This is a genomic window from Planktothrix sp. PLAVEN19ND, assembly GCF_057220675.1.
The window spans coordinates 252672-368014 of record NZ_CM170132.1 but is presented as its reverse complement, the minus strand read 5'-3'; the positions used below and the strand labels follow the sequence as shown (position 1 = coordinate 368014).

General features: G+C 41.1%; 112 protein-coding genes and 1 tRNA gene (2 of these 113 cut by a window edge). 46 read left to right on the top strand and 67 right to left on the bottom strand.

Going from position 1 to position 115343, the window contains the following annotated elements:
• Positions 1–481 carry the 5' portion of a hypothetical protein gene (locus tag AC2D3N_RS01685; RefSeq protein ID WP_079677449.1) on the bottom strand. The gene continues 359 nt to the left of window position 1, outside the view, so only the first 481 of its 840 coding nucleotides appear in the window; its start codon is at positions 479–481; its stop codon lies off the left edge, out of view.
• 288 nt (positions 482–769) lie between these two features.
• Here AC2D3N_RS01685 and AC2D3N_RS01680 point away from each other — a divergent pair, with 288 nt between their 5' ends.
• Positions 770–913, top strand: a complete 144-nt coding sequence (locus tag AC2D3N_RS01680) for a hypothetical protein (protein WP_484692584.1) — start codon at positions 770–772, stop codon at positions 911–913.
• A 6-nt stretch (positions 914–919) separates the two neighbouring features.
• On the opposite strand, the gene AC2D3N_RS01675 is transcribed toward AC2D3N_RS01680, so the two are convergent.
• The 6 genes from AC2D3N_RS01675 to AC2D3N_RS01650 all read right to left on the bottom strand — a co-directional run bounded on the left by AC2D3N_RS01675 (position 920) and on the right by AC2D3N_RS01650 (position 7418).
• Positions 920–1213, bottom strand: a complete 294-nt coding sequence (locus AC2D3N_RS01675; RefSeq protein WP_079677450.1) for a TIGR03792 family protein — start codon at positions 1211–1213, stop codon at positions 920–922.
• A 123-nt stretch (positions 1214–1336) separates the two neighbouring features.
• Positions 1337–1861, bottom strand: coding sequence for a DUF937 domain-containing protein (locus AC2D3N_RS01670; RefSeq protein WP_484692583.1), 525 nt, complete (start codon positions 1859–1861; stop codon positions 1337–1339).
• Positions 1862–1930: 69 nt separating this feature from the next.
• Positions 1931–3805: a sensor domain-containing protein gene (locus tag AC2D3N_RS01665; RefSeq protein WP_484692582.1), complete on the bottom strand. Its 1875-nt coding sequence runs from the start codon at positions 3803–3805 to the stop codon at positions 1931–1933.
• 110 nt (positions 3806–3915) lie between these two features.
• Entirely contained in the window at positions 3916–4350 is a 435-nt protein-coding gene (locus AC2D3N_RS01660) for a hypothetical protein (RefSeq protein WP_079677453.1), read from the bottom strand.
• 452 nt (positions 4351–4802) lie between these two features.
• Positions 4803–5021 carry a hypothetical protein gene (locus tag AC2D3N_RS01655; RefSeq protein WP_079677454.1) on the bottom strand — a complete coding sequence of 73 codons (219 nt, stop codon included), beginning with the start codon at positions 5019–5021 and terminating at the stop codon, positions 4803–4805.
• A gap of 210 nt (positions 5022–5231) precedes the next feature.
• Entirely contained in the window at positions 5232–7418 is a 2187-nt protein-coding gene (locus AC2D3N_RS01650; protein WP_484692581.1) for a PP2C family protein-serine/threonine phosphatase, read from the bottom strand.
• 272 nt (positions 7419–7690) lie between these two features.
• Between AC2D3N_RS01650 and AC2D3N_RS01645 the strand changes: the two genes are divergently transcribed.
• The gene (locus tag AC2D3N_RS01645; RefSeq protein WP_079677456.1) at positions 7691–7951 is read left to right on the top strand and encodes a hypothetical protein; all 261 of its coding nucleotides are present in this window, start codon (positions 7691–7693) and stop codon (positions 7949–7951) included.
• A 97-nt stretch (positions 7952–8048) separates the two neighbouring features.
• Here AC2D3N_RS01645 and ndhM read toward each other — a convergent pair whose 3' ends face one another.
• Entirely contained in the window at positions 8049–8381 is a 333-nt protein-coding gene (ndhM, locus tag AC2D3N_RS01640) for an NAD(P)H-quinone oxidoreductase subunit M (RefSeq protein WP_079677457.1), read from the bottom strand.
• Between the two features lie 64 nt (positions 8382–8445).
• Here ndhM and AC2D3N_RS01635 point away from each other — a divergent pair, with 64 nt between their 5' ends.
• Entirely contained in the window at positions 8446–9249 is an 804-nt protein-coding gene (locus AC2D3N_RS01635; protein ID WP_484692580.1) for an inositol monophosphatase family protein, read from the top strand.
• Between the two features lie 40 nt (positions 9250–9289).
• On the opposite strand, the gene AC2D3N_RS01630 is transcribed toward AC2D3N_RS01635, so the two are convergent.
• Positions 9290–10477 (bottom strand): TRC40/GET3/ArsA family transport-energizing ATPase, encoded by a 1188-nt coding sequence (locus AC2D3N_RS01630; RefSeq protein ID WP_484692579.1) that lies wholly within the window; start codon positions 10475–10477, stop codon positions 9290–9292.
• A gap of 32 nt (positions 10478–10509) precedes the next feature.
• A complete protein-coding gene (locus tag AC2D3N_RS01625) occupies positions 10510–10902 on the bottom strand; it encodes a C6orf136 family protein (protein WP_079677462.1) in 393 nt (130 codons plus the stop codon).
• Between the two features lie 396 nt (positions 10903–11298).
• Here AC2D3N_RS01625 and AC2D3N_RS01620 point away from each other — a divergent pair, with 396 nt between their 5' ends.
• From AC2D3N_RS01620 to cobO, 3 genes are all read left to right on the top strand, one after another.
• Positions 11299–12747 (top strand): RecQ family ATP-dependent DNA helicase, encoded by a 1449-nt coding sequence (locus tag AC2D3N_RS01620; RefSeq protein ID WP_484692578.1) that lies wholly within the window; start codon positions 11299–11301, stop codon positions 12745–12747.
• Between the two features lie 49 nt (positions 12748–12796).
• Entirely contained in the window at positions 12797–13087 is a 291-nt protein-coding gene (locus AC2D3N_RS01615) for a HigA family addiction module antitoxin (protein WP_079679801.1), read from the top strand.
• Between the two features lie 102 nt (positions 13088–13189).
• Entirely contained in the window at positions 13190–13819 is a 630-nt protein-coding gene (gene cobO / locus AC2D3N_RS01610) for a cob(I)yrinic acid a,c-diamide adenosyltransferase (protein ID WP_484692577.1), read from the top strand.
• A 114-nt stretch (positions 13820–13933) separates the two neighbouring features.
• Here cobO and aat read toward each other — a convergent pair whose 3' ends face one another.
• On the bottom strand, positions 13934–14512 hold the full coding sequence (aat, locus tag AC2D3N_RS01605; RefSeq protein WP_079679803.1) for a leucyl/phenylalanyl-tRNA--protein transferase: 579 nt from the start codon (positions 14510–14512) through the stop codon (positions 13934–13936).
• A gap of 55 nt (positions 14513–14567) precedes the next feature.
• Between aat and AC2D3N_RS01600 the strand changes: the two genes are divergently transcribed.
• From AC2D3N_RS01600 to AC2D3N_RS01585, 4 genes are all read left to right on the top strand, one after another.
• Entirely contained in the window at positions 14568–14987 is a 420-nt protein-coding gene (locus tag AC2D3N_RS01600) for a hypothetical protein (RefSeq protein ID WP_079679804.1), read from the top strand.
• Between the two features lie 139 nt (positions 14988–15126).
• Positions 15127–15480 (top strand): hypothetical protein, encoded by a 354-nt coding sequence (locus AC2D3N_RS01595; protein ID WP_079679805.1) that lies wholly within the window; start codon positions 15127–15129, stop codon positions 15478–15480.
• 402 nt (positions 15481–15882) lie between these two features.
• A complete protein-coding gene (locus AC2D3N_RS01590; RefSeq protein ID WP_079679806.1) occupies positions 15883–16506 on the top strand; it encodes a ribonuclease III domain-containing protein in 624 nt (207 codons plus the stop codon).
• Between the two features lie 84 nt (positions 16507–16590).
• Entirely contained in the window at positions 16591–16923 is a 333-nt protein-coding gene (locus AC2D3N_RS01585; protein ID WP_079679807.1) for a YnfA family protein, read from the top strand.
• A gap of 11 nt (positions 16924–16934) precedes the next feature.
• On the opposite strand, the gene AC2D3N_RS01580 is transcribed toward AC2D3N_RS01585, so the two are convergent.
• A complete protein-coding gene (locus AC2D3N_RS01580) occupies positions 16935–18044 on the bottom strand; it encodes an S-(hydroxymethyl)glutathione dehydrogenase/class III alcohol dehydrogenase (RefSeq protein ID WP_484692576.1) in 1110 nt (369 codons plus the stop codon).
• 25 nt (positions 18045–18069) lie between these two features.
• On the opposite strand from AC2D3N_RS01580, the gene AC2D3N_RS01575 reads away from it, so the two are divergent.
• Positions 18070–19428 (top strand): NCS2 family permease, encoded by a 1359-nt coding sequence (locus tag AC2D3N_RS01575; RefSeq protein ID WP_484692575.1) that lies wholly within the window; start codon positions 18070–18072, stop codon positions 19426–19428.
• Between the two features lie 65 nt (positions 19429–19493).
• On the opposite strand, the gene AC2D3N_RS01570 is transcribed toward AC2D3N_RS01575, so the two are convergent.
• The 4 genes from AC2D3N_RS01570 to AC2D3N_RS01555 all read right to left on the bottom strand — a co-directional run bounded on the left by AC2D3N_RS01570 (position 19494) and on the right by AC2D3N_RS01555 (position 21793).
• Positions 19494–20090: a CPBP family intramembrane glutamic endopeptidase gene (locus AC2D3N_RS01570; RefSeq protein WP_304442263.1), complete on the bottom strand. Its 597-nt coding sequence runs from the start codon at positions 20088–20090 to the stop codon at positions 19494–19496.
• 12 nt (positions 20091–20102) lie between these two features.
• Positions 20103–21155: a DUF3326 domain-containing protein gene (locus AC2D3N_RS01565; protein ID WP_484692574.1), complete on the bottom strand. Its 1053-nt coding sequence runs from the start codon at positions 21153–21155 to the stop codon at positions 20103–20105.
• Positions 21156–21199: 44 nt separating this feature from the next.
• Positions 21200–21388 (bottom strand): hypothetical protein, encoded by a 189-nt coding sequence (locus AC2D3N_RS01560; protein WP_484692573.1) that lies wholly within the window; start codon positions 21386–21388, stop codon positions 21200–21202.
• An 84-nt stretch (positions 21389–21472) separates the two neighbouring features.
• Positions 21473–21793 carry a 2Fe-2S iron-sulfur cluster-binding protein gene (locus AC2D3N_RS01555; protein WP_079679812.1) on the bottom strand — a complete coding sequence of 107 codons (321 nt, stop codon included), beginning with the start codon at positions 21791–21793 and terminating at the stop codon, positions 21473–21475.
• A gap of 416 nt (positions 21794–22209) precedes the next feature.
• Between AC2D3N_RS01555 and AC2D3N_RS01550 the strand changes: the two genes are divergently transcribed.
• On the top strand, positions 22210–24162 hold the full coding sequence (locus AC2D3N_RS01550; RefSeq protein ID WP_484692572.1) for an ABC transporter ATP-binding protein/permease: 1953 nt from the start codon (positions 22210–22212) through the stop codon (positions 24160–24162).
• 12 nt (positions 24163–24174) lie between these two features.
• Here the strand turns inward: AC2D3N_RS01550 and AC2D3N_RS01545 are convergent, their stop codons facing one another.
• The 6 genes from AC2D3N_RS01545 to AC2D3N_RS01520 all read right to left on the bottom strand — a co-directional run bounded on the left by AC2D3N_RS01545 (position 24175) and on the right by AC2D3N_RS01520 (position 29911).
• Entirely contained in the window at positions 24175–24537 is a 363-nt protein-coding gene (locus tag AC2D3N_RS01545; RefSeq protein ID WP_079679813.1) for a DUF6464 family protein, read from the bottom strand.
• A 165-nt stretch (positions 24538–24702) separates the two neighbouring features.
• A complete protein-coding gene (locus tag AC2D3N_RS01540; protein WP_079679814.1) occupies positions 24703–26070 on the bottom strand; it encodes a UDP-glucose dehydrogenase family protein in 1368 nt (455 codons plus the stop codon).
• Positions 26071–26154: 84 nt separating this feature from the next.
• The gene (locus AC2D3N_RS01535) at positions 26155–27087 is read right to left on the bottom strand and encodes a UDP-glucuronic acid decarboxylase family protein (protein WP_079679815.1); all 933 of its coding nucleotides are present in this window, start codon (positions 27085–27087) and stop codon (positions 26155–26157) included.
• 285 nt (positions 27088–27372) lie between these two features.
• The gene (locus tag AC2D3N_RS01530; RefSeq protein WP_484692571.1) at positions 27373–27561 is read right to left on the bottom strand and encodes a type II toxin-antitoxin system HicB family antitoxin; all 189 of its coding nucleotides are present in this window, start codon (positions 27559–27561) and stop codon (positions 27373–27375) included.
• A gap of 94 nt (positions 27562–27655) precedes the next feature.
• The gene (lepA, locus tag AC2D3N_RS01525) at positions 27656–29470 is read right to left on the bottom strand and encodes a translation elongation factor 4 (RefSeq protein WP_079679817.1); all 1815 of its coding nucleotides are present in this window, start codon (positions 29468–29470) and stop codon (positions 27656–27658) included.
• Positions 29471–29587: 117 nt separating this feature from the next.
• The gene (locus tag AC2D3N_RS01520) at positions 29588–29911 is read right to left on the bottom strand and encodes a DUF1825 family protein (RefSeq protein ID WP_079679954.1); all 324 of its coding nucleotides are present in this window, start codon (positions 29909–29911) and stop codon (positions 29588–29590) included.
• A gap of 289 nt (positions 29912–30200) precedes the next feature.
• Between AC2D3N_RS01520 and AC2D3N_RS01515 the strand changes: the two genes are divergently transcribed.
• From AC2D3N_RS01515 to priA, 4 genes are all read left to right on the top strand, one after another.
• Entirely contained in the window at positions 30201–30998 is a 798-nt protein-coding gene (locus tag AC2D3N_RS01515; protein WP_234996715.1) for a DUF3153 domain-containing protein, read from the top strand.
• Positions 30999–31259: 261 nt separating this feature from the next.
• Entirely contained in the window at positions 31260–32105 is an 846-nt protein-coding gene (locus AC2D3N_RS01510) for a segregation/condensation protein A (RefSeq protein ID WP_079679956.1), read from the top strand.
• Positions 32106–32322: 217 nt separating this feature from the next.
• Entirely contained in the window at positions 32323–33480 is a 1158-nt protein-coding gene (locus AC2D3N_RS01505; RefSeq protein WP_484692570.1) for a nucleotidyltransferase family protein, read from the top strand.
• A 74-nt stretch (positions 33481–33554) separates the two neighbouring features.
• The gene (gene priA, locus AC2D3N_RS01500) at positions 33555–36098 is read left to right on the top strand and encodes a primosomal protein N' (RefSeq protein ID WP_484693727.1); all 2544 of its coding nucleotides are present in this window, start codon (positions 33555–33557) and stop codon (positions 36096–36098) included.
• Positions 36099–36125: 27 nt separating this feature from the next.
• Here priA and AC2D3N_RS01495 read toward each other — a convergent pair whose 3' ends face one another.
• From AC2D3N_RS01495 to AC2D3N_RS01480, 4 genes are read right to left on the bottom strand one after another with little or no spacing between them, the layout of a single operon-like run.
• The gene (locus tag AC2D3N_RS01495) at positions 36126–36461 is read right to left on the bottom strand and encodes a XisI protein (protein ID WP_079679819.1); all 336 of its coding nucleotides are present in this window, start codon (positions 36459–36461) and stop codon (positions 36126–36128) included.
• A complete protein-coding gene (locus AC2D3N_RS01490) occupies positions 36449–36865 on the bottom strand; it encodes an element excision factor XisH family protein (protein WP_484692569.1) in 417 nt (138 codons plus the stop codon). The genes AC2D3N_RS01495 and AC2D3N_RS01490 overlap by 13 nt, the downstream gene beginning before the upstream one ends.
• Before the next feature lie 19 nt (positions 36866–36884).
• Positions 36885–37586, bottom strand: a complete 702-nt coding sequence (locus tag AC2D3N_RS01485) for a helix-hairpin-helix domain-containing protein (protein ID WP_079679821.1) — start codon at positions 37584–37586, stop codon at positions 36885–36887.
• Positions 37587–37610: 24 nt separating this feature from the next.
• Positions 37611–37958, bottom strand: coding sequence for an NINE protein (locus tag AC2D3N_RS01480; protein WP_079679822.1), 348 nt, complete (start codon positions 37956–37958; stop codon positions 37611–37613).
• A 576-nt stretch (positions 37959–38534) separates the two neighbouring features.
• Between AC2D3N_RS01480 and AC2D3N_RS01475 the strand changes: the two genes are divergently transcribed.
• Positions 38535–38732 carry an NblA/ycf18 family protein gene (locus tag AC2D3N_RS01475; protein ID WP_079679824.1) on the top strand — a complete coding sequence of 66 codons (198 nt, stop codon included), beginning with the start codon at positions 38535–38537 and terminating at the stop codon, positions 38730–38732.
• Between the two features lie 147 nt (positions 38733–38879).
• Here AC2D3N_RS01475 and AC2D3N_RS01470 read toward each other — a convergent pair whose 3' ends face one another.
• The 8 genes from AC2D3N_RS01470 to gcvT all read right to left on the bottom strand — a co-directional run bounded on the left by AC2D3N_RS01470 (position 38880) and on the right by gcvT (position 46487).
• Entirely contained in the window at positions 38880–39329 is a 450-nt protein-coding gene (locus AC2D3N_RS01470; protein ID WP_200816782.1) for a hypothetical protein, read from the bottom strand.
• A 44-nt stretch (positions 39330–39373) separates the two neighbouring features.
• Positions 39374–40531 (bottom strand): anhydro-N-acetylmuramic acid kinase, encoded by a 1158-nt coding sequence (locus AC2D3N_RS01465; RefSeq protein ID WP_484692568.1) that lies wholly within the window; start codon positions 40529–40531, stop codon positions 39374–39376.
• Positions 40532–40548: 17 nt separating this feature from the next.
• Complete coding sequence (locus AC2D3N_RS01460) at positions 40549–41274, bottom strand: PP2C family protein-serine/threonine phosphatase (RefSeq protein ID WP_079679827.1); 726 nt, start codon at positions 41272–41274, stop codon at positions 40549–40551.
• Between the two features lie 117 nt (positions 41275–41391).
• Entirely contained in the window at positions 41392–43155 is a 1764-nt protein-coding gene (locus tag AC2D3N_RS01455; RefSeq protein ID WP_484692567.1) for an ABC1 kinase family protein, read from the bottom strand.
• 56 nt (positions 43156–43211) lie between these two features.
• The gene (locus AC2D3N_RS01450) at positions 43212–43529 is read right to left on the bottom strand and encodes a DUF6825 family protein (RefSeq protein ID WP_079679828.1); all 318 of its coding nucleotides are present in this window, start codon (positions 43527–43529) and stop codon (positions 43212–43214) included.
• A gap of 327 nt (positions 43530–43856) precedes the next feature.
• Positions 43857–44765 carry a 30S ribosomal protein S6--L-glutamate ligase gene (gene rimK, locus AC2D3N_RS01445; RefSeq protein ID WP_484692566.1) on the bottom strand — a complete coding sequence of 303 codons (909 nt, stop codon included), beginning with the start codon at positions 44763–44765 and terminating at the stop codon, positions 43857–43859.
• A gap of 37 nt (positions 44766–44802) precedes the next feature.
• Entirely contained in the window at positions 44803–45237 is a 435-nt protein-coding gene (locus AC2D3N_RS01440; protein ID WP_484692565.1) for an ATP-dependent zinc protease family protein, read from the bottom strand.
• Between the two features lie 128 nt (positions 45238–45365).
• Complete coding sequence (gene gcvT / locus AC2D3N_RS01435; protein WP_079679831.1) at positions 45366–46487, bottom strand: glycine cleavage system aminomethyltransferase GcvT; 1122 nt, start codon at positions 46485–46487, stop codon at positions 45366–45368.
• 155 nt (positions 46488–46642) lie between these two features.
• Between gcvT and rseP the strand changes: the two genes are divergently transcribed.
• The 3 genes from rseP to rpsN are packed head-to-tail and all read left to right on the top strand — an operon-like array spanning position 46643 to position 48777.
• On the top strand, positions 46643–47746 hold the full coding sequence (gene rseP, locus AC2D3N_RS01430; RefSeq protein WP_484692564.1) for an RIP metalloprotease RseP: 1104 nt from the start codon (positions 46643–46645) through the stop codon (positions 47744–47746).
• 8 nt (positions 47747–47754) lie between these two features.
• Positions 47755–48444: an endonuclease III gene (nth, locus tag AC2D3N_RS01425; protein ID WP_484692563.1), complete on the top strand. Its 690-nt coding sequence runs from the start codon at positions 47755–47757 to the stop codon at positions 48442–48444.
• A 30-nt stretch (positions 48445–48474) separates the two neighbouring features.
• Entirely contained in the window at positions 48475–48777 is a 303-nt protein-coding gene (gene rpsN, locus AC2D3N_RS01420; protein ID WP_026785328.1) for a 30S ribosomal protein S14, read from the top strand.
• Positions 48778–48960: 183 nt separating this feature from the next.
• On the opposite strand, the gene AC2D3N_RS01415 is transcribed toward rpsN, so the two are convergent.
• Together AC2D3N_RS01415 and AC2D3N_RS01410 are read right to left on the bottom strand one after the other, a co-directional pair.
• On the bottom strand, positions 48961–49110 hold the full coding sequence (locus AC2D3N_RS01415) for a hypothetical protein (RefSeq protein WP_484692562.1): 150 nt from the start codon (positions 49108–49110) through the stop codon (positions 48961–48963).
• Positions 49100–50056 carry an NACHT domain-containing protein gene (locus AC2D3N_RS01410; protein WP_484692561.1) on the bottom strand — a complete coding sequence of 319 codons (957 nt, stop codon included), beginning with the start codon at positions 50054–50056 and terminating at the stop codon, positions 49100–49102. Before AC2D3N_RS01410 ends, AC2D3N_RS01415 begins: the two co-directional genes overlap by 11 nt.
• 427 nt (positions 50057–50483) lie before the next feature.
• On the opposite strand from AC2D3N_RS01410, the gene AC2D3N_RS01405 reads away from it, so the two are divergent.
• From AC2D3N_RS01405 to cbiE, 3 genes are all read left to right on the top strand, one after another.
• Entirely contained in the window at positions 50484–50825 is a 342-nt protein-coding gene (locus tag AC2D3N_RS01405; protein WP_079679835.1) for a histidine triad nucleotide-binding protein, read from the top strand.
• Positions 50826–51019: 194 nt separating this feature from the next.
• Positions 51020–52102: a photosystem II q(b) protein gene (gene psbA, locus AC2D3N_RS01400; protein ID WP_079679836.1), complete on the top strand. Its 1083-nt coding sequence runs from the start codon at positions 51020–51022 to the stop codon at positions 52100–52102.
• A 135-nt stretch (positions 52103–52237) separates the two neighbouring features.
• The gene (gene cbiE / locus AC2D3N_RS01395; protein WP_484692560.1) at positions 52238–53467 is read left to right on the top strand and encodes a precorrin-6y C5,15-methyltransferase (decarboxylating) subunit CbiE; all 1230 of its coding nucleotides are present in this window, start codon (positions 52238–52240) and stop codon (positions 53465–53467) included.
• A gap of 213 nt (positions 53468–53680) precedes the next feature.
• Here the strand turns inward: cbiE and AC2D3N_RS01390 are convergent, their stop codons facing one another.
• The gene (locus AC2D3N_RS01390; RefSeq protein WP_079679839.1) at positions 53681–54433 is read right to left on the bottom strand and encodes a cobalt-precorrin-6A reductase; all 753 of its coding nucleotides are present in this window, start codon (positions 54431–54433) and stop codon (positions 53681–53683) included.
• A 91-nt stretch (positions 54434–54524) separates the two neighbouring features.
• On the opposite strand from AC2D3N_RS01390, the gene AC2D3N_RS01385 reads away from it, so the two are divergent.
• The 3 genes from AC2D3N_RS01385 to AC2D3N_RS01375 all read left to right on the top strand — a co-directional run bounded on the left by AC2D3N_RS01385 (position 54525) and on the right by AC2D3N_RS01375 (position 60231).
• The gene (locus AC2D3N_RS01385) at positions 54525–55097 is read left to right on the top strand and encodes a Uma2 family endonuclease (protein ID WP_144017779.1); all 573 of its coding nucleotides are present in this window, start codon (positions 54525–54527) and stop codon (positions 55095–55097) included.
• A 590-nt stretch (positions 55098–55687) separates the two neighbouring features.
• Positions 55688–59962, top strand: a complete 4275-nt coding sequence (locus tag AC2D3N_RS01380) for an EAL domain-containing protein (protein WP_079679841.1) — start codon at positions 55688–55690, stop codon at positions 59960–59962.
• Complete coding sequence (locus AC2D3N_RS01375; protein WP_200816790.1) at positions 59962–60231, top strand: glutaredoxin family protein; 270 nt, start codon at positions 59962–59964, stop codon at positions 60229–60231. The genes AC2D3N_RS01380 and AC2D3N_RS01375 overlap by 1 nt, the downstream gene beginning before the upstream one ends.
• A 138-nt stretch (positions 60232–60369) precedes the next feature.
• Here AC2D3N_RS01375 and hisB read toward each other — a convergent pair whose 3' ends face one another.
• Together hisB and fabI are read right to left on the bottom strand one after the other, a co-directional pair.
• Positions 60370–61014 carry an imidazoleglycerol-phosphate dehydratase HisB gene (gene hisB / locus AC2D3N_RS01370; RefSeq protein ID WP_484692559.1) on the bottom strand — a complete coding sequence of 215 codons (645 nt, stop codon included), beginning with the start codon at positions 61012–61014 and terminating at the stop codon, positions 60370–60372.
• A gap of 166 nt (positions 61015–61180) precedes the next feature.
• On the bottom strand, positions 61181–61957 hold the full coding sequence (fabI, locus tag AC2D3N_RS01365) for an enoyl-ACP reductase FabI (RefSeq protein WP_484692558.1): 777 nt from the start codon (positions 61955–61957) through the stop codon (positions 61181–61183).
• 187 nt (positions 61958–62144) lie between these two features.
• Here fabI and ntcA point away from each other — a divergent pair, with 187 nt between their 5' ends.
• The 3 genes from ntcA to AC2D3N_RS01350 all read left to right on the top strand — a co-directional run bounded on the left by ntcA (position 62145) and on the right by AC2D3N_RS01350 (position 64972).
• Complete coding sequence (gene ntcA / locus AC2D3N_RS01360; protein ID WP_079679845.1) at positions 62145–62810, top strand: global nitrogen regulator NtcA; 666 nt, start codon at positions 62145–62147, stop codon at positions 62808–62810.
• 163 nt (positions 62811–62973) lie between these two features.
• Complete coding sequence (locus AC2D3N_RS01355; protein ID WP_484692557.1) at positions 62974–64578, top strand: DUF3084 domain-containing protein; 1605 nt, start codon at positions 62974–62976, stop codon at positions 64576–64578.
• A 1-nt stretch (position 64579) separates the two neighbouring features.
• The gene (locus AC2D3N_RS01350; RefSeq protein WP_484693726.1) at positions 64580–64972 is read left to right on the top strand and encodes a pre-16S rRNA-processing nuclease YqgF; all 393 of its coding nucleotides are present in this window, start codon (positions 64580–64582) and stop codon (positions 64970–64972) included.
• 101 nt (positions 64973–65073) lie between these two features.
• Here the strand turns inward: AC2D3N_RS01350 and AC2D3N_RS01345 are convergent, their stop codons facing one another.
• Complete coding sequence (locus AC2D3N_RS01345) at positions 65074–65571, bottom strand: CRR6 family NdhI maturation factor (protein WP_079679847.1); 498 nt, start codon at positions 65569–65571, stop codon at positions 65074–65076.
• Between the two features lie 134 nt (positions 65572–65705).
• Between AC2D3N_RS01345 and AC2D3N_RS01340 the strand changes: the two genes are divergently transcribed.
• Positions 65706–66155, top strand: a complete 450-nt coding sequence (locus AC2D3N_RS01340; RefSeq protein WP_484692556.1) for a Fur family transcriptional regulator — start codon at positions 65706–65708, stop codon at positions 66153–66155.
• A 207-nt stretch (positions 66156–66362) separates the two neighbouring features.
• Positions 66363–68276 carry a cation:proton antiporter gene (locus AC2D3N_RS01335; RefSeq protein ID WP_079679849.1) on the top strand — a complete coding sequence of 638 codons (1914 nt, stop codon included), beginning with the start codon at positions 66363–66365 and terminating at the stop codon, positions 68274–68276.
• Positions 68277–68483: 207 nt separating this feature from the next.
• On the opposite strand, the gene AC2D3N_RS01330 is transcribed toward AC2D3N_RS01335, so the two are convergent.
• Positions 68484–69179: a hypothetical protein gene (locus tag AC2D3N_RS01330; RefSeq protein ID WP_079679850.1), complete on the bottom strand. Its 696-nt coding sequence runs from the start codon at positions 69177–69179 to the stop codon at positions 68484–68486.
• A 149-nt stretch (positions 69180–69328) separates the two neighbouring features.
• Between AC2D3N_RS01330 and AC2D3N_RS01325 the strand changes: the two genes are divergently transcribed.
• Positions 69329–69401, top strand: a tRNA-Met gene (locus AC2D3N_RS01325).
• Between the two features lie 105 nt (positions 69402–69506).
• On the opposite strand, the gene accC is transcribed toward AC2D3N_RS01325, so the two are convergent.
• The 10 genes from accC to AC2D3N_RS01275 form a co-directional block, all read right to left on the bottom strand.
• Complete coding sequence (gene accC, locus AC2D3N_RS01320) at positions 69507–70859, bottom strand: acetyl-CoA carboxylase biotin carboxylase subunit (protein WP_484692555.1); 1353 nt, start codon at positions 70857–70859, stop codon at positions 69507–69509.
• Between the two features lie 218 nt (positions 70860–71077).
• Positions 71078–71473 (bottom strand): hypothetical protein, encoded by a 396-nt coding sequence (locus AC2D3N_RS01315; RefSeq protein ID WP_484692554.1) that lies wholly within the window; start codon positions 71471–71473, stop codon positions 71078–71080.
• Complete coding sequence (locus AC2D3N_RS01310; protein ID WP_484692553.1) at positions 71466–71831, bottom strand: hypothetical protein; 366 nt, start codon at positions 71829–71831, stop codon at positions 71466–71468. The genes AC2D3N_RS01315 and AC2D3N_RS01310 overlap by 8 nt, the downstream gene beginning before the upstream one ends.
• A 14-nt stretch (positions 71832–71845) precedes the next feature.
• Positions 71846–72214, bottom strand: coding sequence for an HNH endonuclease (locus AC2D3N_RS01305; protein ID WP_484692552.1), 369 nt, complete (start codon positions 72212–72214; stop codon positions 71846–71848).
• Between the two features lie 162 nt (positions 72215–72376).
• Positions 72377–75268: an isoleucine--tRNA ligase gene (gene ileS, locus AC2D3N_RS01300; protein ID WP_484692551.1), complete on the bottom strand. Its 2892-nt coding sequence runs from the start codon at positions 75266–75268 to the stop codon at positions 72377–72379.
• A gap of 208 nt (positions 75269–75476) precedes the next feature.
• Complete coding sequence (locus AC2D3N_RS01295) at positions 75477–77954, bottom strand: ATP-dependent Clp protease ATP-binding subunit (protein ID WP_484692550.1); 2478 nt, start codon at positions 77952–77954, stop codon at positions 75477–75479.
• 476 nt (positions 77955–78430) lie between these two features.
• Positions 78431–78763, bottom strand: a complete 333-nt coding sequence (locus AC2D3N_RS01290) for a DUF5615 family PIN-like protein (RefSeq protein WP_079679853.1) — start codon at positions 78761–78763, stop codon at positions 78431–78433.
• Positions 78756–79073, bottom strand: coding sequence for a DUF433 domain-containing protein (locus tag AC2D3N_RS01285; protein WP_079679854.1), 318 nt, complete (start codon positions 79071–79073; stop codon positions 78756–78758). Before AC2D3N_RS01285 ends, AC2D3N_RS01290 begins: the two co-directional genes overlap by 8 nt.
• A gap of 245 nt (positions 79074–79318) precedes the next feature.
• Positions 79319–80728 (bottom strand): LCP family protein, encoded by a 1410-nt coding sequence (locus tag AC2D3N_RS01280; RefSeq protein WP_484692549.1) that lies wholly within the window; start codon positions 80726–80728, stop codon positions 79319–79321.
• 115 nt (positions 80729–80843) lie between these two features.
• Entirely contained in the window at positions 80844–81218 is a 375-nt protein-coding gene (locus tag AC2D3N_RS01275; RefSeq protein WP_079679856.1) for a hypothetical protein, read from the bottom strand.
• A gap of 125 nt (positions 81219–81343) precedes the next feature.
• Here AC2D3N_RS01275 and rpe point away from each other — a divergent pair, with 125 nt between their 5' ends.
• The 5 genes from rpe to AC2D3N_RS01250 all read left to right on the top strand — a co-directional run bounded on the left by rpe (position 81344) and on the right by AC2D3N_RS01250 (position 85096).
• Complete coding sequence (gene rpe, locus AC2D3N_RS01270; RefSeq protein ID WP_083620943.1) at positions 81344–82045, top strand: ribulose-phosphate 3-epimerase; 702 nt, start codon at positions 81344–81346, stop codon at positions 82043–82045.
• A gap of 286 nt (positions 82046–82331) precedes the next feature.
• The gene (locus AC2D3N_RS01265; RefSeq protein ID WP_079679858.1) at positions 82332–83123 is read left to right on the top strand and encodes a peptidoglycan-binding domain-containing protein; all 792 of its coding nucleotides are present in this window, start codon (positions 82332–82334) and stop codon (positions 83121–83123) included.
• Between the two features lie 69 nt (positions 83124–83192).
• Positions 83193–83633, top strand: coding sequence for a GNAT family N-acetyltransferase (locus AC2D3N_RS01260; protein WP_079679859.1), 441 nt, complete (start codon positions 83193–83195; stop codon positions 83631–83633).
• A 69-nt stretch (positions 83634–83702) separates the two neighbouring features.
• A complete protein-coding gene (gene map / locus AC2D3N_RS01255) occupies positions 83703–84539 on the top strand; it encodes a type I methionyl aminopeptidase (RefSeq protein WP_484692548.1) in 837 nt (278 codons plus the stop codon).
• A 116-nt stretch (positions 84540–84655) separates the two neighbouring features.
• A complete protein-coding gene (locus tag AC2D3N_RS01250) occupies positions 84656–85096 on the top strand; it encodes a GNAT family N-acetyltransferase (protein WP_484692547.1) in 441 nt (146 codons plus the stop codon).
• A gap of 63 nt (positions 85097–85159) precedes the next feature.
• On the opposite strand, the gene minE is transcribed toward AC2D3N_RS01250, so the two are convergent.
• From minE to AC2D3N_RS01220, 6 genes are all read right to left on the bottom strand, one after another.
• Entirely contained in the window at positions 85160–85606 is a 447-nt protein-coding gene (minE, locus tag AC2D3N_RS01245; RefSeq protein WP_484692546.1) for a cell division topological specificity factor MinE, read from the bottom strand.
• A 57-nt stretch (positions 85607–85663) separates the two neighbouring features.
• Complete coding sequence (minD, locus tag AC2D3N_RS01240) at positions 85664–86470, bottom strand: septum site-determining protein MinD (protein WP_484692545.1); 807 nt, start codon at positions 86468–86470, stop codon at positions 85664–85666.
• A gap of 86 nt (positions 86471–86556) precedes the next feature.
• Positions 86557–87390, bottom strand: a complete 834-nt coding sequence (minC, locus tag AC2D3N_RS01235) for a septum site-determining protein MinC (protein WP_484692544.1) — start codon at positions 87388–87390, stop codon at positions 86557–86559.
• Between the two features lie 216 nt (positions 87391–87606).
• Positions 87607–89019 carry a GTP-binding protein gene (locus tag AC2D3N_RS01230; protein ID WP_484692543.1) on the bottom strand — a complete coding sequence of 471 codons (1413 nt, stop codon included), beginning with the start codon at positions 89017–89019 and terminating at the stop codon, positions 87607–87609.
• Positions 89020–89199: 180 nt separating this feature from the next.
• Positions 89200–89823 (bottom strand): Uma2 family endonuclease, encoded by a 624-nt coding sequence (locus AC2D3N_RS01225; protein ID WP_484692542.1) that lies wholly within the window; start codon positions 89821–89823, stop codon positions 89200–89202.
• Between the two features lie 142 nt (positions 89824–89965).
• Complete coding sequence (locus AC2D3N_RS01220) at positions 89966–91258, bottom strand: hypothetical protein (RefSeq protein WP_079679867.1); 1293 nt, start codon at positions 91256–91258, stop codon at positions 89966–89968.
• Between the two features lie 487 nt (positions 91259–91745).
• Between AC2D3N_RS01220 and AC2D3N_RS01215 the strand changes: the two genes are divergently transcribed.
• From AC2D3N_RS01215 to atpC, 3 genes are all read left to right on the top strand, one after another.
• Positions 91746–93131: a UDP-N-acetylmuramoyl-tripeptide--D-alanyl-D-alanine ligase gene (locus AC2D3N_RS01215; protein WP_484692541.1), complete on the top strand. Its 1386-nt coding sequence runs from the start codon at positions 91746–91748 to the stop codon at positions 93129–93131.
• A 125-nt stretch (positions 93132–93256) separates the two neighbouring features.
• On the top strand, positions 93257–94705 hold the full coding sequence (gene atpD / locus AC2D3N_RS01210; RefSeq protein ID WP_079679869.1) for a F0F1 ATP synthase subunit beta: 1449 nt from the start codon (positions 93257–93259) through the stop codon (positions 94703–94705).
• Between the two features lie 105 nt (positions 94706–94810).
• Positions 94811–95224, top strand: coding sequence for an ATP synthase F1 subunit epsilon (gene atpC, locus AC2D3N_RS01205; RefSeq protein ID WP_079679870.1), 414 nt, complete (start codon positions 94811–94813; stop codon positions 95222–95224).
• Positions 95225–95670: 446 nt separating this feature from the next.
• Here the strand turns inward: atpC and AC2D3N_RS01200 are convergent, their stop codons facing one another.
• Positions 95671–95955 (bottom strand): DUF7734 family protein, encoded by a 285-nt coding sequence (locus AC2D3N_RS01200; RefSeq protein WP_079679872.1) that lies wholly within the window; start codon positions 95953–95955, stop codon positions 95671–95673.
• Between the two features lie 11 nt (positions 95956–95966).
• Positions 95967–98555, bottom strand: a complete 2589-nt coding sequence (locus AC2D3N_RS01195) for an ATP-binding protein (protein ID WP_079679873.1) — start codon at positions 98553–98555, stop codon at positions 95967–95969.
• 762 nt (positions 98556–99317) lie between these two features.
• Between AC2D3N_RS01195 and AC2D3N_RS01190 the strand changes: the two genes are divergently transcribed.
• Positions 99318–101396, top strand: a complete 2079-nt coding sequence (locus AC2D3N_RS01190; RefSeq protein ID WP_484692540.1) for a hypothetical protein — start codon at positions 99318–99320, stop codon at positions 101394–101396.
• A 103-nt stretch (positions 101397–101499) separates the two neighbouring features.
• On the opposite strand, the gene AC2D3N_RS01185 is transcribed toward AC2D3N_RS01190, so the two are convergent.
• Both AC2D3N_RS01185 and AC2D3N_RS01180 read right to left on the bottom strand, forming a co-directional pair.
• Positions 101500–103596: a M3 family metallopeptidase gene (locus AC2D3N_RS01185; protein WP_484692539.1), complete on the bottom strand. Its 2097-nt coding sequence runs from the start codon at positions 103594–103596 to the stop codon at positions 101500–101502.
• Between the two features lie 91 nt (positions 103597–103687).
• Complete coding sequence (locus AC2D3N_RS01180; RefSeq protein ID WP_484692538.1) at positions 103688–105364, bottom strand: protein kinase domain-containing protein; 1677 nt, start codon at positions 105362–105364, stop codon at positions 103688–103690.
• A 293-nt stretch (positions 105365–105657) separates the two neighbouring features.
• Between AC2D3N_RS01180 and pheT the strand changes: the two genes are divergently transcribed.
• Together pheT and AC2D3N_RS01170 are read left to right on the top strand one after the other, a co-directional pair.
• Complete coding sequence (pheT, locus tag AC2D3N_RS01175; RefSeq protein ID WP_484692537.1) at positions 105658–108153, top strand: phenylalanine--tRNA ligase subunit beta; 2496 nt, start codon at positions 105658–105660, stop codon at positions 108151–108153.
• Between the two features lie 37 nt (positions 108154–108190).
• A complete protein-coding gene (locus tag AC2D3N_RS01170) occupies positions 108191–108460 on the top strand; it encodes a YciI family protein (protein WP_079679878.1) in 270 nt (89 codons plus the stop codon).
• A gap of 104 nt (positions 108461–108564) precedes the next feature.
• On the opposite strand, the gene AC2D3N_RS01165 is transcribed toward AC2D3N_RS01170, so the two are convergent.
• The 3 genes from AC2D3N_RS01165 to AC2D3N_RS01155 all read right to left on the bottom strand — a co-directional run bounded on the left by AC2D3N_RS01165 (position 108565) and on the right by AC2D3N_RS01155 (position 111041).
• Positions 108565–109035 (bottom strand): DUF2141 domain-containing protein, encoded by a 471-nt coding sequence (locus AC2D3N_RS01165; RefSeq protein WP_484692536.1) that lies wholly within the window; start codon positions 109033–109035, stop codon positions 108565–108567.
• 108 nt (positions 109036–109143) lie between these two features.
• Complete coding sequence (gene tsaE, locus AC2D3N_RS01160) at positions 109144–109617, bottom strand: tRNA (adenosine(37)-N6)-threonylcarbamoyltransferase complex ATPase subunit type 1 TsaE (RefSeq protein WP_484692535.1); 474 nt, start codon at positions 109615–109617, stop codon at positions 109144–109146.
• A gap of 80 nt (positions 109618–109697) precedes the next feature.
• On the bottom strand, positions 109698–111041 hold the full coding sequence (locus tag AC2D3N_RS01155; protein WP_234996718.1) for a gluconeogenesis factor YvcK family protein: 1344 nt from the start codon (positions 111039–111041) through the stop codon (positions 109698–109700).
• 255 nt (positions 111042–111296) lie between these two features.
• On the opposite strand from AC2D3N_RS01155, the gene AC2D3N_RS01150 reads away from it, so the two are divergent.
• The gene (locus tag AC2D3N_RS01150) at positions 111297–112172 is read left to right on the top strand and encodes an ABC transporter ATP-binding protein (protein WP_484692534.1); all 876 of its coding nucleotides are present in this window, start codon (positions 111297–111299) and stop codon (positions 112170–112172) included.
• 145 nt (positions 112173–112317) lie between these two features.
• Here AC2D3N_RS01150 and AC2D3N_RS01145 read toward each other — a convergent pair whose 3' ends face one another.
• The 3 genes from AC2D3N_RS01145 to AC2D3N_RS01135 all read right to left on the bottom strand — a co-directional run bounded on the left by AC2D3N_RS01145 (position 112318) and on the right by AC2D3N_RS01135 (position 114556).
• On the bottom strand, positions 112318–112737 hold the full coding sequence (locus AC2D3N_RS01145; RefSeq protein ID WP_079679883.1) for a type II toxin-antitoxin system VapC family toxin: 420 nt from the start codon (positions 112735–112737) through the stop codon (positions 112318–112320).
• The gene (locus AC2D3N_RS01140; RefSeq protein WP_156090665.1) at positions 112734–113012 is read right to left on the bottom strand and encodes a hypothetical protein; all 279 of its coding nucleotides are present in this window, start codon (positions 113010–113012) and stop codon (positions 112734–112736) included. The genes AC2D3N_RS01145 and AC2D3N_RS01140 overlap by 4 nt, the downstream gene beginning before the upstream one ends.
• A 176-nt stretch (positions 113013–113188) precedes the next feature.
• On the bottom strand, positions 113189–114556 hold the full coding sequence (locus AC2D3N_RS01135) for a helix-turn-helix domain-containing protein (RefSeq protein ID WP_484692533.1): 1368 nt from the start codon (positions 114554–114556) through the stop codon (positions 113189–113191).
• A 315-nt stretch (positions 114557–114871) separates the two neighbouring features.
• On the opposite strand from AC2D3N_RS01135, the gene AC2D3N_RS01130 reads away from it, so the two are divergent.
• Together AC2D3N_RS01130 and AC2D3N_RS01125 are read left to right on the top strand one after the other, a co-directional pair.
• On the top strand, positions 114872–115132 hold the full coding sequence (locus tag AC2D3N_RS01130; RefSeq protein WP_484692532.1) for a hypothetical protein: 261 nt from the start codon (positions 114872–114874) through the stop codon (positions 115130–115132).
• A gap of 59 nt (positions 115133–115191) precedes the next feature.
• A protein-coding gene (locus tag AC2D3N_RS01125) for a hypothetical protein (protein ID WP_484692531.1) crosses the window boundary here: on the top strand, positions 115192–115343 show its 5' portion. Its footprint extends 133 nt past the window's final position; 152 of the gene's 285 nt are visible here — the first part of the coding sequence; the start codon lies at positions 115192–115194; its stop codon lies beyond the right edge, outside the window.

The following is a 115343-nucleotide window of genomic DNA, read 5'->3' as shown; positions in this document are numbered from 1 at the left end:
TGGAGGTTACCGCTTGTCCTAAAGCTGCGACTTGTTTTGCTCGATAGGCCGAGTCCAAAGCTTCCGTGGTAGGAAAAGCCTCTAATTTTTGCTGGAGGGATTGAATTTCTTGTAAGAGTTGTTGCCTTAAACCCACTACTACTTTAACGGTATTTTTTTCTAATTTTTCCACTGAGTCTTGAGCTTGAACAATTTCAATTTGATTTTGATGGGTTTGTTGTTCTAAACGATAACGGTTGGCAACATTTAGCGATAGGGCTAAGGTGAGGGGGGCAACTCCATAAAAGGCTTGACCCGAAAGGGCTACTACTCCCGAACCGACAGCCGAACTGATCAGAGAAACATACTCTGCTAACTCTAACCAATGCCGTTGTTTCAGGGAAGAAAAAACCGTTTTAGGAAGAATAGAGTTAGGCATCGGCATAGGACTAGAAGTTATAGCAGGTCGATTGGGATGGGCAGAAGACGCTGGGGGAAACATAATAATCTATTCTACTGGGGATATTGGGACACAGTGGTTAACTCCAGAATACAAAAAATTATGGCTATCCGCACTAAGAATTAACAATTTGATTATCGGTTCGGTGAGTCCTTAACTGTTAAGATGTTTTGGGAGTACAAAATTATCTTAATTTCTGGTTTGACATTGGAGTTATCTGGATTTTAACACCCTTAATGCCTAGATTCAATCTTAAAGGTTAAAAAAAGGGGTTTGCCCCAACGGTAACCCCATAGACAGAAAATGGTAATTCCTAGGAGAGTAATGATCATGAAACCGAATCAAAATCCCAAATCTGATCAATTGAGATCAATTTTTAGTATTACTACTTTTGTAATTTTAGTCCTAGGAGTAGGGTTTTTGAGTGTGAATTTTATTTTGGCTTTAGTTCATAAATTCTCATCAACTGTTTAACGGGTTTTAGAGGATAAATTTTCTAATTTGATAGCATCGACTTTCTAAAATAGGTATTTTTAATACTCCCATTTTTTTGTCAAGTTCCCGAATGGTTTTTTCAGGAAAGCTGGCTAGTTTTTCCTGGGACTCCCAACGAATCGCCATGACAATTTCTTGATTTTCCACATCCACCCAAACTTCTTTTCCGAGAAACCCGGGAAACTTCTTTAGTCCGGCTGTCCAAACTTCTTCATCTTTTTGAATAAATAGCTCCCATTGTTCCGGGGGAACTTTGAATTTTAACCACTCAATAACCATAGTTTTTATTAAGATTAATTAAACTACAAAGACACCAAAAAGTTTTAAAAACCCTCCCTATTGCTATATTTTGCAGAAGTAGGAAACCAGAAACCATCGATGATTTCCTACTCCCAATTCCTTTTAACCTTTAAAATATTGTCCCCCTAAACGCATGGCATCAGCAATATCCACATCTCCATCCCCATCCGCATCTAAAAAACTATTTAAAACCGAATTAGAACCTGATGCAGATTGTTGTTGATTAGTTCCTGTTTTGAGCAGGTTTAAAACTAAAGGAACCACCATAGGTAAAACGGATTGAATGGTTTCGGCACTAACCCCGGTATGTTGGGAAACGGTTTGAATCAATTGCTGTTGCTGACTTGAAGAAAATAGCATTTCCACGGCTTGGGGGTTAGAAGTAATTCCAGCAAATTGATTGACTAGATTTTGTACTCCATCATTTCCAATTTCGGTTTGTTTTTCTTGTAAAGAAGACCGCACCGAACTCCCCACCATTGACATCACCATTTGACTGGTTTCAGGATCAATCCCTAATTGATTGCCAAACTGTTGAGCGGTATTCAGAATACTACTGATTTGGTCGGTGTTTCCCACTGTATTGGGATCATTCAAAGCTGTTAAAATTTGATCAAATAGTCCCATAGTATGACTCAACCTCTGATACAGATGAACTACAGTCTAGTTTATCCTAGATTTGATCTATTGGCTTAATTAAGTCGATAAAAAGCTAATAACGGCCTCAAAATTTAAGGGACGAGAAAACAAATATCCTTGGGCAGCTTCGCAGCCTAACGACTGCAAAATTTCCTTTTGAATTGGAGTTTCAATTCCTTCGGCAATAATATCTAAGTTTAAACATTTGGCTAAATTAATAATGGTTTTGGTGATTTCTAAATCTTTTCCTTGATATTGTAAATTTTCAACAAAACTTCTATCGATTTTTAGGATATCTATGGGTAAATTCTGTAAGTAACTTAAAGAGGAGTATCCCGTCCCAAAATCATCAATTAAAATTTTGATTCCCCGATTTTTTAACTGCGTTAAGATGCTGATACAATTAGCGGAACTTTTCATCAAGCTAGTCTCGGTAATTTCTAATTTCAAGCGACTATAATCTAAATTATTGGATTGAATAATCTGATCAATTTCTGCCAATAAATCAGGATGATGCAACTGCACTTCTGATAAGTTAACACTCATACTCAGATCGGGAAACCGTTGTTGCAACTTATATAAATCCCGACAAGCTTGTTCTAAAACCCATCGTCCTAGAGGGATAATTAATTCTGTTTCTTCAGCAATAGGAATAAATTCAACCGGAGGAATTAAACCTTTTGTGGGGTGTTTCCAACGCACTAATGCTTCAAAGCCCATAATATTTCCGGTGTTTAAATGAATAATCGGTTCATAATTCAAATGCAACTGTTGATGGGTGATCGCCTTTTGTAAATCTGCCTCTAAGGTTTCTCTTTGGGTAATGGTTTCTAGCATTTGAGGATGATAAAATAGGGTAGCACTTTTTCCTTGTTTTTTTGCATAGTACAGGGCAATATCAGCAGATTGTAAATATTGTTCGGGATATTTCCAGCTAAATTCGCTACAAACAATTCCCATATTAATTGCTGAGGTGAGGTTAATTCCGTTTAAATTAAAGGGGGTGATAAATTGATTTTTAATGCGATTGATTTTAGAATTTAAACAATTAATATCAATAAAATCAGGAATTAAAATAGCAAAGTCTTCGCTATCGACTCTAGCAACAATATCTTCGACGCTCATACAATTTTTTAAACGATGACTCACTTCAATTAATAATTGTTCAGCTAAATTGTAACCCCAACTATATCTTAGGGATTTAACGGTATATAAATTAATATAAATTAAAGCAAAGTTTTGAGAATCAACAGGGATTTCTAAACAATATTTTAAGCATTCAATTAATTGGCTACGATTGGCTAAACCAGTGAGAAAATCTTGAAACGCATATCGTTGTAATTGTCTTTCAGCTTGTATACGGGTAGTGATATCCTGGGCTAAAACCACCTGGGCAGATTGATCGTTCCATTGTAATTGATGAGAAAGCATTTCTACTTCGATTAAGGTTCCATCTTTTTTTTGATGTTGAGAAAAATTTCCAAGATCAATATTTTCAGGATTACCGGTGATTAAACTCCTGAAAAATTCCGACTTTTGATCAGGATAAATATCTAATATTTTCATTTTCAGAAATTCTTTTTCTGAATAACCATAATGGGCGATCGCTGCCTCATTAACCGCCAAAAATTTTAAAGTTTTCAGATCGTAAACCCAAATCGGTTGAGGATGACTCAGAAACAAATCTCTATACCGTTTTTCTGAGAGTTGCAAACGCTGGGTTTCTCGATGAATTAAATAATAAAGTAAAATACTGGTAATCAGAACAAAGAACCACCCTTTAATAGTTTGAAGAAATGTAATTGAATAGGGATAATTCGCTAATATTGCTAATACTTGATCAGAAAAAGCAATCCAAAGACTCCCAATTACTCCATAAATTAAAGTAATTTGGTAGGCTGAATTCACGAGTAATTTTTGCCAAAATTTCATAGATAAAGGCACAGCTAAATGAGTTATTTTTAGTGTAATAGAAGCTGTGTGAACATTGGCTGGGTAGGGAAATGTAGCAATCCTATATAATTAAATAAGATTGGGTTGTTTTAAGGATGATCCGACCCCGTTAACTCAATCAGTCTTTTCAGGGTGATTACTTTTTCTCGATGAAGGGGTGCAAACCATTCTAAATTGATCACCATTACTTCCAAGGTATAAGTATCTGGATTCAAGTAAATTCCCGCCGCCCGGTTTGGGTCTAATTCTACCACCCAATATTCTGTTCCATCCACCAAATGTAATTTTCCCCGTTGTTCTAACTCTAAAAGGGCATGATCTTTAGGACTAGCCCAATTTGCATCCACCATCAACCGCGCTTGAGTAATACGATGGTCGAGGTTCTCTGTTTTCCACTGATTGTGTTCAGCGATTCTACACAGTTGCTCTAACTCAATCTCACCAAATTTTGTTGATAGGGGAATCGGTTTGAGTGAGCCATTAGCACTAAGAAAGGTTTGAGTTGATTTGGTAGCCACAATCATGTTTGTTATGCTCACGGATAAACTATTTTGACTTGCGTTCCTATAATCTAAGTATTTCTGCTAAATGTCAGTGATTATAAGGGGGTTATGGTTGTGATGTGCTGATCTGATCTCCGTGATAACACGCAGAATCTGTTCTGACTGAATTAACATTACCAGAGTGACCTAGATCACAAACCCCTGTGAAGGGTTGGGTTTTATCTATAGATAAATAATGATTAGTTTTTAGATTTTGATAATGTTATCGTTCATTTTATCTGCTTTTATATATTATTTTAACTGTTTTATTTCTAGTTACTTTTGATTTAACCCGAGATTATCTCCGTTAATCTTGACAATTTGATACGATCTATTGATCTTAATCAAAAAAGGTTACAATTCGGAGATTTAAGAAAGGCTATTACGAGTTAAGAAATTAATTTTCCCATGTTTATTGTGAATTTCATACCTGTTCATTCCCTTTCCATAATTGCCAATTGATATAATTCACGGGATTCTTGCTTAACTTTTCCCGACATGGCGGCTAACTGTAAATTAGCAAAGGCATGGACATCCTCAGAATCATAATGGGTGGTTTGTAGCATTCGTCTTAATTGGTTTTCCATATTCAGGCTCAGATAGCCCGCAGACATCACTTCTTGAACTACATCACGAACACGAATACAAGTCATGGCACATTCCTACTATTGAAAAGTTGTGATAATACCTAGTATCAGGGAGTTTAACAAAATCTGTCGTGATCCCGATACACTGACTGTACTGATATTTAATGTCAGGGTGGGGTGATAAAAAACAAGGTTTAATGGTGATCCTGATCAAAGTTATCAAAAAATTGGCTCTAAAACCCCTATCTTATGGTTAGGCTTTATAGTCATTCATCGTTAAGGGGTACACTGTCCTTTGTCTTGACCCACAGGAGAAAAGTTAGGGATCAGACGGCTATTAACCTCCTGTTCTGGCAACCAACCCTGGTTCCCCGCCTGTAGGGATGGAGTAACGGGGGTATCGGGAGATGACAATGGTTGTGTTGCATCAACCTGAGACAACTGGCCATTAACTGATGCTTTCGTGGTAGGAGTCGAACAAATTTTGACTTCCACCCAGGTTCCCCCTTGAGGAGTAGACTGTTTTTGCTGAACCTGAAACACCGTTCCCTCTGGAACAGTTCCCTTAACAGTGTTTTTACCAAATTCCGTGAGCAGAGTAATTGGCTTGGAATTGGCGGTCGGATTTCCCAATTGAATCAAAGATTGTAGTTTTAAGAGACTGGTGGCAGAGGCTGTGGGAGTGGAGGTTGGAGGATTAGAAAGACTATCCGTAGGGGTTGGAGTGTCTGTCGGTTGCGCTTGGGGATCGTGGTTGAACATCCCTAAGCCGTAGAGTAAAGCCCCTAGAATCCCTAATAACACAGCAATACCCAAGGATAGGAACCAAATCTTCTTGACCCCAGACTGGACTGGTCTAGGGCGACCAATTACTGTTTCCATTGATGAATCTTCAGCATCGTTTGTATCGGAAGAATCATCCCCCAACTCGTCGGTTAAAGGAATCACAGGAGGGATACAGATCTCTTTCTGGGCATCGGGATCATCCTTGGGAACTACCGTAATTAATAACAAAGCAATGGTGACGTTATCATGGCCGTTTTGAGTATTGGCAATTTCAATCAGACGATCCCGAACCGTTGCTAAATCAACTTCCTGACGCAAAACGGGTAAAATTTCGGCTTCCCAATATTGTTCCACCCGATCGCGATCGCTTAACCCATCAGAACATAATAAAAACACACAATCTTCATCCAGGGGAAACCGTTGTACCGTTGGATGCAGCGTCACCGATGAAGTAATCCCCAGGGCTTGAATTAAGGCCCCAGAAGCCCCCTGTTGCAGAGCATCTCGATAGAGGGCACAACCTAAACGCACCTGGCGAGAAGCCACATCATCATCCACCGTCACTTGATGACAACCACTGGAACTAATCCAATAAACCCGACTATCCCCTAAATGGATTAAATAAATTTCATGAATATGGGCCAAAGCCATCACCAAGGTGGTTCCCATGCGTTCCCTGCCCTGACGGTTTTCATCATCGTTGCGTTGACAAATCATGTCATTGGCGATGCAAGTTGCCCGTTTTAATTTAGGAGTTAAGGATAATGGATCCCAATTGGCTTGATGCAGGGGCATTTGTTCCACCTGCTGACGCAGAACATCAATCGCCATTGAAGATGCCACTTCTCCGCCGTCCTGTCCCCCAATTCCATCACAAACAATAGCCAGAGCCGGTTCAGTTACGGGAACTAGGATGGGTTTACTCCCCTCGGGATAGCAGGCATCCTCATTATGGGAACGAGTGGGGCCAGCATCCGTTCCCGCGGCAATCTCAATCCGACGATGATAACCCCGTCCGCAAATAGAAAGGGCTTGATCCAATTGTTGGATCAGTTGGGTTGAGGTGCGTAACTCACCCGAGATCATTTGATGGGTCAGTTGTCGGAGGAATTTTTGAATTTGAGGCTGGGCGGTCGGAACCCACTGTTGCCAAAAATAACCCAACTGTTTGAGGGTGGGATTATGGATGTCTAAGTCTAATTGCAACAACCGAACAAATCTTCCCTGAACTCGCAGCAAATGGGAATTAAGCAAACTTGAAGCAACCTCTTGACGGGTTAGGGGTTGCCAAAGTTGAGCGATTTGCCATAACCAATTCAGTTGGCGCATCGCTGTGGCATCGGGCCACAGGGCTGCTAGGGTAGGCATTAAGGTTTCCCCATGGGTGGCAATCGGCCCCTTTTCTAAGAGGATGATCGGTTTATGATTTGTGCCTTTTGCCGGGGAGATGACTCCATAGACCTGCGGAATGTGCAACCGATAGGCAAATAATTTTAGATAGGGAGAAATCTGATCAGAAATCTCGCTGGGTATGTCAGGCAATAGTTCTGGCCGCGTATCAACCGCAATTCTATTGGTTTTGAGGAGGTAGCGATCTGCGAGCAGTGTTCCCGAAGGCTGATCTTCGATCCCTTCGCCTACAGTCCACAGATAGTGTTTTGCCACAGGATTTTGCATTTGGGTTCCTCACGCCTGGCGTTGCCACTCAAAAGTGATCTTCTAAAATTAGGATGGTTTACAGTTGTTATCCACCCCGTGGGCTGGAGGCGATAACACCAGAACCACAATAGATGTCCAATCGGTGCCTAATTTTGATAACTCACCCTAAAAATTAGCAGCAATTGGCAATCAAGATCAGGTAATCTGAACTATTGTAGCCTTTGAGCATCACTATCTGCTTGACCATTTGTTGTTAATTTTTCTTGGCTCTGGGCAAGGATACTTACAGCATGAGTGATTCTCCCCCTAACCCCTCCGATGACCCTAAATTATTACCTTATTTGGAAATTAATGAACGCTTGACTCAACTCAAAAAGTCCCACGGTCACTATTACCAGATGATTAATTTAGAGGTTTGGGCTTTAATTGAAACCATGGATCAGTTTTTTCCAGGTTCTTGGAATCGATTTATGAGTAACCGTCAACTTTCTATGAAACAGTTTTTACAGCGTCAGCGATCGCAAAAACCATCCCCAGCACCTGATGAGTAAGTGAATTTGAGAGTGATCATCATTTTTAGGGCATCTATAAACTCTTGATAAAGGGTCTGTATACAGTAAGTACAGGCCCTTTATGGTTATAATTTTACTAACTGCCGACTCGGGGTAATCCCATGCTATAGTTCACCGCCCGACAGTCGAGGTTATAGCTAATTTCACCTTTTTGGATCAGCGATCGGACTAAATGCTCTAAATCCGATCCGATTCGACGTAAATTATATTCGGTGAGGTCTTCGCCACTGAACGCTTCGACTAACTGATCAAATTTGCGATAGACTTGTTGCAAAGCCTGATCGTTCCAGTTAAATTCGTTATCGGGATCAATATCCAAGGTCAATACCTGTTGATTGTCCACTAACTCCTCATCTTGAATTTCCGCCGTATAAATATGAATATGGCGGGTTGTTGATTTCAGCAGCATAAGCGGTTTAACTAAATAGATTTTATCGGGATTGTTTTTTATTTTGACATTACTCTAGGAAATAATGACTAATTTTTGGGATCAAATTTTTAACTTTGCACTCACCACCGCCACCGATGTTGGACAACAGTTAATCCTCGATTTTGGCACAGTCCAAGCTGCGGAAAAAGCTGATGGCAGTTTAGTCACCCAGTCTGACCAGTGGGCGGATCAAGAAATTCGCACCCGCATCGCTAATACTTTTCCTGATCATGGGGTGATCAGTGAAGAAGCTGAACATATTTTTCCGAATACCGACTGGTGTTGGGTGATTGATCCTTTAGATGGTACGACTAATTTTGCCAGAGGGATTCCGATTTGGGGGATTTCCCTAGGATTACTCTATCAAGGCACTCCCGTATTTGGTTTAATCCATTTACCGCCTTTACAGCAAACTTTTCACGGGTTTTGGTTCGGTTCATCGGGGTTAACTGGCCCAGCAGGAGCGTTTTTAAATTGTAAACCCATTCATGCTAGTTCTGATGCTTTGAGTTCTAATCACTTCTTTAATTTATGTTCTCGAAGTATTGCGATCGCTCCCCAAATTCCTTGTAAAATTCGGATGTTAGGGATGGCGGCTTATAATTTTCTCACGGTAGCCGCCGGGGCTACATTAGGGGGAGTTGAAGCCACTCCTAAAATTTGGGATATCGCCGGAAGTTGGGTAATTGTTAAAGCGGCGGGTGCGGTTTGGTGTCCCCTCTCTCCCGAACCCTTCCCCCTAGAAATTGGACGAAATTATGCTAGTCAATCTTATCCTACATTAGTTGTAAGTCAAGTTGAATTATTATCAGTATTTCAACCCTTGGCTATTGATTTTATCAATTAACTAGAAACCGGGTTTCTCAAAGAAACCCGATTTCTAAACTTTACACCTTCACCCCATTAGCAAACTTAATTTTTAAATAATCATCTTCCATTTTTGCCCCCGAAGGTTGTAACATAGCTAACGCTTGGGGTAACACTAAATTCCGGCGATGATTACCAATTCTGATATTCAATTCATCTCCGGTTTTATTGAGTTGAACTTGTTCTTTAGGAATCCCAGGTAGATACAATTCTAGCGTATATTCATTATTGTCTACCACCACTCGAAGTGTATTTTCTTGATAATAAACCTGGCTAGGATCTTCATCCTTATATAGCACTTCTTTCAATCTTTCTAGGGCTTCAAATCCACATAACTCCTCGGAAAATAATGGCACTTCCTTAACGGGTAAGGGGTTAAAATTGTCGTAGATTTCTTGACGATATTGTTTTTGATTGTCTTTCCATTTTTGGAAAAAAGGATCAGTCACTTGTTCAGGAATAATCCGATTAGAAATAACTAAATCTGTCGAAACATTATACAAACTTAAATAGGCATGGGCGCGTAAAGATTCCTTAATTACCATTTTTTCAGGGTTCGTAACTAAACGCACGGAGGTTTGCATATTATCGGTCAAAACCTTTTCTAAGGCTTCAATTTTTTCATAAAATTCATAAGGTGCGTCCATCACTTCTTTATCAGGTAAAGAAAACCCGGTTAATGGTCTAAAAATCGGTTCAAATAGAGGACGCAACGCCACCGACATTCCTTGTAACGGTTTGTAAAATTTTCTCATATACCAACCGCCCACCTCGGGTAAACTTAACAGTCTCAACGCGGTTCCCGTTGGGGCAGAATCAATAATTAAAACCTCAAAATCTCCCTCATCATAATGGCGTTTCATCCGCACTAGACCAAAAATTTCGTCCATTCCGGGCAAGATAGCCAGTTCTTCCGCCTGGACACCATCGAGTCCTCGCGCCTGTAATACCTGACTAATATAGCGTTTCACCGCCCCCCAGTTGCCTTCGAGTTCCATCAGGGCGTCCAATTCTGCCCCCCACAGGTTGGGTCGGACGAGACGGGGTTCGTGTCCCAAGGGCATATCAAAGCTGTCGGCGAGGGAGTGGGCGGGGTCGGTACTCAATACCAGGGTTTTATGTCCCAACTCGGCACAGCGTAACCCTGTTGCTGCTGCAACGGAGGTTTTCCCCACGCCACCTTTACCCGTCATTAAAATTACGCGCATACCGTTTTAAGATTAAAATTTGTTTACATTATTTAACTGTAGCGGTTTTTCATCGAGAATAACTGTTTCACCACGTCCAAGCGTGAACAGTCCCAATAGTCGATATGGCTTTCAATCAGGTTATGGGGGTTTAATTTGAGTTCACTCCGTCCCGGGATAGAAATTCTGGGTTTCCAGGGGAGGGGTGTTGTCCAACTGAGTGTCCAACGGGTTTCTATTAAATTCTCAGTTTGAGTAATATTATGTAAATCCAGTTGAATCTCTAAAAACCAAGTTTTCATAAATCCAATCATTTGTTGATAACGTTGTAACCCGTTAAATTGATTCATCGGGTCTGCAAAATAAACATTATCAGCATAAATACTATAGGTTTGATTATCAGGAAATTGTTGATAATCTTGTTTAATAATCTCAATAATATCCATAATTTTAGGGTGTGTAAGCGCGGGGTACGCACAATTTATACAGTTTATAGCAAGAGGCAATAGGGAATAGGCAATCTCGCTATAGGTAAATACTTACTGTGAGCAGCTTTTAGCTTTCAAGAATGTCCTAATAGATGTGGCGACTGCTATACCATCAAATTGCGGACGCTGACTCTAATATAGGTTTTTGCGATCAAAAATCACTATGTTTTATTATAAAGGTTTGTGAAAAAGTCACCCAAACTTTTATAATATTAAGTTAGAATATGATATCCTGACAGTTGGGTGTTCGTAATTATTCACATCTATAAAACGTTGTCGATGCTCTAGCCCCCGGCTTTTGCGCTAAAGCGCAACAACGAACTCGGTTAATTTTGTCAAATTTGGAAATGCAATATGGAAGCATCTACAGACTGGCAACAGGTTAAGGCATCTTTTAAGAAAATTTGGGGTTATGATGATTTTCGACCGCCCCAAGGGGAAATTATTAAGAGCTTATTAGATAAAAAAGATGCCTTAATTGTCATGCCGACTGGAGGGGGGAAATCCATCTGTTTTCAGCTTCCGGCACTATTACAAACTGGATTAACTCTAATTATATCTCCCCTGGTGGCATTAATGGAAAATCAGGTTCAGGAACTTCAAGATCTGCAACTTCCCGCCGCCTTAATTCATAGTCAATTAATGCCCCAACAACGACGAAAAACTTTAAATTTAGTTGAAAAAAATCAATTAAGACTCCTCTATCTTTCCCCCGAAACTCTATTAAGTCATCCCGTCTGGAATGTAATTTCTCAACCCACGGTTCAAATCAATGGTTTAATATTAGATGAAGCCCATTGTTTAGTTCAATGGGGGGATACCTTTCGCCCTGCTTATCGACGGTTAGGGGCAATTCGTTCGACTTTATTAAAACTTAAACCCTCGGGGACAAAAATTGCGATCGCAGCTTTTACTGCCACCGCTGATCTTGATGCTCAAGCAACAATTCAAAGGGTTTTACAACTACAAAAACCTCAGAAATTTCTCCTGAGTCCTTATCGATCTAATTTAGAATTAAATATTAAAATAGTTTGGACTCCTAGAGGACGACAACAACAGTTAATCCAATTTATTCAACCCAGAAAACATCAAACAGGTTTGATTTATGCTAGGACTCGTAAAGACTGTGAACAATTAGCTCAATGGTTGCAAACAGAACAATATTCAACTGTTGCTTATCATGCTGGGTTAAGTTCAGAAGAACGCCGAAAAATAGAAAAAGATTGGTTACAGGAAAAGATTAAATTTGTGGTTTGTAGTAGTGCCTTTGGCATGGGAATTAATAAGAGTAACGTGAGATGGGTATGCCATTTTCAAGCCCCTTTTTTATTATCAGAATATATTCAAGAAGTGGGACGGGCGGGGAGAGATGGTAAATCGGCGATCGCTTTAACTATTATTAGCGAACCGACGGGTTTTTTCTATCCCGAAGATAAACAACGACAAAAATATTTAATCGAAAACCTAGAAAAACAATATCAATCGGCAAATCAATTAATTAAAAAACTCCCAGCAACGGGAAACATAGAAACCCTATCTGAACAATTTAAAAATAGTGCGATCGCCCTTTCTATTTTACACGCTCAAGGACGATTAATCTGGCGAAATCCCTTTGATTATGAAATTATATCCCAACCTGCAAAATTGCATCAAGATCAAAATAGTAAAGCCATTAAACAAATGAATCAATACTTAAAAACCCGTGATTGTCGGTGGAAGTTTTTATTACAAGCGTTTGGGTTTAATTTAGAAAATCAGTTTCCAGGATGTGGTCATTGCGATCGGTGTAAATCTTCTCGTTAATCATCGTATAATTGGGTAAATTATATCCATCTGTGGGTTTTTGTTGTCTATGTTACCTCAAAACCGAATTCCCGCCCATCCTGGGAAAATTTTATCGGAAGAATTTATTATTCCCTTAAACTTAACTCCAGTGGCTTTAGCGGAACATTTGAGGGTTCCGGTGCAGCAAATTAATGAAATTGTCAAAGGAAAACAAGGGATTACACCGGAAACAGCTTGGTTATTGGCTCAATCTTTCCAAACTTCTCCTGAGTTTTGGATGAATTTACAAATTCAATATGATTTGGCTTTAAATCAACCTACAATTAAAACACCCCCGATTATTTTATCTAGTTCTTAAAGTCGGATGGCAATATATTGGGGAAATCTAAAATAGCAGTTATTCAAGTCCCCCTAACGATAAAAAGTTAGGATTTTAATACAAACCAATCAAATCATCATCATGGAAAACAACACAACTACTGAATCAACTCTCACCGCCGAACAACACCGTTTAAAAATGCAACGGCGCAAAGAAATTCAGGATCAACGAGTGGCAGAACGCAGTCAAACTAAAGGATTAATTATTGTTAATACCGGAAATGGAAAAGGAAAAACCACCGCCGCTTTAGGGATGGTTTTAAGGTCTTTGGGTCATGGATATCGGGTGGCTATTATTCAGTTTATTAAAGGCGCCTGGGAACCCGCAGAAAAGGCGGTTTTTAGTAAATGGCCGGAACAATTAGAATTTCATGCGTTAGGAGAGGGCTTTACTTGGGAAACCCAAGATCGAGATCGAGATATGGAAAAAACCCGGGAAGCCTGGAATTTAGCCCTAACTTTTATTAGAAATTCTGAGTTTAAATTAATTTTACTCGATGAAATTAATATCGCCATTAAACTAGGTTATTTACCCGTTGAAGATGTCTTGTCTGGACTTGCAGAAAAGGCTGAGGATACCCACATTATTTTAACGGGTCGAGGCGCTCCCCAGGCTTTAATTGAACAGGCAGATTTGGTGACAGAAATGTCTTTAATTAAACATCCTTTTCGGGAACAAGGTATTAAAGCTCAACCTGGGATAGAATTTTAAATACCGATTTCATATTGCCTGAATAGGCTTCATTCCCAGGGGCGAGTTCATCCCAATTGAGGTAATTAACAAAGATTTAATTGAGTCCTGAAGGACTCACTACTTGAGTAATAATTAAATCAGAGAACAGGGTTGATTAATTGCTTTTTTTAAGAGAGTTTTATACTCTTTATTTTTAATAATATAAGAGCCAAATCTTTCGAGGTGAGGATTATTCATTTGAGCATCAAATAAAATAAACTTTTTCTCTCTTAACCGTTCAACTAACTTAACCATTGCCACTTTGGAACCATCGGGGATTCTAAAAAACATTGATTCTCCAATAAAAGCCCCACCAATGACAATTCCTAATATGCCTCCAGCTAATTGATCTCCTTGCCAAGTTTCAAAACTATGGGCAAATCCAGCCTCGTTTAAGGCATGATAAATTTCTTTTAATTCCGATGAAATCCAAGTTTCTTCTCGATTAGCGCAGCCTTCTACAACGCCAGTAAAATCTCGATTAATGGCGACAGTAAACCGATTTTGATTCAAAACCCGTTGCAAAGAACTCGGATAGCGAAATCGTCCATCTAAGGGAATTAGAGCCCGTTCTCGACTAGAATACCATTCCAAGCTATGTTCCCCATCATTTGCCATCAAAAAGTATCCTGCTGCATACCCTTGAATAATTGCGTTGACATCATATTGCATAGGTGACAAACTTTGCTATACTTTGGTTAATATACTAAGGAGTATTGTCTCATCTATGCTAAACCTTAACTCATCCTTTATGTTAGAGAGTACCTTAACAAAACTTCTCAACAAAACCGAGAAAACCTGGGGTTATCTCCAAGTCTATCAAAGAGGAGAATTATATTATCTCACCATCCCCGGATATGGAGACGATATTCTAAAATTCAGAGGTAATGATTCCACCTATTCCTATCAATTATATTGGTATAAACGTCCCGATCCTTCAGTCTTTGTAGAGGCAAAAGTCCAAAAAACCTATAGGAGAGAAACAAAGACCTACGACAAAGCTAAGAGTTTTCAGATTTGTTTTAAAAAAGAAGCTAATCCCATTGAATCCTCAATTAATCGGTTATTTGCCGAATTAATTAAAACCAAAATATCAGAAGAATATAAGAGTAAAGATTCTCCGATTATTACCCTAGTTCAAGACTAGAATCAGAGTGTATATTTGTGGGGGCAGGTTTTCCCCAATCTATCTTACTCACAGAAAACTCAATAAAACCCGCCCGAACCCAATTTTGAAAACAGCATAAAAACAGGTTAAATAAAATTGAAAAATCCTTAACAAACTTATGAATGAACCGATTGCACCCATCACCTTACCCCCTAGTGAGAATTTGCAACAGGAAGGGGAATGGTTAAAACAAACCTTAAATCGTTGGTTGGATGAACAATTTATCCCTGAAGTAGTGAATGAAACTATTGCACAGCGGGCTGCTCAAATTTATGTTCGTCAACGGATGGAAGGGGAAAATGATGTGGGTTCTTTGGTGCTGGCGATTGTGACTGAAATGGAATCTTTTGATTTTTCTAAAAGTTTTTTTGGGGAATTTGTGATCGCCAATGCGGTCAGCGATTTGTTATTAGATAGCTTAGGAATTGAACGCTGTTGTGGACGCTCTACATTCCCAGACTCTCTGGCTTAGTTAAACGACCAGTGCTCTATGTCCTCCCATAAAATGACTGAAAATTCCTGTTTTACGGGGGATGACAGGAAAATGTTGGACATTGGCTTAAATCTTAAAGTTTTCTGACCGACAGGTTGACCCCGAAAGGTAGTAAAGTACGAGAACAGGGTGAGATTGAACTTGGGCTGATCGGTAGACGGAGGATTCCATCTGGCTATGACAACTTGCAGCAAAAATGGCGATGGAAGCCGACTTTACCGCCAAAGCATAAACTTTCACTGATTAGGTTCCAAGATCCTCTGTAAACTTTCAATTTATCAACTTATTTTATCAATCGGAAAAGCAATCTCTGGTTTTCCGTAATCTCCTTTTAAAATCCTGTAGACCCCTTTTAATTAAACCTTAAAATCTTTTTCAATCATGATTAATCCAAACTTTATCAAACACCAAATTGAAATTAATTCCTTTACTCATCAAGAGTTATTGGAAATTGCCTTAACCCATCCCGATGCGATTGGAGAAAACCTAGATTTAACACCCAAGGAAAGGAAACTCCGAACCTTGGAATATTGGGGAATTACTCACTTGGGTTCTAACTTGTTTAGCCAGATGGTGAGTGATTATTTACATCTGCACTATTCCCACTTAGGAGAAGCAACCCGGACACTTTTAAAAAGTGATTTAGTTAGTCCCATAATTCTAGCAAAATTAGCGTTAAAAATCAAGATTGATCAAGGGAGTGATTTGGGAAAAAACTATCCTTTAAAACCGGAGTTTGAACAACAAAAAATATTGTCAGAAATGTTTGAAGCCTTAGTGGGTGCGATTTATTTAGAGTGGGATCGAGATTTTGAGAAAACCTATAATTGGTTAGTTAATCAATTTATTGCCAAGGTGGTAAATCAAATTCTGATGGATTTGTTTGTTGAATTTGTCCCGGCTGCGGATTGGGATGCTAACTTTTATCCTTGGTTTGGTTCCAATCATTTAACCTGTCCTTCTAAAAAATCCACATCCCAATCAACCTGTATTTTCTGCTCCTAAAATATCAGACCCTGAAGATCAACCGATCATTTGTACTTCAAATTATGAGTACACTTGAGAACAACAAAAATTTTGAAATATTGAATGCAATCACTTGTTTTCTTTTTAGTAGCAGCTTTGGGAGAAATCTCTGGCTGCTATACTTTTTGGGCATGGCTACGCCTGGGAAAAAGCATTTTCTGGCTGATTCCTGGCGGAATAGCACTGATTATTTTTGCCTCAGCTTTGACTAGGGTTGATGCTTCCTATGCGGGCCGAACCTATGCAGCTTATGGTGGAATTTATATCCTTTCATCTATCTTTTGGCTATGGATAGTTGAAGGAGTAAAACCTGACCGATGGGACTTAATGGGGGCAATAATTTGTCTGGTGGGTACAATTGTGATTCTATTTGCTCCCCATAGAAATACTTTTTGATCCTGTCCTATTTAAAATGTTACCACCGTCCGAATTGATTCTCCTTTGTGCATTAAATCAAAGGCTTCATTAATTTTTTCAATCGGCATCACATGGGTAATTAAATCATCAATATTAATTTTTCCATCCATATACCAATCCACAATTTTAGGCACATCCGTCCGACTTTTTGCCCCGCCGAAAGCCGTGCCTTTCCAAACCCTTCCCGTGACTAATTGAAAGGGACGGGTACTAATTTCTTCCCCCGCCCCGGCTACCCCAATAATCACACTAATTCCCCAACCTTTATGACAACATTCCAGGGCTTGACGCATGACTTTAACATTCCCAATACATTCAAAACTATAATCCGCGCCACCGTCAGTTAATTCCACTAAATAGGATACCAAATCTCCTTCAATTTCTTTCGGATTCACAAAATGGGTCATACCAAATTTTTCCGCCATGGCTTTTTTATTAGAATTAAGATCAACCCCAATAATTTTATTCGCCCCAACCATTTTTGCCCCTTGAATCACATTTAATCCAATCCCTCCTAAGCCAAAAACCACCACATTTGATCCGGGTTCAACTTTAGCCGTATTAATCACCGCACCAATGCCCGTTGTCACCCCACAACCTATATAACAAACCTTTTCAAATGGAGCATCTTCTCGAATTTTTGCTAAGGCAATTTCCGGTAAAACCGTATAGTTAGCAAAGGTAGAAGTTCCCATATAATGATGAATCATCCGACCATTTTTAGAAAATCGACTACTACCATCGGGCATTAAACCTTGGCCCTGAGTCCCGCGAATTGCTTGACATAAATTTGTCTTAAAACTTAAACAATATTGACATTGACGACATTCTGGAATATACAAAGGAATAACATGATCTCCGGGTTTAAGACTTTTTACCCCATAACCAACTTCAACTACAACTCCGGCTCCTTCATGACCTAAAATAGCGGGAAATAATCCTTCAGGATCGGCACCGGAAAGGGTATAGGCGTCGGTATGACAAATCCCTGTCGCCTTAATTTCCACTAAGACTTCTCCCTCTTTTGGGCCTTCAAGTTGAACAGTTTCCAAGGTTAAAGGTTTTCCAGCTTCCCAAGCCACAGCAGCTTTAATATCCATAATTTATTTTTGATTCGGGGATAATATGAACTCTAATTCTTCCACTTTAGAAGCAATTGCCCGTTTTTTCAACTTTCGAGAACTTCAGACTAATTTTAGGATTGAAATTATAGCCGGGTTCACAACTTTTATGACCATGGCTTATATTTTAATTGTCAATCCTGCTATTTTATCCAATGCTATTTTCCTACAAACATCGGGGGATTTATTTGGAGAATTAGCGATAGCAACCGCCCTGGCTTCTGCCTTAGCAACGTTAGTTATGGGATTATATGCTAAATATCCCTTTGCTTTAGCCCCAGGAATGGGATTAAACGCCTATTTTGCCTTTTCGGTGGTGTTAAAATTAGGCATTCCTTGGCGGGTGGCGTTAGCTGCTATTTTAATTGAAGGCTTAATTTTTATCGCCTTAACCCTGAGTCAATTTAGAACTAAAATTATCACCGCTATTCCTGAAGGAATTAAACACGCCGTCGCCGCCGGAATTGGTTTATTTATTGCCTATATTGCCTTGACGGGTGCAAAAATTATTGTGACTGATGTAGCCACCACCACCACATTAGGAAACTTAAATGATCCGATTGTATTAATTACAATTGCCGGAATTTTGATTACTTCTGCTTTAATTGTCCGTCGAGTTACCGGGGCGTTATTACTAGGAATTTTAGCCACAGCCGGGTTAGGATGGATTCTAGGAATTGTTCCTTGGCCCCAAGGAATTATCGGTTTACCTCAATTACCTGTGGATTTATTCGGTCAGGGAATTATTGGGTTAAAACAAGTTTTAGAAGTGAATTTTTTCCAGATATTTACAATTACTTTTGTATTTTTCTTTGTAGATTTATTTGACACCGTAGGCACTCTAACCGGGTTAGGAATGAAAGCGGGTTATATTAATCGTTTTGGGGAATTTCCGAGGGTTAAAGAAGCATTTATGGCCGATGCGGTGGGTACTACAACCGGGGCAATTTTTGGGACTTCAACGGTAACTACTTATATTGAATCCGCATCGGGAATTTCTGAGGGGGGAAGAAGTGGATTTACGGCTGTAGTTGTGGCAATATTATTCACAATTTCGATATTTTTTATTCCCCTATTATCAGCTATTCCCAGTTTTGCTACCGCCCCGGCTTTAATTATTGTGGGGGTGTTAATGATGGGGAGTGTTCAATATATTCGCTGGGATGACCCGGCAGAATCTATTCCGGCATTTTTAACTATTTTTATCATGCCTTTAAGTTATTCCATTGCGGATGGTCTAGCCGTTGGTTTAATTACTTATCCTGTGATTAAGTCCTGTCAAGGCAAGTTTCATGAAACCAATATTTCTATGTGGATTTTAGCGGTTATTTTTATTTTGAAGTTTGTGTTTGTGGGAAAATAATAATAGCTAGTAGGCAGTAATTTGATTTTACTTACTATTACCTGTTCCCTATTCCCTATTCCCTACTATAATTTACCCCCAATATAGTTTAATTTCCATAAACAACCAGACATAAAATTAGTAAAAATATGAGCTATAATTGGAACTAATAAATTACCTGTGGCGATCGCACTATACCCCAAAATAAACCCAACAACCGTTGCCCAAATCACATAAGGCCATTGTTGAGAACCACTAAAATGTAGCACCCCAAAGGCAATACTAGAAACCACTAAAGCCAGAGTTCCTAATCCCAAATCCGATAACATAACTCCTCGGAATAATAATTCCTCACTTAGTCCAGGTAATAAGCCTAACCAAATTAAATCCGGCCACAATAAAGGAGTTAAGACTAATTTTAAATAGGTATCTGCACTGCGACTATAGGCAGGCCAGATTCTATACATGACAAAACTAGCCACTGTAATTATTAATCCCACACCTAACCCCAACCCCAAACTAACCCAAGTTAAGTTAATTGGTAACAGGGTAACATGACTCAAATATAACCAAGCTTTTGCGATCGCTAATAATATAATAGCCGTCCCCCCCATGGCTATCAAAACCTGAGTCCGGGTTAAAGATTCGAGTTCAAAATTGTTGGGTGTTTTTTGTTCTACCACGGGAGTTAAAAATTAATAGGATTGAAGTTGATTCAAGGATAATATATTCGGACGCAGGGAGTTCGGATCAAGTCCAGCTTTATGCGCCACTAAAACCCCCAAAGCCTCTAAATAAGAGTTTACCTGTATTGCCTTAATTCCTAATTGTTCTGGGGTAACTTGCATGCGGGTGTGATTTTCCCCGACGGCAATAATTTGAGTCGTAGTTTGGCTAAAACTAAGCACCGCAGACCCCCCACAGGCTGTAGCTGGAACCACAACCGCATCCACCTGATCAGCCCAAATTGTCCCCGCCGTAGCAGTTGTGACGAACTGGGGGGCGCGACTCAACCCCACTAACACACAGGGTAGAAACGTATAGCCCAATTCCTCCGCCGCCGAACGGGGGGATAATTCCGTGTCAATGGCCAGGGGAGAAAGGGCCGGAGCGTGGGCTGCCGGAATTTGAAAGGTGCGGACAATTAAATGGCTAATCACCGCTTCCGCCCCCGCTAAGGGATCAACCCCCTGTCCATGACGATAGGCCTCTAAAACCTGGCTATTTTCCGGTTCAGGAAAACGGACTACCACGGCGATCGCCTCGGCTTTAGCATCCTTAATTAAGCGTTCTGCGGCCCGTAACAGGCTGTCTGGGTTGCCAATCGTTCCCCAGGAAGCCCCGGACTCGGAGGTTCTCAATTCCACGTTCAGGGGGGCATCGGTGACCACATAGTCCGTTAAAGTTAGGCCTAGGGTTGCCCTAGCTGCGTCCGCCACTTGTAAATGTCTGAGGCGCAATTCCGGCTCCATGGCTTGATCCAGGAGTAACCCCACCCGGTTCCGGTGGACAGGTTGCAGTCCCCACTGTTGGGCAGCCCATTTATCCAGGGCAAACCCTTCCACATAGAGGGTATTGGGCATCGGCCAATACAGTTGGGCTCCATTGAGAACGTTAGGATGGGTGATCAGGGTATCGGCCACTTGAGCGATCGCCCGCGCTACAGGTAAACCATCCCCCGCATATCCACCAATGGCCGCACCAATGCCCGTTGGGATAATTAAAACAACCGTATAAGGACGAGGCATAGGAGATTAGGGGGAACAAACTCAGAAAAGTTAACTATTAACCATCAAACCTTAGAGGTTTCTTGAACAGTTACAACGGCTTCAACATGGGCTTTTTGTTGTTCTGGATCAATACTGCTAATTGCCCAACGCAGGGGTTCACCCCGTTTTTTTAATTCCGCTTCAATAGCTTGATTTAACTGCGTTGGAGACTCCAGCAGATCAATTTCAGCCGTAATAAAATGGGTGGTCATGTTTGTGTTTAATCCTCGATGTTTTTTATTGTCAATATTCAAATGTTGTTAGCCAGTGAGGGAGGAAGCTCGCACTACTTCTAACTAAGATCTCTGACCAAATTGACGATCATAAACTTCATCTTCTTTTCCGGCAACCAGTTTCAAATTAGAACGGGGATAGGCAATACAGAGAAGGACATAACCTTCGGCCTGAAGGTCAAGACTTAATCCCATACCCTCAGTTTGATCAACTTTACCTTCGATAATTTTGGCTGCACAGGTGGTACAAACTCCGGCATTGCAAGAATTGGGCAACTTAATTCCGGCATCCAAGGCAGCTTGGAGGATGTGTTTATCCTCTGGAACCTCGACTGTTTGGACGTTTCCTTGATTGTGAAATTCAACTGTATAGGTTTGAGACATCGTATTCTTATTAGACCCTGAACCATTGTATCCTTGAGTGCAGTCGATCTGAGTATTGAGCCTTCCTTGTTGTTCAAAGAGACATTAAATTAGCCAGACAAACTAAATCAACTTTTGTCATCCATCCTAAGATATATATTACAAAAATATCAACTAGGCAAGATCATATTGAGTTTTACGGTTAAAATTTTTCGGCGTGCCTACTAAGAGTTGAAACCAATGTGTTACAGTTGTTGAGGTTAGATTTCTCTCGTCAACGACGGTTAATCTCCTCACTCTCCTGTGCCAATTTTGTAGCTCGTTGGAATAATTGGAATAAAATGTAGCCTTTTTCACAGAGTTTAGTCTGTGAACGCTAGTTATAAAATACAGAACTTTGATAGGATAGAGCACCTGTGCTAAAAATAATGGAAAATATGAATAGATTTGATACTAAACTTTGGCAACGTTTTTTAATAATTGCCCAACCTTTCTTTTATCCTGTAGAACCAGGAAGTGGCAAGGTTTTTTTGAGTTTATTATTGTTATTATTAATCTTTCTGTCTGCTACGGTATTTGTTTTGGTGAGTGCCGTTGCTGTTATCAGTCAATCTATTTTTCCCGAGTTCTTTAATAGCATTGCTCCAGGTTTGTATGAATTGATCGCCAGGATTATCTATTCTCGCTATATTATTATCATTCTTTTAATGCTTGTCGTTCCCATCGGAACATTTTTATTGTACAGAAACCAAATTAAAACCCGTTGGCAACCTTGGGCATTTTTAAGTGTGCTTTTATTTATATCCCTATCTGTCAGTGGATTGAATGTAATTCTTAGCTATGTGAGTAACTTTTTTACGACGGCTTTAGCCGAAAGAAATCAGGATAATTTTTGGCGTTTTCTCTATGTTTATGCCAGTGTGTTTGTAGTAGGAACTCCCATTATTGTCATGTATTCTTATACCCGCGATCGCTTGGGAAACTATTGGCGGAAATGGTTAACGGATAAATTTTTAGACCAATATTTAAGTCAGCGAGCATTTTATAAAATAGAATCGGAAAATAAACTTGATAACCCAGATCAACGAATTACAGAGGATATTAAGGCATTTACGATTACCAGTTTAAGATTTTTACTAATTATTCTAAGTTCAATTATTGATGTAATTTCTTTTACTGGAATCCTCTGGTCTATTTCTAAATCTCTTTCCATATTTCTCTTGATTTACGCTTCTGTTGGTACGATCATCACGGTTTTTATTGGACGGCGTTTAATTCCTCTAAACTTCAATCAGTTAAAACGAGAAGCGGATTTTCGTTATGGATTAGTTCATGTCCGAGACAATGCTGAATCCATTGCCTTTTATCAAGGGGAAGAACAGGAACTAATCCAAGTCAAACAACGATTTTTCAAAGCCTTTGAGAACTTTAATTTATTAATTGGTTGGCAGAGAAATGTTGATTATTTTACTACAAGCTATGGATATGCTGTGGTGATTATTCCTTCGCTGATCTTAGCTCCTATTTATTTTGCCCAAACAATTAAATATGGGGATATTACCCAAGCTGGTTTTGCCTTTAGTCAAGTTTTAGGGGCTTTTTCAATTGTAGTAAGTCAGATTGGAGTGTTAAGTGCTTTTGCCGCTGGAATTAACCGTTTATCAACCTTCTCGGAATTTTTAGAATCTCCTAAGTCTATGGAGGAAGGTCAGACACAAATTGATATGAAAGTTGATTATTCCCTAGCCTTAGAACACGTTACTGTCAACACACCCAACTATCAAAAAATCCTGGTTAAAGACCTATCTCTGAGCTTACCCGAAGGTCAAGGATTATTAATTATGGGTCAAAGTGGAGTCGGAAAAAGTTCTTTATTACGCACCATTGCCGGGTTATGGACATCAGGGACTGGGCGGTTAGTTCGTCCTGAACTCTCGTCGATATTATTCCTACCTCAACGTCCCTATATGATTCTGGGAACATTGCGTCAACAATTACTTTATCCTAATAGTAATCGAGAGGTGAGTGAAACGGAATTACATCAAATATTACAGTTAGTGAATTTAGCCGATTTACCCGAACGAGTTAGTGGTTTTGATACTGAATTAGATTGGGCTAATGTTCTTTCTGTGGGAGAACAGCAACGGTTAGCTTTCGCGCGATTATTAATTAGTCAACCTCGCTACGCCATTTTAGATGAAGCCACCAGCGCCTTAGATTTAAAAAATGAAGAACTACTTTATAAAAAACTACATGAAACCGGAACAACTTATATTAGTGTTGGGCATCGAATCAGTTTATTGCGCTACCATGACAATGTTTTAGAACTCATGGGAGATCAAAAATGGCGTCTGCTTTCTAGCGAAGAATATCGGGCGGAAATGATTTGAGCATTTCCATCTTTAATCGGCTGAAATCGATGCAAAAAAACGGCAATCTTGACAGGGGCCAAGGGGATTCACCGCACAGCGTATCAGTTCAGAATGGGCATTAAAACGACAGTTTGCATCTCCCAGAATCCAATGTCCATCGATTAATATTCTATCTTCAGGTCGTTGTACCGATTGCACATACAAGGAAATTTTATGTAGTCGGTAACGACCGGATTTGAGTTGATAGCGATGACGACGTTCTAAAACAGTATAGGTTTGACCCTGGAAATTTAGATAATGACCCGGTTGGGGTGTCCAATCTAAACAAATACGTCCAAGGGATTGATGGGATTGTGTTAGAATCAATTCCGTTGGTAGTGAATTTGGCTCCATGATGGTTTGATTTAATTCAACAGCTTGTAGGGGAGGGGACTAACACTGGGTTCTGAGGCTTCCTCTGATATTGTAGTGATTCCTTTAGGACTCTGAGGCGTGAACGCCTCACTACAAAGAACTTGGGTGAGCAATGCCCACCCTAATCTTACATTAACCTACAGATTAATGTCCAATACCGACATATTGGAAACCGGCGGCTTCTAATTGTTTTCGATCTAAGAAATTTCGGCCATCAATCATAAATGCCGAGTGCATTTTTTTCGCCATTTTCGCATAATCGAGGTTTTGGAATTGTGTCCAGTCTGTAATTAAAATTAACGCATCACAACCATCGGCTAATAATTCAGGATCGGTTTCAACGATGACACCCGTTAACCCATGACGCATCCCACTTTGGGAAATAATCGGATCATAGGCTTTCACCTTTGCCCCTAAACGGTTCAATTCTTGGATAATATCTAAGGCAGGAGCATCGCGTAAATCGTCCGTATCAGCTTTAAAGGTTAACCCTAATAATCCAACGGTTTTGCCTTTGAGAATTTTCAGCACTTGCTGTAATTTGTCAATGGCAATAGTGCGCTGACGGTTATTAACTTCCACCGCGGCTTTTAATAATTGGGCGTCATAATTATAGTCATCGGCCGTATGAATTAAAGCCGAAACATCTTTCGGAAAACAGGAACCCCCCCAACCAATTCCTGCTTGTAAAAACTTATTCCCAATCCGAGAATCCAAGCCAATTCCTTGAGCCACCTGGGTCACATCCGCACCGACGCGATCGCAAATATTAGCAATTTCGTTAATAAAGCTAATTTTAGTTGCTAAGAACGAGTTAGCCGCATATTTAATCATTTCTGCCGAACTCAGATCCGTTAACACAATTGGAACTGGGGGTAAGGACGGATGGTCAGAATGTTTTCTCGATACTAAAGGTGCATACAATTCCTGCATCACCTCCAGGGCTTTTTTGTTGTTGCTTCCTAACACAATCCGATCGGGATTAAAGGTGTCATAAACCGCCGAACCTTCGCGTAAAAATTCCGGGTTACTCACCACATCAAATTCAACTTCAATGGGTGATCCTGCTAACCCTTTTTCTTTTTGTTGCTCGGAAACACCATCTAAAACAATCATCCGCACCCAGTCCCCGGAACCAATGGGCACAGTGGATTTATTCACAATCACTTTATAACCTTTGGTCAGGTTGGAACCAATTCCCCGGGCAACGGCTTCCACATAACGGGTATCACTTTCCCCTGTGGGTAAGGGTGGAGTTCCCACGGCAATAAATAACACCTCACCATGTTCTACACCTGCACTTAAATCCGAAGAAAAATCCAGACGTCCAGATTCCATACAGGATTTCATTAATTCCGGGAGTCCGGGTTCATAAATCGGGGACTGTCCCGACTTCATTAATTTGACTTTTTCCTCATTATTATCAATACAAATAACATCATGTCCGATTTGTGCCAGACACACTCCGGTTACTAGACCCACATATCCCGTCCCAATCACACAAACACGCATAAATCTATCCTCAATTTTTTGACCGAAACATTAACAATCTTATTAACGCTGAACAATTGACCGTTAACCAGGATTCCACTCTTTTCAACTGTTGTAGATGCGTTCCCGAAAATCTTTCACTGTCAATTCTAATCCTTGATCCAGTGGGATGGTCGGTTCCCAATTTAGATAGGTTTTAGCGCGAGTAATATCGGGTTGTCGCTGTTTAGGATCATCCTCCGGTAGAGGTTTAAATTGAATTTCTGCATCCGGGTTAATCATATTCTGAATTTTTTGGGCCAGTTCCAAAATGGTATATTCCCCCGGATTCCCGATATTAATAGGGCCAGTCTGATCGCTATTCATTAAGCGGATGAATCCCTCTACCAAGTCTGACACATAACAGAAACTCCGAGTTTGGGAACCATCCCCATAAACCGTTAAGGGAATCCCTCGCAGGGCTTGGACAATAAAGTTACTGACCACACGCCCATCATTTTCTAACATTCGGGGGCCATAGGTATTAAAAATCCGTACCACCCGAATGTCTACCCTATTTTGACGATGATAGTCAAAGGCTAAGGTTTCCGCCACCCGCTTTCCTTCGTCGTAACAGGATCGAACCCCAATACAATTGACGTTTCCTCGGTAGTCTTCCGTTTGGGGGTGGACATCAGGATCACCGTAGACTTCAGAAGTGGAGGCGAGGAAAAACCGAGCTTTGATCCGTTTGGCTAACCCCAACATATTCATGGTTCCCAATACATTGGTTTTGATGGTTTTGACCGGGTTGTATTGGTAGTGAACCGGAGAGGCGGGACAGGCTAAATGGTAGATTTGATCGGCTTCCAACCGAATGGGTTCGGTAATATCATGACGGATCAGTTCAAAATAGGGATTACCGATCCATTTCAGGATATTTCGTTTTGTCCCCGTAAAAAAGTTATCCAAACAAATCACTTCATGGCCTTGTTCCATTAAGCGATCAATCAGGTGTGAACCTAGAAAACCCGCGCCACCTGTAACTAAAATTCTCATGCTTACACTTGCTTGTGAAATTGTAGAGAGTTAAACTTGGATGGACAACAATCAATCGTAGGTAAGCTGAATCCACTATGGGTTGATTAAAGTTAAGACTTGGCTTTGGACACACCCTAGCTATACCCCACAACATTGATATGTTGCTGTCTGTTCCAACATCTATCCTACTCGATTTTAGATTTTTAGCGATTATTTAATATTTATTCTACAGTTAAATTAATATCAATGGCAATTTTTCTTAACAGTGTTGGTGAAAGATCATGACCTGGATGAACTCGAAATTTATGAGCTTAATAAACTTCTTTTTTCTGACTCTGATAATGTCTCTAAATACAATTCAATTGCCTCCTGAATATTCACTTTAATCTCATCAAATGAATCACCCTGAGATTGACAACCTGGAAGTTCAGGAGCATAAGCATAATAACCGTAATCGTCTTTTTCAATAATCACACTAACTTGATATGACATAGAGTTTTAAGTATTTTTATAATTGATCTTTGTAGTAGAGACGTTAAATTTAACGTCTCTACTACAATAAATTTAACGTCTCTACTACAACAATTTAGGATTCTTGATTTAAGCGTAATACCGCCATAAATGCCTCTTGAGGAACATCCACAGACCCCAAGGATTTCATCCGTTTTTTACCTTTGGCTTGCTTCTGTAAGAGTTTTTTCTTCCGACTAATATCTCCCCCATAACATTTGGCTAAAACATCTTTTCTTAACGCCGGAATACTTTCACTGGCAATCACTTTAGAGCCAATTGTGGCTTGAATGGGAACTTTAAATTGATGACGGGGAATCAATTCTTTCAGTTTTTCCACCATTGCCCGTCCAACATGATAGGCTTTATCTCGGTGAACAATCATCGCCAAGGAATCGATCGGATCTTTATTAATCATAATATCGAGTTTAACTAAAGTATTTTCTCGATATCCAATAATATGATATTCCATACTCGCATAACCACGAGAACGGGATTTCATCTGATCAAAAAAGTCCGTTACTACCTCCGCTAATGGCACTTCATAAACTAAGGTTGTCCGTCCCTGGGCTAAATATCGCATATCCTTAAATTCACCCCGACGACCTTGGGCTAACTCCATTAAACTCCCTACATAAGCTTCAGGAGTAATCATTTCTACCCGTACATAGGGTTCTTCGATTTTTTCCCTGTGGTTGGGTTCAGGTAAACGACTGGGGTTATCAATCATCATCACTTCTCCCTTTTGAGTTGTAACTTGATAAACCACCGAAGGAGAGGTCACAATTAAGTCTAAATCATATTCCCGTTCCAAACGTTCTTGGACAATTTCCATGTGCAGTAACCCTAAAAACCCACACCGAAAACCAAATCCCATCGCACTAGAAGTTTCCGGTTCATAGGATAACGCCGCGTCATTTAATTTCAGCTTTTCTAAGGCTTCTTTTAGGTTAGGATATTCGTCAGAATCCGTGGGAAATAAGCCACAAAATACCATTGGTTTTGCTTCTGTATAGCCAGGAAGGGCTTGTTCGGCTTGGCTATTTGCTAAAGTAATCGTATCCCCAACCCGGGCATCTTCAACGGCTTTAATCGCAGCAGAAAAATATCCCACTTCCCCCGCGTGGAGTTCATCAACCGGGATTTGAGTTGGAGATAATACGCCAATTTCATCAATTTCATATTCTTTTCCCGAAGCCATTAAGCGGACGCGATCGCCTTTTTTTAGTCTGCCATCCATCACCCGAAAATAAACCACGACCCCGCGATAACTGTCATAATAACTATCAAAAATTAATGCGCGTAATTTCTGATCAACCGTATCCTGGGGTGGGGGAACTAAATGCACAATAGACTCTAAAATTTGATGAATTCCCACCCCTTCTTTCGCCGAAGCTAACACCGCCCCGGAACAATCTAACCCAATAATTTCTTCAATTTCACTTTTAATCCGATCTGGCTCCGCTCCGGGTAAATCAATTTTATTTAAAACCGGAATAATTTCTAAGTTATTATCTAAGGCGAGATAAACATTAGCTAAAGTCTGGGCCTCCACTCCTTGAGACGCATCCACCACCAATAACGCCCCTTCACAAGCCGCTAAAGACCGAGACACTTCATAGGAAAAGTCAACGTGACCCGGAGTGTCGATTAAATTTAAGACATATTCTTCACCGTCATCGGCTTTGTAGTTCATGCGGGCGGCTTGCAATTTAATCGTAATTCCCCGTTCTCGCTCTAAGTCCATGGAGTCGAGAAATTGTTCTTTCATTTCTCGTTTTTGAACCGCACCCGTTGCTTCCAAAAGCCGATCCGCCAGGGTAGATTTCCCATGATCAATATGAGCAATAATAGAAAAATTACGAATTCGAGAAACTGGAACGTTAGTCATAAAATGATATTCACAGGCATAATAGGGGAGACTCCCGTTAAACTAACGAGGGTCTACTTCATCTATTTTAACAAAATAAACCCAGGAACACCGATTTTTTCAGGGAAATAGAGGGGATTAGGGCTGTTTTTCTAATTCCGACTTCATCCGTTCTAGGGTACGGTGCATCTGTTCAAACATTTGGTCGGGGGTAATTCCAAACTGACCGAGTTGGGTGCGTAACTGTTCAACGGTCATTTGGGCCATGAAATCCTCGGAGAGTTCAAACCGCTTCATGAAAATCCGGTAACGATCCATCACCGCTTCCATTTGCTCAATATAGAGTTTTTTCCCCGCCCGATCAAACTTGCCATAATCACTCCCGAGTTTGATCATGGATTGATAATCTTCAAATAGCTGTTTAGCTTCTTGTTGAACGATGTCTGAATCAAAGAATCCCATAGTTTCTCGATTTTTTTTACTAGTAGGGGGTTTGAGTTTCATAGACTGGAAAGATTCTCTCCTATTTTAACCTTTTGAGAGGGGGTTACTCACACTCCCACAGGTGGCAATTTCCGTACTGATGGCCAGCGCAGAGGATCACAACCCGATTTAGGTCGCTTTTTGAGGAAGTGAGTGAATAAAGGTAATTGGTATTAGTCTCAAGAGTAGAATGCAATTATAGACTTTAATAATTCTTCTACACCGGGAGAATGGACTAAATTGAATTTTAACGGCTAGGAACAAAATCATGATCAAAATTATCAAACGACTCAGTATTATTTTTTCTGCCATTTTTCTGTTGAGTGGCTGTGTTAAATATGATGTGGGAGTGACATTTCAGGATCAAACCCATGGTCAAATTGTTCAAAAAATTCAATTGGGGGAACAATTAACCAAATTTAGTCATGATGTAGTAGATGAATGGATATCTAGTTTAGAAGGACGGGTTAAACAGTTAAGAGGAAAAACAAAACGACTGTCTCAACAGGAAATATTAGTTACTATTCCTTTTAATAATGGTCAGGATTTAGAGACAAAATTTAATCAATTTTTTAATCCTGCTGAATTCAACAATAAAAAATCCCAGAAAAAATCAGATATCGAACTTCCTAAATTTTCTGCAAATTTAAACCTTAAACAAAATAATTGTTTTTTTGCCCTACGCAATCATCTCAACTTAGAATTAGATTTGCGATCGCTTTCCCTACTCTCCACCTCAGAAAATGTACTAATTAGTTCGGGGAATCTATTGAAATTAGAATTTGCCTTAACCACTCCCTGGGGTGCAACTGTGATTAATCCCATCGGTATTCCTGAAGGATCACAAGCACCTCTATTATTCAATGTTAATCTGGAGGGAAAACAGGTGATCTGGACACTTAAACCCGGAGAAATTAATCAATTAGAAGCGATTTTCTGGGTTCCCAGTCCGATTGGGATTGGGACAGTTATAATTATCCTAATCACGGCTTTAGGAATTTATCTCAAATATACTTTTATTCCCAAATTCAAAGCCGGACAATCCCCAATTCCCACTCGTGCTTAACCTAATTTCAAAGTCGCAAGTAGCGATAAAGTCCCTCGTAGAGACGTGCCACGGCGCGTCTCTCCATTCAATATACTTGAAAACTGTTACTGAGCGAAGTCGAAGTATTACCCCAAACCCATTCCCCATTCGTAATTCGTAATTCGTAATTAATCAGGGTTTTGGTCTACAATAGTTTAGATATGCAGCGAACTACTGAGTTTTGAACCTTCAGTGATTTCAGGCGATTCCGCAATTTATAGCCCTAACCCCATCGAACCCATTCCCCCACCCCTTGCCACCCCTCAAGATGCGTTAACGGCTCTCTCAGAGGGGATTGCGCTTCTAATTGACCTGGCACAACGGGGGGAAATTGATCCTTGGGATGTGCAGGTAATTGATGTAATTGATCGTTATTTAAGTAAACTGACCCCCCCAGAGGAATCAAGCTCCAGCAACAATTTTGCTGAGTTGTCCCAGTCAGGTCAGGCGTTTTTGTATGCCTCCATGTTAGTCTTGCTCAAGGCTGATAGTTTAATGGCGACGGAAACCCTCGACCCTAGTGCGGGCTTAATCGAGGGGGAAGAATTCCTTGACCCTGAAGATGAGGGAAATGGGATTCAGCGCCCCCAACAACTGGAAAAACAAATCCGGCGGCGGGCTGTTGCCAAAATTCCCCAAAAACGGCAAGTGACGTTGCAAGAACTGATTGAACAGTTGCAACTGATGGCTGCTACCATTGCTGCCCAAAAAGCCCGTCCCCGTCCCCGGGCGAATACGGCCAAAAGCAGAGCCACTACCGCAAAGGCGATCGCTGAGTTGGCCCACCAAGAAAATTTAGTCGAAATGGCCTCAGAAGTTGAGCGACTCTTAAACCAAGGATCACAACAGAGTCCAGAATGGTTTGATTTGGAGCAGTTACTGAGCCTGTGGTTGGAGATGAAGCAACCGGAACAGCCTCCGCCCCCAGAAGAAATTCCCATTCAGCATGGCCCCAATCATGATCGGGTGGGGGTGTTTTGGGCTCTATTATTATTATCGGCCCAATCTAAAGTGGAACTCGCTCAAGAGGAATTTTATCAAGACCTAAAAGTTCGTTCTTTGACAGAACCACCTGCAAAGTCTTGAAATCAAGGGATTTGAACTTTTCTGGGATCTTACGGATTAAGCACCATGAACCTTGATAGGCTATTAATTGACGAGCATACTCAAAACTCAGATTGTAGAATGGAGCAGTTCTGCTGTGCAACTGCTTCGTGAATACAAAGCAATTGCTGATTTTGATCAATGATTTGCGTCTGAGTGAATAATTTTAAACATAGCTTAGGGTTGTGAGGAAGTGAACATGAAAGCCATGATTTTAGCAGCCGGAAAAGGAACTCGTATCCGTCCAATTACTTATACCATTCCTAAACCTTTAATTCCGATCCTGCAAAAACCAGTGATGGAATTTTTGGTGGAATTACTACGAACGCACGGTTTTGACCAAATTATGGTCAATGTCAGTCATTTAGCTGATGAAATTGAAAACTATTTTCGTGATGGTCAAAAGTTTGGCGTTCATATCGCCTATTCTTTTGAGGGACGAATTGAAGACGGAAATTTAATTGGAGAAGCATTAGGTTCGGCCGGAGGGATGAAACGAATTCAAGATTTTAATCCCTTTTTTGATGATACTTTTGTGGTTTTATGTGGCGATGCTTTAATTGATTTAGATTTAAGCGCGGCGGTAAAATGGCATAAAGAAAAGGGAGCCATTGCCACCATTGTGATGAAATCTGTTCCTAAAAATGAAGTTTCTAGTTATGGGGTTGTGGTCACTGATGAAACAGGTCGGGTTAAAGCTTTCCAGGAAAAACCCCCGGTGAATGAAGCCCTCAGTACAGATATTAATACGGGGATTTATATTTTTGAGCCAGAGATTTTTAAATATATTCCTTCGGGGTGTGAGTATGATATTGGGAGTGAATTATTTCCCCATTTAGTAGAAATTAATGCCCCTTTTTATGGGATTTCTATGGATTTTGAATGGGTAGATATTGGGAAAGTCCCTGACTATTGGCAAGCCATTCGCAGTGTGCTATTAGGATATATTAAAAATGTTTCTATTCCTGGTCAACAGGTGCGTCCGGGGATATATACGGGGCTGAATGTGGCGGTGAATTGGGATAAAGTCAATATCCAAGGCCCGGTTTATATTGGCGGAATGACTCAGATTGAGGATGGAGCGACGATTATTGGCCCGACAATGATTGGCCCAAATTGCTGGGTTTGTAGCGATGCCTATGTGGATAATAGCGTGATTTTTGAATATTCCCGTTTGGGGCAGGGAGTCCGTTTAGTGGATAAATTGGTATTTGGGCGCTATTGTGTGGATAAGCTGGGGGCTTCTATTGATGTACAAGCGGCGGCACTTGATTGGTTAATTACGGATACCCGTCAAGTTTTTAATAATAAATCTTCTGAACGACAAGCAATCGTCGATTTATTAGATAATACTTAATCTAAGCGGTGTCGGTGTTCGGTTTTCCTGCTCCGTTACCCGCCACCGGAATTAACACTCAACAAAAACTGCTGATGTCTTCTTTGATTTACGATCAATCTAAGTTTATTGTTGCTGAATCGGGTGCATCTTACTATCAGGATGATTCGGGTGATTTTTCTGTGGGTTCAGGATCATTTGTTGAAGTATTAGTAGATGTTCCTTATGGTTTTAATACAGACGAACAAGAAGAACAAAAACTATTTACATATCGAGTTTCTCAAGATTTAATCATCAAACCTGGAGATATTGTTAGTGTTCCTTTTGGGAATCAACAATTAGGTGGAATTGTGATCCAGTTAATGAATAAACTGCCTCCAGATTTACCTGAAAATAAAGTTAAAGCTGTTGAAGATATTATTTGTAATGGTTTCTTCCCTTCAACCTATTGGCAACTATTACAGCAAGTTTCTAATTATTATCAAACCCCTTTAATTCAAGTGATTCGGACGGCTTTACCCCCGGGATTATTAGGGAAAAGTCAACGTCGTATCCGTTTAATTCCTGAAGCTATTCCCCGGGATGCTCAATTATTTTTAAATCCGGCGGCGAATTCTATTTTAAAACTTTTGCAATCTTCAGTTACAGGAGATTGTACTTGGAAATATTTAAAACAAAATGTGATTAATTCTCAACGGGGGTTAAAAGATTTATTACAACGAAACTGGATCGAAAGTTATTTAGAACCCCCCAGTCCTCCCCGTCCCAAATTAAAACAGGCGGTTACGTTAGTTGATGATATTATCCCCTTAGATTTAACCTCCCGTCAACAGGAAGTTTTAATTCTGGTGATTAAAGTTCTCAAGCAACAGGGGGGAGAACTGTGGTTGAATGATTTAATTAAAATTTGTAGTACCAGTTCTAGTCTGTTAAAAAACTTAGCTGAAAAAGGCTGTATTGTAATTACTGAAAGAGAAGTTCTCAGACAGGATCAAGGAATTTTTCAAACTTCCGATCAGCCTAAACTTTTAAATCAATATCAAACGGAATCTTTACAAGCAATTAACTGTTTATCCAGTTATGCTCAAATTTTATTACACGGGGTTACGGGTTCGGGAAAAACCGAAGTTTATTTACAAGCGATCGCCCCTATTCTAAACATCGGAAAATCCGCCCTAGTCTTAGTTCCTGAAATTGGCCTAACTCCTCAATTAACTGACCGATTTCGCGCCCGTTTTGGCGAACAAGTCTTTGTCTATCATAGCGCTCTTTCCGATGGAGAACGTTATGATACTTGGCGGAATATGACCCTCGGTTTACCCCAAATTATTATCGGAACTCGTTCGGCTATTTTCGCACCTTTACCGAAATTAGGATTAATTATTTTAGATGAAGAACATGATAGTAGTTTCAAACAAGATCAACCCTCTCCCTGTTATCATGCCCGAAAAGTTGCCCAATGGCGGGCGGAATTAGAAAATTGTCCGTTAATTTTAGGATCGGCAACTCCATCCTTAGAAAGTTGGTTAGAAATCAAACAAAAAACTCAACAAAATCGGTTTTATTTATCCCTTCCCGAACGCATTCAAGCGCGACCCATGCCGCCGATAAAAATAGTGGATATGCGCCAAGAATTGCGTCAAGGAAATCGCTCTATTTTTAGTTATGATTTACAAACTGCCCTACATCAATTAAAAGAAACTCGTCAACAAGGAATATTATTTATTCATCGTCGGGGACATAGTACCTTTGTTTCCTGTCGTAGTTGCGGTTATGTGATGGAATGTCCCCATTGTGATGTATCCTTAGCCTATCATCATGAACATCAAAACGCCGCCCAACTTTTAAGATGTCATTATTGTAATTATAGCCAACTCTATCCCCAACGCTGTCCCGATTGTGACTCTCCTTATTTTAAACATTTTGGCAGTGGAACGCAACGGGTTACAGAAGAATTAAATCGGTTATTTCCTGAGTTGAAATGTATTAGGTTTGATAGTGATACTACCTCTCGAAAAAATGCCCATCGCACCCTATTAACTCAGTTTGCCAATGGAGAAGCGGATTTATTAGTGGGAACCCAAATGTTAACTAAAGGATTAGATTTAGAGTCCGTTAGTTTAGTGGGAATTGTATCCGCAGATGGGTTATTACATTTATCAGATTATCGAGCTAGTGAACGGGCTTTTCAAACCTTAGTCCAAGTCGCAGGACGAGCAGGAAGAGGGAATGATCCAGGGCGAGTGATTCTACAAACCTACACCCCCGAACATCCGGTGATTCAAGCGGTACAACGTCATGATTATGAGTCTTTTGTTGCTACGGAATTACAACAGCGACAGGAGTTAAATTATCCGCCCTATGGTCGTTTAATATTGTTACGTTTGAGTAGTTTTAATCAGCAAGATGTTGAACAAACTGCCCAAAGATTAGCAGAGTTTTTATTGGAAAATAATCCTAATTCTGATTTTGAATTATTGGGCCCGGCTCCGGCTCCAATTCTTAGGGTCGCTAACCGTTATCGCTGGCAAATTTTAATTAAAACTGCTCAAGATTCTTCTATTATTTTACCTAAATTTTCTGATTTTAATTCCGGTTCTGTTTATATTACAATTGATATTGATCCTTTGCATTTATAGAGGTTTTTGACTTGTGATTTTAGGGTTTCAAGCAACGCCAAAGCCTGTATATTTTCTAACCCCAGGTTCGTGAAATCCTAAAACAATGTCTTCTTGAGATATCCCGGCTTTTAAGAGGTCGTTAGTAATCCCATATTCTGTATTATCACACTGAATCCAAACTTTATGATTGAGGATTTCAACATGAATTAAACAACTATGAATGTGGCGTTGATTTTCCCAACCTTCTGAAAGGATTAAGTATTGATCATTAATTAGATCAAAGACTTTGCAATTTCTGATATTCACATTAGCATAAGCAATCTGACTATAAGGGTCGAGAACTGAGACAATAATTTGGCGGTAATGGTTTAGTTTATCCATTGAATCACAACCTCCTGTTCTGGTTCAAAAACAAGTAATTTGATTGTTTTATCTTCTAACAATATTTTTCCAATTTCTTCTGTAAATAAACGATTAAATACAGGTTCACGAATCGCTAGATAAAGTATTCTTTCACAACCCAGACGGCTTAAAACTTTCTCGTATAAAATGTATTGACCTAGGGCATTTTTTAAATCTTCTATTTCAGATGGACTAATGAAACTTTTCACTTCGACGGCTATTTTTTGTTCCAGCTTTTCAGCAATTAATAACTTATCAGCAGCTAAGTCAATGAAAATATCCTTATTACCTATTTTCAGGCTTAGAGGATCATGGATAATGATCCAGCCATCTTTAACAAGTGCATTTTTAACGGTGTCATGGTAAATATCTTTGGCTGGCATTTGTATACTATATCTATAATTATAAAATATGGCGATAGAGATGTAACGGGAGTTTTGACCGTTTTTTAAAATCGAGAAAAGACTTATAACTGCCGCGCTGTTGACGTTCTAAAACGATAATTTTAGCCGCATTGAGATGCAATCCTAAACTCACTAATTCATCCATGGATAAAACATTTAACCGTCGCCATGAATGATGAATTTCTCTATTAATATCAAACCCAAATGAAACTAAAGGCTCAATCCTTTTTAACGTGGCTTCAGGAATTCCAATTAATTCGGAAAGTTCTTCTAAACTCGTGAAATTATAGCCTTCCCGTTTCATTTCTTCAATTTCATTAGCATAAACAATTGGTAAATCTAAGCCATGAACTAAGTCATGTTTAGAACAATTATTAATATCAATTTGATCTCGATGTTTAGCAATTAATTTAATCAGGTGGGATTCATGGGAGTTGGTTAAAGAATTAGGATAGGTTTTGGCTAAAAATTCTTTTTTCAGGGCGATCGCCGTGGCAATTTGAGCAATCCAAATAATTCCGCTCCAAGAACTATTTGATAGGATAAAAGCTGCCGCCACAAACCCTAAACCAGTGTAAACCCAGGATTGGGTTTTGGTTTTACTCCCCGCATAAACAATGGCTAATCCTCCTAATACGGGAAACAAAGACCAGTATAACCACTGCGGGGTTTTCTGAAACCATTGGGATAGATTAGACACCTTGAATGTCACTCCTATTAATATTTACAATTCATTTAATAATTTGCGACGTTTTTCTTCATATTCTTCGGCGGTAATCGCATCTTGGTCATAGAGTTTTTTCAGTTGAGCAATGGCGGTAGTGACATCCTGTCGAGAATGGCTCCCATTTAAAACTGCGGTATTTACACCGGGATTAAATTTACCATCAAAGGCTTGATCGGACATTAATAATAAACCCAGAAAATCAAAGAAGGCAAGAATAGCGGGAATAAAAGTCCAGGAAAATAGGAAATAGAGAATTCCGCCAAAGTTTTCCCCTAAATAAAACTTATGAATTCCAAATGCACCTAAAAAGAAAGCGAGTAAGGCAGCTAAAAATTTATTTTTCATGAGGTTTTCTCCTGAATTTAAAATATTCAAAAGACTAATCTAAGTTAAATCAGTGGGAATTAGAGATCAATTTTGCGGGTGGGGCTTTTGGAAAGCCTAGCTATCATAAAGTATAACAAAACCATAGAAGTTTGTACTTCTATGAGTGTTAAATATCCTTTCACAAAAATATTAGAATCCCAAGTCGAATTGAAATAAAAAATCAGAAGACCCAGTACACCGTAGGACAGGAAACGGAATCGACTCCACAAGGGCTTGGGTTGATTAGTCTTAGAAAGAGTCATATTGAATTACACATCCTTAGGAGTCAAAGATAAAACCTTATAAGATTTTCAAATCCCCTATATTACTTTAACACATCCAAATTAAAAGATTCCGCAATTAATAAGTCTTCAATTCCCCTTGAGTCTTGGGATCTTGAGGGGTTGTAGTCAAAACTCGTATCCTGTGCTACACCATATCTAAAAATATTTGCTATCTTCATAACAACACATATCTTCCTAGAAGGTAGTGGACAATTTGTCAAATACTTGTTACACTTGTTAACAATACTGGAGAACCCGTAAGGAGTCAGCCATGAACCAACCCGCAGAGTTATCTCTTGAGCAACAATTCAGCCTCACCTCCTTCAAGATGCAAGTCGGTCAAATGAGTCCAGAACAGGCTCAGGAGTTTTTGATTAATCTCTATGAACACATGATGGTCAGGGAAAATATGTATCAACATTTTCTCAAACACCATTGGGGACTCGAACCCAATTTTGCCCAGGAGTAGACCTTGAAGCGTTTACAGTCGGCGACCTCTATCTTTCACTTTTTTCCGTCGCTCGGAAACAAGTTAAGGTAATGGGGCGTCAAACTGCTGATTTCAACTCACTTGGGGTTAAATTTTGATTCCAGATCAGCCCGGAACTCTTATTTATTATTTACGTTCTAGGGTCGCTTCCATCACACTAATTAAATTCAAAGAATGCCCCGCCATGATTCCACCGCAATAATAGTAGTGGGCAGAATCGACTTTTCTAATGGTTTCAAAGCCATTCCGACGTTGGCGTTCGTCTCCTAAAACCCGATAACGTTGGACAATCGATTCGGGGCTAATTAAACCTTCGCCTTCGATTTTTCCGAGTTGACTATGTTGTAAAACAAAGGTATATTCTCTCTCATTGCCATCTAATCGTCCCCGATACTGTAGGATAATATCTTCATGATCGCTGTTCGGAAAAACTAATTTTGTCACCATACTGAACCAGTCGCTTTGATGCCAGGCAATAACTGTTTTTCCGCGAAGGGCAATTGGCATTTGACTCCGATCAATCCAATTTCCTTCTATTAACCATTGACCAGATTCCATCAAAAATGTGTGAGCCACAGTGCTATCCTTATTTGCACCAAGATTGAAAAAATCTTATCGATTTAAGTCACTGGTTTTGATCCTATCATATTGGGAGTCAAGACAGGGTGAATTTCTCCCAATAAAACTTCGGAAACCGCGCCCGTTACCGAAGGTAAATTTCCCGGAATTTCTAATAGTCGCCAATAGGCTAAAACGGCAAAAGTGATCGCTTCTTTAAAATCAGCATTTAAGCCTAGTTCTGAAGTGGAAAAAACTGGAATTGGGGTAAATAAAGTTTGTAAACGCTGTTGTAAATAGTGGTTATGGCTACCCCCCCCACATAATAGGATCTGCTCTGGTAACTGGGGTAAGAATTGATGATAACTGTGATGAATTGAAACGGCGGTTAATTCCGTTAAGGTGGCTAAAATATCCGCAGGACTTAAATTATAGGGTTCAGCTTCTCTTAAACAGCGTTGCCAATAGTCCACCCCAAATAATTCCCGTCCCGTTGATTTTGGGGGCGGTTGCTGAAAAAAATCCTGCTGTAACCACCCCTCAACCATGGCGACGCAGGGAGTTCCCGTCGCCGCCCAAGCTCCGTCCCGGTCATAGGTTTGAGCACCTTTAGAGAAATACTGTACAGCCAAATCTATTAAAGCATTTCCCGGCCCGGTGTCCCAGCCTAAAATGGGGTGATCGGTTTTTGGAAGATAAGTCACATTGCCAATACCCCCCAGATTTTGAATGCAGCGATGGTATTGGGGATGGCGGAGGAAATAGGCATCGAGAATTGGAACTAGGGGCGCGCCGTGACCCCCAGCGGCGATATCCGCGACCCGAAAGTTACTGACGGTGGTTAAACCCGTTAACTGGGCGATTAGCTCTCCCCGTCCCAGTTGCAGACTGTAACCCAGTTGATTGCCTTGGGGGGGACGATGAAACACCGTTTGACCGTGGGAGCCAATCAGTTCGGCGGGTTCACAGGACTGTTGTAGAGTTAAAGCAGCATGGGCAAAAACCGTGGCGATCGCATCATCTAATTCGGCTAGTTCGGGCATGGATAGAGGCTTTCCACCGCATAAGTCCAAAATTTGCGATCGCAACTCCACCGGATAGGGAAAGGTTGTCCCAGCCAGGAATTCCAACTGCAAACCTCCAGGGAAACCCGAAATCTCCACCAGGGCCCCGTCAATCCCATCCACCGAAGTTCCACTAATCAAACCAATCACACGCATGGGACTAACTCTGGTATTTAATCAATCGCGACCACAATCACCGTAATATTGTCCTTACCCTCCCGATCTTTGGCAGCTTTGATTAGGGTTGTCGCTGCGGTATCGCAAGCTCGAATTGATTTTAGATGGGAAGCAATAATCCCGTCTGAGAGTTCCTCGGTCAAACCATCACTACATAATAATAGGCGATCTCCAGACTGGACATTCATCTGGTCAATCGCAATTTCCGAGAGATCTTCGCGTCCCAAACACTGGGACAAAACATGACGCCAAGGATGGGTGCGAGCTTCATCTTGGGTGAGACGGGAGGATTTAACCGCTTGAGCCACCCAAGTCTGATCCTCTGTAATTTGTTCTAACTGATGTCCCCGTAAACGATATAACCGGGAATCCCCCACATTCGCAAACCAAGGACTATCGAGATCTCGGAATAGAGCCACAACCGCTGTGGTTCCCATATCCGAGCGTTCAGGATGTTGTTGCTGATCCTCTAAAAGTGCCTGGTTGGCGGCGACAAACGCATTTTTGAGGATAGTTTGGGATGCTTCAGAACTATCCCAATATTCAAGAATGTGTTCTTTAATGGTTTCAGCAGCAATCAGACTGGCTTCCTGGCCGCCCGCGTGTCCACCCATGCCATCGGCGACAATAAAAAAACGGCCATCGGGATCAATATAGTAAGCATCTTGGTTGACGTTACGAACATTGCCCGTATCCGTCATTCCAGCAAAATAACGTTTCATAAACAAGTAAAGATTGACCTCTAACTCCCAAGCAGGTTGGGCTCTTAAATTTTCCTATATCCACCCCGGAGGATCATTAAGAAGTGTTACAAAATAGATGACCAGCCACGGAGATATTTACATCATCCGATCCAAACGATCAATCCGTCGTAACAGCCTCAAGAAAGCAATCCCCAGAGCAACAGCTAAGAATACTACAAACAGAGCTAATCCCACTTTATCACTAATGAATAAGAGTGTCGCCGATAGAGTCAAGGCGGCGATTAAGACGGTGTAATTCGTCCCCATTTGCACATTACTCATTCGTCTTAACGCCCGGTCGGTTTCCGCCAGACGAACCCGCATTCGCAGGTCTCCCTGTTCGAGTTTCTCTAGGGTATCTTCAATGCGTCCGGGTAAACCAAAGGCCGAGGAACCGACTTGAACCGCTTGGCGACTGAATTCATTAAAAATACTATTGGCAGTATTGGGAAGATTTCCATTAGACATAAGCTGCATGGCAAACGGCTGTGCCACCTCCATAAAGTTGAATTCGGGGTCGAGTCCTTTTCCGACTCCTTCTAAAGTGGAAAATGCCCGCATCACAAAGGTAAAGGTTGCGGGAAAACGAAAGGGTTGGTCATAAGCAATTTCATACAAATCATCACTAATAGTGGCAATGGATTGATTTTCAAAGGGTTGATCCATAAAGTTGTCCAGCATATACTGAACTGACCGACGTACTGGCCCCATATCCCCCGTAGGTGCGATCGCTCCCATGGCAATTAAGGATTTAACCACCCGGTCGCCATCTTTTTGAGTGATGCCAAATAGGGTTTCCATGAGTTTTTCCCGCAGATTGGAGGTAATTTGTCCCATCATGCCAAAATCATAGAAAATCAATTCTCCCCCGGGACTCACCGCAATATTACCCGGATGGGGGTCAGCATGGAAAAAGCCATGGTTGAGGAGTTGTTCTAAATAGGCTTTTGCCCCCATTTGTGCCAGTTCTTTACGATCAAGTCCCGATGCTTCTAAGGCTTCATAATTGCTAATTTTAATCCCGGGAAGATATTCTAAGGTCAGAACTCGGGGGGAGGTATATTGCCAAGAAACCCTCGGCACTTTCACCCAATCAAAATTACGGAAATTCCGCCTAAAGGTATCGGCATTTCGACCTTCATTCAGATAGTCAATTTCTAACCATAAAATCCGACAACATTCGTCATAAATTCCCACCCAATCTCGACCTTTTCCCCAACGGGGATGATTTTGGAAATAACGAGCAATGCCTCGCAAAATTGCTAAGTCAATTTCAAATAATTTTTTTAGTCCTGGGCGCTGAACCTTTACCACCACATCCGCACCCGAATGGAGTTGGGCTTTGTGAACCTGACCTAGACTCGCGGCAGCTAAGGGAATTGGATCAAAATTCTGGAATAAATCGTGAACGGTTTTACCCAGATCTTCTTGAATAATTTCTTCGCTTTGTTCATAGCTAAAAGCGGGAACTTTATCTTGAAGTTTGGAAAGTTCTTCTACATATTCAAAGGGGAATAAATCTGCCCGGGTGGAAAACAATTGTCCGACTTTAATAAAAGTTGGCCCTAAATCTAAAAAGGTTTCTCTCACCCAAATTGCTTGCGCTCGACGACGAGCATTTTTTTTATCTTCGGTAAAACCGCCCCAGTAACTCCATTTTTTACCATCGACCCACAACCAAGTTAACCACGTCAAAACAAACGTCCAAATGTCTATAAAACGTCGTTGACGGGAATAATTTTTGCGGTTCCAACGGTAGGCTTTGCCTCCATAATTTTTGCCTGGAGGAGTGACTAAAGGCGGATTAATTCGGGGTTCTGGTTCTGAACCCCGAATCGAATGATCAACAGGAACTGACACAACCGTTTCCACAATGAAGTTAACCCAATAAGCGCTTATTTTGACTACAAAAGAGTTTAAACGGTACGATTACGATATTTTTGCAGTTCGGAGCGTAATTCCGCAACTTCGGCCCGCAGTTCGTCAATGGTGGCCTGTAAGTCTACGGGTTCACTGTTAGATGCGGGAAAGCTACTGTCGCCAACAACGGTTGCCACTTCTTGGGCAGCGCGTTCCATCACCTGTTGGGTAAACTGTCGTAGATTTTCTTTCTGTTCAGCCTCAAATTTTCCTAGTTCACTCAAAGCGTTGGTCAGACTATTTCCCAGTTGTTCGTACAGTCCTTCAGCTAAGGCACGGCCTACAAAAAACGAATTCACGGTGGGTTTACTCATAAAACTTAAGTTTTGCTAACTTCGGTAACAAATTATAACCTGCCTTCCTCATCTTAAGGGTTTTATTTGGGCAAAAACACCTCTGTAGAGACTTGCCACGGCGTGTCTTTCGGTGATTTTTGAGTTATTCGGCTAACCCTTTGGTCTGTTGCTGTTCCAAGTTTGCTAAGGTTTGGGCTTGGAGTGCGGTTTCGGTTGGGGTGGCAATTAATTCACCTTCTGGACTAAAATAACGCAGTTGTTGATGTTAGAGTCGATGCTGTCATCATCTGAATTATAGCAAGGCGATCGCAGTTTTATAAAAAAGGCAGAAAAAAACAATCACGTTTAAATTTTATCCTGCATTTTTTGTGTTTTTCTTTTTATCATATTTTTCTCCAAACATTCAATAATTTTATCAGAAACATCAATACCTGTAATTGTTTCAATGCCCTCCAGTCCAGGGGATGAATTCACCTCTAAAACTAATGGCCCTTGATGGGAACGAATTAAATCAACCCCTGCTAATTTTAACCCCATCACTTTTGCCGATTTAATCGCCATATTCCGTTCTTCTGTTGTTAGTTTAACATTTTCTGCTCTCCCGCCTCGATGTAAATTCGCGCGAAATTCTCCCGGGTTACTGATGCGTTTCATCGCCGCCACCACCTTATCCCCAATCACCAAACAGCGTAAATCTTCACCATTAGACTCATGAATAAATTCTTGCACTAAAATATCAATATTTAACCCTTGAAACGCTTCAATAATCGATTTAGCTGATTGATAGGTGTCCGCTAAAATTACCCCCATACCTTGAGTTCCCTCTAACAATTTAATAATTAAAGGTGCACCTCCCACCTGTTCAATTAAACTATCAATATCTTTAACAGAATTAGCAAACGCAGTTTTAGGTAAACTAATTTTTTCTTTAGCTAAACTTTGCAACGCATTTAATTTATCCCGAGAACGGGCAATAGCTTGGGATTCATTTAAGGTAAATATTCCCATCAGTTCAAATTGACGAACAATCACGGTTCCATAAAAGGTTTTTGACGCGCCAATTCTAGGAATAATAGCATCAAATTCTGTTAAATATCTGCCTTCACAAATCACAGTTGGACTCTGAGAACTCAGCGAAATATGACATCTTAAATAATCAATAATCTCTATCTCATGCCCCCGTTGTTCCCCGGCTTGTCTGATTCTTCTAGTTGAATAAAGGGAACCGTCTTGGGATAATATCGCAATTTTCATAAATAAACTTTGTCTTAAATGCTGGGGTTTTCTGCTATTAAGAATGACTTAAAAAGGATTGATGACAGTCAATTAAAAACCGTCCTTTAATCGCTTGTCTTCCTAATAACATCCGAAATCCCATGGCATCCCGATTGGTTAAAGTTAACTCAATTAACCATTGTTTTCCCATCAGTTCAATATCTGTTAAAATCACGGGTCTTGACTCCATAAGTCCACCGGAATTACGGACAGTTCGATATTCTATTAAGTCCACTTCAGCACTGACCGTATTCAGGGTATCCCGTTGAATTGGATGGACTTTAAACCGCACCCGTTGTTTATCCTTAAATTCCAAAATATGAATATCAAAAGCGTGCAAACTTGATGACCGCGCCCCCGTATCAATTTTAGCTTTAATTTCTCCAATTCCCAAACTGGGTAAGGCCACCCACTCCCGCCATCCAATTGTTAATAATTTGGTTTTACTCATAATTTGTTGTTAGGCTTTAGCCCATTCTTCAGAGCGCCCAAGCGCAACAACGTACTTTAGTTAATAGTTGATAGTTAACGAGCGAGGACACCCCCCTGCCTCCCCTGCTCCCCCTGCTCCCCCTGCCCTTATTTTTGTGGCCGATTGGGAGAACGATAAAAGGGACGTTTAACTACTGTTGCGGGGTAGGTTTTGCCCCGAATTTCAATCTCTAAAGATTGACCCACTTTAGATAAGGCGGTGGGAATATAGGCCATAGAAATGGCTTTTCCTAATGTGGGTGATAGGGTTCCACTGGTAATTTCTCCGACGGTTTCACCATTAAATAAAACCGGATATCCGTGACGGGCAATATGGCGTCCTTGCATTTCTAACCCGACTAATTTTTGGCTCACTCCGGCGGCTTTTTGCTGTTCTAAGGCCTGACGACCAATAAATTTTCCCTTGGTGTCCCAATGAATAATCCAATTTAAACCCGCTTCTAGGGGAGTAGTGGTTAAACCAATATCTTGTCCATATAAAGCCATGGCCGCTTCTAAACGCAGGGTATCTCTGGCCCCCAAACCACAGGGCGTCACCCCGGCGGCGGCTAAACTTTGCCATAATTCCACCCCAACAGAAGGAGCCACCATCACCTCAAAACCGTCTTCTCCGGTATATCCTGTGCGGGCAATAAAGGCAGTTTTTCCTAATACTGTTGTGGTGATATGACCAAAAAATTTAACTTCAGAAAGATTATCGCTGACAAAAGGCTGTAATGTGGCTTCAGCTTGGGGCCCTTGAACGGCTAATAATACTTTATCTCGGGATAGGTCTTCTAATATTATCCCCTGATCCTCGATATGGGCGCTAATCCAAGCTTTATCACGGGATTTAGTCGCCGCATTCACAATCATTACCCCTTGGGGCAGATTCGTTACCTGATCAATCCCCTGATCATAAAAAATGATATCGTCTAAAATTCCCCCCTGGGCATTTAAGAGGGCGCTATATTGGGCCTCACCCGGTTGTAAACGGCTCAAATCTGAAGGGACGAGAGATTGTAAGGCATTAATCAGGTTTTCCCCGCGTAGAACAAATTTGCCCATGTGGGAGATATCAAACATTCCCACCGCTTGGCGGACAGCTTGATGTTCTGGGTTAATTCCGCTAAATTGAACCGCCATTTCCCAACCTGCAAAGGGCACCATGCGGCCATTGAGTTCAACGGAGACGTTATACAGGGGAGTATGAGAAAGGGTAGTTGTCATAGGGGTTGTCGGGTTTCAGTGTTCGGGTTTTGGGTCAGTCGTTGAATTTCTCCCGTGTGATTATCATACTACCGTTGAACTCTCAATACCCAACACCTGAGTTGTGATATTAGAATGGTTAGAACCGCTCAATTGTCGTTTTATAGGATTTATTCATGTCAATATTGGCAGCGATCGCCGTTCTTGCAGTATTAATTTTTGTTCATGAACTGGGGCATTTTTTAGCCGCCCGTCTCCAACATATCCATGTTAATCGTTTTTCCATTGGCTTCGGCCCGATATTATGGAAATATCAAGGCTCAGAAACTGAGTATGCAATTCGAGGTTTACCCTTGGGGGGATATGTGGGGTTTCCCGATGATGATCCTGAGAGTACCATCCCGAAAAATGATCCCAATTTACTCAGTAATCGTCCCGTTTTAGATCGGGCGATTGTGATTAGTGCGGGGGTGATTGCTAATTTGATTTTTGCCTATTTTTTATTGGTAACTCAAATTGGAATTATTGGGGTTCCCAGTTTTAACCCGGAACCGGGAGTAAAAGTGGCAGAAGTCACTCAAAATGCGAATTCTGCGGCCAACCGAGCCGGAATTGAATCTCAAGATATTATTTTGGCTGTAGAGGGTCAGGAGTTAGGGGCTTCTGAAACTTCAATTAAAACTCTGATTGAAGTTATTCAAACCCATCCGAATCAACCTTTATCCGTACAGATTAAAAGACAGGATCAGGTGTTATCGGTGAATGTGGTTCCCGATTTAGGAAGTGATGGGAAAGGTCGAATTGGGGTACAGTTAACCGCAAATGGAGCAATTGTTCGTCATCGGGCTGCGAACCCAATTGAAGCATTAAGCAAGGGTGCAACGGAATTTCAACGGATTATTAACTTAACTGCATCTGGTTTTGGACAATTAATTAGTCGATTTAGTGAAACCGCAGAACAGCTATCTGGCCCGGTGGGAATTGTCAAATTTGGGGCGGATATTGCCCGTTCCGATCCATGGAATTTGTTGCAATTTGCGGCGTTAATTAGTATTAACTTAGCCTTCATTAATATTTTACCCCTTCCGGCTTTAGATGGCGGTCAGTTAGCCTTTTTGTTATTTGAAGCTCTGAGCGGTAAACCCTTACCCGAGAAAATTCAAGAAAATGTGATGCAAACGGGTTTGATGTTGTTATTGGGATTAGGGGTTTTCTTGATTATTCGAGATACGATTAATCTCACGGATTTAGGTTGGGTGCGATCGCTCTTTCAACAATAAACATCAATATGGTGACTCAGAAAAAGCGCAGCCCCAAACAACGAGCCCTGGAAATTTTATTGCGACTCAAACGCTTGTATCCCGATGCCACCTGTAGTTTAAATTATCAAACTCCGGTGCAATTATTAGTCGCCACCATTCTATCGGCCCAATGCACCGATGAACGGGTTAATCAAGTGACTCCGGCCCTATTTGCTCGGTTTCCCGATGCCCAAAGTCTGGCCCAAGCCGATATTACCGAACTAGAAACCCTGGTACGGTCAACGGGGTTTTATCGGAACAAAGCCCGCCATATACAAGGTTCCTGTCAACTGTTGGCGGAAAAATACGGGGGACAACCGCCTAAGTTGATGGAACAACTCTTAGAACTTCCCGGGGTGGCTCGCAAGACCGCTAACGTGGTGTTAGCCCATGGTTACGGGATTAATATGGGGGTGACGGTGGATACCCATGTTAAACGGCTGAGTCAACGGCTAGGATTAACCACCCATACCGATCCTATTCGGATTGAACGGGATTTAATGCCTTTGATTCCCCAGGAAGACTGGGAAAATTGGTCAATTCGCTTAATTTATCATGGTCGGGCCGTCTGTACAGCGCGTAGTCCAATGTGTTATAATTGTGAATTGTCTGATTTATGCCCCTCTGCTCAAGGATCAACCGTCCCCAGCGCAGGAAAAAAACTTGCTAAAGCATAAATAATTATTTACAAGGAGAACAGCCTTAATATGGCTAAGAAAAGCATGATTGAGCGCAATAATAAGCGCAAAAGAACGGTAGAAAAATATGCGGAAAAACGCGCTGATCTGAAAGACCAGTTCGAGCAAGCTGGGTCTCAATTAGAAAAAATGGAAATTCACCGCAAAATCCAACAACTCCCCCGGGATAGTTCCAGAACCCGTGTCAGAAACCGTTGCTGGTTAACTGGACGCCCCAGAGGGTTCTATCGGGATTTTGGATTATCTCGGAACGTCATCCGCGAAATGGCCCATGCTGGGTTATTGCCCGGTGTGGTTAAGTCTAGTTGGTAATAGATAAGGGCGAGGTCACCTCGCCCCTACAAACGCGTTTTAACGGGCTAATTTGGGTTAAGCTGACCTAACTTTAAAACATCCAGAAGTATTATCCCTGTTCCCTGTTCCCTATTTCTCAAGAATTAAGAACAAAACTCAAATAGGATTGCTATATTAAAAAAATAATAATTAGACTAAAAATTATACTATTTTGCGTTTGTTCATATCTGCCAGAAATAGCTGTTGATATTTCAAGAATTTGTCATGCCATTCTTTAAAACGGCGATCGCCATCACGGACTAACATCTGACGATATTCTTCGGAAGGGATATAAAGCTTTTTAGTTGCCATAGTTTTGTTGTTCTAATTGTCGCACGGTTGGAGTATTGCCAACGGGGGTAATATCGGAAATTTCAGGATGGGGGGTCAGGGTGTTGTGATGCTGTTCATGGAGACATTCTTGCACCTCCAATGGAATTTGAAACGGTTTCTGTTCATCCTTCCATTGATAATGACTATTAACCAACCGTTGATAAAGTCCCGCTTGGGTTTCCGGTAATTTTTGCCCCCGTTTCCAAGTCCGACATAATAACGCTAACCGCAGGGGATTTTTAATTAAATCATTAATGCGGGTTTGGTTGGGTTCTTTTAACTGTTTTAATAATTCCTGACTCTGGGTTTTATCATTAAACCATTGTTCAATAAATTCCTGAATCTGTTGGGAAAATGGCACAATTTGCGAACCCGCGAAGGCGGGTTTTGTCTGTGTAGACGCGGTTTCAACCGCCGAATAATACGTCGAAGAAGGCGAATAAGTATCCGGCGAATGGAATTCGCGACTACACAAACGATGTCCGCCTTCGCGGACAGACGCGGTTTCAACCGCCGAAGAATTTTGTTTTTTTGTAATCAACATCTCAAACCCAGCAACCCATTCCGGCGAAACTCCCGTTAAACTTCCCGTCGCATCGCGTAACCAATTTTGAGTTAAATAATCTCGTATGGGTTTATCAACATCCGCCAAGCGAATTAAAATCGGATAACCTAAATTTTCCTGTAAAATCCATCGAGCAATTTGATATAATAAGGTTGTTTTTCCCGCCCCTGGTTCCCCAATAATTGCTAACCGTTGACCTTTACTTTTACTATTTCCCTGTCGTAAAATGTCCTCAAAAAATTGATTAGGTTCGTTATAGGTTTTCGTTATTTCCGTTTCCGCTAATTGATAAAATTGTGACCCGTCCTCTGGGTTCACTTCCTGTTTTTGTCGTTTTTCCTGTTCCCGTTTCGGTTCCACTAACCCCAAGGGAACATAAAAATCGATCCCTGTTAACGGGTTATTCTTGAAAAAGCGTTCTTCGTAGGCGTCGAGGCGAGATTCACAGATTTGATGCCAGTTAATATCAGGAATTGGGGATACTATTGTTTGGGGTTGAGGTGAAGATTGTTGTTGTTTTTGAGATTGGCGATATTCTTGTTTGAGGTGACTATGGAGAATGTCAAACTTACCTTTTTTAGCAGTTTCTAACTCAGGATAACGATTTTCAAAAGCGCTCTGCCTCCGTACCCTAATATTACTTATATATTCAGGATGTCTGACCGATCAGCCATCAATGGGGAGGGGTTTAGAAAAATATTATAAAGATTGTCTCGAATTTGCTCCCAAAAGACAATAAATCCTTAAATTAAATAGGAGTGTAATTTTTTCACCCTAGGATAAATCTATGGCTGATACGATTTTTAACAAAATAATCCGTCGGGAGATTCCATCTGATATTGTTTATGAGGATGATTTGTGTCTGGCCTTTCGGGATATTGCCCCCCAGGCCCCAGTTCACATCCTGTTGATTCCTAAAAAAACTATTCCGCAACTGGCTGATGCTACACCAGAAGACCATGCACTTATGGGACATCTAATGTTGAAGGTGAAACAGGTTGCTCAGGATGCGGGACTGGACGGCGGCTATCGGGTTGTCATTAATACTGGCGAAGATGGCGGACAAACTGTAGATCATCTTCATTTTCATATTCTTGGTGGCCGTCAACTGCAATGGCCCCCTGGTTAAATTCTTTGGGCGAGTTGATCTCGCCCCACCCCGACACAGCAGAAATCAAAAGATAAGATTTCCTGATTACATACATTGGGAAAAATTTTATTAAAACCTCTTTACAAAACGCAATCATCTGTGTCATATTAGTAGTCAAGGTAGTAAAATAACTACCAACGAACCTCGACAAATACATAGCAATCATACCTAACATGACAACCACGATTCAGCAGCGCGAAAGCGCCTCTATCTGGGAACGGTTCTGTAATTGGGTGACATCCACCAACAACCGCATTTATGTGGGCTGGTTCGGTGTTCTGATGATCCCCACCCTGTTAACCGCCACCATCTGCTACATCATCGCCTTTGTCGCAGCCCCCCCAGTGGACATCGATGGCATCCGTGAACCCGTAGCTGGTTCACTGTTATACGGAAACAACATCATCTCTGGTGCAGTTGTTCCTTCCTCAAACGCCATCGGTTTACACTTCTACCCGATTTGGGAAGCAGCCAGCTTAGATGAGTGGCTGTACAACGGTGGCCCTTACCAGTTAGTGATTTTCCACTTCTTCATTGGCATTCTGTGCTACATGGGTCGGGAATGGGAATTATCCTACCGTTTAGGGATGCGTCCTTGGATCTGCGTCGCCTACTCTGCACCCGTTGCAGCAGCAGCCGCCGTGTTCCTGATCTACCCCATCGGTCAAGGTTCCTTCTCTGATGGTATGCCTTTAGGAATTTCTGGAACCTTCAACTTCATGTTAGTGTTCCAAGCCGAACACAACATCCTGATGCACCCCTTCCATATGTTAGGCGTTGCTGGGGTGTTTGGTGGTAGTTTATTCTCCGCCATGCACGGTTCCTTAGTTACCTCCTCTTTGGTGCGTGAAACCACCGAAGTCGAGTCCCAAAACTACGGTTACAAATTCGGTCAAGAAGAAGAAACCTACAACATCGTTGCAGCCCACGGTTACTTTGGTCGTTTAATCTTCCAATATGCCAGCTTCAACAACAGCCGTAGCTTACACTTCTTATTAGGTGCATGGCCCGTGATCGGGATTTGGTTCACCGCTTTGGGTGTATCCACCATGGCCTTCAACCTGAACGGTTTCAACTTCAACCAGTCAATCATCGACTCTACCGGTCGCGTGATCAACACCTGGGCTGATGTGTTAAACCGCGCTAACCTGGGTATGGAAGTCATGCACGAGCGCAACGCTCACAACTTCCCCTTAGACTTAGCTTCTGGTGAATCGGCTCCTGTGGCTTTGGTTGCTCCTCAAATTAATGGTTAATTTTTAACCTCAATATTCCAAAAGACGCTCTCCGCGAGGGGGGCGTTTTTTGGTGTTTTTGGGGATGTTAGGAATGAAAAACAAATGAGGAAAAGGTTTCAGTATCAGTCTTTATAACATCAATCTTTTTTTATTATGATTGGTAGGGATCAGCTGCATCCATGGCTATCGATTGTGGGAATCGGAGAAAATGGACTCGAAGAATTAACCTCCGTGGGACGAATTCTCCTTTCCCATGCCTCTGTGATTGTTGGGGGTGAACGTCATCTTGCTATGCTACCCCAAGAAGATAAACGAGAAAAACTCCTCTGGGATTCGCCAATTGAAGATTCTATTTATGAGATTATTCGTCGTCGCGGTCAAGCCGTCTGTATTTTAGCTAGTGGTGATCCGATGTGTTATGGCATTGGTGTGACCCTGACTCGTCACATTCCGATCAACGAAATCACAATTATTCCATCTCCATCTACCTTTAGCCTCGCCTGTAGTCGTTTGGGTTGGTCGCTCACGGAGGTAGAAACATTAAGTTTATGTGGTCGTCCGTTAGCTTTGTTAAATGCGGTACTTTATCCGAGAGCTAAATTATTGGTGCTCAGTGCTAATCGACAGACTCCCGCCATCGTCGCCCAACTGCTAACCCAACAGGGCTTTGGGGAGAGTCAGATGGTGGTATTAGAACATCTAGGGGGAACCCGAGAACGCTGCATTGAGGGGACTGCCTGTGGTTGGAATGCCACGGATATCGCGGATTTGAATGCGATCGCGATTACCTGTATTTCCTCCCAACCCGTCCCCCTCCCCCCTCGCCTCCCCGGACTGCCCGATCTTGCCTATCGCCATGACGGACAGTTAACTAAAAGAGAAGTGCGAGCGATTACCCTGGCGGCTCTAGCTCCCCTACCCAGACAACTACTGTGGGACGTGGGGGCGGGTTGTGGCTCCATTGGGATTGAGTGGATGCGGAGCGATCGCCTTTGCCAAAGTATTGCGATCGAACAGCACCCGACCCGATTACAATATATTGCTGATAATGCAACGGCATTGGGAACTCCCCACCTCAAAATTGTGGCGGGAAAAGCGCCGAGTGCTCTCCAAGATTTGCCCCAACCCGACGCTATTTTTATCGGTGGGGGGATTACAGTCCCCGAACTCTTAGAAACCTGTTGGCAAGCATTACCATCGGGCGGTCGTTTGGTTGCCAATGCTGTTACCGTAGAAAGCGAATTAATGATCTTTCAGTGGTACAGTCAATTAGGGGGAGAACTGATCCGCATTGGGATTCAAAGGGCTGAACCTGTGGGTAAATTTTTAGGCTGGAAAGCCATGGCTCCAGTAACTCAATGGGTTGTTTTAAAACCTTATTGACATCTTTGGTGGTTTGTTATTTTAATGAACTGAATGGTTACTCAGACATCTTTTGCTAATTCACAGCCCAATCTGGAGCAAATTATTTCAGTGATTACAAAACCTATCATTGGAGAAACTTGTCATCAGGTTAAATTTAGTGGGCCTGGACTTTTTTGGGAATGTAAATCAATTCACGAACGTTATTGACAGATATAATTTAATTGAGTTTGATTATTGGTTTTTCACCCAGGAGAGAACACTTTCTACATCTGTAACGGTCTCCCCTTCAGGAACAGGGGGACGTTTTACCATGACAACGGGTAATCCTAACTCCCGGGCGGCAATAATTTTGGCATAGGTGGCATTACCCCCGCTATTTTTACTAACAATTGCCCCGATTTGATATTTTTGTAAAAGCGATCGCTCTGACTCTAAAGAAAACGGCCCCCGTTGCAGGATTAACTGTCCGGGGGGGATGGGCAAATCGGTTTCAGGAGGGTCAATCATCCGCATCAAAAACCAGATATTTTTTATATGGGCATAAGCAGGGAGTTCTTGCCGACCAATGGTGAGAAATATGCGTTCAGCTAACCCTGGTAAAGTCTTTGCCGCCAATTGATTCGTGTCTACCTCAATCCAATCATCTCCTAATACTTCTTGCCAAGGGGGACGAATTAGCATTAATCGGGGAATACCGCATTCGGAGGCGGCTTGAGCAGCATTAAAGGAAATTTGAGCGGCAAAGGGATGGGTGGCATCAATTACCAAATCAATGTGTTCCTGGCGTAGATAGTTTGCTAATCCAGCTATTCCCCCAAATCCTCCGATCCGAAAAGAAACCGGGTTAGTTTGAGTGACGGGTTGCTGAGTTCGACCTGCTAAAGAAGCGATCGCTTCCACACCTGGAATTTGATTAATTTGAGTTGCTATTGCCACCGCTTCGGTCGTTCCTCCTAAAATCAAGACTCTTTTTTTATGATTCATAGAAAATGGCTAAAATAGATTTAATTTGCTAGGATTATATTCATTCCCGCTATAATAGTTTTAATTTAAAATTACCCTAAAATAAATAATTATGAACCAATTCACCTTAAACTTAGAAACTATTGATCTGACAGATGAACAGTTTTTTAAACTTTGTCAAAATAACCGAAATTTAAGATTTGAACGGAATTTTAACGGAGAATTAGTAATTATGTCACCCGCAGGAGGAAAAACCGGGCATCGGAATATTGAAATTGCCTATCAACTGCAAAGGTGGAGTCGCCAAAATCCATTCGGAATTGCTTTTGATTCCTCTACAGGATTTAAACTGCCTAATGGTTCAGATCGTTCTCCTGATGCGTCATGGATCTCTTTAGAAAAATGGCAGAACTTAACCCCCGAAGAACAGGAAAAGTTTTTACCCTTATGTCCTGATTTTGTGATCGAGTTACGTTCTCCCAGTGATAATATTAAAACCCTTCAAAATAAAATGAAGGAATATCAAGAAAATGGAACTCGTTTAGGATGGTTAATCGACCCTCAAACAAAAACGGTAGAAATTTATCGACTCAATCAAGAAGTGGAAATATTAGAAAATTCCTTAACCTTATCAGGAGAGGATATCTTGCCCCAGTTTATCTTAAACCTAGAACAAATTTGGTAAATACAGAATTTCAAGCTGATACCGACTCCATCATATCAGAATCAAGGGTAATTTGTCTAGTTATCAACAAGAATATTTTTATATAATTAAATTTAGCATACAGTTCAATAACAAATAATTAATTATTATTGAACATCAAAAAAAAACAGCTTATTTTTGGGATAGAGGGAAAAAGTGTGATCAGCCCAACCCATGTTTTAAACCAATCAAAAGCCCTTAATTAGATTGATCCCCTTTAAGATAAATCCGATCCTACTCGAATTCGAGTCAGGTACTCTCCGATAACAGCCTGGGTAAACTCCATTAGAATATTGATAATAATGCTAATATTCCTTTTTAAAAAATAAATATCCTGGTCTTAGGATATTCCTTAGGACATCAATTTTTCTCCCAAACTGACATCCACCGAAAATCTATGCCGGAGGTTTGTTAACCTTTTTTTAATTTTCATTAAAAAATGTCAAAATTTCAGGGTAATAATCGTAAAATGTATAGGGAGGGGCAGACAAAAAACTCTTGGTGTGTCAAACACTCTGCAAAAAGTACGATAACTACGAGTAATCGGATAGATAATGCACAGAAACTAGTTGATGCTCAACAAACACAAGACACAAGCAGATCAAGACCAACTTTATCCTATTGCATCTATTGATCAGGGGTGGGTGATAGATGCGAATCAAGAAGTTGGATTACTAGACAGCCCCATACTGATTCGGGTGATTGCAGACCTACTGCAAGTTGCCTTGATTGTCAGTCATCTGGGTGATGGTCGGGTTTTTTATTGTAATTCTCGTTTCCAACAGACCTTTGGATTGCCTCAATCAGAAATATCGAACTTTGCTGAATCCGATATCTTTGCTAACCTCGCGGATAGAGAAATTCTGCTAGAGAAGTTGCAAAAACAGGATGTCACACAACAAACTCTACAAGTAAAACGGTTAGATGGAACGCTCTGGTGGACATTAGTATCCATGCGTCTGCTAACAGTAAATGGGGAAAAGTTGATTCTATCCACCTACTCCGAACTTCTCCCCAATTCACCCACTCAACCCCTACCACCTGGCTATATTCCCAGCTTTGACCACTGGCAACAGGGGGTGATTCTGGTGGGTGCAGAACACCAAATTATTGATTGGAATACCGTCGCAGAACAAATGTTTGGTTATGATAAATCCCAAGTTTTGGGTCAAACTCTTGCAGCCTTGAATTTATCACCGTTACATGATTTAGCTATTGACCTATGTAACTCTGAGCTTGCCGATGAATATTCCGACTGCACCCGCGAAATTCCCTTCCACCGTCGGGATGGGAGATTGGATTACTGTTGTGCTACTTTTTTACCGCTTAGGAATCAATTGGGTCAGTTAGTTGCCACCTTAATTAGCACCCAAGCCATCACGGAAGAAGTTCCCGCCCTGGCACCGATAGACCCGCTTTTAGCCACCTTGCAGTCTAGGGTCAGCCAGCAAGCCACGGTCGCCTACCTCGGTCAACAGGCCCTGATTCATTCTGACCTCTCCGTCTTAGTCAATGAAGTTGTCGGTGCCGTAGCGAAAACCTTGGATGTGGAATACTGTAAACTTCTGGAACTCATGCCCGGAGGTCATGCTTTTTGGTTGAGGGCGGGGGTGGGTTGGCAAAAAGGACTGGTCGGCAATGCTAGGGTGAGTGCCCATATTAACTCCCAAGCCGGGTATACCTTACTCAAGAATGAACCCATTGTGGTAGATGATTTACGCGTGGAAACTCGATTTTCTGGAACTCCCCTGCTGCATAATCATCGGGTAATTAGTGGTATGAGTGTGGTAATTGCCCGTTGGGGACAGGATTCGGGCTTGAGTAAAAAACAGGTAGAGTCCCCTATTTCAAAGGCTTGGGGGGTTTTAAGTGTCCATAGCACTATCCATCGCCAGTTTACCCTAGAAGATGTACATTTTTTAGAAGCGATCGCGAATGTGTTAGCGGCGGCGATTGAAAGTCATCGCGCCCAAGAACGTTTACAATTGATGGAACGAGCTATTAATAGTAGTAGTAATGGGATTGTAATTACCGATGCGACACAACCGGATAATCCGATTATTTTTGTGAATAATGGATTTGAACGAATTACAGGATATAGCAGCAGAGACATTTTAGGAGAAAATTGTCGATTTTTACAGGGGAATCATTCCAACTATGCAGCCATTGACGAAATTCGTCGTGCGGTATTAGAAGGAAAAGAGTGTCATGTCGAACTACAGAATTATCGGAAAGATGGGGAGTTTTTCTGGAATGAACTTTCCATTGCTCCAGTATATAGTTCCAAAGGATATTTGACTCATTTTATTGGGATTCAAGCAGATATAACTAAACGGAAACAATCTGAACAAGCCCTGGTTTCACAATCCCAAGCCTTAGCTCAGTTTAGTTCTAATCTCAAACATTTGCATCGGATTACAACCTATAATCATCAAAATTTAGATGAACTTTTTCGAGATTATCTCCAAGTTGGATGCGAGATTTTTCAACTATCAATTGGTTTCATTAGCCGATTAGAAAATAATAATATTATTATTGATACCGTTGATTCCGATTTAGATATAATTCAACCAGGTATGACCTTGCCTTGTGAGGAAAGTTACTGTGTTAAAGTCATTCAGACCCAAATGACTCAAGTTCATACCGAAATCGGGCAAAATCCTGAATTCAATCGACTCCAAAGCTATCAAAGGTTTCATCTCGAAACCTGTTTAGGAACTCCGATTTGGGTCAATGGTGAAATTTATGGGACATTAGCTTTTGCTGCTTTAGAGGTTAAAACCGTAGATTACAAATCCTATGAAGTGGAAATTTTAGAGTTAATGGCTCAAAGTATTGGTCGATTTATTGCGGCCAATCAAACAGAAAAACAACGAGTTAAAGCCGAATTAGGTCTGCGAGAAAGTGAGGAGCGCTATCGCCGTTTAGTTGAATTATCTCCTGAAACTATTGCCATTCACAATGGAGAACAATTAGTTTATATTAATCTGGCTGGAGCTAAACTATTAGGAGCAAATCGCCCTCAAGATTTAATCGGTCGCTCTATTTTTGATTTTCTGCCTCCTGATTATTTTAATTCCATTCATACTCAAATTCAAGATGATCACAATGAACAGCAACCTCGGTCGTTAATAGAACAAAAATTAACTCGATTAAATGGAGAAGTTATTGATGTAGAAATTGTCGGAATTCCAGCTACCTATCAAGGTCAATCTGCGATTCAAATTATTATTCGGGATATTACTGAACGTAAACGATTTGAAGCCCAACTCATGTATGAAGCCTTACATGATGCTCTGACTCAATTACCTAACCGGAGCTTTTTTAATGAACGTTTAGCACAGGTATTAAAACGATCTAAACAAGAACCTAATTATGAGTTTGCAGTCTTATTTTTAGACTTAGATAGATTTAAAGTTGTTAATGATAGTTTAGGACATTTAATTGGAGATCAACTATTAATTGAAATTTCCCATCGTCTTTTATATTGCGTCAACCCATTAGATACCGTCGCTCGTTTAGGGGGAGATGAATTTACAATTTTGATTAATCGGGTTCAAAGCATCGCCGATGCAACGGCAATGGCAGAGAAAATTCACTATGAATTAACCCAACCTTTTTATATTCAAGGACATGAAATTTTTACCACCGTTAGTATTGGAATTGTTCCCAGTCAAGACCATAATCAGCAATCGGAAAATAATAGTGAATCCCATCAATGTTTATTGTATAATAATCCTGAAGACTTTTTACGAGATGCTGATATTGCTATGTATAGAGCCAAAGCTAAAGGCAAAGCTCGATATGAAGTTTTTGATTTAAATATACATAGTCAAACCCTGTCTATATTGCAGCTTGAAACTGATTTACGACAAGCTATTTATGGAAGAATCCAAATTGGAAACCCACAGCACTCAGAGTTCGTAACTCATAAAGAAATCCACAATTTCAATGGATTAAAAACCACAGAACATCTATTAGAAAGCTCAATCACTCAACCTTCAAATCTCAAGGGTTTTAAAGTCTATTATCAGCCAATTGTTTCTTTATCTAGTGGTAGAATTACTGGATTTGAAGCCCTAGTCCGTTGGTTGCATCCCACCAGGGGTTTAGTATCGCCAATAGAGTTTATTCCAGTTGCAGAAGAAACGGGTTTAATTATTCCATTAGGGGCTTGGGTATTACGAGAAGCTTGTGAGCAATTGCGAGTTTGGAAACAAAAATTAACCCAAAAGTTTGTTTTAGTTAATACAGCCTCTACGGAAAAATCTGATTCTCAAAAGCAAAAATCTAATAGTAATATTTATCCCCTAACCATGAGTGTTAACCTATCGAGTAAACAGCTTTGTCAATCGAATCTATTAGAACAAATTGATCAGATATTAACAGAAACGGCTTGTAATCCCAGTGATTTAAAACTGGAAATTACCGAAAGTGTGATTATGGAAAATTTAGCTACTTCCTTTATGATCCTGGCTCAACTAAGATCTCGCAAAATTCATCTATCAATTGATGACTTCGGGACAGGTTATTCATCCTTGAGTTATTTACATCAATTTCCCTTAAATAGTTTAAAAATTGATCGTTCATTTATTAATCGTTTAGATCATAAAAACAAAACCTTTAGCGGTAAAAAAAGCCAACCCTTACAAATCGTTAAAGCCATTATTTCTTTAGCGCAAAATTTAGACTTAGATGTGATTGCTGAAGGGATAGAAACCCGCGAACAAAGGAGAATTTTGCAGGAATTAGGCTGTCCATTCGGACAGGGTTATTTATTCGCTAAACCCCTAGAAGCCGAACAAGCGACCCAACTATTACTATCGGAGGTTAAAGAAATCCAATGATCACACTAATTTTATACAGTAAACCAGGCTGTCATTTATGCGAAGGACTCCAGGAAAAATTGGAGAAAATTCAAACCTCACCCCAAAAATCAGGAGAATTTCAATTAGAAATCCGAGACATTACTACCCGGGAAGATTGGTTTCAAGCCTATCAATATTCGATTCCTGTCCTGTTTAAGTCTGGTGAACCTGACCAACCTATTCCCCGTCCTTCGCCTCGAATGTCGGTTATGCAGTTGGAACAAATGTTACAGAAGTATTTGGAATAGGGATCACGGATTGAAGAGGATTACGCAGATTAACCCTGCCCTCGACTTGATTGGGGGACAGATTAAAATCCGTGAAATCCGTGAAATCCTCTTAAATCCGCGATCGGTAATGGGTAAGGTTTATTAATACCAACCTACTTACAAAACCCCTTTGGAACTGGGGATAGTGTTTGCCCGACGGGAATCAATTTCTACTGCCATTCTTAGGGCTCTAGCAAAGGCTTTAAACCCGGCTTCAATAATATGATGGGAATTGATTCCATCTAACTGACGTAAATGCAATGTTAGTTGACTATTATTAACAATAGCTACAAAAAATTCTCGGACTAATTGAGTATCATAGGTTCCCACTCGTTGGGTCGGAATTTCTAACCCATAACTCAGGTGAGGACGACCGGAAAAATCTAAAGCAACTTGAACTAAGGCTTCATCTAAAGGGGCAATAAAATGACCAAACCGGACAATTCCTTTGCGATCGCCTAAAGCTTTAGCTAAAGCCAAACCTAATGTAATTCCCACATCTTCATTGGTATGGTGATCATCAATTTCAATATCTCCAGTGGCTTGAATTTCTAAATCAATTAAGCCATGGGATGAAATTTGGTGCAACATATGATCTAAAAAGGGAACTCCTGTAGAAACTGTGCAGATTCCAGTTCCATCTAAATTCACCGTAACATTAACTTCTGTTTCCCCTGTTTTGCGGTATACCGTTGCAATTCTAGGAAGCATATCTAAATTAGAATTTGCAGTATTAATAGAAGGACGATCGCTAATTTGCATAATAATTAAGGTAAGAAACTATAGAATCTATTTTAAAGTTTAAATAGGGAGTTAGATGTCAGGAGGAAGAAGGCAGTGGGGTTTAAGGTCTGGGGTGCAGAGTTCGGACTCAGAAGTTAACGATTCCTCATCTTCTCCCCCTGCTCCCCCTACTCATCTTCAAGCCCTACATTCCCATGATGCAATAACCCGAATCGACATACAGAATTTGACCTGTAATGCCGCTGGATAAATCGCTACAGAGAAACGCAGCCGTATTGCCCACTTCCGTTTGGGTCACCGTCCGTCTTAGGGGAGCCATGGACTCAACGTGATGGATCATGTCTAAAATCCCACCCACGGCTGAAGATGCCAAAGTCCGAATCGGGCCAGCCGAAATGCCATTCACCCGAACTCCCAAGGGCCCCAACTCCGCCGCCAGGTAACGAACATTCATTTCTAGGGCTGCTTTAGCAATTCCCATCACATTATAATTAGGAATCACTCGCACCCCTCCCAGATAGGTTAGGGTGATAATACTCCCCCCTTGGGTCATTAAAGGTTTAGCCGCCGCACTCAGTTGAACTAGAGAATAAGCACTAATATCCAGGGCGCGGGTAAATCCAGTCCGGGATACATTGCTAAAGTCTCCAGAAAGTTCCTCTTTTCCTGCGAAGGCCAGACAATGGATCAGAATATCAATTCGTCCCCATTGGTCACGGATAGCCGTAAATAACTCCTCGATTTGAGCATCATTCTGGACATCACAGGGCAGAAATAAACTAGGGTTGATGGGTTCAACTAATTCTTGCACCTTTTTTTCAAAACGACCTTTCTCATCGGGAAGGTAGGTGATTCCAAGATTAGCTCCAGCTTGGTGAAGCTGTTGGGCAATGCCCCACGCAATGGAGCGATTATTGGCAATGCCGGTAACAAGTGCGTTTTTTCCGTTCAAATTTAGCATAATAGATTATTCTATAAGCAATTGGTATCCTAATCAAAGCCATGGATTTACCCATTTCTACCAGGGATAAAACATGGATCGGACAATCATCGGTTGATTCAACAGATAAATGATGCAATTAGCGTAATTAGCGTAAACTGAAATACGGAAGATATATTAGAGCATTGTTAGTGCAAGGGATCGGGTCGTGACGTATGATAGACCGTTAGCAGAAGTGTTCCGCAGCATCGGCGGAGGGGCGTTCCCTCCCGTCGTGGAAAGCTTTGAACGGGGTAAGACGATCTTCTTTCCCGGCGATCCGGCGGAGCGCGTCTATGTTCTGATCAAAGGTGCGGTGAAATTATCCAGAGTCTATGAAGCTGGAGAAGAAATTACTGTCGCTTTACTTCGAGAAAATAGTGTATTTGGTGTTTTATCGTTAATTACAGGTCATCGGTCGGATCGGTTTTACCATGCCGTTGCCTTTACCTCTGTAGAATTACTCTCAGTTCCAATTGAACAGGTAGAGAAAGCCTTGAAAAGCGATCCCGAACTGCCGATGGTGATGTTGCGCGGATTATCGTCTCGGATTTTACAAACGGAGATGATGATTGAAACCTTAGCTCACCGGGATATGGGATCAAGATTAGTTAGTTTTCTGCTGATTCTTTGTCGAGATTTTGGCGTACCGGGTAAAGATGGAATTCGGATTGATTTGAAACTTTCCCATCAAGCGATCGCAGAAGCAATTGGTTCCACGCGAGTTACGGTTACTCGTTTATTAGGAGATTTACGACAAAAAAACATGATCTCAATTTATAAGAAAAAGATCACAGTCCATAATCCCGTTACCCTAGGTCAACAATTTACTTAATCTACGGTTAGGTTTCCTAGATTAACCCAGAAAAGATCTAGGAAACTTGCTCATAGATATAATGAGAGAAAATTGAGCAAACTGCATTAACTAGATAATTAAATTTTTAGATTCTCAGGTCTTAAAATCCTGAGTTTCCACTCTCCCAGATTTTTCTTACTTTATGACCGCAGGAATTATCCTGGTTATATCCATCTTAGTTTTGGGTGGCGTGATTGCAACGGTTAGTGATCGCCTGGGAACTAAAGTTGGAAAAGCCAGGCTGAGTTTATTTAATCTCCGCCCCCGCAACACTGCTATGGTTGTGACCATTTTAACTGGCAGTGTGCTTTCGGCATTGACTTTGGGGATTTTATTTGCTTCGAGTAAACCCCTGCGTCGGGGTGTGTTTCAAATTGATCAAATTCAAAGTAGATTGAATGATGCTCGGAAGGATTTAACTCGGGCAGAAGATGAAAAAAGGCGAGTAGAAAAGGATTTAACAAGAGCTAAAACGGAAATCAACACCGCTATGGCACAGTTAAATATGATCAATCAATCCCTACAAACGGCTCAATCTCAAGCTGTTAAAACAGCAGAAGAATTGGAAAGAACTCAGAATCAATTGGGAGATCTTCGGAAACAATTACGGAATATTCAGGTGGAAAGAACGGCAACGGAAGCCGAACTGAAAAATAGAGAAAATCGACTCCAAGAAGTATTTAAACAAAAAAAAAGTTTACAATTAGAAATTCAAAAACTCAGAACTGAACGTCAAAATTTGATTTGGCAACAAGAACAGGTCAAAGCTCAAATTCAGAATCGCGATCAGGAAATTGCTAAACGTTCAGAGGAAATGAAACAGCAGGATCGGGAAATTGAACAACAGGAACAACGGATCAAAAAACAGGATCAAATTATTGTGAAACGGGAATCTCGTTTGGAAGAATTGGAAACAGAACAGAAAAAATTAGAACAGCAAAAACAAGTTTTAAGTCAACAGGTTGAACTGATTGGACGGGATTTTCAATTATTACGAGAAGGAAGTGTTGTTTTAGAAAGAGGACAGGTTTTATCCAGTAGTTTAGTCAGAATTAGTGATCCAAAAACTGCAATTCAGGCGGTTAATACTCTGTTAAAAGAAGCGAATAATTATGCCCTTGAGTCTGTACAATTGGGAAATACAAAAGCGGGTCAGGTTCAAGTCATTCAAATTACAAAAGTAGAAGTTGAAGATTTAATTAATCAAATTGATGATGGTCGAGATTATGTGGTACAAGTGATTTCGGCTGCTAATTATTTAGTTGGAGAAACAAAAGTATCGGTTTTTACTAAAGCTGAACCGAATCGATTATTATTTACCACTGGAGAAATTATTGCGGGAACAACATTGAATCCTTCTACTTTATCTAATGAGCAATTGAGAAGGCAAATGCAACAACTTTTAGATGCCTCCAGTTTCCGGGCGCGTTTTGTTGGAATTGTGGGTGGAACAGTACAAATTGGAAATGATAGAATGGATACATTAATTCGTTTTTTCCAACAAGTCCAAGAACATAATCAACCCTTGGAAATTCAAGCTGTTGCTGCTGAAGATGCCTATACTATTGGGCCATTGCGACTGGATTTATTGGCACTTCGCGATGGAGCAGTGATCTTTAGTACCCGACAACAACAGGAACAGCTTAATAATTCTAATCCATTAGATAATCCATCTACTCAGAGACAGAATAATATAGGAAATCCAACCTCTCAATCTAATTATACTCAATACGATGATCAAAAATAAAATGATTTTAGGGTTTGATCCCGGGCGAGAAAAATGTGGAATTGCGGTGATGGGTGATGGTTCACAGTTATATTATCATGAGGTGATTTTAGCGGCGGATGTTCCTACAATAATTCAATCTCTTTGTCAACAATTTACTATTGAAACGGTGGTGATGGGAGATCAAACTACTTCAAAAATGTGGAAACAAAAACTAACTGAAATTTTACCGGAATCCCTTTCTATTATTCAAGTGAATGAACGATATTCTACCTTAGAAGCGCGCGATCGCTATTGGCAAATTTATCCCCCTAAAGGGTTAACTTGTTTAATTCCCAAAGGAATGCGAACCCCACCCCGTCCGATTGATGATATTGTGGCGATTGTATTAATTGAACGATATTTGAATCAGTAATCAGTTAACAGTTAACAGTCATCAGTCATCAGTTGTAGGGGCGGGTTTATCGAGATTTAGGTGATCAACAAAGACCTAAAAGAACCCGTCCCTACCCGAAATCAGTCATCAGTTAAACCTTTCTGGGTATAGGTTTCAAAGAAGGTATCATCAAGGTCATAACCGAGCATTTGAGCCATAGCCATCAGGCGGGATTTGTTGGGGATATTCTGTTGGACGAGCCAGTGGTCGAGAATAAAGATCTTTTGCATTAAAAAGATTTCTAGGGCTTCGGGGTTATATTGGATGCCTTCGGTGCGATGGAATTGATGGGGGACGAGCATTGCCACATACCTGGCTAATTCCCCAGATTTCCAGTCCAGAAAGAAGGGGAGCCAAGGATATTGGGCGTCTAGGCGAATAAACCATAATCGGATTTCAGGAACTTCTGAAATTTCTCTGGGGTCTTCTGGGTCACGGGAATAGTCGATATCGAAGCTAATTTGCTGTTCATAAGCTGTAATATCGGTATTTTCGGGGATAGGATCGATTACCCTTTGTACAGGGGACAAATCTAAACGATTTACTTGCTCAGAATTCAGCTTGATGATAATTGCCATTCAATGTCAACCTTTGCAGATAGAAACCACTGTTTACTATAAAATCCCTAAGATACAATAGAAAGTATAGTCTAAGTATGGGATCGGTGATCCCAAAACTATTAAAATTTGATACATAAACCGAGGCGAGAATAGTGAAACCAATTCGTTCTTTAGAAGATGCAATCAATTATTGTCAAGCTAAAGGAATGCGGCTGAGTCGTCAGCGCCGTTTAGTTTTGGAATTGCTTTGGCAAGTTCAAGAACATTTATCAGCCCGGGACATTTATGATCGATTAAATCAACAGGGGAAATCCGTTGGTCATACGTCGGTCTATCAAAATTTAGAAGCCCTATCGCGGGAAAATGTGATTGAATGTGTAGAACGTTCGGAGGGGCGTTTATATGGACATATTAGTGATTCCCATTCCCATGTTAATTGTTTAGATACCGATAAAATTTTAGATATTCATATCGAATTACCCCCGGAATTATTAGCCCAAGTTGAACAACAAACTGGCGTTAAAATTACAGATTATCAAATTAATTTTTATGGTTATTCTGTTAATTCAGTAAATATTGACGAAACTATTCAAGCGTCTTAGCATAGTTTTAGTGTTCTTTAAAATAGAGAATTTTTATTCAAAATTCAAACCTTGAAAAATACGATTAACTGTTAAAAATAGGTAATTTTTCATTCCTAAAGAGGGTGCGGGGACGGAGCTTACCCACCCTACGGGTTGGACAGCAGGTATAGTGGAACAGAATACAACTATTTTCAATTCAGTGGGTAGTCTGCAACAATAGCGCCTATGGAAACATCATCTTTTCAAATCACCCTGTTAATCGTCATTACGGTCATGGCGGGGATTTCGGCTCAAGTCTTGGCAGACTACCTGAAAGTTCCTGCCATCGTGTTTCTGCTATTATTCGGCATTCTGGCAGGGAATGATGGCTTGAGTTTAGTGCAGCCCAATCTTTTAGGAAGTGGTTTAGAAGTGATTGTCTCCCTATCGGTAGCCTTAATTCTGTTTGAGGGGGGATTAAGTTTAGACCTGCGGGCACTGGGTCAAGTCTCTGGGAGTGTTCGCAATTTAGTCACCTTTGGCACTTTAATCACCCTAATGGGGGCGGGAATCGCGGCCCACTGGTTGGGGGAATTTCCTTGGCCAATCGCCTTTCTGTATGCAGCTTTGGTGGTGGTTACAGGCCCAACGGTAATCGGGCCATTGCTGAAACAGGTTTCCGTAGACCGTCAAGTTTCCGCGCTGTTAGAGGGTGAAGGGGTTTTAATTGACCCAGTGGGGGCGATTTTAGCGGTTTTAGTCCTCAACGTTGTCCTGAATGGCAATACTGACCCCCTAGAAATTATGGGACAATTGCTATTGCGTTTAAGTATTGGCGCAGGAATTGGGTTAATTGGGGGTGGAATTTTGGGATGGTTATTAAAAACTGCCCAATTTATGTCGGAAGAATTAAAGAATTTAGTGGTATTAGCGGCTCTATGGGGATTATTTGATACGGCTGAATTACTAATGAGTGAATCGGGGTTAATGACCACAGTTGTTACCGGAATGATGGTGCGTTATGTCGATGTTCCTGATATGCGTCAGTTACTCCGATTTAAAGGGCAGTTAACCATGTTGGCGGTGTCAGTTTTATTTATTTTATTAGCGGCGGATTTATCCTTAGAAAGTATAGTAGCTTTGGGATGGGGCAGTGTATTAACGGTTTTAGCTTTAATGTGGGTGGTGCGTCCGATTAATATTTGGCTTTGTACTTTAAATAGTAACCTGAATTGGCGACAAAAATTATTTGCTTCTTGGATTTCACCTAGGGGAATTGTATCGGCTTCGGTTGCTTCTTTGTTTGCGATTTTACTCACCCAACGGGGAATTAATGGGGGAGACTCAATTAAAGCTTTAGTCTTCCTAACTATTATTATGACGGTGGTAATTCAAGGATTAACTGCCCGATGGATGGCTGAAAAATTAGGAGTAACTTCCCATTCGGTAACCGGAGCGGTGATTGTGGGTTCAAATCCTTTGAGTCGATTAATTAGCCGATTGTTCCAAGAACGGGATGAGTTAGTGGTGATGATTGATACTGATCCGGTCGCCTGTGAAAAAGCCCGACAGCAAGGGTTACGGGTTTATCAAAGTAGTGCCTTAGATCCTAATGTTTTGGAAGAAGCGGGATTAGAATTGATGGGAACATTCCTGGCGATGACGAGTAATGGGGAAGTAAATGTGGTACTCGCTGAACGTGCAGATACGGAATTTAAACCGCCCCGGGTATTGGCTTTATTTCCCAGGGAACCTCAAACTAAAATAACTGTTAATCGTGATAAAATTCAACAGGCTTTTATTCCCGATGTTTCTTTAAAACAGTGGAATACCTATCTGGAAGACAAGGAAGTAAAATTAGGGGAAACGGTTTTACGTCAACCAGAGTTAGAATTTCAAATAGCCCATCTACAGGCGTTAATTCGCTCAGGGGAATTAATTCCTTTATTAATAGAAAGAGATGGCAATTTTCAAGTTTTAGCCGCCTCAGAATCTTGGCAAGTCGGAGATCAAATTATTTATCTGCTTCATGATCCTAAACCAACCTTACTCAAACGTTTATCCGGTTCTCAAAAATCTAATTTAATCCTAGAAAAACATCCCGCCGTTGAGGAAGTTCCTCTATCAGTAATCAGTAATCAGTTAGTGGAATTGAAATGATCACCAATAATTTCAGCAATCACATCTTGAATTGTTACTAATCCGACTGTCCCTCCAAATTTATCAACAACTCCATACCGAAACTATAGGGAATTCGGCCGTGACAAAAAAGGCATTAATCGTAATTAAAAATAGCACTGAGAACAATCGCCCCAGCACATCGCCCGTTGTAAGGGTCATGATTACCTTTTCAGAAAATCCAGATGTCTATTGCGCCACTGGAATTCCTGACATCTGCAATTGCATTTTTTGGTCAGGATAATCAGTTAAACTCATGGTTAATTCCTTGGAATTTTCCACTAATGCCGTAGGAATTGTGACCGTTCCTTGATAAACTTTGCCACTAGGAGGCAATTGGCCAGGTAATTCTTCCACACTGGCGCTCAAAGCACGACCCTTGTCATCGGTAACATTTAAAAAACTATAGAGAAATCTAACAGATTCTTGACCTTCATTTTTTAGGTTGACATTTAAAACCAAAGAATTCCCTTTACGAGTCGCTTCTACCACTTCTAAACTTACCCCTCCATCACGGCTAACAATGGGAAAAACTGATTTATTATTTACTACCGGGGCGGGGGAACTTTCAGTTTTCGGTTTTTGGGCTTGGGTAGAGGTGGGCTTATTGGCCACTTTAGCCGATGCACTCGCCACTTCTTCCTTCCCTTCCATGCGCTTCTTGACCGTTGCTAGGATATCCTTCTCTTTGAGCAACAGCACCCCATCATGGCGGTTTCCATTTTTATTTTTATTGGCTAAGTTGTTTGGACGCACATCGGGTTGTGTAATTTCTTTCAACGCCGAACGACCCAGACCATAGCCCCAAACGGAACTGGTAAAGCCAGCACCAAACATCATGGTTAGTAAAACGACAGTCAGAACAACAGTTGAATTTAGTCCCATCTCAAAATTTAGATATGATTTAACTTGCCATTTTAACGGCTAATGCCTATAGGATATGCTATCACCTACACAGCTTATTCAAAATTTAGCCAAAATTAGTGATCGCGGTTAACAATTTTGGGTGAGAGTATGATATTGTACTATTGGAAGCGCCCTTGGCCGATTGGGGAGGCAGCGAACTCATAATTCGCCTTCAGACTGGTTCGATTCCAGTAGGGCGCATCAGCTTAAACCCCATCCCTGGTTGAATGATGATTGAGGCTCTCCCGTACTCGGGACGCTCACCCCAGGTTATAATCTATTCCTGATTCGGGGGAGTTAGGTTTTCTATTCTCCTTTTTTCATCATTTTTTCCACAAAATTAGTATAAATTTCTCCCCTGATAAATTCGGGATTTTCTAATATTTTTTGATGAAATCCGATGGTTGTGGGAACCCCAGTAATCGCAAATTCTCGTAACGCCCGTTTCATTCTTAAAATTGCCGTCGGACGGTCTGGCCCCCAAACAATTAACTTGCCAATTAAAGAATCATAATAAGGAGGAATTTCATAATCCGTATAGACATGGGAATCAATTCTCACCCCATTTCCCCCCGGCGGTAAATAACCACTAATCTTTCCAGGATGGGGACGGAAATTATGTTCGGGATCTTCGGCGTTAATCCGACATTCGATGGAATGACCGCGTAAAATTACTTGATTTTGAGTTAATAATAACCTTTCCCCTTGAGCAATGCGAATTTGTTCAGCAATTAAATCTAATCCGGTGATCATTTCCGTAACCGGATGTTCCACTTGAATCCGGGTATTCATTTCCATAAAATAGAAATTTCCCGATTGATCAACTAGAAATTCAACGGTTCCCGCCCCGGTATAATTAATCGATTTAGCCGCTTTTACCGCCGCGTTTCCCATCTTTTGACGCAGTTTAGGAGTAATAAAAGAACTGGGGGCTTCTTCTAATAGTTTTTGGTGACGTCTTTGAATCGAACAATCCCGTTCTCCGAGGTAAATTACATTGCCATAATTATCAGCTAAAATCTGAATTTCGATATGGCGAGGACGTTCAATAAATTTCTCTAAATAAACCCCCGGATTTCCAAAAGCGGCTTCCGCTTCCCCTTGGGCGGCGGCAAAGAGTTTAGGGAGTTCCGAATCTTCCCTAACTAACCGCATTCCCCGACCTCCACCCCCGGCGGTGGCCTTAATAATCACCGGATAACCGATTTTACGGGCCAGTTGCAGGGCTTCTTGGTCATCACTCAGGAGTCCATCACTGCCCGGGACGGTGGGAACTCCCACCCGTTGCATGGTTTCCTTAGCCGTTGATTTGTCTCCCATTGACCGCATGGCGTGGGGTGTGGGGCCAATAAAAGCAATATCGTGATCGGCACAAATTTCGGCAAATCGGGCGTTTTCGGCTAAAAATCCATAGCCCGGATGGATGGCTGTGGCGTTACGAGTCAGGGCAGCGGCGATAATATTGGGAATATTCAAATAGCTTTTACTGCTGCTGGGTTCCCCTATACAAACGGCTTCATCGGCCAGTTGGACATGAAGGGCGTGGCGATCAACCGTTGAATGAACAGCAACCGTCGCAATACCCATTTCCTCGCAGGTGCGAAGAATCCGTAAAGCTATTTCCCCTCGATTGGCAATTAATATTTTTGAGAATCGCATCTTTTATTGACGTTGCTATTGCTGTTCACCCGATCGGACATTTTTTAGGTATTAGAATGACCCAGTTTGTCCATTCAAGAACCTTTGATGTACAGTGGTTTTACCATTTTAACCCAAAGTATCCCCCGGCTCCACAAGATTCGGAAACCGGGTTTCAAGGGATGAATTTTTATTGAATCAGTATAGAGAACGGGTTTATGATAGTTAATGGGATGTATTTACTGAGTGGCAACCATTTGTCGAGCTTTCATAATAATTGATGCTGTTTCTTCTTTTAAAGTTTGCTCCTGTTTTTCTAATTCTTGAAGACGATCCATCAAAACTTCTATCCTTTTTTCAGGAGATAAGCCTTTAAGGAAGTCTACTGCAATAACATTAGACTCACCCTTTAACCAAGTCAAAAATCGCTGAAGTTTTTCTCGATTTTCTGCTTTAATTTTTGAATTTGAGAGCCTATTTTCAACAGATGATTGTATATCTGATGCAGAATATTCTTTTAAACCTCCGTTTGTTGATACCGCTTTCAATTCTCTGACTAGCTGTTTGATATAGTATTCAGAAAAACCAAAAGATTGAAGATGAAGTTTTGTGATTGTGTTTAAATTACTACCCATTTTTACCTCCTTGATCTTGACCAAATTGTTTGAGAAGATCGCTAATATAATTGGCTTGTTCCAGAATTGTTGATCTTAGTGTTGGAACTAATTGATTAGCATAAAAATCCTGAATCTTAGTTAACTGTTCCACTAGGCCACTAATTTGCTGTTTCTGTTGATTATTGATTCTTTTTTGAGCACCCACTTCATAATTACGTTTTTTCAAATCTGGGCCAGCATAGCGAATCATACACAAAATAGCTTCTTCCTTTGTGTTTACATTCTCTTGAGAAGCATCAACTGCCCTTTTTACATCTGCTTGTGTCCAGTTAAATTCGTTAGCCAGTTGTTTGATTAATTCTTCTTTACTCGGCATAATGACAACCTCTTTTAAAAATCAACAATTTTTGTGCCAATTGCTAAATTGCAACCCGGATGTAATAGCTTAAAATTTTCAGGTTTGTTAGCAGCAGATCCCAAATCTTTTAGTGGAAGAACATGATGTACAACTGCATCTTCAAACCGGAGTGAGGTTTTACAAGCTGCACACATACTTCCTTGAAGTTCAAATTGCTTACGCTTCCAAGTCTTACCTGAATTGGTTTTTAACCAGTTATTAAACTGTTTTCTCGGATCAATGACCCCTTTAGCTTTTTCTAATTTTTGCTCTGTTTCTTGACGAAGTTTTTCTTCTTGCTGAAGTAGGACAAAAAGTTCGCCATATAATCGAGCTAAATTATCAGCCGAGTTTGTTTCCATACATTACTGGCTTGAGTTTAGGCTATACATCAATTATAGTATAAAATGAATCTCTAATTGATGCAACCCCAAAATTAGTTAGAGGCTGTTTGACTGAGTTTTTAATTGACATTAATTGGTTATTAGAAACCCGGTTTCTTTGAGAAATCGGGTTTCTAATATTTAAAACGTTCCTGCTAACGCTTCCACACAACGTTCACAAATGTTAGGATCTTCTTTTGATTTCCCAATATGAACCGAATAATTCCAACAGCGATCGCATTTTTCCCCATCGGCTTTCACCACACCAATTCCCAAATCTTCAAACTGTTGATTATAGGGTAAACCGTTTAAAGGTGCGGGAGTATCTAATAGTTCAACCTGGGAACAAATCAACAGATAACGCAATTCATCCACCCCATTATTATCTTTTAATTCTGTAGTTTTGGGGTTCATTTGTTGCATCTGTTGACGCAAATCCTCATCCGCAATATATAACAACACTTTGGCTTCTAAGGAGGCGCCAATCATTTTGTCCTGACGGGCTTTTTCCAAGACAACATTAACATCACTTCTAATTTGTCGTAACTGTTGCCATAACGTCCCTAATTCTGGCTTTTCCCAGTGTTTTTCTAACCTTACCCAACCCGCTTCAAAAACCGAAGTCTGGGGCGGAGAATAGGGAATATTTTGCCAAATATCCTCGGCTGTATGGCATAATACGGGGGCGATCGCCTTCGCCAAATTCTCTAACGCCACGGCTAAAACCGTTTGACAACTCCGACGCCGAAACCCATCAGCCCCACTAATATATAACCGATCTTTGGCAACATCTAAATAGAAATTAGATAAATCCACCACACAGAAATTCTGAATCACCTGGAAAAATCGGAAGAATTGATAACTTTCAAAAGACTCTGTTACCTCAGTAAAAACCTCCGTAATCCGGTGTAACATATATTGGTCTAATTCCGGTAATTCCTCGTATTTAACCGTATCTTTACTCGGATCAAAATCATGCAAATTCCCTAATAAAAATCGGGCAGTATTTCTGATTTTGCGGTAAACATCTCCCATCTGTTTCAGGATATTTTTACCCAGAGGAACATCGGAAGAATAATCGACCGAAGACACCCACAACCGCAGAATATCAGCGCCATAGGGGGGTTCTTGCTGTTGATTTTTCCCTCCTTCAATCACAATTGCGGGATCAACCACATTTCCGATGGATTTACTCATTTTCATCCCCTTTTCATCGAGGACAAATCCATGGGTTAATACGGTTTTATAGGGAGCATGACCAGAGTTAGCCACACTGGTTAATAAACTCGATTGAAACCAGCCGCGATGTTGATCAGAACCTTCTAAATACATATCCGCCGGATACTTTAATTCGGGACGTTGATTAACAACAGCCGCCCAGGAAGACCCCGAATCAAACCACACATCCATGGTATCGGTTCCCTTGCGGTAAGTCTTGCCATTATTATGATATTCTACGGGTAATAATTCCTGAATGGATAACTCCCACCAGGCATCCGAACCCTTTTCGGCAATAATAGTTTGAACGTGATTAATTGTTCTTTCATTTAATAACGGTTCGTTGGTTTCTTCATCATAAAAAACCGGAATCGGAACCCCCCAACTCCGTTGTCGAGAAATACACCAATCACTGCGATCAGCTACCATGGAAGTAATCCGATTTTCTCCTTGGGCGGGAATCCATTTGACCTCAGAAATCGCTTTTAAAGCCGCATCTCGGAACCCTTCCACGGAGGCAAACCATTGTTCTGTGGCTCTAAAAATTGTGGGTTTTTTCGTGCGCCAATCGTAGGGATATTTATGTTGATAGGGTTCTTCTTTTAATAGGGAATTAACGTCCGTTAAAGCCTGAATAATTGCCCCATTTCCCTCTCCTAAAACATTTAATCCTTCAAATTTTCCCGCTTCATCGGTAAAGTTTCCTTGATCATCCACGGGGGATAAAATCGGTAAACCATATTTTTGACCGACAATATAGTCTTCCTGACCATGACCGGGGGCGGTATGAACTAAGCCCGTACCGGATTCGGTGGTAATATAATCTCCCCCAATAACTATCGGACTTCTCCGATTAAATAGGGGATGTTTATAGGTAGAATTTTCTAAATCCTGACCTTTAAAAGTGGCTTTAATGGTTAACGAATAACCCAAAGTTGCTGATAATTGTTCCGCTAAATCCGCCGCCACAATTAAATATTTAAACGCAGTAGGTTTTTCACTTTCCCCCACTTCCACAACGGCATAATTTAAAGCCGGGTTAACCGCAACGGCTAAATTACCCGGAATTGTCCAAGGAGTTGTTGTCCAAATTGCTACCCCTAATTCCGATAGAAAGGGCGCTAATAATTCCCGCAAAGGTTCAGATACGGTTAATAGTTTAAAAGCGGCAAATAAACTGCGGGAAATGTGACCTTCTGGATATTCTAATTCCGCTTCAGCTAAGGCGGTTTTTGAACTGGGACTCCAGTGCACGGGTTTGTGTCCTCGGTAAATATATCCCTCTAAAAACATCTTGCCAAATACACCAATTTGGGCGGCTTCATATTCGGGTTTTAAGGTTAAATAGGGGTGTTCCCAGTCGCCCCAAACCCCATACCGTTTGAAACCGGTTTTCTGTTGTTCAACGGCTTGTAAGGCGAAATCTCTGGCTTTGTGACGCAAAGTTAAGGGGGTTAATTGTTCCCTTTCCCCGGCTTTCATGTTTTGTAATACTTTCAATTCAATGGGTAAACCATGACAGTCCCACCCGGGCACATAACGAACTTTACGACCCTGTAAAATTTGATAGCGATTAATAATATCTTTAAGAATTTTATTGAGAGCATGACCAATATGCAGCGTCCCGTTCGCATAGGGGGGGCCATCATGTAAAATAAATAATTCGCCGGGGTTATTTTGTGATAGGCGTTGATAAATTTCCTGTTCAGCCCAAAAGGCTTGGATTTCCGGTTCTCGCTTCACGGCGTTTGCCCGCATATCAAATTTTGTTTGGGGCAAGTTGACGCTATCTTTATAGGATTTGGCTTCTGTCACAACAGTATCCTGAATGATTCTTGTTAATTGATTTGTATTGTATCCTAACATCGTAGTGAGCCCTTCACGCCTCAATTATTGATCTGCAAGTCGCAAATCGTAGTGAGCCCTTCAGGGCTCAATTATTGATCTGCAACTAAGACAGTGAACTTGATCTACAAAACCCGCCCTACCGGAGTAAGACGGGTGGGATGAGAATTAGAGTAAATTAGGAATGGGTAACGGCGTATTCGTTAATAGAATTCAGGGCATGATCTCCGGGTGAAATTGTAACTTTCCCCTCTTGATCCACATCAATAAATGCCCGATCGCCATCCTTAATTGTTCCAGCTAATAAGGCTTCAGCTAAGGCATCTTCTAACAGATTCATTAAGGCTCGACGTAAGGGTCTGGCGCCATAATTCGGGTCAAAACCCACATTAACTAAATGATCTTTAAACCCTTCACTGACGGTTAAAGTAATATCTCTTTCGGTTAACCGAGCCAGCAGATCTCGAAGTAGAATTTCGGCAATTTGTCTAACTTCGGATTTTTGCAATTGACGGAAGACAATAATTTCATCCAAACGGTTAAGAAATTCTGGCCGGAAATATTGTTTGAGTTCCTCATGGACTAAATTTTTAATCCGGTTATATTGCTGATCTTCTTGAGAAGTTGCAGCCCATTCAAATCCTAAACCGCCACCACCTTTTTCAATTACCTTAGAACCGACGTTCGAGGTCATAATAATTAAGGTATTTTTGAAACTGACCGTGCGACCTTTGGCATCGGTTAAACGTCCATCTTCTAAGATTTGTAATAACAAATTGAAGACATCGGGATGGGCTTTTTCAATTTCATCAAATAGCACCACCGTATAGGGACGACGACGGACAGCTTCAGTTAATTGTCCGCCTTCGTCGTAACCCACAAATCCCGGGGGAGAACCGATTAATTTAGACACCGTATGTCGTTCCATATATTCCGACATATCTAAACGAATCATCGCGTCTTCTGCCCCGAAGAAATAGGTCGCTAGGGCCTTAGTTAATTCGGTTTTTCCGACTCCCGTGGGGCCCGAAAAAATGAAACTGGCAATGGGGCGATCGGGATTTTTTAATCCTACCCGGGCACGACGAATGGCGCGAGAAACGGCTCCTACCGCTTCATTTTGACCAATTAAACGTTCATGTAAGATATCTTCCAATTTCAATAATTTTACCGATTCCGATTCGGTTAATTTATTGACATTAATCCCTGTCCATGCAGCTAAAATTTCGGCAATATCGTCTTCAGTTACGACTAAACCCGTACCCGCGATATCGGTTTTTTGAGTCGGGGTTTCCAGTTTATCTTTAATTTCCAATTCCCGATCGCGCAGTTCACTGGCTTGATCGAAATCTTGGAGTTTAACAGCCGTTTCTTTTTCGCCAATAACTTTAGTTAATTCCCGTTTTAATTCCCGCAATTCGGGGGGAACTTTGGAATTCATCACCCGAACTCGGGAACCCGCTTCGTCAATTAAATCAATGGCTTTATCGGGTAAAAAGCGATCGCTAATATAACGATCGGATAGGGTCGCCGCCGCGTATAGGGCCTGATCGGAAATTGTTAATTGATGGTGTTGTTCGTAGGCGCGACGCAACCCGAACAGAATTTCCACGGTTTCTTCCACGGTGGGTTCGCCGACCATCACCGGTTGGAACCGCCGTTCCAGGGCCGCATCCCGTTCAATATATTTGCGGTATTCATCCAGGGTAGTCGCCCCTAAGCATTGCAACTCACCCCGGGCGAGGGCGGGTTTGAGCATATTGGAGGCGTCCATTGTCCCTTCGATGGAACCTGCACCCACAATGGTATGAATTTCATCGATCACTAAAATGATATTTCCGGCGGTACGAATTTCTTCGACGATGGTTTTTAGGCGTTCTTCAAATTCCCCCCGAAAACGAGTTCCAGCAATTAAAGTTCCCATGCTCAAGCTGATCACTTGTTTATTTTCGAGGACGTCGGGAACATCGTTATTGACAATGCGTTGGGCTAAACCTTCGGCAATGGCCGTTTTTCCGACGCCGGGTTCACCTACTAACACCGGGTTATTTTTGGTGCGTCGTCCCAGAATTTGAATTACCCGCTCAATTTCCCGTTGACGACCGATCATCGGGTCAAGTTTGCCTTCGGCGGCTAGTTGGGTGAGGTTGGTGCCGAATTCGTCGAGGGTGGCGGTTTTGGTGGACTTGCTGCGACCGCCTCCTCCGGGGGCGACGGTGGCTTCTTCCCCAAGGGATCGAATTACCTCAGTCCGCACTTGAGAACGGTCAACCCCTAGATTTTCGAGGACTTTGGCGGCGACTCCTTCATTATCTTGGAGGAGTCCGAGTAAGATATGTTCGGGGCCAATGTAGTTATTCCCCATTTGTCGCGCTTCCTTCATCGCGGTTTCAAAGATGCGTTTGGCCCTAGGGGTAAAGGGAATTTCTACCGGGAGGAAACCTGACCCGCGACCAATAATGGCCTCGACTTCTTTTTGGACTTCCCGCAGGCTTAACCCTTGTGCCTTCAAGGTTTTGGCAGCGACACTGGTTCCTTCGCTCATTAAGCCCACAAGAATTTGTTCTGTTCCTACAAAGTTATGTCCCAGGCGTCGGGCTTCTTCCTGAGCTAACATCACCGCCTTAATTGCCTTATCCGAGAAGTATTCAAACATTTTTTCTGCTCACTCCCTATATAACGTTTATTTTTATGGAGTTGTCATCCCTGGTGGGGAGACGATGATAGGTTTTAATGTCCCGATGTAAACTTTTATTGAGATACTACAATCTAATGTAACGTTATTTGGTCAAACGTGCAGTGAGGACACCCGTAATTTTGATATGGGGTTGCAAACTGACCAATTCCCCCCATTACCCATTCCCTATTCCCCATTCGCTTTTATATCAGAATTAAAGGAAGAAGCAGAAATAAATAAATAGGGTAATAAAAACCCAATAATTGTTTGTTACACAAAATGATAATAATGCTATAATATAATCAGAGAAAAATCTGATAGTAGTAATTTTTAATCTGCCAAATATTCTGATCTATTGATATCGAATTGAAGTAAAATTAAGGAGGATAATTATTATTGTGGTTTTGGTGCGTGCGCTTTGCTCACACACCCTGCGGGTTGGCGATTGCCTGCTTCTATAAATACTCCAAATGATTCTTCATTTCCTCGGCATTCAGTATCTCCCAAATTAATACTAACCCTTGCAAAATTTGCCCAATAGATTTACTGCTTTGTGGACAGTAAACAATACCCGAATGGGTAAAACCAGCATGATGTAGTCTCAAAAAATCCGTATCCTGAGTAAAAACAACTCGCTCTTGAGACCGGGCAAATTCTAATTGTTGTTCGTCAGATTTCCCGATCATTTCTTCTTCTGGAGTCGTACTAACATCAATTCTACGTCTTCGCAACCCACTTGCTATAGCAAGAGTTATATTTTCATCTAAATGAAATTTAATTTTACCCATGCTGACGATTTTTTAATTTTTGTTGCAATAGTGATGGGGTTTCAGTTTGCAATTGACGGGCAAATTCTTCGTCAGCTTTGATGGCAGATCGGATTTCATCTCGATGATCATGATAATAGGCTAAAGCTGCATAAATATCAGATAAGGTAATACTGGGATAATGATAAAGAATTTCATCAGGCGACATTCCCATTTGCTCATGCCAGATAACAATATCCTGAACTCTAATTCGATGTCCAGCAATACGGGGTTTTCCCCCACAAATTCCAGGGGTAATTTCAATATGTTCTTGAATGACGGTAATAGACATAATAAACCGATGGTAACGGGAAAATTAGCCTCGCAATATTATAACATACTTCCATCGAATTGAGGTAAAATTAAGGGGAATTATTATTATTCTGGTTTAGGTGCGTAGGCGTTGATAGCCACACCCCACGGGTTGATGGGATGATTTAAACTTTTTGATCTGAAACTCAAAATAAATATCGTAGGGTGGGTAAGCCCGGCGCACGCACCAACGCCTAAGAGGGTTTGGAGACCCAACCCCGACAATCATTTTTTTGTGGAATTAGGAGTTAATTGAAGCCCTGGAGACGCAGAAGGACTAGGTTGATTATATTTTTTCAACCAATCTTTCCCGACTTGAATGGTTAAGTCAGATTCTAAAAATCCCGTACTTTCTACCACAACCTTACCAAAACCCAGGGATTTTTGTAAAGATTCAGCACTCTTAATATCGCCATCCTGAGCGACAATTTTAGTTTCTTCTAAGGGTTCTGTCCAAGGTTTAGAAATTTTGACATTCCAAAATCCCTGATCATTTAAAGTGCCAACCAATTTATCAATAGCCTCAGAACTATCATTACTATCTTGAATAGCAATTCTTAAATCTTTGGGATCAATATTATCAAATTTCCAAACATCCTGACCAAAATCAAAATGTTGAGCCACTATATTTTCTAAACGGGCTGCATCGGGTAACCAATAGCTGGCTCGATATTCTTTCGGGTCACTAAATTCCCCTGGAACCATTAGCATTTGTACATTTTCCCGTTTAATATTAGTGGCAAAATCAACTAAGGCGACTAATTCTTCTAAACTTAAATTGGTATCAATATGAGACTGAACAATTGACATAACTTGAGGCAGTTTAGAAATGGTACTCACATTTAATGCTTGTTCCATGAACTCCCGAATTAGCATTTGTTGACGTTGTACCCGTCCGATATCACCTAAAGCATCATAACGGAAGCGTAAAAACTGTAAGGCTTGCGCTCCATTCAGGTGTTGTTCCCCTTGTTTTAAATTAATATAGAGATGTTGGCTATCATCTTGATAGTGCATATCTTTGGGAACGTAAATATTCACGCCTCCCATGGCGTCAATTAATTTTTCTACCCCTTGCACATTCACCCGCACATAACGGTCTATTCCCACACCGCCTAATAACTCACTGGTGGCTTTTGCACTTAACGCCGGGCCGCCATAATAGTTAGCATCATTAATTTTAGTCATTCCCCGACCTTCTACATACGTCCGAGTATCCCGGGGAATGGATAATACTTTTAACTGTTTATTAGCCGGATCAAAGCGGATCAATAGCATTGTATCCGATAACCCTTTAAAGGAATCCACCAAGGCATGGTATCCCGCTTGCGGGTGGGAATCATCTTCCAAATCTGAGGTTAAAACCTTTACCCCCATCACCAGAATATTCACCGGGCGGGTTAATTCTGGCAGTCTCATGTTGGTAGTCGCCATTTGACCTTTAGAAAAAACCGCCGCTTCTTCGGGGGTTAGTTTTTGCTGTAATAGAGGTGTTGTCGATAGAGACACGGCTAATAAAGCTCCGGCGGTGGCCGAAATCATGGCGACTCCAGCCAAACCTAAACCCAGTCCTAACCACCGTCCAGGACTAGATTGAGCTAATTTCCTGAGATTGGGTTTTGACGGGTTTGGCAATGGTTTTTGACTCTGATATCTTGGTGCTGACACGGACTTCCTCACACAATCAATAAATAATTTTTAGAGAGAATACACTGATGGCGAAATCGGGGATTGTTTTAGAACCAACCTATTATGGCAGATGTTTGCCTAATACTTGTTCAGCTAGGCGGCTAATTCCAGGAAGCCATAGCGGTTGACGTTTCCAGACTTTAATCATTAAGCCTAAGCTGACAATAAAATAACTGCTTGTCAATAGACTACTGGTTAATAACATCGGCAGGGTGATCGATTCCGCACTATAAGCTCCAGTTTCTAACAATATCAGTGCTGTTAACCAACTGAACGCTAACACAATCACTAATCGACTGACGGCTTGTTGTTGTTTTGTTCCTGACCGTCGATATAGTGTCCACAATGCCGGGAAGAAACCCAATATGGGAATTAGATAAACAAATAACTGCAACCGTTCATGTTCAGGATTCTCATACAGGGGATTGGTTTTCATAAAATAGAAAATAAAGTAAGCACCGAAAACAGAAAATATTTTCTCAACATCTAAAACCAGCAAACCCAATACCCCGATTCTGATACAATGGTGACAACTTGAGATGCAGGAGAACAGATTACCCCATGACCGCAACCCAGAAACCGATTGTTATTTCCCCCTCCATATTATCAGCAGATTTTAGTCGTCTTGGTGAAGAAATTCGGGCGGTGGATGAAGCTGGCGCCGATTGGATTCATGTTGATGTGATGGATGGTCGCTTCGTTCCCAATATTACCATTGGGCCATTAATTGTGGAAGCTATTCGTCCGGTAACGAAAAAACCCCTGGATGTCCACTTAATGATTGTGGAACCGGAAAAATATGTCGAAGGTTTTGCCAAAGCTGGCGCTGATATTATTTCGGTTCACGCCGAACACAACGCTTCTCCACACTTACACCGAACCCTGGGTCAAATTCGAGAACTGGGTAAACAAGCGGGTGTGGTTCTGAATCCTTCTACTCCCTTAGAATTAATTGAATATGTCTTAGAACTTTGTGACTTGGTGTTAATCATGAGTGTTAACCCCGGTTTTGGCGGTCAGAAATTTATCCCCGGAATGGTGCCGAAAATTCGCGCCCTCCGTCAAATGTGCGACGAACGAGGTTTAAATCCCTGGATTGAAGTCGATGGCGGTCTGAAAGTCGATAATACTTGGCAAGTCTTGGAAGCCGGGGCTAACGCTATTGTGGCGGGTTCGGCGGTGTTCAATGCCCCTGATTATGCTAAAGCTATTGAAGGAATTCGCCATAGTAAACGTCCTAGCCCTGAGTTAGCAACGGTCTAATATTCCATCATGAAATGTTTGCTACAGATTCCCCAGTGTAGAGACGTTGCATGCAACGTCTCTACACCGTGGGTAGAGGGATAATCTGTAGCATCTATAATTGGATTTCATTAATCTGAATTTGATCGGATTTTTCTATATTATTACCCCCCTTGATGATCGAGAGGGTTAATTTTATGTAAAAATTTAACAACTTACTCTTTTCTTCATCGCCTCCTGATGCTAAGATTCAATTCAGAAACTTGAATTTAGTAAAGTTAAACTTTATAAAAATAGGGTAAAAGCCATGGGGATTAAAACTGCTATTATTGCTGGCTTGTTTTCTTTAGTTCTTCCTGTATTTGTTCCCGTTGCTTTCGCAACATCGAATTCTGGTTCAGGAATCACAGAATCCTGGCAGGAAAACGGTAATTCCGGGGTAAACTCCAGCGTTACAGACACAGAAACGGCTAAACGGGAACTGTTTTCTGAACCCTTTTATCAATCTGAACCTCAGCCCCCTCGCCATCGGGAACGGGTATTATCCCAAGGCACTCAAGGCTCCCAAGTCACGGGGTTACAACAACGGTTAAAAGCCCATGGGTTCACCCCGGGTAAAATTGATAGTGTTTTTGGCCCACGGACAACGGCATCGGTGCAGGCGTTTCAGCAGGCTAAGGGATTAGAAGTGACGGGTGTTGTAGACCGCGATACCTGGCAAGCTCTATCGGCGGAGCCCCAAGTGGCTAGTTCAGTTCCGGTTAATCAGGAGGGTGTTTTATCCAGAGGTTCCCGGGGAACGGATGTTCGTGTATTACAGGAACGTTTAATGGCTAAAGGCTATCGTCCCGGCCCGGTTGATGGGATTTTGGGTTCTCGCACCCTGGCGGCGCTGCATGAATTTCAAATTGCCCAAGGCTTAGAAAGCAGTAATCAAGTTAATCAAACAACTTGGACAGCTTTGAATAGTGAATCGTTGCTTCCCGAAACCCCCGCTCGTTTAACAGAAGAAAATCCTAATTTGAATGAGAACGAAAACACAGATTTAGGAAGTAGTTCTGAAGAAAAAGTCTTCAATTTAGACGGGTTCACGAACTAAAATCATTCCCACCCCTAGAGACGTGCAAAGGCGCGTCTCTTTTTCTCTCTTTGAATATTGAGGGGAATCATGGCATTATCATTAGAAATTAAACGGGTAACATCTAGCGATTTAGGTTTATTAAACCAATTATATACAGAAATAGATGGAGAATCTCCTCTGTCTCTATCGGAGGTTGAACAAATTTTTGAGCAAATTCAGCAAGTTCCCAACTACAATATTTATATTGCATGGCTGAACGGTGAACCAGTGGGTACATTTAGCTTATTATTTATTCCGATGATTTTGCATCACAGCAAATCTGCGGTTATTGATGCCGTGATTGTCACTTCTGGTTACAGAAACCAAGGAATAGGTAAAGCCATGATGCACGAAGCTCTCAAACTCAGCCGGGAGGCGGGATGCTATAAAGCCATGCTGTCGTCTAATTTAAAACGGACTAACGCCCATCAATTCTATGAGTCTTTAGGGTTTAAACAGCATGGTTGGAGTTTTATTCTGGAACTGTAACCCAAAACTTGAGATTTTAGGGTAATTTATTAAAGGTATTTTGTCTGAACACACTTAACTCCGAACACGATGAATATTCTTGCTGATTTTCTATCTAAACCAACTCAAACTAATTCCCCTCAAGTTAAAAAAAGTGGCAGAGGAATCTATATTAAATCACCTCAAGAAATAGAAACTATGCGACAAGCCGCAAAAATTGTGGCAACGGTATTAAAAGAAATTTCCGAACGGGTTGAACCAGGGATGACCACGGCGGATTTGGATGCTTATGCAGAAAAACGGATTCGGGAAATGGGAGCAACCCCAAGTTTTAAGGGATATCATGGATTTCCGGCTTCTATTTGTGCTTCTATTAATAATGAAGTTGTTCATGGCATTCCTAATCGTAGAAAAGTCATTCGTACCGGAGATGTTTTAAAAGTCGATACGGGTGCTTATTATCAAGAATTTCATGGAGATTCTTGTATTACTATTGGGGTGGGTGAAGTTTCTCCAGAGGCAAAAAAATTAATTAAAGTGGCTGAAGAAGCCTTATATAAAGGCATTGAACAGGTCAAAGCGGGAGCTTATTTACTCGATATTGCGGGAGCGGTTCAAGACTATACAGAAGCCAATGGTTATAAAATTGTAGAAGAATTTACAGGTCATGGAGTGGGAAGAAATCTACACGAAGAACCCTCGGTTTTTAATGCCCGTACCCATTCTTTACCTAATGTTAAATTGAAGGCGGGAATGACTTTAGCTATTGAACCGATTCTGAATGCGGGTTCTCGATTTACAAAAATTTTATCGGATAAATGGACAGCCGTAACCATTGATAATGCCTTATCTGCTCAATTTGAACATACGGTTTTAGTCACAGAAACCGGCTACGAAATTTTAACAGATCGTTCTATAATAGGTTAAGGAATAATAATCAGTTATCAATCGTAGGGGCGGGTTCATCAAGATTTAGGCGATTAACAAAGATATAAAAGAACCCGCCCCTACCCATTCGTAATTCGTAATTCTTAATTCCCCCAATGATTCGCATTCAAACAGTTAACTATTCTGAACATTTAACAGAAATTAAAGCAATTCGACATCAAGTTTTTGAACTTGAACAAGGAGTTGATCCTGAATTAGAATTTGATGGGAAGGATGAATCAGCCCAACATTTATTAGCCTATTTAGATGATTATCCGATTGGAACCCTGCGTATCCGCTATTTAGACCCAGAAAAAGCTAAAATCGAACGGTTAGCTGTTCTGGCGACCGCTAGGGGAATGGGCATTGGTCAACAATTAATGGAATGTGCCCTAGAAGCGATCGCTCAAACTTCGATTAAAATAGTGATTGTTAATGCTCAAGTTTATATTAAAAATCTCTATTTAAAATTAGGATTTGAAACAATAGGAGAACCTTTTCAAGAAGCTGGAATTGCCCATATTAAAATGATTAAATATTTAGGAAATAGGCAATAGGAAAAGTCGTAAATTAACCCAAATCAGAGGAGGGTTTGGAGACCAAACCCCTACAATATCTTTCTATGGGTTCTCTGGGCTTTTCTCCGGTTGGGTGGGGGGGGATTGTAACTCGGATTTAACTGAAGTTGGTGGTTTGGGTTTGGGGGTTGGGGTTGGGGACGGTGGGGCTTCCTCGGTTTTCTCATCTTTAGGAGATTCAACTTCCACCTCCGGGGGAGAAGATTCAGCCATGACTAATCCCCGTTGTTTAACCCGACGAATCAATAAATTAGCCACTAATGCGGTAGCTCGGTTATCACTTTCTAAGTTAAATTCCGAATCATCGGTATCTATTTCTACATAACGAGATACCACTTCCATGATTTCCTTACGCATGGCTTCGACCATTTCCGCCGATAGATCAGCCCGGTCATGGGCTAATACCAACTTCAGGCGTCGTTTAGCCTCCTCTCGACTGGTTTGATTATTTCGAGGAAAAAGTCTTTCTATGAGTTCATTAATTTTCATTGGGGTTTACAGGATGAATACAAAAAGCCACCAGATCAACAATTTCAAGATATATTTTTAGCCAACTTTAGGGGATAGAAAACGACGCAGTTTGGCAAAAAAACCTTCTGGACGGGGGTTAAGGTCAAGGAACGCTACTTTTTCTCCTTCAATTCTACGCACCACATTCGTGAACGCTTGGGCTGCTTGGGATGGGGTTTCTGATAACACCAAAGGTTCTCCTTTATTGGTAGAAACAATCACATTTTCATCATCGGGAACCACCCCAATTAAAGGAATTGCTAAAATTTCTTCCACATCCTGTACCGACATCATATCGTTGGCTTCCACCATTAAGGGCTTAATCCGATTAATTAATAACCGAATTTTTTTCACCGAATTTGCCTCTAATAAACCAATCACCCGATCCGCATCTCTAACGGCTGAAACTTCGGGAGTAGTGACAATAATTGCTTCTTTAGCAGGGGCGATCGCATTTTGAAATCCCTGTTCAATGCCCGCCGGACAATCAATAATAATATAGTCATATTTCCCCTCTAACATCGCCACTAATTGCTTCATTTGATCGGGGGTAACAGCCTCTTTCATCCGGTTTTGAGCCGCGGGTAATAAAACTAAACGGGATTCTCGTTTATCTTTAACTAAAGCTTGTTCCAGGCGACATTCTCCCGATAAAACCTCCATTGCCGTGTAAACAATCCGATTTTCTAAACCCAAAAGTAAGTCTAAATTTCTCAGACCAAAATCCGCATCAATTACGACAACACTGTGGCCCCGTTTTGCCAAACTCATACCCAGATTAGCGGTACAAGTAGTTTTTCCCACCCCTCCTTTTCCAGAGGTAATCACAATAACACGACTCATATTTTAAAAATTTGTATTCAGCAATAATCGATCCGGTGTTCAGAATAACCTATTTTATTGACACTTGGCGCATCACCCATCACCCATTACCCATTTATATCCAGGGTCAATACTCTAGCCTTGGCCACTTCCTTCGCGGGACTAATCCGAATTCCGGTGCTATTAACATAAGCCACTTCTGGGTAAAACTGTTCGGGGGAGGTTTCTGGGCCGCGCGCCACTTGATCCGCAATCCGAATTAACTTAGGTTCCATTTGCAAAGCCATAATTGAACTATTGCGGTTGCCTTTTGCCCCGGCATGGGCATTTCCCCGTAACCGTCCCCAAATAATAATATCCCCATCGGCAATCACCGAACTCCCCGGGTTCACATCCCCGACAATTACAATCGTCCCTGGATGACGAATATCTACCCCAGAACGCACGGTCATTTTCAAATATAAGGGCTCTGCTAAGGGGGCTGTAGCTGTCTCTGGCAGGGGTTGAGCCAGGGTTTCTCGCTCTATATCCTGATCGACGCTATAACCCGCCATAGCTGCTGCTACTGCGGTTTGGCGACGGCTGGTTTTAACCCGTTTGAGTTGGAGTTGGACTTCCGTTAATGCCTCAGCAATATCTTGGAGTTGACGCCCATCTAATAACCTATTTTCCGCCATTAGATAAACTTCCGTATAATCTTGTTCTGCGTGTTCACCCCCGTTCAGGCGATGTTTTAACTGTTGCCAGAGTTCTGTCCAGGTATTATTAAGGTTAGCATTAGTCTCGGTATCTTCACGGTTGTTTTCTGGAGGTAAAAATAACAATAACCGTCCCGCTTCAGTTTTGAACCGAACTTGTAAATTAGGATCAATCTCAGGTGAAATTACAGGAGATTCAGATTCAGTTATTATTGGTTCAGATGTTGGGGTATCTAAAGACATATTAGAAGGGAATAGGGATCACGGATTTAAGAGGATTTCATGGATTTCACGGATTTTAATCTGTCCCCCAATCAAGTCGAGGGCAGGGTTAATCTGCGTAATCCTGTAATTATTGTAAGCGATTAAGGACAATCCCTAACCCCCCAGTAGAAACCTTACAGGCAACGTCTCTACTGGGGTGAATGCTAAAATATATAATTTGAATTTCCAACAGAATTAAATTTCCCCAATTCTTTTTTGAACATTAATTTTCTTCCATAATTCCTGTTTAATTCGGTTGAGAATTGAAGTTTCATCTAAGGTTTCTAAAATATGTTGAACCACCGCTTTTGGCCCTTCTTCTCCCCAGGATGCACCATTGGCTAAATAAGCTTTTGTCACCTGTCCAATAGCATAACCAGAAACCCCGGCGATCGCAGCTTGGGGAATAGCAACAGATAGATAGGGAATTAATGATAATCCTCCGGTTGCTGGAGCGGTTAATCCTAATAGACTTTTTAAAGAACTTAAACCAAAATTTGCTACTAATTCACTGGCGGTAATTCCTCCCATACTTAAGGCAATTTTTTGTAATAATTCCACCGCCCCCTGTTGAGTCATGGAAATTCCATATAATTTAGATAGGGTTAAAATTAACGCTACATCGATCATTGCTCCGCTTAATAAATCAATCATCATCATGGGGTTTAAGGCGATCGCAATTGATTTAGTCATCACCCCATTCCAAATTATTCGGTTAGCACTAGATCCTCGAATTTCCATTTTTCGCCGGACTAATTTTTCATTCACATCCCCGGCATATAACATGGTATTTAAGGCGACTAATGATTTCCCTTCCTGATCCAAAATCTCTAAAATTTTTAACTTTAATTCCTCAATTTGAGGTTCTCCTCGGGTAATTTCGGCACTTAAAGTTCCATCGGGGCGACGAATAGCTTTAGCGACTAAAGGAGAAGCCGCCGCCATCACAATTTCATCGGGAGATAACAATTCTTTAACTCTTTCATCTCTAATTTTTTCATAAATTGCCTGTCGATCCGCTTCGGGATATTGATCAATTTTATTAAAGACTAATAACATTGGTTTTCCCGCTTCTCGTAATTGCGAAAGGGCATCATATTCAACTTGGGTAATATCCCCGGCGATGACAAATAATAATAAATCCACTTGTTGCGCCACCTGACGAGCAATTTGTTCCCTGGTTTCCCCATCTACTTCGTCAATTCCTGGGGTATCAATCAGTTCAATTTGAGAAATTTTATAGGAAACCGTAGGAATATTAGATGTCTGGTTATCGGTCATTTCCCATGGCTGAATTTGAGTAGTTTGGGTGACCCCATGAATTGGGCCAGTGATAAATACTTCTTGACCTAATAACGCATTTAAAACCGAAGATTTTCCCCGTCCTACCATTCCAAATACGGCAATTTGTACACAGGTACGGTCTAATTTATCCATCATTCTTTGCAACCCCCCAATATCGGGTTCTAAACCTTCTCTTTCTGTGGGAGTTAAGTCAAGATGGTCTACAATCTCCCGTAGGGCGTCTTGGGCATGACGTAAATTTAATTCCGCTTGTAGGTCGGTGAAACTCAGTAGAGTTGTATTAAGTTCGTCATCTAAAGTCATAAAAACCTCGTTTAATGGGGAATGGGGAATGGGGAATGGGGAATGGGTAATAGGTAATGGGTAATGGGTAATGGGTAATGGGTAATGGGTAATGGGTAATGGGTAATGGGAGTTAAATAAAAATCAATTCTAAATTGGTTTTATGGGTTGAGAATATATCCCAATTTTGTTTCAACCCTTCTACAAATTGAAAATCTGCTGTGCGGATAAGTTGAACAGGGGAAAAGTCTGGGAAATAAGGGTTGTGTTCTCTCTAAATGGATTCATCTGATATTCCCCATCCTCTAAATTACACACAAACAATGTAGGTTGCTTGGGTCTACCAATAAGCTTTCTCGGCCCCAATGCTGCGTAATCCAGAATCCAATATTCTTCAATTCCCATTTCTTCATAATCTCGAAATTTATTATAATAATCATCACGCCAATTCGTTGAAACCACTTCGACAATTAATTTCACTGAATCATAATTTTCGATAATTGATTCGCTTTCCCATCGAGGTTCAGACCCTAAAACTTCTTGATTTAAAACAATAATATCCGGTTCATAACCAGATTGTCCACGCTTGGGTTTGATAATCGATTCTCTAGGAATAGTCCATATACCACCTTTGCCCATCTGCCTAATTATAATTAATAATTGTTCCATCAGGGAACCTGTTAGATTTGAATGTTTTCCCCTGGGTTTGGGCATTTCAATAATTACTCCTTCATGCAGTTCATAACGAACTTCTGAGTTTTCGGGATACCAGTTGATAAATTCATCAAAGCTGTAGATTTTGGGTTCGGTTTGGGCTGAAGTCATCGGTCTTTCAAGAAAGTATCTGTTCTTATTGTGGCAAAAAAGTCAGTTATTGGGTCAATAAAAAAATTTTGCTGTCAGAAGATTTTACCTCTGCTGATGAAACTGTTCTCCATTCTTATTGACCATTTTAATTTTTTCAAGTTTATCTGATGAAAGACAAATCAACCCCGCCAAAGTTGGTACTTAAAGCAATATTTAAGTTTTCTAAGACTTTTACTAACCAGAGAACTCCATCTTGAGAACAGGACTCGTAATGATTAAATAAAATGGCGAATCGTTTTTCTAGGTAGGGTTTGACTTTTCGACAAATTAAAACTATTTTGAGTAATAAACCTACGGTCATGGTTGGCCCCACGTTGGCAATCAAATCGATAAAGACAAAATGATTGGGTTTTTGGGAACTTTCAACCACCAGAAAGTTTAATATTTGGTTACAAGTTCTCAGGAGGAGAAATTCATTAAAATTTTCATCATCACTATGGGGAATGGTATTCTGTAACTGTTTGTATAATTTATCATTGAATTGATTACGGATATAGGATGAATCAATAGATGTTGGGCTGATATATTCATATAAACTGTCTTTAAATTCTCGAAAAGATTGATTGGTTTGAGTGTGGGATAAAAAATTTTGAGCTAAATCTTTATAGGTTTGTGTCCCTTCTATTTTGCCCACAAATTGTTTCAAGGCTGCAAACAGTTCTCTATTATTTAAAAAAGTGGGATTAGGAACGGGAGAAACAATTTTTCTGGCTTCTTCTAGGGATGTCCGTCGGGCGATGGTGGCGAGTCGCATTTGATGGGCTGCATACTGGGATAAATCCAGTTCATATTTCCGTTGTTTCTGAACTTGAATTAGTTGAATCATTTGTTGATGTTCATAGGAACTATCATCACTGAGTAAACAATGTTTATAAAGATAGGGATAGCGAGGAATTAAAACTCTCAATGGTTCGGAAGATTGGGTTTTATAATCTAATTCAGCCGGCTGGTTAATGACTTCTGCAAATCGTTTTAAGGCGAGATACTGCTCACTTTTGGTAAATTCATAAACTAAATCTCCCAACTGACGAATATTTCGAGCATAGGAATAAACTTTGCGAATTTTAGGAATAGATTCATCAAAAAGTTGAATTAATTTATTAATTGCTGTTTTCCGTTGGGGAGAAGTATGCCAGCGATTCACTAAAATATAAAAACAGCGATTCAGGATATGATTAAAGTCCTGAACCTCTAATTTTGATACCACTAATTTATTTAAGGCTTTAGAAACCTCTAAATCTGGATATTCCGTTCCTTCAATAAATAATACATTCAGCCTTTCGATCAGTTGCTTAGGCTCCTCTATTTCTACCTTTTCGAGCAAATGATCATAGAGAATTTGTTCTTCTTTGAGGGTGGCTCGGTTAAAAGGATTGGCTAGATTGTTGTTCATTTTTGATTACCCATCTACTCAATTTGAGTGTGATTGTCTGGTTAGGTTTTCTGATCACTATAAATCTATGATTTTGACCCTGATTAAATTTTAAAATCAACCCTAAAATAGCAGTGTAGAGACAGGAATATTGGGTCGGATTACATCGGATTACAGATGATAGAACTTAGATTAAAAACTATGCAAAAAAAGTTTTTAAAAAGAAGTTGAACCCTTGATATTCTGGGCAGATACTTCCTAGAATATCTCGGTTATCCTGACCCGAGATCAAAGACTAACACCGCTATTCAGTTTAACAGATTTATAAAAGAACTATTAGGGGGAATAGTTGCAACTAATAATATATTTTCTGTGCTTGTTATGCTATTTTCAACAACTAGGGCTGAAATCGCAATCAATCTCAATAAAAACCGCCACAAAACCCGTGATATTTTAGAATATCATATCTGGGTAATCAATAATAATCAATTTTCAAGAGTTTCAGAGAATGTCTAATCTCATCACTCTCGGTCAGATTGCTCAGATTCTAGCGATTAATTCACCATTTTACAGTGATTCCACGGATTCTACAACCGTGATCGGGATCACCACCGATACCCGCAGCATTAAACCTGGAGAGGTGTTTTTGGCGCTACAGGGGGAACACTTTGATGGCCATAACTTTGTGGAACAGGCGATTAACCAAGGGGCGATCGCCGCAATTGTCACCACGGATTTTGCCCAAAATCACCCGGATTTACCCCTTTTCCCCGTTCCTAACCCCTTAAAAGCCTATCAACAGATTGCCCGATGGTGGCGGGATCAATTTCAGATTCCGATTATCGGGGTTACTGGGTCGGTGGGGAAAACCACAACCAAAGAATTAATCGCCGCCGTACTTGGAACTCAAGGTAAAGTCTTAAAAACCCAAGCCAACTATAACAATGAAATTGGGGTTCCTAAAACCCTATTACAACTCACGGCTGATCATGATTTTGCGGTCATCGAAATGGCCATGCGGGGAGCCGGACAAATTGCCGAATTAACCCAAATTGCGCAACCCACAATTGGGGTAATTACTAATGTGGGGACGGCTCATATTGGACTGTTGGGGTCAGAAGATGCGATCGCTCGGGCCAAATGTGAACTCTTAGCGGAAATGCCGAAAACCAGTTTGGCGGTATTAAATCAGGATCAAGAACGTTTGATCAAGACCGCCGCTAAAGTTTGGTCGGGAAATACCATCACCTATGGGTTAGCAGGGGGAGATCTGCGAGGAGAATTAATAGACACCCAAACCCTACGAGTCGAAGGAGTAGATTTACCCTTACCCCTACCCGGAGAACATAACGCCTCTAATTTCCTGGCTGCATTAGCCGTATTCCGTGGAATTTATGGGTCGCAAACCTCCTATACATTCCTTCAGCAACCAATAGCAGTACAGTTACCCGATGGCCGGGCGAAACGCTATGAATGGCCAGAAGATATTGTGATTTTAGATGAAACCTATAATGCCGGGTTGGAATCAATGTTGGCGGCTTTGCGGTTACTAGCTCAAACTCCAGGAAAACGCCATATTGCGGTATTAGGGACGATGAAAGAGTTAGGGGCGCGATCGCTCGAATTCCATGAACAAGTGGGGCGCAAGGTACGGGAACTGAATTTGGACGGATTATTGATTTTGGCAGAGTTTGAAGAAGCCAATGCCTTAGCAAAAGGGGCAGGGGGCATACCCTTAGTCGCCATTGTAGATAGTCAAACCGCCGATGCTCACCACCAAATGGCACAACAGTTGAAAGCCTTAATTCAGCCCGGGGATCGGATTTTATTTAAAGCTTCCCATTCGGTGCAACTGAATCGGGTTGTAGAATTATTAGGATCGGATTTTCAATAGAATCAAAGGGCAGTCATGATCAGTGATCACGCTTGAGTGATACCCTGAAAGATGGCAATATTAAATTCTTCTAAAGCTTTCCGAGACAAATCGGAATCAACTTGTATTAACCCATAAGCAAACCCATGGTCAGCACCGCAGAAAAAACAAATGTAGGCCACGTCACTCAAATCATTGGCCCGGTTGTAGATATCAAATTTCCCAGTGGTCACCTGCCGGAAATCTACAATGCCCTCAAAATTAGTGGCAAAAACGAAGTTGGTCAAGATATTTCTATTGTTTGCGAAGTCCAACAACTTCTAGGGGATGGTCAAATCCGTTCCGTATCCATGAGTACCACCGATGGTTTAGTCCGGGGAATGGAAGTTGTTGATACGGGCGCTCCGATTAGTGTTCCCGTTGGCCCAGCAACCCTAGGACGGATTTTTAACGTTATCGGTGAAACCGTCGATAATTTAGGCCCGGTGCAAACCCAGGAAACATCTTCCATTCACCGTCCCGCCCCAGCTTTTACTCAGTTAGAAACAAAACCCTCCGTGTTTGAAACGGGGATTAAAGTGGTAGACCTGTTAGCTCCCTATCGTCGGGGTGGCAAAATTGGTCTGTTCGGTGGAGCCGGAGTCGGCAAAACCGTTATTATTATGGAACTGATTAACAACATCGCTAAGGCGCACGGGGGAGTGTCCGTGTTCGGCGGTGTGGGCGAACGTACCCGGGAAGGGAACGATCTTTACAATGAAATGATCGAGTCTGGGGTGATCAATACCAAAGACTTGACCCAATCGAAAGTGGCTCTGGTTTATGGCCAGATGAACGAACCCCCCGGAGCTAGAATGCGGGTGGGTCTGTCGGCTCTAACCATGGCTGAATATTTCCGCGATATCAGCAAACAAGACGTGCTCCTGTTTATTGATAATATCTTCCGGTTTGTGCAAGCGGGTTCTGAAGTATCGGCTCTGTTAGGTCGGATGCCCTCGGCGGTGGGATATCAGCCCACTCTGGGAACGGAAATGGGTGAACTGCAAGAGCGGATCACTTCTACCAAAGAAGGCTCTATTACTTCAATTCAAGCGGTGTATGTGCCTGCGGATGACTTAACTGACCCCGCTCCAGCTACCACCTTTGCTCACTTAGACGCCACCACCGTATTATCCCGGGGTTTGGCTTCTAAAGGAATCTATCCGGCGGTTGATCCCCTGGATTCCACCTCGACGATGTTACAGCCGTCGATTGTCGGTAGCGAACACTATAACACCGCCCGGGCTGTGCAATCCACCCTGCAACGCTATAAAGAACTGCAAGACATCATCGCCATTTTAGGGTTAGATGAACTGTCGGAAGAAGATCGGATGACCGTGGCTCGCGCTCGGAAAATTGAGAAGTTCCTGTCTCAACCCTTCTTCGTGGCGGAAGTGTTCACAGGTTCTCCCGGTCAGTATGTCACCCTGGAAAAAACCATCAAAGGCTTCAATATGATTCTGGCTGGGGAACTCGATGACCTGCCCGAACAAGCTTTCTACATGGTGGGCGACATTGACCAAGTGATTGCTAAAGCCGAAAAACTCAAAGGCTAAGGTTGACCGACTGTTGTTGGGCTAGGATTGGGAGGGCTAAAGCCCAACAACGGCCCAACAACAATCATTTTTTGATCTCGATAATATTTTATTAACTCTTGACAAATGACATTAACTGTGCGTGTAATCGCCCCGGATCGGACGGTCTGGGATGAAAATGCTGATGAGGTGATTCTTCCGAGTACAACGGGTCAAGTGGGTATTCTGACGGGTCACGCTCCCCTGCTAACCGCCTTAGATACCGGGGTTCTGCGGGTTCGGTCGAAAAACAAATGGACTCCCATTGCCTTGATGGGTGGGTTTGCTGAAGTGGAAGCCAATGAAGTCACCATCTTGGTGAATGGTGCAGAACGGGGTGATACTATTGATTTAGAAGCAGCCCGTACTGCCTACACCAAGGCTCAAGCTGATTTAGAAGCGGCTGAAACTGGTGATTCTAAAAAAGCCAAAATTAAAGCGACAAAAGCAATTAAAAGAGCCAGAGCGCGGTTACAAGCGGCTGGTGGTAGCGTCGAGTGACAAACAAGAAACCGGGTTTCTACCTTAACCTTTGCTACTAACAGAAAGCTCAATTAAGAAACCCGGTTTCTGAGCCGTGCCAGGTATGCCAATTATTGAAATAAAACCCGTAGGGGCGGGTTCGACAAAATCTTTCAAATCTGACAAATAATCTTGATAAACCCGCTCCACCCCACCAAAATTTAACGTTAATAAAACCGGGTTTATATTGATTTCTATTATGGGGTTGGGCGGGTTTATTTAGGTTAATTATTATTCACAAAAATCCCGGCGAACCCGCCCCTACATTCAGGGGTTGGGCGGGTTTATTTAGGTTAATTATTATTCACAAAAATCCCGGCGAACCCGCCCCTACATTCAATCGATGTCATAAATCTTAGGGAAAATTATCAATATCTTCAGGTCTTAACATTCCCGCCTCTGTTCTTCCGGCAACTTCTAACATTTTATAGTCCCAATTCTGTTAATAATTCCTGCATCATTTCCCAGGTTAATCCCTGTTGAATATAATGGGGTTCGGTGGGATTGTAAGGACTTAATAGACGATCAATTTCCAGGATTTTGGCCGTATTAGGAATAACAGGAATATCAGGATCAAAAGCTGTGGGACGCATTAAGGAACTAGAAAATCCTTTAAAAATGGCAATTTCATCGAATTCGCCATCGATTTCAATTTTAACAATTAAAACTTCTTGAGGACGTTTAGTGGTATATTGTTCTAAGCGATTCATGATTAAAGTTCCTAATGACTTGAATTAAACGAGGCTAAATAGGAAAATTTTTGCAAGGGAAAATTAATAGTAAAAGTAGCTCCTTTTCCCTCCCCTTCACTTTCAGCTTTAACCGTTCCTTGCTGCAATGTCACTAACTGTTTGACAATCGCTAATCCTAACCCTAATCCTCCATGTTGTCGAGTGATGGAACTATCTGCTTGTCGAAAAGATTCAAAAATAGATGATAAGGAATCCTGGAGAATCCCTTGACCCGTATCCTGAACTTGAATACAAGCTTGAGTTGAATTAGCAGTTAAACTGATGGTTACCGCTCCTCCTGGGGGTGTAAATTTAATTGCATTATCCAAAAGATGCTCTATAATTTGTTGTACTCGTTCTGGATCTCCAGCCACACTATCAACAGATTCATCTATTTTTATTTGTAGTTCAATTCCTTTAGTTATTGCCAAAGGTTCAAACATTTGTAAAACCGATTGAATCACCGACCGTAAATTAACTGAACTCAAATTAATCTTAGTTTTCCCTTGTAATAAATTAGAAATATCTAATAAATCTTCAATTAATTTCGTCAAAGCTTTAGCATTACGTTCCATGGTTTCTAAAGCGATTTGGGAACGTTCCGGGGTTAAAGAACGGGTACGCAAGAGATATAACCAACCCAAAATAACATTTAAAGGCGTTCTTAATTCATGGGAAACAATAGCTAAAAATTCATTTTTTAACTGATTAGCTTTAGCTAATTCTTCCGTTTGTTGTTGCAGTCCGGTTAAAGCTAGTTGTAATTCTCGTTTTCTTAATGCTAATTCCTGGGCTAAGGTTTCTAAATCAACACTTTGAGTGGTTAATTCCTGCTGCAATAAATCTCTTGTCCGTTTAATAATAATCCAATTACTCACCCTTGCCCGTAATTCTTCCACAGAAAAGGGTTTCATCAAATAATCTTGCGCCCCTTCTCGTAACAATTGTACCCGAGATTCATCATCTGTTTTAGCAGTTAAGATCACAATGGGAGTAATATTCAATTCTGGATAAGTGCGAACTTTCTGCACCATTTCATCCCCACTCATGCCCGGCATCATAATATCACTAATAATTAAATCGGGATGGAGGGCGAGTGCTTGATATAAACCTTCCTCTCCATTCGTCGCAATTGCGGTGTTATAGTCCGAGGCTAAAGTTGTACAGACAAAATGACTCATGGTTGGATTATCTTCTACCACTAATACCAAAGGTTTTTCCGGTTGGGAAAACATTGATAGGGGTGGATCAGATCCCAAAGTTTTGAGTTCATCTAACCAAGGTTGAACCTTCTTGTTATTATCTATATTCGGAGTAAAAATCAAAGATTCATCTACCGTTTCAGAGGTTGTTTTTAAGGGAAACTCCACGATAAACAATGCACCTCCCTGGGGTGCTTCCTCAACGGTAACATTCCCTCCTTGAAGCTCCACAAATTCCTTAACAATGGCTAATCCTAATCCCGTCCCCCCAAATTGCCGACTCAAACCCGTATCAACTTGACGAAACCGTTCAAAAATTGCCTGTCTCAGTTCAGGAGGAATACCAAATCCAGTATCTTGAACCTGTAAAATTGCCCAAGGAGAATTATTTTTCTCAGACAGGGATAAACCGCAATAAATTCTACCGCCTTGGGGTGTAAATTTAAAGGCATTTGAAAGTAAATTCAATAAAACTCTTTCTATTTTTTCTCCGTCTATTTCTACTAAAATCTCATCGGGTGTATTCACAACAAATTCTATATTTTTTTGCTGTGCTAAACCCTCAAAATTTGCTGCCATTACTCGCACTAACTGAGCAACATCCACCGAACTATAGTGAAGCTGCATTTGACCTTCTGCTAATTTTGAAACATCTAATAAATCATTAACTTGTTTCAGTAATAAGCGAGCATTTTGTTCAATAATTTTAAGATCTTTATGATGTTTTGGAGTAATTTCTGGTGAGCTTAATAGTTGTTCCGTTGGCCCCAGAATCAAGGTTAAAGGAGTCCTCAGTTCATGACTCATATTGGCAAAAAACTGAGTTTTTAGGTGGTCTAATTCCTTGAGTTGACCGTAAATACTTTCTAATTTTTGATTAGCAACCTCTAAATTTTGATGACGTTTTTCTGACAGATGAGCCGTTTCAATTAAGCCTAGGGCTTGGGGAACTAAAGGAGGTAATGCTAAAGCAGTAACGACAGAAACAAAAGCCGTAATCACTTTAATCATCCCTGATAACCAATACATCGGATTCCAGAGTGTCCAGACCTCCATAACATGAGTAATTCCACAGGCAATAATAAAGGTTCCAAAGGCTAAAAACATCCAATGAAAAGGAATTTCTCGACGGGATTTATGAACAAAATAAACCAATGTAATGGAAATCGAAAGATAGGCTAAAGCAATCATCAGATCGGAACTAACGTGCATCCATACCAGTCCGGGTTTCCACAGAAAACAATGACCATGGGGAATAAAACTAGACCCATTAAATAGGATATTGAAAACGTCTGGTATAACACTTTCAATTGAAATCGGAATCGATAGGATAACCAGAGGAATTGAAAGAATCGGATTGCATGGAGTTGTGATCATTGTCACCACTGATAATATAAAGATGGGTATTTAGGGGATATATATTCTTAGTCTAAGCTACTCTAGGGCAAACAGAGTTTTGAACACCAGCACGACAACTACTCAGGGATATATCAACGCTTCCCACCATGATCGAAAAATTGGGTCTAAAATCCTTAACTTCGTAGTTAGGCTTTATCAAGAAAATGGGTTCCACTTCGGCAGGCTCAGTACACGGCTTCTAGGACGGCTTTATATTGGTGGGTTGTCTATTGGCATCTGATGGTGCTACTATTTCCCATAACACCGAAAGGTAAAAAACCTGTCTAAAAACCTAGTCGCCTAACGGCAAAACGCGCTCACCTTGACAGTTGGAATCTATAGGGTTCTACTGCAAAGTTCTAGCTCTCCCCAGCAGTGGGTAAAAGATTCATGGGAGCTAAACAACCAGTTTTTTGAAACAAATTTGTTTCAAGTTAAAAAAGAACTCGCAGCAGTTCAACAGGCTCACTGCGAATAGGGTAGGGCATACCCGAATTTACGCTTGGGGAGAATCCCACCTCTGGTCAGAGCACCCAAAGGTACTTTAGATTAAGTGGTTTCGCTGAACCAAGAATCCCCACGCCTTTAGGCAAAGGGAGTGTCAAATTAGAATGTGGAGGCAGTTGCAAAGAAGCACCAAACCTAAATCTTGAGGTTTAGGAATCGTCGCACTTTTAGGGCGGTGAGGGTGTCAATAAGGCAACTTTGAAAGATCGTACCGAATAAGGCGAATTCATGACAATGCCACAGTTTGACAAAACCCATGTCTCTCCATCGGAACCCAACGAGGAAGTTTCGAGTCCCACCCTATCGGAAAATGCTTTAGAAACCCCGGTAGAGGAAAACACCAAGACCCAGAAAAAAATCCCGTTGAAACTTCCGGCTTGGTTTTGGGGATGGCCGTTTCTGTGGCTGATTGTCTTACTGGGGTTTGGGACGATGGGGACAGGGGCGTTGTTGTGGTTATTGACGATGCCACCCGTCCCAAACTGTGAGGATATTTCGTCCCTATCTCCCGATAGCGAACATTTGTATTGTGCCGATATTGCCACAAAGTCGGGCAAAATTGAACCCTTACGTCAAGCCTTTGCCCTGGTTGCTAGTTGGCCGGCTGACCATCCCCTCCAGGGACTCGCCCAGCAAAAAATGAAAGAGTGGTCACAGGCTTTAATTACCATTGCAGAGCAGAAGATTGAAACGGGAAATTTAGAAGATGCCTTAGCCATTGTTAATATTGTCCCGAAAAATACCCCCGCCTATGAGTCGGTTGCCGTTGCCATTGAGGGATGGAAAAATAATTGGGATCAAGGGCAAAAAATTTATGACAAAGCCCAAGCAGCAATGAAGGCATTAGATTGGAGTAAAGCCTTTGAATATGCCCAGGCTTTATCTAAGTTAAATAATAGTCATTGGAGTGAAAAACGGTTTGATGAAATCATGGATCGTTTGAGCTTAGAGCGTCAAGGGAATCAACGACTGAATGAAGCCCGGGAGTTGGCTAAAGACAACACCCCGGAAAAGTTAGCGGAAGCGATCGCCTTAGCTAATCAAATTGATAAAAAACTTTATATTCAAGCGGGTGCAATTAAAGAAATTAAAAATTGGAGTCGATCTTTACTCGATTTAGCCGCTAAACAATTAAAGGAAAAAAATATAGACGGTCTGACAAAAATTGCGGGTTTAGTTCCTAACTATTCCCCTTTATATTCGGAAGCACAAAATTTAATTTTAATGGCCCAAGTGAAAGCCCTCAGTTGGAATCAAGCTAGTAGCAAACCCATTTGGCAACAAATGGCGATTCTGTGGGAAGGACAAGCAACCCTCGATCAAATGGGCAATCAGTCCCTTCCCTATGAGGAAGCCAAAGTCACCTCTAAAGAAGTCTCAGGACAAATCCAGGATCTGATCAATTTACAGTTGGCGACGGCGGTGGCAACTATTCAGCATCCTTTTGCCTTACAACTGGCGATTGATCAAGCTCAGATGATTACCCCCCAACAGCCTCGGCGGGTTCATGCTCAAACCTTAGTCGCCCATTGGCGTAAGGAAATTCAGCGTCTTGAGGATCGACCCTATCTGGCTTTAGCACAACGGTTAGCCCAGACGGAAACCCCGCAAGGATATTCCCTGGCGATACAACAAGCCCTTCAGGTGGCTTTGGGGAGTCCCTTGCGGGTGGAGGCTCAAACCTTAATTGCTGAATGGAACAAACGGATTGAGATTATTGAGGATCAACCTGTCCTGAATGAAGCTTTAGCCTTAGCCAAGGCAGGTAACCTCAGTGCGGCGATTGACAAAGCCTCCAAAATTGGCAGCCGTCGAGCGTTGTATAAGCAGGCACAGGATAAAGTTTCCGGTTGGGTGGCTACAGTTCAAACCGCCGAAGATCGGCCAATTTTGGATCGAGCTTATAATTTAGCGAAAAAGGGAAATCTGAGTGGGGCGATCGCCGAAGCTGCTCAAATTCGCTATGGTCGGGCATTATATTCTGAAGCTCAAGGGGCGGTGGCAGGTTGGGCAGCCGAAAGAGATGCGGCGCTTGCGGTACAACAAGCCCCCACAGAACCCGCTCGTCCCGCGTATCAAGATTCCTACTCGAATGATTCGGGTTATTCTAACAATTCCGAACCCAGCTATTCCGAACCCAGCTATTCAAATGATTCGGGCTATTCTAACAATTCCGAACCTAGCTATTCCGAACCTAGTTATTCCGAACCACCTAGTTATTCACAACCTAGCTATTCCGAACCCGCAGCATCTCCGGCTCAGGAGATTGCACCCGCCCCGGCTGAACCCGCACCAGAAACCCGCCCCGGCTGAACCTGCCCCTAGTGGTGGAAATAATGCACCCGATCCTAATTTATTCTTGGAGTAGAGACCGATCATGGTCGGTCTCTACTCGTAGGCGAATCCAACCTAATAATTAAGCCGCAACTAAACCACTATGAATTAATAAAGGTTTTGTACTCGGTTCCCGTCCTCGGAAGGCTTTAAATACTTCCATGGGATGCAAACTTCCCCCTAGGGCTAATACCGTATCTCGGAAGCGTTGCCCAGTTTCAGACACCGCATTTTCATTATCTAATCCGGCTTCTTCAAAGGCGGCAAAGGCATCAGCACTTAATACTTCTGCCCATTTATAACTATAATATCCAGCCGCATAACCCCCGGCAAAAATATGACCAAAGGCGCATAAAAACGCATCTTCAACTATTGGTTTTAAAACCATAGTATTCTCGGCAATCCGGTTACGAACATCATTAACGGTTTCATTTCCTCCGGGTTGATAACGGTGATGTAATTCGATATCCACAAAGGCAAAATGTAGCTGTCTTAACATGGCTGTCCCGCTCATGTAGGTTTTAGCCGCTAATAACTTTTGATAATAATGTTCGGGTAAAGTTTCTCCGGTTTGATAATGTTTTGCCATGCCAAATAATGTGGCTTGGTCATAACACCAATTTTCCATAAATTGGCTAGGCAATTCCACCGCATCCCATTCCACGTTATTAATTCCCGCCGCTCCAGGATAGTCAACGATGGTTAACATATGTTGCAGGCCGTGACCAAATTCATGAAATAAGGTTTCTACCTCTCCAAAGGTCATTAAACTGGGTTTATCATCCACCGGGGGCGTTTGATTACATTGTAAATAAGCCACAGGTAATCGGACTTTAGTTTCGCCATTTTCGACGAATTTAGCCCGGTTAATACAGTCATCCATCCATGCCCCTCCCCGTTTTTCTGCGGGGCGACTATAGGCATCTAAATAGAAAAATGCGATGGGATTTCCGCTTGAATTAGCCACTTGAAAATAGCGCACTTCTGGATGCCAAATGGGAGCTTGACCATCGGCGGGAGTAATTATAATTCCAAAGATACGTTGAACTAATCCAAATAACCCATCTAGGACTTGGGGTAAGGCAAAATAAGGCCGTAATTCTTCATCGGTAAAGGCAAATTTTTCTTCCCGTTGTCGCTCTGACCAAAAACTAATATCCCAATGTTGTAAATTCTCGGCTTCTGTGGCTCCTTTTGACCGCGCAAAGGCTTTTAAATCTTCAAATTCCTGTTGAGTTGCTTGATAACTGACAAGGCGTAATTCTTCTAATAAGGCTTCTACGGCTTCCACATTGGGAGCCATTTTGCTCTTTAAACTCAGTTCGGCAAAACTATTGAAACCGAGAATATTGGCTTTCTGTTTTTTGAGTTCTAAAATCCGTTCAATTAAGGGAAAATTATTCCATTCCCCACTCGATGCCCGACTAATATAACCGCGATAAACTTGTTCTCGCAGGTCTCTCCTCTGACTGTATTTTAAGAAGGGGCTAAAACTGGGTAAATCTAAAGTAATCTGCCAGGGGCCGTTTTCGGCGGTGGCATTTTCCGACCCCGATGAACGGGCAGCTTGAGCAGCTAAACTGAGTAAACTTGGGGGTAATCCGGCAATTTCTTCCGGTGTTGTTAAGGTTAAACTAAAGGCTTTTGTCGCATCTAAAACGTGATTAGAAAACTTAGTTGAAAGCTCGGCTAATTCTAACTGAATGGCATTAAAGCGATCGCGATCTTCTCCTTCTAATCCAACTCCAGATAATTCAGCATCTCGTAAAGCCGTATTCACAATTCGTTGTTGAGCCGAATCTAAATTATCCCATTCATCGCTATTTCTTAATTGTTTAAAAGCCTGATAAATTGCTTTACTTTGATTGAGTTTATTGATAAATTGAACAATATTAGGCTGAACCGTTGCATGGGCTGTTCTCAATTCAGGACTATTTTTAACTCCCATTAAATGACCGACAATTCCCCAACTCCAGGTTAACCGTTCCTGTAGTTTTTCTAAGGGTTCAACTAAATCCTTCCAAGTGGGTTTGACATTAGTTTCTAACTGAGTTAGATCCTGTTCTAATTCTGTTAACAGTTGCGTGATCCCAGGGACAACCTGATCGGGTGTAATCTGTGGAAAAGGGGGTAATCCCTGACCAATTAATAGGGGGTTTTCTGTGATCGTGGAACTCATACTTCTATTGTTTTCAATTTAGGGGGTAAGACATCTTATATAGTATCAGAAATTTGAATATTGTTAAAATATTTGTGCAGCTTACCCAGCTTTAAAACCAGAACCACCACCAACTTTTTCGTTTTCCATTCGGTCTAATCGTACGCCCATTCATTTTAGCCGTGGCTAATTGTTCATCGGTGACAATGGCATCGGTCAGATTAGCACCACAGAGATTCACCCCTCGCAAATTAGCCCGATTTAAACAGGCATTTCTCAAATTTGCACCCCGAAGATCCGCCCGTTCCAAATTAGCATTACTCATATAGGCTTTAACTAATTTAGCATTTCTGAAATTAACATTTGTTAATCTTGCCCGACCAAAATTAACTTCTGTTAAATCGGCTCCTTGAAAATTCGTATTACTTAAACGGGATTCGTAAAAATTAGCTCCAGACCCATCAAAATTTTCTAAATTTAAACCACTTAATTCACAGTCTGCAAAATCCCGTCTGCCCTTTATATATGCAGTTTTTAATGTGTTTTCATTCCATTTTGGGGCTGAATTTACCGGGACAGAAGCAGAATTAAATTTATTACTTGCACTAGAATCAGAGATCATGCTGACTGGAGCGCCTTGATTGGAACTGAAACTACTGATTAGAGCAGTTTGATCATGAATATCCTGATCTCCTCCCAGGTTTCCTGGTTTTTTCTTAGCTAACCGTTGTTTCCTTTCCCGAATTTGTGCACCTATTTTTTCTGAAGTCAACATCAACCCGGTATTTTCATTGAAAACAGTAGGTTCATTCGTAGAAGTTGGTAATTTCGAGTTAGAAGTTGAGTTAGACTTCTGCTGCATTACCATGCCTTCTGAAAGACCTCCATAACTAAATTCAGAATCTAATGCTCGCAGAACATCTTGCGCCGATTGATAGCGATACTGCACCGAAAATTCTAACATTCGTTGCAATATACTGCAAAAAGAATCACTCACATCCAGATGGGGTTGCCACAAAATTTCCCCCGTAATTTGATTACTTTCAAAGGAATTAGGAGACTTCCCGGTCATCAAATAAACGCAGGTCATTCCCACCGCATAAATATCACTGGCATAAACCGGACGCAAGGCCATCTGTTCGGGAGGAGCAAACCCCGATGTGCCGATGGCAAAATTAGTAAAAGCCGTTTGTCCAGTTCCCATCATTGTGGCTTGGTTAACTTGATCTTTAACGGCTCCAAAGTCAATTAAAACCAGATTTTGATCAATTCGCCGACGTAAAATATTAGCAGGTTTAATATCTCGGTGAATCACTTCTTGACTGTGAATATAATCTAATATGGGAAGAATTTCCCGCAGAAATTTTTTGGCTTCTGCCTCGTCAAAAATACCCTTTTCCTTGACCTCTTGTTTTAAGGTACAGCCATCCACATATTCTTGTACCAGATAAAATTGTTTTCCCCCGACAAAATAATCAATCAGGCTAGGAATCTGAAGATGATCACCAATTTTACCCAGGGTTTTTGCTTCCCGTTGAAATAACTCCCGTGCCATTTCTAAAATTCGAGCCGATGTCGCCGTGGGTCGCAGTTGTTTGACCACACAATTCGGCTGTTCGGGTAGGGACATATCAGCAGCCAGAAACGTTGCCCCAAATCCTCCTTTGCCCAAAGGTTGAATCACCTGATAGCGATTTCTCAGCAGCAATTTTGAACCACAAGCCTTGCACTTGAGGGCATCATCTAAATTTTCAGGTTGAGGGCAGGCTGGATTAACACAGTAGCTCATGATGTTTGAGATTGCTTTTTACCAGTGAACGGGGAACTTGCAAAACCCACAGGACGGACGATATGATACTGGATTTGTGTTTTACTTATTCCTCAACGACTATGCCACCCTTGAAGCATAAACATTCGTTTTCTATTAATCTTGCTCTTGTAGCAATATTTGAACGCATTGACACCACAATCATAACACAAAATCCTTAGAGTTTCAGTGGTTGAGCTTCAACACCTTAATAATCAACACTTAACACCCGACTTGATGCAACAATGGATTAGGAACATTGAAAGCGAATCACGATGCGTATTTCTCTAAATTGGTTACAAGAACTGGTAGATATCCAGATGACCCCCCAAAATTTGGCAGAAACCCTAACGGTGGCGGGGTTTGAAGTAGAAGATATTGAAGATTGGCGTTCCTGGGCTGATGGGGTTGTCCTGGGAAGAATTATTCAGGCCGAACAACACCCCAATGCCGATAAATTAAGGGTTTGTCTAGTGGATATTGGGGGTTCAGAACCCCTGAATATTGTCTGTGGAGCACCCAATGCAGCAGCAGGAATGGTTGTGGCTGTAGCAACCCTAGGAACTTATTTACCTAAAATTAATTTAACCCTGAAAAAAACTAAATTGCGGGGAGTTTCCTCCGAGGGGATGATTTGTTCTTTAGCTGAATTGGGATTAGAAAAAGAGTCCTCGGGAATCCACAGTTTTAACCTAGAAAATCCAATATTAGGCAGTGATATTAGACCCTTATTAGGGTTAGATGATGTCATTTTAGATGTCACCGCCACGGCTAACCGCGCCGATGGCTTAAGTATGGTGGGAATTGCCCGGGAAATTGCCGCATTAACCGGGGCAAATTTAAGAATTCCTGAACCGCCGGAGTTGTTAATTACACAGCCAGATGAATCGGAATATTTAGCAATTGAAATTGCCGATAAAACCGCCTGTCCCATCTATATTGGCACGATGATTAAAGGAGTGAAAATTGCGCCTTCTCCCGATTGGTTACAACGGCGTTTACAAGCCGCGGGAGTGCGTCCAATTAATAATGTGGTAGATGTCACGAATTATATTTTATTGGAATGGGGACAACCGCTTCATGCCTTTGATTTAGATCGGCTAAAACAGGTAACTCACTCTCAAGATTTAACCGTGGGTGTGCGGTTTGCTAAATCCGATGAATCGATAAAAACCTTAGATGGTCAAACTCGGAAATTACAAGAGCAAAATCTGTTAATCACGGCTAATGATTATCCGGTAGCTTTAGCTGGAGTTATGGGAGGGGAAGAAACAGAAGTTTTTGCCCAAACTCAAAATATATTGTTAGAAGCAGCTATTTTTTCCCCCATCACTATTCGTCGTTCCGCTCGAACACAAGGACTACGCAGTGAGGCTTCTACCCGTTATGAACGCGGGGTAAATCAGGCGGAATTAGAATTGGCTTGTCGGCGGGCTATTTTATTACTAAAAGAGTTGGCTTCTGGGACTCCAACTCGTCAAGAAAGCGATCGCAGTCCCCTAGAAATTCAGACTCCTGAAATTACATTAAGGTTAGATAGAATTAATGCTATTTTGGGACAACTGAAACGAGACGAATCTCCCTATTTATTACCCGAAGAAGTAGAGAAAACCCTGACGGCTTTAGGATGTAAATGTAGGGGCGGGTTCATTCAAATTCCGGCAATGAGCAAAGATATCACAGAACCCTCCCGTACGGAGTCTCCCAATAATTCTGTGGTTTGGCAAGTTACGGTTCCCCCCTATCGTTATCGAGATTTAGAACGGGAAATTGACTTAATTGAAGAAGTTGCCCGTCTCTACGGATATGATCAATTCCGTGACACTTTACCCCGTCAAGGAGTATCGGGTTATCTTCCCTTAGAACAGGTGGCAACCCGACAAATTCGGGCGGCTTTTCGCGGGGAAGGACTCACGGAATTAATGCACTATTCCCTAGTCAAAACAGCAGGGGATAATCAAGTGGTTTTAGATAATCCTTTGTTTGTGGAATATTCGGCTTTACGCACCGAAATGTTAACCGGATTAATTGATGCCTTTGTCTATAATTTAGAAAATGGCAATGGGCCGTTAAATGGCTTTGAAATCGGTCGAATTTTCTGGAAAGAAGGGGATCAATATAAAGAACAAGATGCTGTTGCTGGGATTATGGGAGGAGACTCTAGTTTTGGCCGTTGGGTTCGCAGTGGTCAAGAGCAACCCCTAACTTGGTTTGAAGCTAAAGGGATTTTAGAAGCGGTATTTCAGCGCTTGAATTTAACCGTTGAATATAAACCGGAATCTACCCTAGAATTGTTACACCCCGGACGCACCGCTTCTTTATGGTTACAGGGAAAACGGTTAGGAATTTTCGGACAATTGCATCCGCAACTGTGTCAAAAACAGGATTTACCGAATCAAGTTTATGCCTTTGAATTCCAGTTATCGGTATTATTAGAAGGGATGAATCGCCCCTCTAATTTAGTTCGTAAGTTCAAACCTTTTTCAGCTTTCCCCGCTTCCGATCGCGATATTGCTTTTTTCGTCCCCGTCGAGGTAGCGGTCGCAGATATTCAACGCTGTATTACCAAAGCCGCCGGAAATTTATTAGAATCGGTGGAGGTTTTCGACGAATATCGGGGGAAAAATGTACCTGAAGGTCAACGGAGTTTGGCTTTTCGTTTAGTTTATCGGGTGAGCGATCGCACCTTAACTGATAGCGATATTGATCCCTTCCAACAAAAAGTCCGAGATGCTTTAGTGCAACAATTTAACGTCAGTCTCAGAAGTTAGATATTAGTCAACAATCAACAATCAATCAGCAACAATTATGCCAAAATATGTCATGTTCGGAAGCTATTGTGAGAACGTTCTTGAGAAACGAGAACCCTATCGGGCGGAACATTTAGAACGATTAAAACAACAAAAAGAATCGGGAGTTTTATTAACCATTGGCCCGACTCAGGATGTTACTAAAATATTTGGGATTTATGAGGCGGAGGATGAAGCAACCGTGCGTCAGTTAATTGAGTCTGACCCCTATTGGCAAAATGGGATTTGGACGGAATATGATGTTAAAGCCTGGATTCAAGTCTATTAAGATTAAGGCTAAATTTATCCCACCCAAAATTTCAAAAATTATCCATTTTTGATTTGTTGAAGTAGATGAAATCCCCGCCCATTCACGGCGGGGGGGTGTCAACCCTAACCCCCTAAAAAATACTGTAATTTAATATTAATCTTAGTGTTTTCCCCCGCTACCACCACCGCCGCATCACTGAATTTGGGGGGCCCGGTGAGAATGGTGGGATTTTTAGAAAAACCAAATCCTTCGGTGGGAATTCCTAAAGCATTTCGGTTAGCCGTTTTATCGTTATTCGCATCATGAATAACGGCAATAGCATAACTACCTGGTTGTAAATTATCAAAATTCATCACCACAGGAACTTCTGTAATACTCACACAACCGCTTTTTATGGCATCATCTCCATTACTGGGGAAGCCTTTATTACTCGCAAATAAACTCGCACAAACTTGTCCATTTTTATTTTTAAACCCATCAATAGTCAGGGTTATTTTGCTTTTGGTTTGAGCATGAACATTAACAGAAACCGAAAAAATACTGACAAAAAGGAAAGAAGTCAGAAACATTAAGGGTTTTGCAGATTGAATCATTGGGGGATTTTAGGAAATGGGTTAAACGGGGATTAGTCTGTTTAAATTATCCCATAATTCAATGGTTTTGTAAAGTTGTTTTGTTTGGCGATCGCCTCCAATTCATACTCAATTTAGAAATTCAATCTGATCTAAATCCAGATTAAAATTCTCCTGACCGATATTAAATAAAGTGGCAAGACGATCACCTTTTTCTGTATAAGTTAATTCTATTTTTAGATAACTTTCCGGTTTATAGGGCAAACGATCCGCCCATTCAATGGCAATAATTCCGGGTTCTACTTCGATTCCTTCCCAATATTGTTCTAAGTTCAAGTGTTCAATTTCCGATGCTTCTAATCGATATAAGTCTAAATGGTAGAGAGGAATCCTGCCATTTAGATATTCATTAATCAAAGTAAATGTCGGACTTTCAACGCAGTCAGAAATGTCTAAACCTGCTGCTAAACCTTGAACAAAAGTTGTTTTTCCGGCTCCTAAATTCCCTTCTAATAATAGAATACTATTGGCTGGGAGCGATCGCCCTAATTGTTTCCCTAATTCATGGGTTGCTTGGGCATTGGGTAAATGGAATTGAGTCATAATTTTATATGAATAGTTTAGAAAAGATTAAGCCCTAAAGGGCTTACTACTTTGTAGTGAGTCCTTTAGGACTCTCTAACCTATGGGTTAGTTTTGCCAAACCATCTTAATAAAACTTGGGCTAACCGATAGGGATCATGGCGTAAATATCCGGTATCGGGATCAACATCCATAACATTACTCATCACAATTCTGCGACCCAATTGTTTAACCAGATCTCGATCTAAAATAACTGGATGAGAGTCTTCTTGAGCATAGCGAATTAAAGCATTAGCTGGGGGAACTGTTCCTTGAGTTAACACCGCATCAAATAATTGATAACCGCAGGCTTTATCAATGGCTTTAATATGATCGGAAACGGTATAACCATCGGTTTCCCCTGGTTGCGTCATAATATTACAAATATAAATTCGAGGAACATTTCGAGAAGCAATGGCAGCGGCGATTTCTGGAACTAATAAATTAGGAATTACACTTGTATATAAACTACCAGGGCCAATAATAATCAAATCTGCCTCTAAAATCGCTTGCACTGCTTTTGGTAGGGCGGGAGGGTTGGGGGGAATACAACCAATTGTCAAAATTTTTCCCTTAGCTTCAGTAATACTAGATTCCCCATGAATTCGGCGACCATCGGCTAATTTTGCCCATAAATTAACATCTGTTAATGTGGCGGGTAGGACTTGACCTCTAATGGCTAATACCTTAGAACTAGCGGCAATTGCCTGTTCTAAATCTCCTTCAATTTCACTCATTGCAGTTAAGAATAAATTTCCGAAACTATGTCCGGTTAATCCATCTCCGGCGGTAAATCGGTATTGAAATAATTCCGTTAATAATCGTTCTTCATCAGCTAGGGCGGCGATACAATTCCTAATATCTCCCGGCGGCAATACCCCCATTTCTCGACGTAACCGTCCTGAAGATCCGCCGTCATCTGCCACAGTAACAATGGCGGTAATATTCGCACTATATTCCTTCAATCCCCGCAATAGAGTCGATAACCCAGTTCCGCCCCCAATCCCCACGATTTTCGGCCCCCGTAATAATCGGCGATGACTCAACAAACGATCGACTAATTGTTCATCTCCGACCGGATAAAAGGCTTCACTAATGGAATTGAGACTGCGGGTTTGACTCCAAAGAACTAGGACAACCCCCAAGGCAATCATCAATGGCCCCGAGATATAATTTGGCACAACGGTGGTAATCCATCCTAATAAATTTTTCAGCAGTTGTAGGATGTAATAAATCGGAGTCATTCCCGTCGAGATTGCCAACCCTAAACTAGCCACTAACACCCCCGTGGCGCTAACCGCCATCCACCGCTTGATAAACAACCCAGGAGATAACCATTTAAACCATTGGTTAATCATCCGGGGAGAACGATAGTTCGATAGGCCAAGATGGAGTCTGAGTTTCATAATTCTGCGGAGGGTGTGTTTGAACAAACCAGTTGACATAGATAGTGTTTTACTCTGATATACAGGCTTTTACAGACAATTTAGACTACGCGAGGTTGTACTGATCGTAAAATAACGGACTAGAGGTTAATCCCATCGGGCTATCGGTGTTTTTAATTTTTCTCAACGAGGGAGATCAAAGTGATGATAACGATTAAATCGTTTGCTTAACAACCGTATCGGGTAGAAGTTACATGATAAGAAGGGTTTAGCGAAATGATCAAAGACGGTAACAAGGGAAAAACTCCAAGGATTAAAGTTGAACCCGTCGATTTTAAGGATAACTTGGTTTTATCAAAGCAATCAGAATCTTTAGAACCTTTAATTGAATTAAAAGGAGTGAGTAAAGCCTTTGGTTCGCAACGGATTTTAGATCGGGTTGATTTAACGATTTATCGGGGAGAAGCCTTGGGAATTATCGGCCCTTCAGGAACGGGAAAATCAACAATTTTGCGAATTATTGCCGGACTTTTGCCCCCCGATGAAGGGGAAGTTTATGTGTTAGGAAAAAAACGGCAAGGATGGGTAGATGATATTACTGATCCGATTGGAATTGCTATGGTATTTCAACAGGCGGCTTTATTTGATTCTTTAACGGTGACAGAAAATATCGGTTTTTTACTCTATCAACATACGAAATTACCTACTAAAAAAATCAGGGAATTAGTGAATGAGAAATTGGAAATGGTCGGGTTGCCTAATATTGGCGATCGCTATCCCGCCGAATTATCGGGAGGAATGCGAAAACGGGTGAGTTTTGCCCGGGCAATTATGCCAAATCCAGAAAATCCTCGGGAGACTCCAGAGGTGATTTTATATGACGAACCTACCGCCGGGTTAGATCCGATTGCATCAACGGTTATTGAAGATTTAATTAGGGATTTACAACATAGTGGAAAAGGTTGCAGTACCTATAGTATTGTGACCCATCAAGATAGTACGATTCGACGCACGGCGGATCGGATTGTTTTTTTATATCAAGGTTTAGTGCAATGGCAAGGAACAATTCAGGAAGCATTTACCACCGATAGCGCGATCGTAAAACAGTTTTTTAGTGGTAGTATTGATGGGCCGATTAAAGTGGCTAAATAATATATTAATGGGGATCACGGATTTAAGAAGATTTCACGGATTTCACGGATTTTAATCTGTCCCCCAATCAAGTCGAGGGCAGGGTTAATCTCCGTAATCCTCTTAAATCCTTGATAGATAATGGGGAGTAGACTTTTCCTCTTTATTAAGGATTTTCTAATAATAAAGCTCTAAAACCAGCTTGTATAAAATGAAGGTCAGCCGTTACTGCATTGATTAAACCTTTATCTGCCATAACAATAAATGAAATACAGTCTGTTAAACCCCAAGTTTTATCAGGGCGTGCTTGATAAAGTTGAAGCGCACGAGTTAGTAAATTTGTATCTACAGTAACAACATAAATATTGTCTGTCTGATAACATTGTTGAATAAATCTAACAGCCGGATTCCGATTAATAGCACTCAACGCATTAGCAACTTCCGTTAAAACTGCTTCTGTTACCCATACTTCATCTGCATTTCTAACGGGATTTAACCATTTTTTAGCTTGATCATGATACTGATCACGAGGATTTAATAAGGCTTGAATAAAAACCGTATCTAGCAGTAAACGGGAATTGCTCATTGAGAATTATCTGGATAACGTTTTGCTGTTCCATATAAGTAATGATCGTGATTGATTGACCAATCTGGAGGAGCCTCAACAGTTCCCGTTATTGATTCTAAGATATCCCAAGCATTTTGTTGATTTTGAACAAAAGTTATCTTTTGCTCGGTTTCTTTTTCGTGTTCTGTATTCCCTTCAGTATTCAAATAAGTTTGTAACCATTCTGCCAGTTGACGGACTTCAATAGCAGATAATTTTTGAATAGCCGCTTCAACTTCTGTTAGTGAATTCATCCTATTTTAGCGGTTAAGTAACAATTTGATTTTAACATTATTTCTCAATCCCTCGTTCCCTCGTTTCTAGGTTCTACCTAGAAATGCTAAAATGGTGGCTCTGCCACTCGTCAACAATAGAGGCGGAGCGTCAATCATAGCATTCCCAGGCTCCAGCCTGGAAACGAGAAAATAAATTAGTGCTTTTGCCTAGTTTTGACATATTGTGCCACCACCGGATTTAAACTAAAAAAAGTTATTTTTTCCCGCTCTTGTGTCTCCAATAAAAATCGCATACACAGGGATTTTATCGCATTAATTAAGTCGGAATTAGATAATTTTATTTTGTTTAATATTTCTGATAGGAGAACTCCTTCTGTTTCTTGGACAAGTTGAGTGATTACTGCAACTTCTTCTTCTGTTAATCTTCCTAATAGTTGCTCTAAACGCGATTGTAATGATTCATCTAAAAGGGGCATATCATATTCCAAAAAATCAGCAACTTTACTACTAAATAATTCTCGAATCAGGGCAGCGGTTATATTTAACCAGAGGGGGTTGCCTTGATAGGTATTAATCAGGGTTTCCCAGGTTTCTGTATCTAATAATTGATATGAGCTTAAAATCTCTTTCGCGCCTAGACCTAAACTCCCTAAAACTAAAGAATGAATAGGGGAATTTGATTTTTCTAATTCGGCAATTTCCCTAGGTTTTTCGGAACTAATTAACAGAAAACAACTATTATGATTAACTTCGGTGATTTGTTTAAAAAATAACTGATAATCTTCATAGCCTGATTTATATTGTCCAGCAAGTTGACCACTGCTAAAAAGTGCCTGCACGTCATCGAAAATAATTAGACATCGGTATTTTCGCAGATAATCGAGAGTTTGGGAAATTTTGGTTTCGATATTTTGGGGGATTTCTGATGATTCGGAGAAAATTTTCAGGATTTTGGAAAGATATTTTTCTAAGGTAGGGGAAAAGCGGAGACTCCGATAGATGATATAATCAAATTGGGTTTTGATTTGGTCAATTAGGTGAAGGGCAAGGGTGGTTTTGCCAATACCACTGATTCCTAGAAGTGCGATTAAGCGTGTACGATCTTGTGTTATCCAGTTTTCGAGGGTGGAGAGTTGGGGAGTGCGATCGAAAAAGCTGAATATTTCGGGTGCGTCGCCTAAGTCTATGTGGATTTGTTTGGGAGTTTGTTCGGGGTTTTGGGGAGATGTGGGCGATCGCGTTTTTTCTGGGCAAAAGTTGAGGTTATTAATCGCTACATGACCCTGACCAGATGAAAAATTGTAAATTTTACCACTGTCTAATATTAATCTAAAATTTGCCTTTGTCACGTTTTGACTCACTCCTTCTGAAAGAATTTTCCATAATACTGACCCTAAATTTCTAATATGACTGGTACTTAAGTAAACTTCTTCTGCAATTTCTGAGTACGTCCGATCTTGTAAAGTTCCACGTAAAATAGCTTCTTGCAGACAGTCCAGGTGTTCTCCTGTTTTTGCAAGGACTAGCTCATCCGCGAGTTTTAAGACTTCTGCGATGTCCATAGGTGAGAGATCTTACAATTTGAGTATTATAGTATTATATCGTATCTTTCGTACATTTCGGATAATTCAGATTTATTTTTCTGGGAAAGTCAGGATTTTTTGGATTGACAGGCTTTATATTGAATAGATAATCTTGTTTTAGTAGCTATAGCAATCCTAAATAGGTTGTAACATTTCAATACTGATATGAAATAGTCAGAAGTATTACCCCTATTCCCTATTTCCTGTTCCCTGTTCCCTTTTGATCAGGAATTTTGAACACAAATCAAATAGGATTGCTATAGTAATCAACCTAAGTTAGAAATCTAAACGTTTATGAGTGGAAAATGGGAACCAGCAGGAGATGGTGTTCACGAGTACCAAGACGAGACAGACCCTAAGCCTGATGGTACTTACACAATTTCAGTACGTCAAATAGGTCAATCAACCAGATACCCCCATGTAAACTTTGATTACAATCCAGAAACAGGTGATTTAACTTACAACCATACTTCCTTCAGCAAAAGAAATCGTAGTGGGATGAGAGAAGTTGTACAGACAGCCGTAGCATATTTGAAAGGTAAAGGAGTTTTATAAACGCGCATTAGCATATTCTTTTTCTACATCCAGCTAGTTTAAGTAATTTGGAGTGTGTTATGTCTGAAATAGTAAAATTCAGATTACCTGACGGTAATCAGATCACGGTGAAGTTGATAGATTTCGATAGAGACTTAGATCGCCGAGATGGGGGTGTCACGATAGAACCAGTTTCCGGTAATGCTAATTCTGTACATCACCATTCTTTTGA

What these genes read in the sequence shown, in the direction of transcription:
- AC2D3N_RS01310 (WP_484692553.1), bottom strand. Translation starts at nt 71,831, where the DNA reads ATGCCGAGTAAAGAAGAATTAATCAAACAACTGGCTAACGAATTTAAC.
- cbiE (WP_484692560.1), top strand. Translation starts at nt 52,238, where the DNA reads ATGATTGGTAGGGATCAGCTGCATCCATGGCTATCGATTGTGGGAATC.
- cobO (WP_484692577.1), top strand. Translation starts at nt 13,190, where the DNA reads ATGGAAAACAACACAACTACTGAATCAACTCTCACCGCCGAACAACAC.
- AC2D3N_RS01135 (WP_484692533.1), bottom strand. Translation starts at nt 114,556, where the DNA reads ATGGACATCGCAGAAGTCTTAAAACTCGCGGATGAGCTAGTCCTTGCA.
- atpD (WP_079679869.1), top strand. Translation starts at nt 93,257, where the DNA reads ATGGTCAGCACCGCAGAAAAAACAAATGTAGGCCACGTCACTCAAATC.
- AC2D3N_RS01620 (WP_484692578.1), top strand. Translation starts at nt 11,299, where the DNA reads ATGGAAGCATCTACAGACTGGCAACAGGTTAAGGCATCTTTTAAGAAA.
- AC2D3N_RS01385 (WP_144017779.1), top strand. Translation starts at nt 54,525, where the DNA reads ATGAACCAATTCACCTTAAACTTAGAAACTATTGATCTGACAGATGAA.
- AC2D3N_RS01680 (WP_484692584.1), top strand. Translation starts at nt 770, where the DNA reads ATGAAACCGAATCAAAATCCCAAATCTGATCAATTGAGATCAATTTTT.
- AC2D3N_RS01615 (WP_079679801.1), top strand. Translation starts at nt 12,797, where the DNA reads ATGTTACCTCAAAACCGAATTCCCGCCCATCCTGGGAAAATTTTATCG.
- AC2D3N_RS01185 (WP_484692539.1), bottom strand. Translation starts at nt 103,596, where the DNA reads ATGAGTTCCACGATCACAGAAAACCCCCTATTAATTGGTCAGGGATTA.
- AC2D3N_RS01355 (WP_484692557.1), top strand. Translation starts at nt 62,974, where the DNA reads ATGACCGCAGGAATTATCCTGGTTATATCCATCTTAGTTTTGGGTGGC.
- AC2D3N_RS01670 (WP_484692583.1), bottom strand. Translation starts at nt 1,861, where the DNA reads ATGGGACTATTTGATCAAATTTTAACAGCTTTGAATGATCCCAATACA.
- AC2D3N_RS01450 (WP_079679828.1), bottom strand. Translation starts at nt 43,529, where the DNA reads ATGAGTAAACCCACCGTGAATTCGTTTTTTGTAGGCCGTGCCTTAGCT.
- AC2D3N_RS01180 (WP_484692538.1), bottom strand. Translation starts at nt 105,364, where the DNA reads ATGAGCTACTGTGTTAATCCAGCCTGCCCTCAACCTGAAAATTTAGAT.
- psbA (WP_079679836.1), top strand. Translation starts at nt 51,020, where the DNA reads ATGACAACCACGATTCAGCAGCGCGAAAGCGCCTCTATCTGGGAACGG.
- AC2D3N_RS01145 (WP_079679883.1), bottom strand. Translation starts at nt 112,737, where the DNA reads ATGAGCAATTCCCGTTTACTGCTAGATACGGTTTTTATTCAAGCCTTA.
- AC2D3N_RS01140 (WP_156090665.1), bottom strand. Translation starts at nt 113,012, where the DNA reads ATGAATTCACTAACAGAAGTTGAAGCGGCTATTCAAAAATTATCTGCT.
- AC2D3N_RS01505 (WP_484692570.1), top strand. Translation starts at nt 32,323, where the DNA reads ATGAAAGCCATGATTTTAGCAGCCGGAAAAGGAACTCGTATCCGTCCA.
- AC2D3N_RS01475 (WP_079679824.1), top strand. Translation starts at nt 38,535, where the DNA reads ATGAACCAACCCGCAGAGTTATCTCTTGAGCAACAATTCAGCCTCACC.
- AC2D3N_RS01560 (WP_484692573.1), bottom strand. Translation starts at nt 21,388, where the DNA reads ATGACCACCCATTTTATTACGGCTGAAATTGATCTGCTGGAGTCTCCA.
- AC2D3N_RS01515 (WP_234996715.1), top strand. Translation starts at nt 30,201, where the DNA reads ATGATCAAAATTATCAAACGACTCAGTATTATTTTTTCTGCCATTTTT.
- nth (WP_484692563.1), top strand. Translation starts at nt 47,755, where the DNA reads ATGGTGACTCAGAAAAAGCGCAGCCCCAAACAACGAGCCCTGGAAATT.
- AC2D3N_RS01130 (WP_484692532.1), top strand. Translation starts at nt 114,872, where the DNA reads ATGAGTGGAAAATGGGAACCAGCAGGAGATGGTGTTCACGAGTACCAA.
- AC2D3N_RS01625 (WP_079677462.1), bottom strand. Translation starts at nt 10,902, where the DNA reads ATGGATATTATTGAGATTATTAAACAAGATTATCAACAATTTCCTGAT.
- atpC (WP_079679870.1), top strand. Translation starts at nt 94,811, where the DNA reads ATGACATTAACTGTGCGTGTAATCGCCCCGGATCGGACGGTCTGGGAT.
- AC2D3N_RS01390 (WP_079679839.1), bottom strand. Translation starts at nt 54,433, where the DNA reads ATGAATCATAAAAAAAGAGTCTTGATTTTAGGAGGAACGACCGAAGCG.
- AC2D3N_RS01195 (WP_079679873.1), bottom strand. Translation starts at nt 98,555, where the DNA reads ATGATCACAACTCCATGCAATCCGATTCTTTCAATTCCTCTGGTTATC.
- AC2D3N_RS01220 (WP_079679867.1), bottom strand. Translation starts at nt 91,258, where the DNA reads ATGAACAACAATCTAGCCAATCCTTTTAACCGAGCCACCCTCAAAGAA.
- map (WP_484692548.1), top strand. Translation starts at nt 83,703, where the DNA reads ATGAATATTCTTGCTGATTTTCTATCTAAACCAACTCAAACTAATTCC.
- AC2D3N_RS01580 (WP_484692576.1), bottom strand. Translation starts at nt 18,044, where the DNA reads ATGGATATTAAAGCTGCTGTGGCTTGGGAAGCTGGAAAACCTTTAACC.
- minD (WP_484692545.1), bottom strand. Translation starts at nt 86,470, where the DNA reads ATGAGTCGTGTTATTGTGATTACCTCTGGAAAAGGAGGGGTGGGAAAA.
- AC2D3N_RS01315 (WP_484692554.1), bottom strand. Translation starts at nt 71,473, where the DNA reads ATGGGTAGTAATTTAAACACAATCACAAAACTTCATCTTCAATCTTTT.
- AC2D3N_RS01600 (WP_079679804.1), top strand. Translation starts at nt 14,568, where the DNA reads ATGCTAAACCTTAACTCATCCTTTATGTTAGAGAGTACCTTAACAAAA.
- AC2D3N_RS01225 (WP_484692542.1), bottom strand. Translation starts at nt 89,823, where the DNA reads ATGACTTCAGCCCAAACCGAACCCAAAATCTACAGCTTTGATGAATTT.
- fabI (WP_484692558.1), bottom strand. Translation starts at nt 61,957, where the DNA reads ATGCTAAATTTGAACGGAAAAAACGCACTTGTTACCGGCATTGCCAAT.
- ndhM (WP_079677457.1), bottom strand. Translation starts at nt 8,381, where the DNA reads ATGCTGCTGAAATCAACAACCCGCCATATTCATATTTATACGGCGGAA.
- AC2D3N_RS01530 (WP_484692571.1), bottom strand. Translation starts at nt 27,561, where the DNA reads ATGTCATATCAAGTTAGTGTGATTATTGAAAAAGACGATTACGGTTAT.
- AC2D3N_RS01380 (WP_079679841.1), top strand. Translation starts at nt 55,688, where the DNA reads ATGCTCAACAAACACAAGACACAAGCAGATCAAGACCAACTTTATCCT.
- AC2D3N_RS01460 (WP_079679827.1), bottom strand. Translation starts at nt 41,274, where the DNA reads ATGAAACGTTATTTTGCTGGAATGACGGATACGGGCAATGTTCGTAAC.
- AC2D3N_RS01550 (WP_484692572.1), top strand. Translation starts at nt 22,210, where the DNA reads ATGAATAGATTTGATACTAAACTTTGGCAACGTTTTTTAATAATTGCC.
- rpsN (WP_026785328.1), top strand. Translation starts at nt 48,475, where the DNA reads ATGGCTAAGAAAAGCATGATTGAGCGCAATAATAAGCGCAAAAGAACG.
- AC2D3N_RS01655 (WP_079677454.1), bottom strand. Translation starts at nt 5,021, where the DNA reads ATGACTTGTATTCGTGTTCGTGATGTAGTTCAAGAAGTGATGTCTGCG.
- AC2D3N_RS01465 (WP_484692568.1), bottom strand. Translation starts at nt 40,531, where the DNA reads ATGCGTGTGATTGGTTTGATTAGTGGAACTTCGGTGGATGGGATTGAC.
- AC2D3N_RS01275 (WP_079679856.1), bottom strand. Translation starts at nt 81,218, where the DNA reads ATGAAAACCAATCCCCTGTATGAGAATCCTGAACATGAACGGTTGCAG.
- AC2D3N_RS01330 (WP_079679850.1), bottom strand. Translation starts at nt 69,179, where the DNA reads ATGGGACTAAATTCAACTGTTGTTCTGACTGTCGTTTTACTAACCATG.
- AC2D3N_RS01585 (WP_079679807.1), top strand. Translation starts at nt 16,591, where the DNA reads ATGCAATCACTTGTTTTCTTTTTAGTAGCAGCTTTGGGAGAAATCTCT.
- AC2D3N_RS01170 (WP_079679878.1), top strand. Translation starts at nt 108,191, where the DNA reads ATGCCAAAATATGTCATGTTCGGAAGCTATTGTGAGAACGTTCTTGAG.
- AC2D3N_RS01650 (WP_484692581.1), bottom strand. Translation starts at nt 7,418, where the DNA reads ATGCAAAATCCTGTGGCAAAACACTATCTGTGGACTGTAGGCGAAGGG.
- AC2D3N_RS01290 (WP_079679853.1), bottom strand. Translation starts at nt 78,763, where the DNA reads ATGGGTAAAATTAAATTTCATTTAGATGAAAATATAACTCTTGCTATA.
- AC2D3N_RS01335 (WP_079679849.1), top strand. Translation starts at nt 66,363, where the DNA reads ATGGAAACATCATCTTTTCAAATCACCCTGTTAATCGTCATTACGGTC.
- AC2D3N_RS01200 (WP_079679872.1), bottom strand. Translation starts at nt 95,955, where the DNA reads ATGAATCGCTTAGAACAATATACCACTAAACGTCCTCAAGAAGTTTTA.
- AC2D3N_RS01540 (WP_079679814.1), bottom strand. Translation starts at nt 26,070, where the DNA reads ATGCGTGTTTGTGTGATTGGGACGGGATATGTGGGTCTAGTAACCGGA.
- rimK (WP_484692566.1), bottom strand. Translation starts at nt 44,765, where the DNA reads ATGAAAATTGCGATATTATCCCAAGACGGTTCCCTTTATTCAACTAGA.
- AC2D3N_RS01305 (WP_484692552.1), bottom strand. Translation starts at nt 72,214, where the DNA reads ATGGAAACAAACTCGGCTGATAATTTAGCTCGATTATATGGCGAACTT.
- hisB (WP_484692559.1), bottom strand. Translation starts at nt 61,014, where the DNA reads ATGCAAATTAGCGATCGTCCTTCTATTAATACTGCAAATTCTAATTTA.
- AC2D3N_RS01645 (WP_079677456.1), top strand. Translation starts at nt 7,691, where the DNA reads ATGAGTGATTCTCCCCCTAACCCCTCCGATGACCCTAAATTATTACCT.
- AC2D3N_RS01490 (WP_484692569.1), bottom strand. Translation starts at nt 36,865, where the DNA reads ATGCCAGCCAAAGATATTTACCATGACACCGTTAAAAATGCACTTGTT.
- AC2D3N_RS01350 (WP_484693726.1), top strand. Translation starts at nt 64,580, where the DNA reads ATGATTTTAGGGTTTGATCCCGGGCGAGAAAAATGTGGAATTGCGGTG.
- AC2D3N_RS01345 (WP_079679847.1), bottom strand. Translation starts at nt 65,571, where the DNA reads ATGGCAATTATCATCAAGCTGAATTCTGAGCAAGTAAATCGTTTAGAT.
- gcvT (WP_079679831.1), bottom strand. Translation starts at nt 46,487, where the DNA reads ATGACAACTACCCTTTCTCATACTCCCCTGTATAACGTCTCCGTTGAA.
- AC2D3N_RS01295 (WP_484692550.1), bottom strand. Translation starts at nt 77,954, where the DNA reads ATGTTTGAATACTTCTCGGATAAGGCAATTAAGGCGGTGATGTTAGCT.
- AC2D3N_RS01575 (WP_484692575.1), top strand. Translation starts at nt 18,070, where the DNA reads ATGAACTCTAATTCTTCCACTTTAGAAGCAATTGCCCGTTTTTTCAAC.
- AC2D3N_RS01150 (WP_484692534.1), top strand. Translation starts at nt 111,297, where the DNA reads ATGATCAAAGACGGTAACAAGGGAAAAACTCCAAGGATTAAAGTTGAA.
- AC2D3N_RS01260 (WP_079679859.1), top strand. Translation starts at nt 83,193, where the DNA reads ATGGCATTATCATTAGAAATTAAACGGGTAACATCTAGCGATTTAGGT.
- AC2D3N_RS01250 (WP_484692547.1), top strand. Translation starts at nt 84,656, where the DNA reads ATGATTCGCATTCAAACAGTTAACTATTCTGAACATTTAACAGAAATT.
- priA (WP_484693727.1), top strand. Translation starts at nt 33,555, where the DNA reads ATGTCTTCTTTGATTTACGATCAATCTAAGTTTATTGTTGCTGAATCG.
- aat (WP_079679803.1), bottom strand. Translation starts at nt 14,512, where the DNA reads ATGCAATATGATGTCAACGCAATTATTCAAGGGTATGCAGCAGGATAC.
- AC2D3N_RS01675 (WP_079677450.1), bottom strand. Translation starts at nt 1,213, where the DNA reads ATGGTTATTGAGTGGTTAAAATTCAAAGTTCCCCCGGAACAATGGGAG.
- pheT (WP_484692537.1), top strand. Translation starts at nt 105,658, where the DNA reads ATGCGTATTTCTCTAAATTGGTTACAAGAACTGGTAGATATCCAGATG.
- AC2D3N_RS01565 (WP_484692574.1), bottom strand. Translation starts at nt 21,155, where the DNA reads ATGCCTCGTCCTTATACGGTTGTTTTAATTATCCCAACGGGCATTGGT.
- AC2D3N_RS01545 (WP_079679813.1), bottom strand. Translation starts at nt 24,537, where the DNA reads ATGGAGCCAAATTCACTACCAACGGAATTGATTCTAACACAATCCCAT.
- AC2D3N_RS01265 (WP_079679858.1), top strand. Translation starts at nt 82,332, where the DNA reads ATGGGGATTAAAACTGCTATTATTGCTGGCTTGTTTTCTTTAGTTCTT.
- AC2D3N_RS01635 (WP_484692580.1), top strand. Translation starts at nt 8,446, where the DNA reads ATGACTAATTTTTGGGATCAAATTTTTAACTTTGCACTCACCACCGCC.
- AC2D3N_RS01520 (WP_079679954.1), bottom strand. Translation starts at nt 29,911, where the DNA reads ATGGGATTCTTTGATTCAGACATCGTTCAACAAGAAGCTAAACAGCTA.
- AC2D3N_RS01660 (WP_079677453.1), bottom strand. Translation starts at nt 4,350, where the DNA reads ATGATTGTGGCTACCAAATCAACTCAAACCTTTCTTAGTGCTAATGGC.
- AC2D3N_RS01495 (WP_079679819.1), bottom strand. Translation starts at nt 36,461, where the DNA reads ATGGATAAACTAAACCATTACCGCCAAATTATTGTCTCAGTTCTCGAC.
- rpe (WP_083620943.1), top strand. Translation starts at nt 81,344, where the DNA reads ATGACCGCAACCCAGAAACCGATTGTTATTTCCCCCTCCATATTATCA.
- rseP (WP_484692564.1), top strand. Translation starts at nt 46,643, where the DNA reads ATGTCAATATTGGCAGCGATCGCCGTTCTTGCAGTATTAATTTTTGTT.
- AC2D3N_RS01665 (WP_484692582.1), bottom strand. Translation starts at nt 3,805, where the DNA reads ATGAAATTTTGGCAAAAATTACTCGTGAATTCAGCCTACCAAATTACT.
- AC2D3N_RS01165 (WP_484692536.1), bottom strand. Translation starts at nt 109,035, where the DNA reads ATGATTCAATCTGCAAAACCCTTAATGTTTCTGACTTCTTTCCTTTTT.
- AC2D3N_RS01405 (WP_079679835.1), top strand. Translation starts at nt 50,484, where the DNA reads ATGGCTGATACGATTTTTAACAAAATAATCCGTCGGGAGATTCCATCT.
- AC2D3N_RS01590 (WP_079679806.1), top strand. Translation starts at nt 15,883, where the DNA reads ATGATTAATCCAAACTTTATCAAACACCAAATTGAAATTAATTCCTTT.
- AC2D3N_RS01215 (WP_484692541.1), top strand. Translation starts at nt 91,746, where the DNA reads ATGTCTAATCTCATCACTCTCGGTCAGATTGCTCAGATTCTAGCGATT.
- accC (WP_484692555.1), bottom strand. Translation starts at nt 70,859, where the DNA reads ATGCGATTCTCAAAAATATTAATTGCCAATCGAGGGGAAATAGCTTTA.
- AC2D3N_RS01285 (WP_079679854.1), bottom strand. Translation starts at nt 79,073, where the DNA reads ATGTCTATTACCGTCATTCAAGAACATATTGAAATTACCCCTGGAATT.
- AC2D3N_RS01155 (WP_234996718.1), bottom strand. Translation starts at nt 111,041, where the DNA reads ATGAAACTCAGACTCCATCTTGGCCTATCGAACTATCGTTCTCCCCGG.
- lepA (WP_079679817.1), bottom strand. Translation starts at nt 29,470, where the DNA reads ATGACTAACGTTCCAGTTTCTCGAATTCGTAATTTTTCTATTATTGCT.
- AC2D3N_RS01440 (WP_484692565.1), bottom strand. Translation starts at nt 45,237, where the DNA reads ATGAGTAAAACCAAATTATTAACAATTGGATGGCGGGAGTGGGTGGCC.
- AC2D3N_RS01190 (WP_484692540.1), top strand. Translation starts at nt 99,318, where the DNA reads ATGCCACAGTTTGACAAAACCCATGTCTCTCCATCGGAACCCAACGAG.
- AC2D3N_RS01630 (WP_484692579.1), bottom strand. Translation starts at nt 10,477, where the DNA reads ATGCGCGTAATTTTAATGACGGGTAAAGGTGGCGTGGGGAAAACCTCC.
- minE (WP_484692546.1), bottom strand. Translation starts at nt 85,606, where the DNA reads ATGAAAATTAATGAACTCATAGAAAGACTTTTTCCTCGAAATAATCAA.
- minC (WP_484692544.1), bottom strand. Translation starts at nt 87,390, where the DNA reads ATGTCTTTAGATACCCCAACATCTGAACCAATAATAACTGAATCTGAA.
- AC2D3N_RS01415 (WP_484692562.1), bottom strand. Translation starts at nt 49,110, where the DNA reads ATGGCAACTAAAAAGCTTTATATCCCTTCCGAAGAATATCGTCAGATG.
- AC2D3N_RS01595 (WP_079679805.1), top strand. Translation starts at nt 15,127, where the DNA reads ATGAATGAACCGATTGCACCCATCACCTTACCCCCTAGTGAGAATTTG.
- AC2D3N_RS01535 (WP_079679815.1), bottom strand. Translation starts at nt 27,087, where the DNA reads ATGAGAATTTTAGTTACAGGTGGCGCGGGTTTTCTAGGTTCACACCTG.
- AC2D3N_RS01480 (WP_079679822.1), bottom strand. Translation starts at nt 37,958, where the DNA reads ATGAAAAATAAATTTTTAGCTGCCTTACTCGCTTTCTTTTTAGGTGCA.
- AC2D3N_RS01230 (WP_484692543.1), bottom strand. Translation starts at nt 89,019, where the DNA reads ATGACTTTAGATGACGAACTTAATACAACTCTACTGAGTTTCACCGAC.
- tsaE (WP_484692535.1), bottom strand. Translation starts at nt 109,617, where the DNA reads ATGACTCAATTCCATTTACCCAATGCCCAAGCAACCCATGAATTAGGG.
- AC2D3N_RS01555 (WP_079679812.1), bottom strand. Translation starts at nt 21,793, where the DNA reads ATGTCTCAAACCTATACAGTTGAATTTCACAATCAAGGAAACGTCCAA.